Origin of the sequence: Enterobacter sp. N18-03635, assembly GCF_004006055.1 — a bacterium.
Classification (GTDB): domain Bacteria; phylum Pseudomonadota; class Gammaproteobacteria; order Enterobacterales; family Enterobacteriaceae; genus Enterobacter; species Enterobacter vonholyi.
The window spans coordinates 4,292,420-4,407,762 of the sequence record NZ_CP034769.1; the positions used below are offsets into that span (position 1 = coordinate 4,292,420).

Here is a 115,343-nt window from a genome sequence, read left to right on the forward strand (position 1 = left end):
TCGTTGCGGTTAATAGCCGAGCGGAAATTATTCTCGTCCCAGGTCACCCCCATGCGCGTGAGCGTTTCGCGCGAGGAAGGCGTCTCACGCATTTCCTGCGGTGGAGCCGCTTCAGCCGCGCTGACGGCCGCTGGCTGCGGCTTGCTGCTGGTCACCAGCCAGAAGCCCCCTGCCACAATGGCAATCACCATAACGCCAACCGCCCCCCATAGCGCACCGGAAATGAGCTGCTCGCGTTGTTCGGGGGTGCGCGGCGCGCGCTGGGTCGGCTTTTCAATGGTGTCACGGACTTCAAACAGATCCCCACCGGTAACCCGATCCATTTTCTGCGCCTTTTCCCAGAAGGTATGCAATTCACTGGCATCTACCGCCATGAATCCTGCCGGATTAACGCGCGTTCTCCCCTCTTCAAACGCGCGTTGAACGGGCCGCGCGATCTGCGCGTAGTAGTTGTCCAGCAGCTGAATTTGCGCCGAGCTTAACGTCTTCTGAACGGTGATGCTGTTGCGGATTTGCCGAATGTCGTCGAGAAAGGTTTGCAGCGTTTTGCGTGGTTCAACCAGCAGCGTCAGCATGGACGGGTCGCTGAAAAGCGAAGCGTAATAGCGGCTGAATTCTTTTTTATCCACCAGCATCTGCGCCAGCTCGCTGAACATCATGCCGCTCAGGACATCGTTGATCTCGCCAAGCTTCAGCCAGCGCCGTACGCGGTCAGCGTTAAACAGGGTCTTAAGATGGTTGTTCAGCTTTACCTGATCGGGCCAGGCCTGCTGGATAAGCCCTTTAAGCATCAGCTCAATTGCGCGTACCTGCTTGTGCGCCTGCTGCTGCTGGAGTTCGCTGCCCGGTGCCAGCTCCGTGCTGTAGGTCAACAGCGGCTGCTGAAGACGAAGATGTTCCAGCGCGGTCACAAACCGCATCGCCGCAATAAGCTGGTTTTCACTCACATCCTGTCCGCTTTCATACTGCGGTACGCGCTGCTGCAGCAGGCGCAGCTGGAGCGTAAATTCCGACATCTCGGCATCATTCAGGTTGAGTTTTTTCGCAACGGCTCCCCAGCCGCCCAAAGCTAATCGCGCGCTGTCGAGTTGTTCCAGAAACCAGCGTGGATCTTTGCCCTCAGAAGCATGTACATTCAGAAGGAGTAAAATTTCCACCGACGCATGGCGAATGACCGCCAGACAGTGTTCAAACTGTTCGCGAATATGGTGTGATGTGCTGAGAGTCATTGTTTTCCTTAAGCGACAACGAAGACATCAGGAATGGGCGCGAGACGCCCTTTATTCTTTTTATTTATACGCGGTTAACCATACCTGACTTTCTGTTGAAATAAAGTGACAACCCTAAAATCATTTAAAAAGTGTCAGGAGAATCTGAATGCCCGTTTTAATTACCCCTCGCCTGAACTGCTCACCTTTGCAGGAAGAAGACTGGCCCTTTTTTCTGGCGTTACAGCAGCACCCGGACGTTATGCGCTTTGTGGCGGAATACCGCCCCGTCGCGGCGATACGAGAGGCGTTTGATTCGCGCCTGACGCCATGGGCTCCGGGCAGCGCGCACTGGCTTTGTCTCGTCGTACGTGACACCGCCTCTCAGGCCCCGCTGGGCGTTACCGGGTATATTCATCGGGAGGAGGACTGCGCCGAAGTGGGCTTCCTTTTCGCCCCCGAGGCGCAGGGGAAAGGTTACGGCTTTGAATCCCTGAAAGCGCTTTGCGATTACGCTTTTCTTCAGGGCGGTATACGGCGACTCACCGCCACCGTAACAGCGGGAAACGCTGCTTCAAGACGCCTGCTGGAAAAAGCCCGCTTTCGCCTGGAAGGTGAATTACGTGAGAGCTATTATCTTGCGGGTCGCTGGCAAAATGACTGGCTATTTGGTTTATTACAGCAGGAATACCTGAATAATAATTCCTGACCAACAGCAATTTAGCCGATATTTCCGGACGTCGTTTCCTCTTCAGGGTCGCTATTAAGAGGAAACGAATATCAAACGTCATGCGCTGAAAATATTTTCTGCGGCCATTGCGTTAATAAAAAACATCAGGGTCTTTCTCTGGAGAAATATCGTGATGAAAATGGGTTATCGTCTATGGCTGCCTGCGTTCTTTATCGCTGTCAGTGTACAGACACATCCATATTAAGGGTTCCTTAAGAGGTTCCTTCCCCTTAAGTCCGGGCATCACAGGAACATACCGCCTGACACTTCAATACGTTGCGCATTCATCCAGCCCAGCTTATCGCTGAGCAGTGCCGCAATGGCACCACCGATATCGTCCGGTAGACCCACCCGTCCCAGCGCCGTCTGCGAGGCCAGCAACTGATTCAGCTCCGCGTTGTCGCGCACGCGTCCGCCGCCAAAGTCTGTTTCTATCGCGCCAGGCGCAATTATATTGACGGAAATGCCGCGCGCGCCCAGCTCTTTCGCCTGATAGCGCGTCAGCACTTCCATCGCCCCCTTCATGGCCGCGTAGGTCCCTGAGCCCGGCTGGGTAAAACGGGCCAGCCCGCTGGAGACGTTGAGGATACGTCCCCCGTCGTTAAGCAGCGGCAGCAGGCGCTGGGTCAGGAAGAAAGGCCCTTTGAAATGAATGTTCAACGCTTCATCAAACTGGGCTTCCGTCGTGTCGGCATAGGGTGCATATAAACCCGTCCCGGCATTGTTCAATAAATAGTCAAATGTTTCGCGCTGCCAGACGGTCCTAAGGGTTTCCTGAAGCTGTCGGGCAAAATGTTCAAATCCCGCGATATCCCCGACGTTGAGCTGTAATGCCGCTGCGTTGACGCCTTTTTGCTGAATTTCATGCACAACATCCAGCGCTTCCTGCTGGCTACGGTTGTATGTCAGGACAATTCCCGTGCCGTCTGCCGCCAGCTTTAACGCAGCGTTTTTGCCCAGACCACGGCTACCACCCGTCACTAATGCGATATGTTCACTCATCATAAACCTCGTTTTGGCTGTTAAGGAGATTGAGAAAGAGCTTATTAGGTGATAGAAAATCAATAAAGATGTGTTAAAACGCTTCACTGTTTCACCAGAAACAACAATGAGCTTCCTCTATGGATAAAATTCACGCAATGCAGTTGTTCGTCCGCGTCGCGGAACTGGAGAGTTTTTCCCGCGCGGCCGAAACATTAACCCTGCCGAAAGGCAGCGTCTCACGGCAGATTCAGGCCCTGGAAAACCGGCTTGGCACTCAGCTATTACACCGCACCACGCGCCGCGTCAGCCTGACGCAGGACGGCATGGTCTATTACGAGCGGGCAAAAGATCTGCTGGCAAACCTTGATGAACTCGACGGTATGTTTAAGCACGATCCCTCCAGCATCAGCGGCCGGCTCCGCGTGGATATGCCCGTCGGCGTTGCTCGAAATTTGGTCATCCCCAAACTGCCTGCTTTTCTGCAGCACTATCCTGGCATTGAACTGGAGCTCAGCAGCAGCGATCGTCTGGTGGATGTGATCCGCGAAGGGTTTGATTGCGTGGTACGCGTCGGCACGCTGAAGGATTCAGGGCTGATTGCCCGTCCACTGGGCAAGCTGTCGGTGATTAACTGCGCCAGCCCGGACTATCTGGCGCGTTTTGGCTACCCGGAAACCCTGGACGATTTAGGCTCGCACGCCGTTATTCACTACACCGCTACGCTGGGAACACGCCCACAGGGCTTTGAGTTTTATAACGGCAGTGCAACGCAGTGGATAAAAACGGGCGGGGTCTTGACCGTCAACAGCACGGAAACATACCAGGCTGCCTGTCTCGCCGGACTGGGCATTATTCAGGTGCCGCGGGTTGGGATGCGCGATTTACTGCGCGCGAAGAAGCTGATTGAGATCCTCCCGCAATACCGGGCCGAACCGATGCCTGTTTCCCTGATTTATCCCCACCGGCGCAACCTCTCCCGCCGGGTCCATCTGTTCATGGAGTGGCTAACCGAACTCACAAAAGCTTACGTGGACTAGTCGCAAGCTATAATTCAATAACGTCCAGCCAAACGAAAAGGAAAAGACGCGTGACGCCGGAAAACAACCCGCAACGACCCACCCAACATTTAGAGTATGAGCCCGTCAAAAAGATGGAAACCGGGCCCGAAGAGGCCAAAACGCCAGGTACCGCCAGCAAAGCGCTGGGAACCGTAACCGGCATCGCCGCGAGAATTCAGCAGTTTCCCATGATTGCGCACCTGATACGCGCGACCGAACGCTTTAATGACCGCATGGGAAACCAGTTTGGTGCCGCCATCACCTATTTTTCCTTCCTGTCTATGATACCGATCCTGATGGTGTCGTTCGCGGCAGCCGGTTTTGTCCTCGCGTCGCACCCGACGCTGCTGCAGGATATCTTCAATAAGATCCTGAATAACGTCAGTGACCCGACCCTTGCCAGCACGCTCAAAAGCACCATCAATACCGCCGTTCAGCAGCGTACTACCGTCGGCATCGTCGGTTTGCTAATTGCCCTTTACTCCGGCGTTAACTGGATGGGCAACCTGCGCGAGGCCATTCGCGCCCAGTCGCGCGACGTCTGGGAGCGTAAGCCGCAGGACCAGGAGAAAATCTGGGTCAAGTATCTCCGCGACTTTGTTTCGCTGATTGGCCTGCTGGTCGCGCTCATCGTGACGCTTTCCATTACCTCCGTGGCGGGCTCGGCGCAGCAGATGATCATCTCCGCGCTCTATCTGGATTACATCGAATGGCTGAAGCCCGCCTGGCGCGGCATTGGGCTGGCTATTTCCATCTTCGCCAACTACCTGCTGTTCTTCTGGATCTTCTGGCGCTTGCCCCGGCATCGGCCGCGCAAGAAGGCGCTGCTCCGCGGCACATTGATTGCGGCGATCGGCTTTGAGGTGATCAAAATCGTGATGACTTACACCCTGCCGTCACTGGTTAAATCCCCTTCCGGCGCGGCGTTTGGCTCGGTGCTGGGACTGATGGCCTTCTTCTACTTCTTCGCCCGCCTGACACTGTTCTGCGCGGCATGGATTGCCACCGCCGAGTACAAAGGCGACACGCGAATGCCCGGCAAAACGCACCGCTAGCCCCGCCATCGGGCTGAAATTTCAGCCCGATTCATCATTTCAGCATATAAATCCAGCCCGTAACTTTTATTTAACCGGAAACCAGTTTAATTGACTGATATTTAAAATCTGTGAAGCATTTCATAGACGTGTTTTGGCTGGTCTGAAAATTATCCGCTTTTTGCTGTTTTTATCACCGGGTCGCGGCTTTGTTACAGATTGAAATGTCGCTTTTGCTGTGCGTAATATGGCCTTTCGTTCGACAAAAATAAGAAAATATTATGCAAGCAACCGCCACCACACTCGACTCAGAAACGGAAAACGTTCCGGTAAATTCGCGCAATAAAGTTGTTGTCGCATCGCTGATTGGCACCGCCATTGAGTTCTTCGACTTCTATATTTATGCCACCGCCGCGGTCATCGTATTCCCGCACATTTTCTTCCCGCAGGGCGATCCGACGGCGGCCACGCTGCAGTCTCTGGCGACCTTTGCGATTGCGTTTGTTGCGCGTCCAATTGGCTCCGCGCTGTTTGGACACTTTGGCGATCGCATTGGCCGCAAAGTCACGCTGGTGGCCTCGCTGCTGACGATGGGGATCTCCACCGTAGCCATCGGCCTGCTGCCGACCTACGAAACCATTGGTATTCTGGCGCCGGTCCTGCTGGCGCTGGCGCGTTTTGGTCAAGGTCTGGGGCTGGGTGGTGAATGGGGCGGCGCGGCGCTGCTGGCCACCGAGAACGCCCCGGCGCGCAAGCGCGCGCTGTACGGTTCATTCCCACAGCTTGGCGCTCCGATTGGCTTCTTCTTTGCCAACGGGACGTTCCTGCTGCTCTCCTGGCTGCTGACGGATGAACAGTTCATGAGTTGGGGCTGGCGTATTCCGTTTATCTTCTCAGCCGTGCTGGTGCTGATTGGCCTGTATGTGCGTGTTTCTCTGCATGAGACCCCTGTTTTTGCGAAAGTGGCCGCGGCGAACAAGCAGGTGAAAGTGCCGCTGGGTACGCTTCTGACCAAACACGTTCGCGTGACCGTGCTGGGCACGTTTATCATGCTCGCCACCTATACGCTGTTCTACATCATGACCGTCTATTCCATGACGTTCAGTACCGCCGCTGCGCCGGTTGGGCTGGGGCTGCCGCGTAACGAAGTGCTGTGGATGCTGATGATGGCGGTGATCGGCTTTGGCGTGATGGTTCCGATTGCCGGCCTGCTGGCGGATAAATTCGGTCGTCGTGCAAGCATGATTACCATCACCACGCTGATCGTTTTGTTTGCCCTGTTCGTCTTCCCGCCGCTGCTGGGTTCAGGTAGCCCGGCGCTGGTGATGGCCTATCTGCTGATTGGCCTGAGCCTGATGGGGCTGACCTTCGGCCCGATGGGCGCGCTGCTGCCCGAGCTGTTCCCGACTGAAGTACGTTATACCGGCGCGTCGTTCTCCTATAACGTCTCGTCTATTCTGGGTGCGTCCGTTGCGCCATATATCGCCACCTGGCTGCAGGCAAACTATGGTCTGTTCTATGTGGGCGTCTATCTTGCGGCCATGGCGGCGCTGACGCTGATTGCGCTGCTGCTGACGCACGAGACGAAGCACCAGGCTCTGTAATTCACTGCGGCCTGATGCCCTCACCCCGGCCCTCTCCCACAGGGAGAGGGAGAAAGGGAGCTATTTCTTCATCTGCGACAAAATGGTCCGGCACTGATTCGCCTCGCCCTCTGACGGCGAAATCAGTGCCAGCAGCGCTGCGGCTGGGGTAACCAGCGTCGCAAGGGCCGCAGCCACCGCGCCGCGCGCAATCAGCGGCCCTGGCTTCACGCCCGCCTGCGGATTTTTGAAGGTCCCGCGCACGTACAGCGGCGAGCGCAGCGTGATAATACGGATCCCCTTACTCTCCGGGTCAATCGTCAGATCAAGCTGCTCCGAAGCCATGCTGGCGGTACCGGTCACGTTAATCACCGCGTTTTCCGTGTCGAAGGCAAAAATCTGCGGGCGCGCCACGCCGTTCACCAGATCCAGATTGGCCGCCGCGCAGTTCACCCGCACCTCGTCATCGCCGAAGATTTGCCCGACGACGTAGTTACCGACGTTCAGCCCCAGGATCTCCATCAGGTTTCGGCTCACCAGCCCGTCGTTCATCAGCAGCTTCAGGTTTCCGTTGCCGCTGCCCAACAGCGCCGCCACCGAGTTCCCCACGCCGCGAATGTCGGCATCACCGTTCATTTCACCGAGGGTTTTCTGCATCAGCTCTACGTTCGGCATCAGCTCTTTCAGCTTCAATCGACGCGCCTGGATCTCCGCCCGTCCCTGCATCGGCTTCTTATCGCCTTCCAGGTGAATGTTCGAGGAAATCGTCCCACCCGCCATGCCGAACTTCAGTGGCTGAAGGCGCAGGTCGGCGTTTTTGAGGAGGATATGGGTCGAAAGATTGCTGATCGGCAGCGTACTGCCATGTTCAATTTTCCCGCCTTTGAAACGTACATCCGCATCCATTACGTTCCATTTGTCGGTTTCGAAACGATCGTAAGGCAATACTTTACCCGCAGGCTGAACGTCCTTTTTGACCTCTTTGGACTTTGTGCCTTTGCCCGAATCCACGCCAATCAACGGACCAAGATCGGCCAGACGCAGCTGACGGGATTCAACATCCCCTTCCAGTTTCGGGCGCGGTTTTCCGGTGGTGTAGGTCAGCGTGCCGTGGATGTCGCTGTCGCCAATGCGGCCATTAAAATCCCGGTAGTCAAAAACGGACGATTTTTCGGTATCGATTTTGGCGACCAGATGCCCGTCCGTTTCGAATGGCGGGGTATCCGGCAGCAGTACGCCGGTCAGTTCATACAGCTCGCCCAGCGAATCACCGGCAAATTTAAGCTGAAGGTCAACGCCGCCCATGTTCATCGGGTCGTTAACCGTTCCCACGAACGCCACGCGGGTGTTACCGGAACGGAAGTCCGCCTGCACCGGGAACGGCGTGCCTTCGCTCCGGAGCGCCAGCATGCCGCCTATTTTCCCTTTACCGCTAAGCGGCTGGTCGTTGTAGCGTCCTTTTGCCGTCAGGCCGAAGACATAGTCACCTACGCTTGCCGCGTCGCCTTTTGCTTTCGTGCCCGTGACCTCGCTAAACGGCAGCGGTTTGCCCAACGGATCGACCAGGATCTCCATATCCGCCTTGCTGACCTTATCGTCGATGGCGATCCGTCCGCGATCGAAAAGAATATTGTCGAGACGGAATGACCAGGAAGAAGGCTGGGCATTCGGATCCTTGTCGCCATCGCTGGCAAGGTTAAACGTCCAGTTGTTGGTTTTTTCTGAGAGTCGGATCAGACGCGCATCAGGCTGCTGAAGTTTGATCCACGGCAGATAAACGGTTTTGGTCAGAAGCGCTAACGGCGCTAGCGTGGCCTCCACGCGCGGCAGGTGGACCATGGTGACGTCCGGGATGTCCGGCGGGTTGCCGAGAATGATGTCGTCGGCATGGACGTGTGGCCAGGGGATCCAGCTTCGCCAGCCTGACTCCTCTTTCTGACGCTCCCATACCACACCTAAATCACCGCGTATGGCGAAGGGGCGGTTCAGTTCGGTTGAGACTTTCTGGTTGATGGTCGGCTTGAGACGGTTCCAGTCAAACGTCGCAATAATGATGGCGACGACCACGATCAACAACAAGAAAATCCCTGCTGTCCAGGAGATTACCCTGGTTGTTCTTGTCATTTTTATCCCCTTTCCTGATGACCTGTCCTGTAAAACTATAGTCCAGACAAAGGGAAGCGGGCTTATCAGAGGGTCGTTATAACGCTATCGAGGCGATCCATGGGTACCGGTCGGGAGAGGAAATAGCCTTGCGCCGCCGCGGCAGGCGAGCTTTGCACATCACGCCACTCTTCCAGCGTTTCCACACCTTCAACAATCACACCCTGGCAATAGCGGTTCATCAGCTGTAATAACAGCGTAAACAGATTCCGACCTTCCGGGGTCTGACGCAGCATAATGAACAGATCGCGGGCCACTTTAATGTAGTCGTAGCGCACCTCACTCAGGGCGGAGAAATTCGCCATGCCGGTGCCAAAGTCATCCAGCCACAGCGGGCCGTATTCGCATATCGAAGCAAACGAGGAATCCTGCGGCAGACGGACATGCTCCACCAGCTCAAAGCGCATCCACGGCAGGGTGGCGATCAGCTCCTGCAATTTTGCGTTCTGCCGCAGCGCCAGCAGGGTTGGGCCGTCGACGTTCACCGAGGCGAGGATATCGTGCTGTTCGAAAAAGGACTGCTTCGTCGCCAGCATGCGAAGCTGTTCTTCCAGCACATCCAGACGCTGGCGAACGGCAACTTCGGCAAAATAGCGATCCGGCGCGATGCGCTGAGTGGGGTTTGAGGGGTGCGTAACGACGGTCAAAATTTCAATTGCCATCAGTCGACCATCTGTTCGGTAGATCGGCTGATAGGTGTATGCACGCTCACATTGCAGCCAGTAGCGATGCTCCTGCAAGTTCTCAATACTTGCCTCAGGCGTAGTGCTCAGCCGCTGGATAACCTGCTCTGACTTCATTTCAGATGTCCTGTTGTTGGGATAGCCTTTCTGGACTCGTCACAGGATTATCGGCGCGACAATTGAGAACTTTATGTTCAATTCACCGGGAAAATGAAATTAAGATGACAGAAATGCGCGGGAACACGCGCTGGCTCAAATAAAATAATGGAACGTTGTTTTAATATAGTTGACCAGTTAATTCACTCAGCGCACACTGCTGATAATTCTTCTGTTCAGGTTCACGACTATGTCTAAAAAAATTGCCGTGATTGGCGAATGCATGATTGAACTGTCACAAAAAGGCGCTGAAGTCAGCCGCGGATTTGGTGGCGATACGTTAAACACGTCCGTTTATATTGCCCGCCAGGTCGCGCCTGAGGCGCTCACCGTGAATTACGTTACCGCCCTGGGAACGGACAGCTTCAGCCAGCAGATGCTGGAGGCGTGGCAGAGTGAACATGTTGAAACGTCGCTGATTCAGCGTATGGAAAACCGCCTCCCGGGACTTTATTACATCGAGACCGACAGCACCGGCGAACGCACGTTTTATTACTGGCGTAACGAAGCCGCGGCCAAATTCTGGCTGGAGAGCGACGCGGCTGCGGCCATCTGCGAAGAGCTGGCGACCTTTGACTATCTCTATCTGAGCGGGATTAGCCTTGCGATTTTAAGCCCCACCAGCCGTGAAAAGCTGCTGTCGCTGCTGCGCGAATGCCGTGCAAACGGCGGCAAGGTTATTTTCGATAACAACTACCGCCCGCGCCTGTGGGGCAGCCGCGAAGAGACGCAGCAGGTCTATCAACAGATGCTGCAGTGCACCGACATCGCCTTCCTCACGCTCGACGATGAAGACGCCCTGTGGGGTGAAAAGCCGGTTGAGGACGTAATTGCACGTACGCACGCAGCAGGCGTGAGCGAAGTGGTGATTAAGCGCGGCGCGGAGTCGTGCCTGGTCGCGATTGCGGGTGAAGCGGTGGTTGAGGTCCCTGCGGTGAAGCTGGCCAAAGAGAAAGTGATTGATACCACCGCGGCGGGTGATTCATTCAGCGCGGGCTATCTGGCGGTACGTCTGACGGGTGGAACGCCGGAAGCGGCGGCACAGCGTGGGCACCTGACGGCCAGCACGGTGATTCAGTATCGCGGGGCGATTATTCCGCGCGAGGCGATGCCAGTTTAAGTAAGGTGCGGGCTGATGCCCTCACCCTAACCCTCTCCCACAGGGAGAGGGAATGTTTAAGCATTACTGCCCCTGCGGAATATCTGTCGCGTCCGGATGTAAATCATCCGCCGTGGCGGCCTGCGCTGGCTGCGGCGCGGTGGCCATAATGGAATCCCATGTCGTCTGAAGTTCCTTCATGTCATATTCCGGCTCGCCCTTCGGCTGCAGGAGGATCAGCGCCATCTCCTGTGACAGCTGCTGACGGAGGTCCTGATTGAGCATCTCGACGGTCAGACCGTTCAGGAAGTCCTGACGCAGCTTCTGGTACTGTTCCGGCGCAATGTCCACCACCTGATTCTGCAGGGAGCGAATACGCTGGCTGATCAGAATGTCGGTATCGGCACGAGCGTAGGTCGCAAACAGCTTCTGCAGCTCGAGTTTTTTCTGAGCCACGAGAGCATTGAATTCCTCTTCGGAAAGCCCCTCTTTACGCACTTTTGCCAGCTCTTTCGCGACCACGCCCAGATTGGCATTCAGCTTATCGCCCGGCGATTCAACGTTAATGGCACACTGCGCGCGCTGGAACAGCACGCGGCAGTCAAAGCCAAGACCAATATTCTTGACGTTGTTCTTGCTCAGCGTCTGCTGAACGTGCCAGAACAGCGCCTCACGCGCCAGATCGGCACGCCAGTAGCGCAGCATTGCCGCGGACTCACGGATAGGCTGCCAGGCGTTATCCCACATGACGGAGAGGCGATCCTGACGCACGGCGTCCGTCATAATGCTGACAGGCTCTGCACGCAGCGGAGAGAGCGTCGGGACAGGGGCTGGCGTTTCACGCTTACCTTTCAAATCACCAAACGCTTTGTTGATCTGCTCCACCACCGCGCGGCTGTCCACGTTACCTACCACGATCAGCGTCATGGCGTCCGGGGTGTACCACTTCTGGTAGAACGATTTTACCTGTTCGGCATCGACCGGCTGTTTCAGCGGTTCGGCCGGGTCATGTCCCAGTAACGTTGAGCCCTTCAGGCGGTAGCGCCACCAGCCCTCTTTGGTATCTCCGGGCCAGGTCGCCACCATGTCACTGTTGCTCAACGCATAGTTAACGGTGTCCGGCGTAATCGCCAGATTGCCAGAGGCATCGGAGAGATACGTAAGCGCTTCTTTAAGCAGGTCGTTACGGTTATTAGGCAGGCTCAGGTTAAACATGGTGTAGTCATACGAGACAACAGCCGGAGGAAGCGGGCGCTTCGGATCGATGGCCTGCTGCCAAAGTGAGCGCACCTGAACCGCTTGCAGGCTGCCGCTCTGCGTGAGCGCCAGCCGGGGAATAAAATGGCTAAAACCGGTTTGCTGGGTGCTTTCCGTGAGGGAACCGGTATTAATGGACAGACGGATTTCTATACGGTCACTGGGACGTTGCGGAGTGGCTAACACCTGCCACTGAAAACCGTTCGCTAATGTCCCTTGTTGCCAGGCCGGGTCTGGCTGGAGCGCATCTGCCTGCACATAACTGGCTGCTGCCATCATCAGCAAACCGCCGGTTAAGAGTCGAATTTTTGTGCCCTGCATGTGAACCCCTGATCAACATTCCTGGTTAAAAAAGAGTGCCTCGCGACGCGCTTCACTCTTAAAGATGACGATGAAAACACGTCGATTAGACCGCGCGTTCGGCAAAACGTCACGGTCCGAAGTGAAATATACCCAAAAAAATCTTGTCGAATTATGACAGGTACGAACAGTTATTATGCGCAGGAGCCCGCATCCCGACAAGGGAATACGGGCATTTGTGACAAGATTAAGAGGTTAAGCCAGGATTTTTGCTGTCAGTTGAACGATTATTCAGAGTATCGTCGAGCTTTTTGTGATCCAGCTCTTTCACCCATTTCGCCACCACCACCGTTGCCACGCCGTTACCCACCAGGTTGGTTAACGCACGAGCTTCTGACATGAAGCGGTCGATACCCAGAATCAACGCCAGACCCGCCACCGGCAGGTGACCTACAGCGGAAATGGTGGCAGCCAGCACGATAAAGCCGCTGCCCGTCACGCCTGCCGCGCCTTTAGAGGAGAGCAGGAGAACCACCAGCAGGGTAATCTGATGGAAAATATCCATATGGCTGTTGGTCGCCTGAGCGATAAACACGGCCGCCATCGTCAGGTATATCGAGGTGCCGTCCAGGTTGAAGGAGTAGCCCGTCGGGATCACCAGCCCGACCACCGATTTACGGCACCCCAGCTTTTCCATCTTGTCGAGCATACGCGGCAGCGCCGATTCTGAAGAGGAGGTCCCCAGAACAATCAGCAGCTCTTCACGGATGTAACGAATAAATTTGAAGATGTTGAAACCCGTCGCGCGGGCGATGGAGCCGAGCACCACGACTACGAAAAGGATACAGGTTATATAGAAGCAGATAATCAGCTGACCCAGCTGCACCAGCGTACCGACGCCATACTTACCGATGGTGAAGGCCATCGCACCAAAAGCACCGATCGGCGCCAGGCGCATGATCATATTGATGATCCCGAAGATCACCTGCGAGAAGCTTTCGATTACGTTAAAGATAAGCTGGCCTTTGCTGCCCAGACGGTGCAGGGCAAAGCCAAACATCACGGCGAACAGCAGCACCTGGAGGATGTTTCCGCTGGCGAACGCGCCAATGACGCTGCCCGGTATCACGTCCAGCAGGAAGGCTACCACGCCCTGATCCTTCGCCTGCTCGGCATATACCGCGACCGCTTTGGCATCAAGCGTTGACGGGTCTACGTTCATCCCCGCGCCTGGCTGCACCACGTTGACGATGATCAGACCGATAATCAGCGCAAGTGTACTGACCACTTCAAAATAGAGAAGCGCCACTGCACCGGTACGACCAACCGCCTTCATGCTTTCCATGCCAGCGATGCCCGTTACTACGGTACAGAAGATCACCGGAGCGATGACCATTTTGATGAGCTTAACGAACGCGTCGCCAAGCGGTTTCATTTGCGCGCCCAGCTCAGGGTAATAGTGACCCAGCAGAATACCGATGGCGATGGCTGTCAGGACTTGGAAATAAAGACTTTTGAAGAGTGAGGTTTTCATAAGGTGTCCTTGGGAAGAAAAACCACAGGTTTTGTAAGGTTATGGTTAACCTGCGGCTTTAAAATAACACCCACATAACAGGACAGAAATAAACTCAGTTCAAATTTGAAACACAAATGTTAAGAACTTTGAGCTGGCTCGCACAAGCCAGCAACAAAATTACACTTTTGCGTTATTGTCAGCACCAGAAAGGTATCGTTCTTCAAAGATATCCGAAGGGACTGCGGGGGCAAAAAGGAAGCCTTGCCCGCTCTCCACGCCCGCCTCTGCAAGCCAGGCGCGTTGCGCTTCGGTTTCAATCCCCTCGGCAATAAGATGCAGGTTGAGGCTACGCGCCATCTGGATAATCGCCTGCACCATGCTGCTGTCGCCCGGCAGAACGTCGACAAACGCTTTGTCAATTTTGAGCACATCTACCGGAAGGGTTTTCATGTGCTGAAGCTGACGCAGCCCGGCGTATCCCATGCCAAAATCGTCCAGGGCAATGCGAATACCGGCATTACGCAGCGGTTTGAGAATCGCGACCGCCTGATTAGGATCGTCGATGCGTCGGCTCTCCGTCACTTCCAGAGTTAACGTATCAGGCTTGATTCGGTAACGATGGATCAGCTCCAGCATCTCTGAAACCATGGTCGGGTGCATAAGCTGCATGGCAGACAAATTGACCGACAGCGGCAGCGTCACGCCGCGCTCTTGCCAGGCGGCCAGCTGACGGCAGGACTCTTCCAGCACCCAGTAGCCGACGGTAACCATCAGGCCGCAGGACTCAATGCGCTCAATCAGCCCTTCCGGCAGTTCCCATGAACCATCCGGCTGCTGCACGCGCAGCAGTGCCTCGGCGCTTTTCACTTCTCCCGTCAGCAAATTCATCTGCGGCTGTAGCCAGAGGGCAAACTGCCGGTTATCCAGCGCGGTCAGGATGTCGCTCTCTTCCGTCAGGCGCTGCTGCGCCTTTTCCATCTGCTCCGGTTCAAAGAACTGGATCTGATTTTTCCCTTTGCGCCGGGCGGTAAACGCCGCCGAGAACGCGCGACGATAAAGCTGCTCCGCCGTTAAATCACCATAGTACATGGCGATACCGATACTGGCGCTCGGACGAAGCTGGATACCCTGAATGGGCAACCGCTCATTAATGACAGTGAGTACTTGCTGACCTAAGGTGATCGCATGCCACGGTTCTTTTACACCGTTGGCAATCACCACCAGATCGTAACCGCTGACCTGTGTCAGCACCATGCGCGGGGCAAGGACAGATTTGATCTTTTCCACCAGGGTGAGCAGCAGCATTTCGCGCTGGCTCTCCTGAAGCACGCCAGCCGTGTCCTGCAAGGTTTCACAGGCGATAACCATCAGCGCCGTAGTTTGCTGACGGGCAACGGTCTGCTCCAGCATCGCCATCAGGAAGGCTTTATTGGGGAGCTCCGATACCGGAAAACGGGTGGCGCTGCTGTTTAATTCATCCTGCTGACGCTGGATGCGCTGCTGATTGAGGTTGTAGCTGCGCACCAGCATACCTATCTCATCGTCATGATGCAGACGCGGCAGCTCAAGCTGATGTCCCATCTGATCCTGCGGCGCAAGCGTATTCAGCTCACGGGCGATACGGCGCAGCGGATGAACAATCAGCCGGTTAATGCACCAGGTGAGCGCCACGCTGAGAATAAGCGTCATAAGTAAGCAAGTGGTCACTAACGTAACCACCCAGCTCATGACGAATTTATACATGCGGTAGGAGTCCGCCTGCAAAACCAGGTAGGCCAGCGGCTGCGGATTCGCAGGGCGTTCAAGCGAATAAACGGGAAGCGAAATTTGCACCGGCAGTTCAAACAGGCGCATCACCATCATCGGGACGGGACGCTCCGGGATAAAGCTCATCCGCAGCGCCTGAAACTGGTTGGGCAAGACGACATCGGCGCGGCTAACGACGCCGGCAGGCTGAATACGTTTTAAAATGGTTTCCGCTTCGGGAATATCCCCTTTCAGGATAGAGGCAGAAAGCGGGCCACGCACCGAGCGGGCGATACTTTCTAACTGCGAAGCCGTGTTATAGCGATTCTGCTGTACGGAATGAAACAGCAAAATTACGCAGAAGAGCAGGACAAACAGCATGGTGACGGCAGAGACCATCGCCATCTGTTTGATTGTTAAGGAACGGCTGACACGCAAAATGACTCTCCACAAAACTCGAAGCGCAGGGCGCGCCAGGGTGTAAACCCGGCGCGCCTGAGTATACCCGATTGCCGCGCTATTAAGAGAGACTTACAAATGGATTAAGGAAAATCCGATTACCAGTCCGCGTAAGGGATGAGCGGCTGCGGCGGTAAGTCCATATCGCCCTGCCAGCCTGCGGCAGAGTAGCGCACATAGATCAGCGCATGGCTTGGGGTATAGTCTTTCGCCTCCTGAATATCCACGCCCATGCCTACAAACCAGTTGGACGTTACGCGGCGCTCGATAATGGCCCGCGCGGTATAACCCGTTCCTGATGAACTGCTGCCGGTTTCCATTGCGCCCCGGTCGGTATAGCGGTCTGGCTCATCGGTCGGGATCAGATTCTGGATCGGGTAGCGCAGTTCATCTTTGGTTTTCGAGTGAGACCAGGAGACCGAGCCACCCAGCTCCCAGGACCAGTTCTCCGTGCGTTTACGCCAGGTCACCGGCAGTGCGAAGGAGACGTACTCCTGCGGACTGTAGTAACCGCCCTGACCCAGGGTATACCCGCTCAGGTCTTTGTCGTAGTGCCAGAGCATATTGGAGACGCCGACCGTCAGGCGCTCATTGTTTTTATTAATGAGCTTGTAGTAGTAACCCGTCATCCAGCGGACGCGCCAGTTATCCTCAACATTTTTACCCGTCAGCGTTTCCGCATTCAGGCTCGACCAGATGCCGTTCGCTTCACCTTTGTCATAGCTCATGCTTACGCCGCCACCGGTGGCACGTACGCCGCCCCAGGTGGTACCGGTGTTGGTATCTTTTTGCCCGGCGAACGCCAGCAGAGAGCTGGAGATTGGGCGGCGGTGGGCGTTAACGGTATAGCCGATGGGGCCCAGATCGCTGCTGTAGCTGATGCCGCCCACCACGTCGACAACGTCAAAGCCCATCGGCGTGGTGCCAATATCCATCGCCCAGGTTTTATTCTGCCAGCCGACGGCAACGCTTGCGCCATTGTCGGACTGATGGGTATTGCCGCTACACGGCGTTTCGTAGCAGGTCCCCCATTTAGGATCGTAGGTCCCGTTATTGTTATCAAATGAACCAGCGTCCATGTTGACCAGATCGCTTCTGAAGAACATGCGCCCGTCAGAGAGCGGGGCATCCACCTGCAGCATGGTGGTATGCGCTTTCAGGTCGGAATAGCCGCCCGTGCCGCTGGAGCCCCAGTAGTCGTGCTGCAGCGTGACGTTAACATCCTGCTGACGGTACAAGTCACCGGCATCACTGCGCACGCCGCGTTTCAGCCAGTCGTCTTTTTCATCGTTACGCGTCAGACGAGTGAAACTGTCGTTATCCACCGGTCGCGTCGTGGTGATGCCAGACGACACCATCGCGTCTTCGTAGGTTTCCAGTGCCTGCTGAGGCTGCCCGTTCTGCGCCTGGAAACGCGCGGCATCACGCAGCACCAGCGCGTTTTCCATGGAGCCGGGCTGCGATTTAGCCTGCGGAATAATTTTATTGAAGGTCTGTTCTGCGGCGGCGGAATCGCCCAGACCCGCCTGCGCCATCGCGATGCGGCGCTGCGTATTGAGCGACAGCGGCTGACCGTTTTGCGCGGCGGGCAGCTTCGCCAGCTCCGAGCGCGCGGCATCTTTGTTACCCTGAGCGCTATAAATCTCGGTCAGGCCGAGGATGGCGTCTTCGTTCTGCGGTTCACGCTGCAGAACGGCGTTGTACGTCGTTTTTGCCGAGTCCAGATCGCCACGCTGCTGCGCCCAGTCCGCCAGCGTCAGGTCGATGCGGGTGGAGGTTGGCTGCTGGCGCAAAAGGTTTTCAGCCTCCTGCTCTTTGCCGCTGTCGCGCAGACGGTTGGCGGTTTCCAGCACCTGGTTACTTTGCAGACGGTCAGCAAGCTCCTGAATATTGCCGTTCCACTGGCTTCGCGGCAGCGTATCCAGATGCGCCAGCGCGGCGCGGTCCTGATCGTTTCTGGAAAGATAGAGCCCGTTAGCATAAACCTGATCCGGGTCGGACGGTTTCTGGCTGGCAAGCTGACGCATAAGGGTATCCGCCTGGCTTCGCTGACCCGCGCTGTAGAGATCGCGCGAGAGACGATAGGTTATCCACACATCGCCGGGAGAGAGCGCCAGACGACGACGCTGAATCTCTGCCGCCTGAGCGTATTTCCCCTGATTTTCAAGCTGCTCGGCCTGGGCGGAGAGCTGTTCGTTGGTCAGGCTACGTTCAATATCATCTATGCTTCTGCGCTGGCTGGCGGAGAGAGACTGGATAAACTGCGAGGCCTTCTCCGGGGACTGCGCACGGTAAATATTGGCCAGACCGCGGACCGCATTGCTGTTGCCGCTGTCCATTCGCAGCGCCTGACGGTAATAACGCTCCGCCGCGTCGTTATCTTTACGCGCCGCGGCGGCGTCGCCCAGCCCCAGCACGGCATAGCTGTCGGTATTGTCGATACTGCGTGCCTGCTGATAGTAACGCTCCGCCTGCGCCGGGTTATTCGCCTTCAGCGCCGCATCGCCCTGCTGGATCAGCAGCCAGTAGCGGTTAACCTTCAGCAAACTGTCCCATTTACCCCGGTTATCGCTCTGGGGATCGAGGGCAATTGCCTTTTCAAACTGTGCCACCGCGCGGGCGCGGTCGCCTTTCTGGGAATAAGCCTGTCCCAGGGCACCCACCGCTTCACTGTCGGCATGGTTGGCGCTGACGGCTTTTTGCAGCTCCGCCACCGCCTTACTGCCCTGCCCGGCATCCACCGCCGCCAGCCCTTCCGCTTTCGCGCGGAATGCAGGGTCAGCGAGCTGTTTTTGCTGAGCTTCAAGCTGGGCACGCGCCGCCGCGACGCTATCACCGTCGCTGAATACGCTCAGGTATTTTTGCAGCGCGCTAACGCTCGCGCTGCTGGCAGGCTGGTCTTTGATTTGGTCATACCACATATCAGACGCCTGGCTGCGCCCGTTGGTGGATTTGGCCATCTCCTGCAATAGCGCAAAGCCTTCGTCACGGCGTCCGCTCTGGAACAGAAGCTGGGACAGCGTCGCCTGCAGCTGTGTATTTCCGGGGCTGCTGCTGTTTATTTTCTTGAGCTGGTTAATGGCTGCATTCCGGCGAGCAGGATCTTTCGCCACCACGTTCCAGTATTCCGTCGCCACGTCGCCGCCCGGTGGGTTGCCGTCAAACAGCTTGTCATAGGCTGCAATCGCCTCCTGCGTGTGTCCCGTGGTGGCGAGCAATCGCGCCTGCTGGAGCTGCTGGCGGCCATCAGGAGTGGAAAGCAGCATCGTATTGCGTGATGACTGGTACGCGCTCGAGCCCGGCGCGATCCCTTTCAGACGGTCCAGCTCTTTTTGCGCGCCGGCGTTATCGCCCTGGCGCAGCAGGTAGCGAAAGCGTGCGGCAATGACGTCAGGGTTGTTCGGGTCAATCAGCTCCAGACGATAAAGCGACTGACGAACCAAATCCTCACGCTGTGTCGATTCGCCCAGCCGAACCTGTTCCAGCAGCTGTTTCTGCTGCGGAGAGTTGGCGGCCTCAGCCATCGGCATCAGTGCCAGGCCAAGCGATAAAGTGAGTAGATTTACTGTGAACTTGCGCATTCCTGGCCCCAATCCGGTATTAATTCACCTTTTGCGGTGAAGCGAAAACGATGCTGATCCCATCCTTGCCCAAAGAGAGTCAGCACGTAGCTGTAATAGGCATTATTATCGGGAAAATGGTCTGCAACGCGCTGGCGCTGAACCGCCTGGGCATCACGTTGTTGTAAAAACGGCAGCATGGCGGCAGAGAACCCGACCGGACCATTCCCGGTGCGTTTACCCGTCGCCACATCCACTTTCTCCGGCGGCACACCCCGTTTCATTGTCTTGGCCGCCATCGGCTGGAAGCGCGTCAGCAGCCGGGCTTTCTGAGGATCTTTATCACTCATCATTCCCACCCAGAGATAAACGCGGATGGCGTCGTAGCCGCCCACCAGCGATTTATCCTGCTGCAACCGCCAGCCTTTGTTTTTCTGATACTGTACCCAGTCCGGCGAAAAACCTTTCGGCGCACTCTCCAGCAGCAGGCGCTGATTGGTTTCACGAAGCGTGGTCCACGGGGTACCAAAACGCGTGAAATAACTCGCTAGCTGCGGAGGAAGATAGCTGGGATTAAAGCGCCATACGTTCACATCGGCAAAGCCGACTTTACCGGGAAGCAGCATTGCGCCGAGCCCCGGGACTTTCACCACTTCCTCGCTGACAATGCGTTTCAGCAGCGCTTTACCCGTGCGGGTATAATCCGGATGTTTCCACAGTCGACCCGCTTCAAGCAGTGACCAGGCGATCCAGACATCGGCGTCAGAGGCGGAGTTGGTATCAATCACCGCCCACGTCTCTTTATCTTTCTGACCCCATAGCCAGGCAGGCAGATGGTCGTTGAGATCGCCGCTGGCAAGATTATCGCGCGTCCACGTCAGCAGCTGGTCAAAAGATTTGCGATCGTTCGCCGCCAGGGCAAAGAACAGGGCGTAGCTTTGCCCTTCCGAGGTCGTAATTTTGCGCGTGTCGCTGGGATCAACGACACGCCCGCCCTCGCTGATGTAGTCCTTTTTAAACTGCTCCCAGGCAGGCCAGGTACAGGCGGCGCGAAGAGGTAGCGCCGCCAGCATCACCGCTGCTAATACACACCAGCGAAAGGCTTTCATCACATCTTACTCATCCGGGTTCAGACGACGACGGCTGATGATTCGCAGCAGACGCCACAGCACCCATGCCAGCAAGACCACGCTAACCGCAGCCAGGATGGCGAGCAGAACCGGATGGTTAGCCAGCGCATACCACAGGCGTTCAAACCACGGCAGATGGCCTACGTAGTACACATCGCCCACGCGCAGGCTATTGACGCCGGACTCACGGATCACCGACACGGAACCAAACATCGCGGCACGTTTACCGCTGTCGTTCATGGCCGTATTGAGCAGTTCATACCCGCGCGGGCTGTCCGCGAGGAGAGCCACCACGCTACGCTGTTCGTTGTAAGGTGACTGGAAACCCACCACGGCGGCCATTGCCCCCTGAGACGTTACCGTCGTCTGCGCGCTGGCCTGACGATCGTTCACATCCGGCATAATGCTCGGGAACTCGGTCTGGCGCAGCGGCGTGTTAACCCAGGACTGAGCCGCTTTCACCAGCAGATCGATACGTTTGTCATCCTTCAGCTTGTCCGGAATGGTACCGATCACCATGATGTCAGCGTCTTTGTTCTGAATCTGGCTGCCATCGTCCGTCAACGTAACGTTAATCGCCGGTAATCCCGTCTGTCCTCCAACGGTCGCCATGGTATCCAGCAGGGTCGTTACCTGCCCTTCAGTTGGCGCTTTTGGCATTACTACGATGGACTCAGAAAGATCGGCCATGCGGCTGAACGGGAAGCCCGCGTTAGCAAAGGCGCGCAGATCCGGCATCGCCAGGAAGTGATAGTACTTCGAGAAGTCGATGGTCGACTCATCGCCAATCACAACGTGGTTCTGTACGGGCTGGAAGGTGATGCAGTTTTCCGCAGAACCGCCAGGCATTGGGTTCATGTACTGGAAGTCAAAGCGCAGCTGGTTTATCGCGCCAAGCTTCAGTGCCGGAATAGAGACATCCGTTTTGCCATCCAGAAGACCCTGCAGCACCGGCAGGCGAAGCATCAGGCGGTTAGTATCCTGCGTGCTTTGCAGGCTGAAGGATTGCAGGAACTGGTTGTTCAGGCTGATATCCATGCGCGAGCTGTCTTTGGTCGCTGGCGCGGTATAGCGGTAGTTCAGATTGATATCAATGCCGTTGGTACGCAGCAGGTACAGATCCGGCGGCAGATTCAGCGACAGGCTAATCGGCGCTGGCTCAAGCCCCGTCGCCTGCAGCTGTTCTTCATAGGTTTTCAGCTCACCGAATGTCACCGCACGGTCGGTACGCACCCAGTTTGGCGCATCATAAGGTTTACGCGCCAGCAGCGGTTTGACCTCATCCACCACCACGCTGTTGCCGCGGAAAAGGACGTTACCCTGAGCAATGGCTTTTGCTGCCTGCACCAGGTCTTTATCATCACGACCAAAGACCACCAGCAGCTTCACGTACGGGTTTTCCGGGTGGCTTATCATCTCAACGGTCGGCGCTTTGACGTCCGGACGATCGCGCAGGAAGGCCGGGCGTTTCGCGTTGGTCGCAAACACAATGGCATTTCTGTCCGGCAGTTTGTCATACATCGCCGGGAAGCTCTGTCCACGCCAGCCCGCGCGTGAACCAAACCAGGACGCCACAATGGTGGCCGCCAGCTGTTCGGTCACGTCCGGGGACGAGGCAAACACCATCGGCAGCGTGAGCGGACGGTTATCACGCGGATCAAAGAACGGAACCGGGAATGCGGAGAGATCGTTTTTCAGCGCCAGTGACTGGTAGGTCATCTGCAGCGAGGAGTTACGTCCGACGTCCATCCACAGCGTGTTGCTGGCCGGGTTTTCGCAGACATCGCGGTAGTGACCGACAAACTCCAGGCGAATACGGTTAAAATCGGTGATGAACAGCGGGTTGATCGGCACCTGAGCCTGAGTTTTCTTGCCCAGCTGCTCTTTCGTGACCGGCAGTACGTCCATCAGCTCGTCATTCAGGTAGACCTTCAGCTGAGACTGCGTCGGCAGCAGAGACGGCGACGGGGTGTATTCAAGGTTCAGCACCGCATTAGAGACGACCTCATCGCTGCGCATGCCAAACTCAATGCCGCCGTTAGGGTTGATGCCGCGCAGCACCATGCTGCCCGGAGGCGGCGCAATTTGCGCGAAGGTCAGCTTCACGTCGCGCGACGGCGCATTGTCCGCAACGACGGGCGCATTCGCCCCCCGGACGCCCGGCATCACCTGCCCGATGACCTGGCCGTCTGCCGGCAATGTGTTCCCCTCCGTCGGCTGGTTCGGCGTGATATTTTCTGTTTGGCCAGGTGCCGCGGTGACAACCGGATCGGTTGCTTGCGCGACGACAGGTACCGTTGGCGCAGGCGTTGCCGCTGCGTTACCCGGGGCTGCGTTAGCCATTGTTGCGGGGATCGCATTCATCCCCATTGCCACTGCACATAACCAGGAAAGTTTTGTTTTCATCGCGTTATCATCATTGTTGAGCCATAACCGGGTCCGCCTGCTTCGCCTCATCCCGCTCAGGACGACGAGGAATGAACGACACGACCCAGGAAACCAGCGAAGTAAGTGACCGGAAAATTAATTTCACCGACGACGGGGCAAATTCTGCAAGGTGACGATAGCCACGGAACCCCAGCTTCAGAATATCCAGCAGGCTTTCCAGAGGTTTATCTTCCGGGAAGCTGTCCTGCCAGAGAGCCCACGTATCCGCGCGGGCAAACGTACACTGCACAAAATCGATATGTTGCTTTTTGGTCAACGGCATCAGCTGCAGACCGACTTCATTGCCCGCCACGCGAACAACCTGCGTCGGGAAGACATACTCCTGCTGACCGCGCTTAAGCAGCAGGTTAACTTTTTGCCCTTCCAGCACCTTCGCCTGGCCGTTGATTTTGATCCCCAGACCGCCGTCAGAGAAGTCATGCACGGTACAGGAGAAGAGGTGGCCATCTTCACGGGCAATCGCCGCAGGCATGCAGATTTCAACACGATGCGCACGACGAACCTGTTTGCTTTCCACCGACACCGCCACCGCGCCGCCGAGGATAATCAGGTTGTAGAAGACCCATGCCATACTGACGAAGACGGTCAGGATTTCGTTTTCCGGGCCGTAGAAGTAACGCCAGATACCCGCAATGACGCCCACGATATTCAGCAGCACCAGGAAGATATACGGCCGGGAGATCACCCAGTCGACGTACTCCTCCTCCACCAGCCCGCCCTTCGCGGTGACGTTGAATTTACCTTTGTGCGGATTAATCAGCGCCACCATCGTCGGCGGCGCGATGTACCAGGCCAGCACCGTTTCGTAGATTTCACTCCAGAAGGAGTGGCGGTATTTACCCTGTATCTTCGAGTTCGTCAGGCTCGCGTGGATCATGTGCGGCAGAACAAACAGCGCAATCATCAGCGCGGGAGCGTAGATGATATAAGCGTGAAGAAGCAGGAACGCCAGCGGCGCGGTCAGGAAGATTAGCCGCGGAATGCCGGACAAGAAGTGGAACATGGCGTTGACGTAGCAGAGACGCTGCGCCAGCTTGAGTCCTTTACCGATCAGGGGGTTATCGAGACGGAAAATCTGCACCATCCCGCGCGCCCAGCGAATACGCTGGCCAATGTGCGCCGACAGTGACTCCGTTGCCAGACCAGCTGCCTGAGGAATACGCATATAGGCAGAGGTATAGCCACGACGGTGCAGGCGCAGAGAGGTGTGCGCATCTTCAGTTACCGTTTCGACGGCGATACCGCCAATTTCATCCAGCGGTTTACGGCGGATAACCGCACAGGAGCCGCAGAAGAAGGTGGCATCCCACATGTCGTTCCCGTCCTGCACCAGGCCATAGAACAGCGTACCTTCGTTCGGGGTCTTACGGAAGCGGCCAAGGTTACGTTCAAACGGGTCCGGCGAGAAGAAGTGGTGCGGCGTCTGCATCATCGCCAGCTCTTTCTCCTTCAGGAACCAGCCCATGGTCATCTGCAGGAAAGAGCGCGTCGGCACGTGGTCACAGTCAAAGATCGAGACAAACTCCCCGGTGGCATACTTCAACGCGTTGTTGATGTTACCCGCCTTAGCGTGTTCGTGAGTCGGACGGGCGATGTATTCGACGCCGACCTCCTCCGCGAACTGGCGGAACGCCGGGCGGTTGCCGTCATCCAGGATCCAGACCTTGAGCTTGTCTTTCGGCCAGTCGATACCCAGCGCAGCATAAATCGTGTTCTTCACCACGCTCAGGTCTTCGTTGTAGGTCGGCACGAAGAGATCGACGGTTGGCCACTGGGTCGTGTCCTTTGGCAGCGGAACCGGCTGGCGGTTGAGCGGCCAAATCACCTGGAAATAGCCCAGCACCAGCACGATCCAGGCGTAGGTTTCTGCAAACAGCAGCACCAGACCGCATACCAGGCTGACCGGGTCGTCCCAGTTCAGGGTTGAGGTATAACGCCACCAGATGTAGCGACAGGAGACGGTCAGCGACAATACGATCAGCATCAGCGCCGAGAAGCGACCCGGAATACGGCGGACCAGCAGCGCCACGCCCCACAGCAGGATCAGGAAGGTGAACTGCGCCAGAGGGTTGAAAGGTTGCGTAATACAGACCAGCGCCAGAATGAGCGAGAACACGACGATCACGCCGAGGATAAAACGCCGCAGGCCCGGATGGAGATGTCCGAGCTCTTTATGGTTATCCAGATGGCTGGTCTTATCGCTTACGCTGTTGGGCAATCTGTCCAGCCACTGGTGGTAGCGCTCACGTAACTGCTGCACGCGGGAGAAGCTGCGCCAGTGCGGCGTTATTTTCTCTGAGCGGGATGATGTGACCACCAGCCAGATAGCCTGAATGAGATAACGCGCCGGATCCAAAGGACGCGGTCGGTTGGGATTAATGTGCGGATATAGCTCACTGTGGCGGGCGCGTATGCGCTGCCAGCGCGGGTGTTCGAGTGGAATAAACATCCAGGCCAGAATCATCCAGAAACAGCCGAGCGCGGCGCTAAATGCCGACGCACCGTGACGGCGAAAATGCCGGTAATGTTCACTCAAACGCGAACTGACCGGCGGGATGAGTAACCAGCTGGCGAGACGACTCATACATCACTCCCTGCATGCTCCGCCCGGTTGGCGAAGTTCAGCAGACACCAGTTAGCCAGCGTCAGAATCTCTTCTGCCGCCAGTGAATCGCTGCGGTATTCGCCGAGCGGTTGCTTAGACGCAAGACATTCCGCCATTCCCTCATCACGATGAATGACAATAGGAAGCAAACGGCGCTGGCTTTGCAGCCACACCTGATAGAGATCGTCCTGGATCTGGCTGCCAATACGCAAATCGTTAATCAGAATATGAGCGTTCTGAGGTAGCCCCTGCTGGTGCAGGCGGATATGGCAGTTCGCATCAACGTTAACGATCGAGAGGATATGATCGCACTGGGCGATAAGCTGTCTGGTCAGCGTACCGGCGCCGTGGGGCAGATCCAGCAGGATCCATTTGTAGTGCCCCTTTTCTTTCAGGGTCTGCAGCGCCAGCGTGAACTGCGAAAACAGGCGCTGATACGCGGCTTCATTTTCGCGTTCCGTGGTGGTCAGTTGACCAAACGGCAGCAGATCGAGCTGGGAGGTATAGCGCATCCCCGCATCCTGCCAGTCTTTATCATCAAGCAGCGCGCGGGCCCAGCCCTCTTCACGAGTAAAGTCAACGTTAAACGACATACGCAACAAATTATCGGCGCAGGCGTCAATAACCAGCACCGATTCACCTAAAAGCTGTAATGACCACGCCAGCGCCGCGGTAACTGATGTGGTACCCACACCGCCACGGACACCCTGTAATCCGAGTATGGCCATCAATGGCTCCCTTATTGTTGATGGGCGAATTCAGCTAATAACGGCCAGCGTTTAATAGCCGCGGCCAACTGTTCCCGCTGGGAAATATCGGTGTAATCTATTTCAGGTAAAGAAAAGGCCTGCGTCAGCGCCAGAAAATCGTTTTGGAATGTGTAACCCAGAGTCGAGTCGACTGGGGTTCCGGGTTCGTTATTATCCATTCTTTTTCCATCCCTTTAAGGAAAATCGCACGCTAAAGAAGTTGCGGGGCTTCCTGCCCTGACAAATTTCATTTACATGCTAAATCTGATGTTCTTTAATTTCAATGTTAGGTTTATTTCTACGCTTTCGCTAGTAAACTGAGATACAGATAAATTAGACGAAAAGAGGGACACCGTGGACTCCATATTTTCTATTGGCATCCAGTCATTATGGGACGAATTGAGCCACATGCCAGTCGGAGGAGTCTGGTGGATTAATACGGACCGAAATGAAGATGCTATCAGCCTGGTTAACCAGACAATTGCTGCCCAGGATAAGGATTCCCGCGTGGCCGTCATTAGCATGGGCGAAGACCCGAAGAAAATTATCACGCTGGAAAACAATCGCGGGCCTCAGACGGTGCGATTATTTTCCATGACATCGGAAGCCGATAGTCTATACTTTTTGTCCCGCGACGTTCAGTGCTCTATTGATCCGGATCACCATTTGGTGATTCTTAAATGTGCAAATAACGTCCTGCAAAATATCCCTGCTGAAAAACTGTTGCCGTGGCTTGAAAAAATCAATAAATGGGCAAAATTTCAAAATTGCACGCTATTGATAGTCAATCCTGGCAGTAATAATGACAAGCTGTTCTCACTTTTAATGGGCGAATATCGCTCCCTGTTCGGTCTGGCAAGCGTTCGCGATCAGGTGGGTAGCTATCTCTACGATATTGCATTCTGGTGTAATGAAAAGGGCGTGAGTGCCAGGCAACAACTTACCCTGAAACATATTGAGGGCGAGTGGCACCTTGCACAGCAGGAAGAAACCGTGGTCCAACCGCGCAGTGATGAAAAACGCATTCTGAGCCATATCGCGGTTTTAGAGGGGGCACCCGCCCTGTCGGAAAACTGGACACTTTTTGAGTCTAACGAAGCCCTTTTCCATGAAGCCCGCACAACCCAGGCGGCGACCCTTATTTTCTCGCTGATGCAGAATAACCAGATTGAGACGCTGGCACGGCAAATCCACACCCTACGCCGCCAGCGCGGAAGCGCGTTAAAAATCATCGTGCGCGAAAACAATACCAGCCTGCGCGCCACCGATGAGCGCCTGCTTCTGGGCTGCGGCGCCAATATGGTTATCCCATGGAATGCGCCGCTGTCACGCTGCCTGACGCTTATCGAAAGCGTTCAGGGCCAGCAGTTTAGCCGCCATGTACCGGAAGATATTTCCACGCTGCTCTCCATGACGCAGCCGATGAAGCTGCGTGGGTACCAAAAATGGGATACCTTCTGCGACGCCGTCGGCAACATGATGAACAACACTCTTCTTCCTGCTGACGGAAAAGGCGTCATGGTTGCCCTGCGTCCTGTACCGGGTATTCGCGTTGAACAGGCTCTCACCTTATGTCGTCCGAACCGTACAGGGGACATCATGACCATTGGCGACAATCGCCTGGTGCTATTTTTGTCCTTTTGCCGGGTTAACGATCTCGATACGGCGCTTAACCATATCTTCCCCCTGCCTACCGGGGATATTTTCTCGAACCGTATGATTTGGTTCGAAGATAATACGATTAGCGCGGAGCTGGTGCAGATGCGTGCGCTCCAGCCCGAACAATGGGCTAAACCGCTCGCTATCACGAGCGATGCGAAACCGATCCTGAATGCCAGACATGATGGACACGTCTGGCGTCGGGTTCCGGAACCCCTTCGCTTATTAACAGACAACGCGGAGAACGCATCATCATGAATATCAGCGATATTATTCAACTGGTTATATTCTGTGCGCTGATCTTTTTCCCGCTTGGCTACTATGCGCGCCATTCCATACGCCGTATCCGTGATACGGCCAGAGTGCTGTTTATAAAACCTCGCTATGTAAAACCAGCCGGAACACTGACACGGGCATCACACGTCAAGGCAGACCGAAAACATGACTAATTCTACCTATACCGCTTCGTCACCCTCGCCGCTCTGGCAATACTGGCGCGGCCTTTCCGGCTGGAACTTCTACTTTCTGGTGAAGTTTGGCCTGCTGTGGGCAGGCTATCTGAATTTCCATCCCCTCCTCAACCTGGTGTTTATGGCCTTCCTGCTGATGCCGCTGCCGAATATCAGGCTGCATCGATTACGTCACTGGGTCGCCATTCCTGTCGGCTTTGCGCTGTTCTGGCATGATACCTGGCTACCGGGGCCGGATAGCATTATGAGCCAGGGTTCGCAGGTGGCGGGCTTTAGCGCCAGCTATATCCTCGATCTGACCGAGCGCTTTATTAACTGGCAGATGATTGGCGCGGTATTTGTGCTGCTGGTTGCCTGGCTGTTCCTGTCACAGTGGATCCGCGTCACGGTGTTTGTCGTCGCGATTATGATCTGGCTTAACGTGCTGACGCTGGCTGGGCCAAACTTTTCTCTGTGGCCTGCCGGTCAACCAACCACCACGGTGACTACCACTGGGGGAAGCGCAGCGGCAACCGTCACAACGGCAGGCGATACGCCTGTCGTGGGCGATATCCCAACCCAGACCGCACCGCCGACTTCTACCAACCTGAACGCCTGGCTCTCCAGTTTCTATACCGCGGAAGATAAGCGACAGACTAAATTCCCGGATGCGCTTCCGGCGGATGCTCAGCCGTTTGAACTGCTGGTGATAAACATCTGCTCTCTCTCCTGGGCCGACGTGGACGCCGCCGGTTTGATGTCTCATCCGCTGTGGTCACACTTCGATATTCAGTTTAAAGATTTCAACTCTGCCACCTCGTACAGCGGCCCGGCAGCAATCCGCCTGCTGCGTGCTAGCTGCGGTCAGACATCTCATAAAAACCTGTATCAACCCGCCGGCAACCAGTGTTATCTGTTCGATAATCTCGCAAAACTGGGCTTTACGCAGCATCTGATGCTGGGGCATAACGGCCAGTTCGGTAACTTCCTGAAAGAAGTACGCGAACAGGGTGGCATGCAGGCACCGCTGATGGATCAAACCGGTCTTCCAGTCTCTCTTCTGGGCTTCGACGGCTCGCCCGTCTATGACGATACCGCCGTCCTGCAGCGCTGGCTGCAGACCGTCGAAAAAGACAGTAATCCACGCAGCGCGACGTTCTTTAACACCCTGCCGCTCCACGACGGTAACCATTTCCCGGGCGTGAGCAAAACGGCTGATTATAAAGTGCGTGCGCAGAAGTTCTTTGACGAGCTGGATGCGTTCTTCACGGAACTGGAAAAGTCAGGCCGTAAAGTGATGGTGGTAGTGGTACCTGAGCACGGCGGCGCGCTGAAAGGCGACAGAATGCAGGTTTCAGGTCTGCGTGATATCCCAAGCCCGTCGATTACCAACGTGCCTGCTGGCATTAAATTCTTTGGTATGAAAGCACCCCATCAGGGCGCACCGATTGAAATCACCCAGCCGTCCAGCTATCTGGCGATTTCAGAACTGGTTGCCCGTGCCGTTGACGGGAAGCTGTTTGTGGAAGATAGCGTGAACTGGGATCAGCTCACCAGCAACCTGCCGCAAACGGCAGAAGTCTCTGAGAACGCCAACGCGGTCGTCATTCAGTATCAGAACAAACCGTACGTTCGCCTGAACGGCGGAGATTGGGTACCGTATCCGCAGTAACTGATCTACGCCTCACCCTCTCCCCGTTGGGGAGAGGGGATAGTCAGTGCGTTATTATTGCGCTGAAATCCACACCAGCATTTTCAGACTTGCCGAATAATAGTCGTCTTTAGCGGTGATTTCGGGTTCACCGGAAGACTGTCCCATCGTTAAATCGCGTACAGCCAACAGGCCGCCTTCCATCATATAGGGCGCATATTCGTTGGTCGTGACGTTAACCCAGGCGGGCGTTTGTTCCCGGGGGAACTGACCGAACCAGGCCTTCCACGACGTCAGCAGCGGGCTTTGCTTATCAGACCAGGCGACATACAGCGGAACACGAATCGCGTCATAGCTCATTCGCGGTGGCCAGCCTTTAGCAGGGGTCAGCTTGCCACCTGATGCCAGTGAAACCCAGTCAGTGGGCAGATTCGCTTTACCCGAGCCCATTTTCCCCAGCAGGCGTTTACCATCCTTAATCAAATCACGCCAGACCGGCAAATGACTGCGTCCGGCGAAGGCCTGCCAGGCCGGAAACACAAAATAGGAAGGATTAAGGACCACTTCCCCGTCAAGCTTAAATCCCTGGACGCCGGGGAGCATCACGCGGTAACCCGCATAGCGGATCACGCTATGGGCAACCAGCGCTTTTGTAATGGCATCCGATGCGGCGCTGTAGCGTTTGTCATGCCAGCGGGCGTCGGCTTTAAGCAGCGCCCAGGCAATCAGAACGTCACCATCGGCGGCGTTGTTTTTGTCCGCGACCGGGTTGGACTCTGCGGGGTTATACCGCCAGTAAAAGAGACCATTCTCTTTGTTCTTCAGCTGGCTGTCCGTCCATTGCCAGAGCTTATCGAACGTGGCTTTATCGTCGTTGGCGACTGCCATCAGCATGGCAAAGCCCTGACCTTCCGTATGCGACACCCCACCATTACCGGTATCGACAATGCGGCCTTCCGGTTTGAAAAAGCGGGCCTTGTAACTCTCCCAGGCCTGATCCGCCAGAGAGAGAGGCGAGAACAGCACACTCATCATGACGGCCAGCGTCGCGCAGACGGGTTTTCGCATAATTAACTCGATCCGGTTATTCGGCACTTCGCAGGGAAATCTCACCGCCCACCCAGGGTTTAATCGCGCCATCCTGTTCCAGGAGCAGCGCGCCCTGTGCGTCAATACCGCGGGAAGTTCCGTAGATCTCTTTATCACCAATCAGCAATTTCACCGGGCGGTTGATGAAGTTATCCAACTTTTCCCAACGAGACAGGAACGGTGCCAGCCCTTCCTGCTCAAAAAGCGTGAGTGAGCTACGCAACTCTTTAATCATACGCACGGCAAGGGTATTACGATCGATGACAATCCCCGCCTCCTGGAGGTTAGTCCAGGCCTGATTCACCACATCACTTTGTACATTGCGCATCACCATATTGAGGCCTGCGCCAATGACGATTTGCGCCGCGTCGCCCGTTTTCCCCGTCAGTTCGACCAGAATGCCGGCAAGTTTACGATCGTTGAGGTACAGGTCATTAGGCCATTTAACACGTACTTTATCCGCACCCAGATCGTGCAGCACTTCCGCCATGACGATGCCGATAACCAGACTCAAGCCAATGGCAGCGGCCGGGCCCTGATCGAGTCGCCAGTACATGGACAGATAGAGGTTGGCACCAAAGGGGGAAAACCACTTGCGACCGCGACGACCGCGACCGGCCTGTTGGTATTCAGCAACGCAGGCATCTCCGGATTTCAGCTCAGGCAGCCGATCCAGAAGATACTGGTTCGTCGAGTCAATCACCGGCAGCACAGCAACATTGCCGTGTCCAATCTGGCTGCGGATCGCTTCTTCATTCAGCAATTGAATCGGCTCCGGCAGGCTGTAACCTTTTCCGGGAACCGTGAACACATCAACACCCCAGTCGCGAAGCGTCTGGATATGTTTATTGATAGCAGCACGGCTCATGCCAAGCTGTTCACCCAGCTGCTCGCCAGAATGAAACTCACCGTCAGCAAGGATGCTAATCAGGGTTAAGGGGATAGTATTGTCCTTCACGCGATAGTCTCCACGGCATTGACTTCACCTGTGCGGCCAATGAAGCGAACTTCTGGCTCCAGCCAGACGTTGAATTTTTCGCCCACACGCTGACGAACATAATGAGCCAGCTGTACAACATCATCGCTGGTCGCATCGCGTTGGTTAATCAGCACCAGAGCCTGATGTTGGTGAACGGCGGCACCGCCTACTGAAGTACCTTTTAGCTGGCATTGATCGATAAGCCACCCCGCGGCCAGCTTCACGCTGCCATCCGCCTGAGGGTAATGTGGCGCAGTTGGCCATCCTTCAAGAAGAATTTTTGCATTTTCGCTGCTGATAACCGGGTTTTTGAAGAAACTGCCAGCGTTTCCGTTAACTTTAGGATCGGGAAGCTTGGTCATCCGCATATGGCAAACTGAGTCAAAAACGTCGCATGCGGTAACGGTAGCCGGATCGAGACGCGTTAAATCTCCGTAGGTCAATACGGGCTGCCAGTTCTTCGACAGACGCAGCCCCACGGCGACAATCACGTAGCGATCCTGATATTCATGTTTGAAGATACTGTCACGATAGCCAAATCGGCACTGTTCTGCCGTTAAACGCTTAGCCGTTCCGGTCGCCAGTTCGATGCAGTCGACATATTCACAGACATGTTTCAGTTCGATGCCGTAGGCGCCGATGTTTTGAATAGGTGACGATCCGGCGCAGCCTGGAATAAGCGCAAGGTTTTCCAGGCCCGGCATCCCTTTTTCGAGGGTAAATTGCACCAGCTGATGCCAGTTTTCTCCGGCCCCCACGTGCAGGTGCCAGCTATCGGCACTCTCTGCAACATCAATTCCCATGATGCGGTTAACGATCACCGTTCCCGCAAAATCGTCGAGAAACAGGACATTACTTCCTTCGCCCAGAATCAGTACGGGTTCGTTATTTTCTGTTGCGCTTTGCCATGCATCCAGCAGCTGATGTGCGGTATCGGCACGTACAATTTGATTAGCATTGCGTTGAATGCCAAAGGTATTCCAGGGCTTAAGGGAGTGGTTCATAGACGCTATCCTGATGCAAAAACGCAGGTAGTTTACCGTATAAGCAGGGCGTTGGGGGATTAGTTTGTGCAGCGCATAAACGCAAAAAGGCCATCCTTTCGGATGGCCTCTTCACTTGTTTGATGCCTGGCAGTTCCCTACTCTCACATGGGGAGACCCCACACTACCATCGGCGCTACGGCGTTTCACTTCTGAGTTCGGCATGGGGTCAGGTGGGACCACCGCGCTAAAGCCGCCAGGCAAATTCTGTTAAATCTGTATCAGGCTGAAATTGATTGTTCTGTCTCTTCGCCAAAACACCTTCGGCGTTGTAAGGTTAAGCCTCACGGTTCATTAGTATCGGTTAGCTCAACGCATCGCTGCGCTTACACACCCGACCTATCAACGTCATAGTCTTTAACGTTCCTTCAGGAGACTTAAAGTCTCAGGGAGAACTCATCTCGGGGCAAGTTTCGTGCTTAGATGCTTTCAGCACTTATCTTTTCCGCATTTAGCTACCGGGCAGTGCCATTGGCATGACAACCCGAACACCAGTGATGCGTCCACTCCGGTCCTCTCGTACTAGGAGCAGCCCCCCTCAATTCTCCAGCGCCCACGGCAGATAGGGACCGAACTGTCTCACGACGTTCTAAACCCAGCTCGCGTACCACTTTAAATGGCGAACAGCCATACCCTTGGGACCTACTTCAGCCCCAGGATGTGATGAGCCGACATCGAGGTGCCAAACACCGCCGTCGATATGAACTCTTGGGCGGTATCAGCCTGTTATCCCCGGAGTACCTTTTATCCGTTGAGCGATGGCCCTTCCATTCAGAACCACCGGATCACTATGACCTGCTTTCGCACCTGCTCGAGCCGTCACTCTCGCAGTCAAGCTAGCTTATGCCATTGCACTAACCTCCTGATGTCCGACCAGGATTAGCTAACCTTCGTGCTCCTCCGTTACTCTTTGGGAGGAGACCGCCCCAGTCAAACTACCCACCAGACACTGTCCGCAACCCGGATCACGGGTCTACGTTAGAACACCAGCCATTAAAGGGTGGTATTTCAAGGACGGCTCCACGCAGACTGGCGTCCACGCTTCAAAGCCTCCCACCTATCCTACACATCAAGGACCAGTGTTCAGTGTCAAGCTATAGTAAAGGTTCACGGGGTCTTTCCGTCTTGCCGCGGGTACACTGCATCTTCACAGCGAGTTCAATTTCACTGAGTCTCGGGTGGAGACAGCCTGGCCATCATTACGCCATTCGTGCAGGTCGGAACTTACCCGACAAGGAATTTCGCTACCTTAGGACCGTTATAGTTACGGCCGCCGTTTACCGGGGCTTCGATCAAGAGCTTCGCGTTACCGCTAACCCCATCAATTAACCTTCCGGCACCGGGCAGGCGTCACACCGTATACGTCCACTTTCGTGTTTGCACAGTGCTGTGTTTTTAATAAACAGTTGCAGCCAGCTGGTATCTTCGACTGATTTCAGCTCCACCCGCAGGGGCTTCACCTACATATCAGCGTGCCTTCTCCCGAAGTTACGGCACCATTTTGCCTAGTTCCTTCACCCGAGTTCTCTCAAGCGCCTTGGTATTCTCTACCTGACCACCTGTGTCGGTTTGGGGTACGATTTGATGTTACCTGATGCTTAGAGGCTTTTCCTGGAAGCAGGGCATTTGTTACTTCAGCACCGTAGTGCCTCGTCATCACACCTCAGCGTTAAAAAACGACCGGATTTACCTGGTCGTTCCGCCTACATGCTTAAACCGGGACAACCGTCGCCCGGCTAACATAGCCTTCTCCGTCCCCCCTTCGCAGTAACACCAAGTACAGGAATATTAACCTGTTTCCCATCGACTACGCCTTTCGGCCTCGCCTTAGGGGTCGACTCACCCTGCCCCGATTAACGTTGGACAGGAACCCTTGGTCTTCCGGCGAGCGGGCTTTTCACCCGCTTTATCGTTACTTATGTCAGCATTCGCACTTCTGATACCTCCAGCATGCCTCACAGCACACCTTCAACGGCTTACAGAACGCTCCCCTACCCAACAACGCATAAGCGTCGCTGCCGCAGCTTCGGTGCATGGTTTAGCCCCGTTACATCTTCCGCGCAGGCCGACTCGACCAGTGAGCTATTACGCTTTCTTTAAATGATGGCTGCTTCTAAGCCAACATCCTGGCTGTCTGTGCCTTCCCACATCGTTTCCCACTTAACCATGACTTTGGGACCTTAGCTGGCGGTCTGGGTTGTTTCCCTCTTCACGACGGACGTTAGCACCCGCCGTGTGTCTCCCGTGATAACATTCTTCGGTATTCGTAGTTTGCATCGGGTTGGTAAGCCGGGATGGCCCCCTAGCCGAAACAGTGCTCTACCCCCGAAGATGAGTTCACGAGGCGCTACCTAAATAGCTTTCGGGGAGAACCAGCTATCTCCCGGTTTGATTGGCCTTTCACCCCCAGCCACAAGTCATCCGCTAATTTTTCAACATTAGTCGGTTCGGTCCTCCAGTTAGTGTTACCCAACCTTCAACCTGCCCATGGCTAGATCACCGGGTTTCGGGTCTATACCCTGCAACTTAACGCCCAGTTAAGACTCGGTTTCCCTTCGGCTCCCCTATACGGTTAACCTTGCTACAGAATATAAGTCGCTGACCCATTATACAAAAGGTACGCAGTCACACCACGAAGGTGCTCCCACTGCTTGTACGTACACGGTTTCAGGTTCTTTTTCACTCCCCTCGCCGGGGTTCTTTTCGCCTTTCCCTCACGGTACTGGTTCACTATCGGTCAGTCAGGAGTATTTAGCCTTGGAGGATGGTCCCCCCATATTCAGACAGGATACCACGTGTCCCGCCCTACTCTTCGAGTTCACAGCCTGTGTGCTTTCGTGTACGGGACTGTCACCCTGTACCGTGCGACTTTCCAGACGCTTCCACTAACACACAAGCTGATTCAGACTCTGGGCTGCTCCCCGTTCGCTCGCCGCTACTGGGGGAATCTCGGTTGATTTCTTTTCCTCGGGGTACTTAGATGTTTCAGTTCCCCCGGTTCGCCTCGTTAACCTATGTATTCAGTTAACGATAGTGTGACGAATCACACTGGGTTTCCCCATTCGGACATCGCCGGGTCAAAGGTTCATATCACCTCGCCGGCGCTTTTCGCAGATTAGCACGTCCTTCATCGCCTCTGACTGCCAGGGCATCCACCGTGTACGCTTAGTCGCTTAACCTCACAACCCGAAGATGTTTCACTTCTGATTGCGAAAATTTGAGAGACTCGAACACACCATTAAGATGTGTCGTTTCAATTTTCAGCTTGATCCAGATTTTTAAAGAGCAAATATCTCAAACGTGACTCGCAAGTCAGTTTTGAGATATGACGGCAGGTGACTTTCACTCACGAACCAGCAAGTGGCGTCCCCTAGGGGATTCGAACCCCTGTTACCGCCGTGAAAGGGCGGTGTCCTGGGCCTCTAGACGAAGGGGACGTGTAGTCTCAATCGCAAGACGCCTTGCTATTTACTTTTCATCAGACAATCTGTGTGAGCACTACAAAGGCAGGTTCTTTAAGGTAAGGAGGTGATCCAACCGCAGGTTCCCCTACGGTTACCTTGTTACGACTTCACCCCAGTCATGAATCACAAAGTGGTAAGCGCCCTCCCGAAGGTTAAGCTACCTACTTCTTTTGCAACCCACTCCCATGGTGTGACGGGCGGTGTGTACAAGGCCCGGGAACGTATTCACCGTAGCATTCTGATCTACGATTACTAGCGATTCCGACTTCATGGAGTCGAGTTGCAGACTCCAATCCGGACTACGACGCACTTTATGAGGTCCGCTTGCTCTCGCGAGGTCGCTTCTCTTTGTATGCGCCATTGTAGCACGTGTGTAGCCCTACTCGTAAGGGCCATGATGACTTGACGTCATCCCCACCTTCCTCCAGTTTATCACTGGCAGTCTCCTTTGAGTTCCCGGCCTAACCGCTGGCAACAAAGGATAAGGGTTGCGCTCGTTGCGGGACTTAACCCAACATTTCACAACACGAGCTGACGACAGCCATGCAGCACCTGTCTCAGAGTTCCCGAAGGCACCAAAGCATCTCTGCTAAGTTCTCTGGATGTCAAGAGTAGGTAAGGTTCTTCGCGTTGCATCGAATTAAACCACATGCTCCACCGCTTGTGCGGGCCCCCGTCAATTCATTTGAGTTTTAACCTTGCGGCCGTACTCCCCAGGCGGTCGACTTAACGCGTTAGCTCCGGAAGCCACGCCTCAAGGGCACAACCTCCAAGTCGACATCGTTTACGGCGTGGACTACCAGGGTATCTAATCCTGTTTGCTCCCCACGCTTTCGCACCTGAGCGTCAGTCTTTGTCCAGGGGGCCGCCTTCGCCACCGGTATTCCTCCAGATCTCTACGCATTTCACCGCTACACCTGGAATTCTACCCCCCTCTACAAGACTCTAGCCTGCCAGTTTCGAATGCAGTTCCCAGGTTGAGCCCGGGGATTTCACATCCGACTTGACAGACCGCCTGCGTGCGCTTTACGCCCAGTAATTCCGATTAACGCTTGCACCCTCCGTATTACCGCGGCTGCTGGCACGGAGTTAGCCGGTGCTTCTTCTGCGGGTAACGTCAATCGACAAGGTTATTAACCTTATCGCCTTCCTCCCCGCTGAAAGTACTTTACAACCCGAAGGCCTTCTTCATACACGCGGCATGGCTGCATCAGGCTTGCGCCCATTGTGCAATATTCCCCACTGCTGCCTCCCGTAGGAGTCTGGACCGTGTCTCAGTTCCAGTGTGGCTGGTCATCCTCTCAGACCAGCTAGGGATCGTCGCCTAGGTGAGCCGTTACCCCACCTACTAGCTAATCCCATCTGGGCACATCTGATGGCAAGAGGCCCGAAGGTCCCCCTCTTTGGTCTTGCGACGTTATGCGGTATTAGCTACCGTTTCCAGTAGTTATCCCCCTCCATCAGGCAGTTTCCCAGACATTACTCACCCGTCCGCCGCTCGCCGGCAAAGTAGCAAGCTACTTTCCGCTGCCGCTCGACTTGCATGTGTTAGGCCTGCCGCCAGCGTTCAATCTGAGCCATGATCAAACTCTTCAATTTAAGTTTGATGCTCGTGAATTAAACTTCGTAATGAATTACGTATGTTCACTCAGAGACTTGGTATTCATTTTTCGTCTTGCGACGTTAAGAATCCATGTCACTTTGAGTGCCCACACAGATTGTCTGATAAATTGTTAAAGAGCAGTGCCGCTTCGCTTTTCACAGCGGCGCGGGGTGTGCATATTACGCTTTCCCGCTTCAGAGTCAAGCGTTTATTTACGCTATTCTCTGCTGACCCGGCGGCGTGTGTGCCGTTGTTCCGTGTCAGTGGAGGCGCATTATAGGGAGTTATTCCGACGTGACAAGCACAAAATACAAAAAACTTATCGTTCGCTCATTTTTCAAGCTTAACGCTTATTTAAGTCGCGAATCGCCCGTTAAATGTGCGATTTCCCGGGCAAAACTAGCCACCTGCGACCAGTCGGTATAAACCACTTCTTTACGCGTATCGGTTTCACCTCCGGTCATCTTCATAATAAGACGGATCATAAAGCGGTCATACCAACGATAACGAGGGTAGCGCAGCGCGCCGGCAAAGACAGCGCAAAGGTCTGGCTGCCACGGCGAGCTGAGTAAAAACTTGCGCGTGTAGCTGTTAGTCTGCGGCGTACGCTTCTCTGCTTTACGTGCGACCAGATTTACCGAGTAAAACGCTCCGGGCAATTTATTGAGCACCGCGGTGTGCTTTTTCACAAAGCGATCCAGCGCCGGATGGAAATGCCCGTAACGAATTGACGCGCCAATTACCACGCGATCGTAATCCTGCCAGGCTATCTGATCCGCACGGTTCAGGTTTACCACATCCGAATATATCCCCAGTTCTTTGAGTTCAGATGCCAGATACGCGGCAATCTCACGCGTTTGCCCGTCTCGCGTAGAGAAAAGAATGAGTGTTTTCATCAACGGCTCCTTACTCGCGCCAGAATGTAGGGGTGAAGAGCACCAGCAGCGTAAAGACCTCAAGGCGACCAAACAGCATATTGGCGATGAGGATCCATTTCGCGACGGGGTTCATACTCGCAAAGTTATCCGCCACAACCCCCAGGCCAGGCCCGAGGTTATTCAATGTTGCCACCACGGACGCAAAGGCGGAGAAATCATCCACACCCGTCGCGATAATCGCCAGCATACTGACGATAAAGACCAGCGCATACGCCGAGAAGAATCCCCACACCGCTTCGAGGATACGTTCCGGCAGCGCGCGGTTCCCCAGCTTAATGCTGTAGACCGCGTTCGGGTGGACCAGGCGCTTCAGCTCACGGTTGCCCTGCTTAAACAGCAGCAGAATACGAATTACCTTCAGGCCACCGCCCGTGGACCCCGCACAACCCCCAATAAATGCAGAGCATAAAAGCAGCACCGGCAGGAACAGCGGCCAGCGCGCGATGCTGTCGGTGGTAAACCCGGCGGTCGTCGCCATCGATACCACCTGGAAGAACGCCTGATTAAGCGTGGTCAGCGCGGAGTTGTAGACATCATGGAACCACAGCACCAGGGTACAGATGATCACCAGCGTAAGCTGGACGCCAATGAACATGCGGAACTCAGGATCGCGCCAGTACACCTTCAGGCTGCGTCCGCTCAGTAAAGAGAAGTGCAGGCCGTAGTTACAGCCAGAGATCAGCAGGAAAATGGCAATGATAGTGTTAATCGTTGGGCTGTCGAAGTAGCCCACGCTGGCATCGTGGGTAGAGAACCCGCCAATGGCAATCGTCGCGAAACTGTGTCCGATGGCGTCGAAAGCAGGCATCCCGGCAAACCATAGCGCCAGCGCACAGGCTACCGTCAGCAAGACATAAATCAGCCACAGGGTTTTCGCCGTCTCGGCAATACGCGGGCGCATCTTGTTATCTTTCAGCGGCCCGGGCATTTCGGCGCGATAGAGCTGCATGCCACCAACGCCCAGAATAGGGAGAATAGCCACCGCCAGGACGATGATCCCCATACCGCCGAACCACTGCAGCATCTGGCGATAAAAGAGAATGGCGTGGGGTAGTGAATCCAGCCCGACCAGCGTCGTCGCCCCAGTGGTTGTTAAACCCGAGAACGATTCAAAAAAGGCATCCGTGATGCTCAGATTAGGCTGTTCAGAGAAGATAAAGGGCAGCGAACCGACGCTCCCCAGCACCGTCCAGAACAGGACCACAATCAAAAATCCTTCGCGAGATTTCAGTTCACCTTTCTGACGACGGTTTGGCCACCACAGCAGCGAGCCAATCGCCAGCGCGACAAAGAAGGTCTGGGTGAATGCCCGCCCCGCACCGTCCCGGTAGATAAGCGCCACCAGTCCTGGGAGAATCATCGTCCCGGAAAAGAGTATGACCAGCAGTCCAACGATTCGGGTTATGGCACGAAAATGCATCTCTGCCGCTTCCTTTGGTATTCAAAAAAGTGAGGTGGGGATTATTCTTCAATCGGCAGCAATTGCAACGAACCACGACTAAAATCAGCCAGTTTTGCTGAAAAAGCAGCCAGTTCCGCCTGAGGAAGCGCCACGCGTAATTGCACCATTGCCTGATATTCGCTGTGTGCGATGACACCATTAAACTGCCGCAGCAGCGCTTCAATACCCGATAGCTGGGCGTAATCGCATAATAAAGTATATTCGGTAAGCGGCGTTTTGCGGGTAGTGACCAGCATATTAAGCGCCTGCTGCACGCCCCCGCCATAGGCTTTTACCAGCCCACCGGTGCCTAACAAAATGCCGCCGTAGTAGCGCACCACCACGGCGGTTATTTCGCCCACGCCGCTGCCCATCAGCTGCGAAAGCATAGGCTTACCGGCCGTGCCCGCCGGTTCACCGTCGTCGGAAAACCCCAGCTGTTGTGAATCGTCCGGCGGCCCTGCTACCCACGCCACGCAGTGGTGGCGGGCGTCAGGATGCTCAGCCCGAACGGACTCGACAAACGCCTTTGCCGCCTCTACGCCGTCGGTATGCGCCAGCAGCGTAATAAAGCGGCTTTTCTTGATTTCCTCAACAAAGGTGACCGGTTCAGCCGGTATCAGCCAGCTTTCCATCAGGCCAGCTTCAGGTCTCGCGTCATGTTCTCGATACCGTTTTCATGAACCACAACGTTATCTTCGATGCGAATACCGCCAAACGGCTTCAGCGCGTCAATTTTTTCCCAGTTGAAGTGCTTGCTGAACTGGCCTTCACGCCACGGCGCCAGCAGGGATTCAATAAAGTAGATCCCCGGCTCAATCGTCAGCACCATACGCGGCTCCAGAATACGGGTGCAGCGCAGGTAAGGATATTTAGACGGTGCCGCCAGGTGCGTGCCGGTATCATCCTGCATAAAGCCCGCAACGTCGTGAACCTGCAGGCCCAGCGGGTGGCCGATACCGTGCGGCATGAATGGCCCGGTCAGATCGTTCTCGAGCATCGCCTCTTCGCTCATGTCTTTCACAATCTGGTGCTTACGCAGCAGTTTAGCAATGCGCTGATGGAACTGAATGTGGTAATCCACATAGCTGGTTCCCGCCTTCATGGTGCCAATAAGCGCCAGCTGTTCATCGTTCACGTCTTTAATAAGCTGCGCGAAATCGGTATCCGCATTCGCCGCCCAGGTACGGGTCAGATCGGCCGCGTAGCCGTTATATTCTGCCCCTGCGTCCAGCAGGAAGCTGCGCATTTCCGACGGAACATGATGATCCAGTTTGGTGTAGTGGAGTACAGACGCGTGCTCATTCAGCGCGACGATGTTGCTGTACGGCACGTCGGTATCACGGTGGCCTGTCGCGGTCAGATAAGCCTGATTGATGTCGAACTCGCTCATGCCGGACTGGAAGGCTTCATGCGCCGCACGGTGTCCATTTACCGCCGTTTTTTGCGCTTCACGCATGCAGTAAAGTTCGTAGTCGGTTTTATACGCGCGGTAATAGTGGAGGTAATCCAGCACCCCTTTCGGGTTGAGTTTGTCTGCCGCAATATCCAGGCCCAATGCACGCTCCGGAACAGGGCCAATATAAGCGATGTTGCCACGCGCGGCAGGCAGCTGGCTGCCAATGCCGTCCGCTTTTGGCAGCGCAATCACCTCAATTTCTTCCGTCCAGAAAGAGGTCGGCAGCGGCTCAACGTTGTGCCAGTAATCAACCGGCAGGTAGAACCACAGTTTCGGCTTGTTCACACCATCTACCAGCAGCCAGCAGTTGGGAACCTGCGTCACCGGCACCCAGGCCTTAAACTGTGGGTTCACCTTAAACGGATAAGCGTGGTCATCCAGAAAGGTATTCATTAGCTCGCCGGAGTGGATCAGCAGCGCATCCAGCTTAAAACGGGCCAGTACATCGCGGGTACGTTCCTGTAGGGTAACGATATGATTTTTATAAAGCGAAGCCAGTGAGTCCATCATTATTCCTTTCGTTTTTTGACCTCAAGTCATCGCATCTTAGCACACCTCACTCCGGCTGCGTGATTTCCACCGACCGTGATCAATGCAGCATTTTCTTAATGAGTAATTTGCATTTTATTAACATAAATCCCACACTCCGATTCATCTGGTATGACCAGATACAATTGCTGGATTCAGGAGACTGACATGCTCTACAAAGGCGACACCCTGTACCTCAACTGGCTGGAAGATGGCATTGCCGAACTGGTGTTCGATGCCCCCGGCTCAGTGAACAAGCTTGATACCGCGACGGTGGCCAGTCTTGGCCAGGCGCTGGATGTTCTTGAAAAACAACCTGAATTAAAAGGGCTGCTGCTGCGTTCGAACAAAGCGGCCTTTATCGTCGGTGCCGATATCACCGAGTTCCTTTCGCTGTTCCTGGTTCCGGAAGAACAGCTGAGCCAGTGGCTGCACTTTGCCAACAGCGTCTTTAATCGTCTGGAAGATCTGCCTGTCCCGACCATTTCCGCCGTTAACGGTTATGCGCTGGGCGGTGGCTGCGAATGCGTGCTGGCGACCGACTACCGCCTGGCGACGCCGGACCTGCGCATCGGCCTGCCGGAAACCAAGCTGGGCATCATGCCGGGCTTTGGCGGCTCCGTGCGTATGCCGCGCATGCTGGGTGCCGACAGCGCCCTGGAGATCATTGCCGCAGGTAAAGATGTCGGCGCCGAACAGGCGCAGAAAATTGGCCTGGTCGACGGCGTTGTAAAACCTGAGAAGCTGGTTGAAGGCGCACTCGCCATTCTGCGTCAGGCAATCAACGGCGATCTCGACTGGAGAGCCAAACGTCAGCCGAAGCTGGAACCGTTAAAACTCAGCAAGATTGAAGCCACCATGAGCTTCACTATCGCCAAAGGCATGGTGATGCAGACGGCGGGTAAACACTACCCGGCGCCGATCACGGCGGTGAAAACCATTGAAGCTGCTGCCCGCCTTGGTCGCGATGAAGCGCTGAAGCTCGAAAATCAGAGCTTTGTCCCGCTGGCGCACACCAATGAAGCTCGCGCGCTGGTCGGTATCTTCCTCAACGATCAGTTCGTAAAAGGGAAAGCCAAACAGCTGACTAAAAACGTTGAGACGCCAAAACATGCGGCAGTACTTGGCGCAGGCATTATGGGTGGCGGCATCGCTTACCAGTCCGCCTGGAAAGGCGTGCCGGTGGTGATGAAAGACATCAGCGAGAAATCCCTGACGCTGGGCATGACCGAAGCGGCCAAGCTGCTGAATAAACAGCTGGAACGCGGAAAAATTGACGGGCTGAAGCTCGCAGGCGTGATCTCCACCATCCAGCCCGTGCTGGAATACAGCGGTTTTGATCGTGTCGACGTGGTTGTCGAAGCCGTCGTCGAGAACCCGAAGGTCAAAAAAGCGGTGCTGGCGGAAACGGAAGATAAGGTTCGCCCGGATACCGTGCTGGCCTCTAACACCTCCACCATTCCAATCAGCGAACTGGCGAGCGTGCTGAAGCGTCCGGAAAACTTCTGCGGTATGCACTTCTTCAACCCGGTACATCGTATGCCGCTGGTCGAAGTGATCCGCGGGGAAAAAACCTCTGACGACACCATCGCCAAAGTAGTGGCGTGGGCCAGCAAGATGGGCAAAACCCCGATCGTTGTTAACGACTGCCCGGGCTTCTTCGTCAACCGCGTGCTGTTCCCTTACTTCGCCGGATTCAGCCAGCTGCTGCGCGACGGCGCGGACTTCCGCAAAATCGACAAAGTGATGGAAAAGCAGTTCGGCTGGCCGATGGGCCCGGCGTATCTGCTGGACGTTGTAGGCATTGATACCGCCCACCACGCCCAGGCGGTGATGGCGGCAGGCTTCCCGCAGCGCATGCAGAAAGACTATCGCGACGCCATTGACGCGCTGTTCGACGCTAACCGCTTCGGCCAGAAAAACGGTCTGGGCTTCTGGCGCTATAAAGAAGACAGCAAAGGCAAACCGAAGAAAGAAGAAGATGCCGCGGTGGATAGCCTGCTGGCCGATGTCAGTCAGCCGAAACGCGACTTCACCGACGATGAGATCATCGCCCGCATGATGATCCCGATGATCAACGAAGTGGTGCGCTGCCTCGAAGAAGGCATCATCGCCAGCCCGGCAGAAGCCGACATGGCGCTGGTTTACGGCCTGGGCTTCCCTCCGTTCCACGGCGGCGCGTTCCGCTGGCTGGACACGCTCGGCAGCGCTCGCTATCTCGATATGGCTCAGCAGTATCAGCACCTCGGCCCGCTTTATGAGGTGCCGGAAGGGCTGCGTAACAAAGCGCGCCATAACGAACCCTACTATCCTGCAGTTGAGCCAGCCCGTCCGGTTGGCGAGCTGAAAACGGCTTAAGGAGTCACAATGGAAAAGGTTGTCATTGTTGATGCGATTCGCACCCCGATGGGCCGTTCAAAAGGCGGCGCGTTCCGTAACGTGCGTGCGGAAGACCTCTCCGCGCACCTGATGCGTAGCCTGCTGGCGCGTAACCCGGCGCTGGATCCGGCTGCGCTGGACGATATCTACTGGGGCTGCGTGCAGCAGACCCTGGAGCAGGGCTTCAACATCGCCCGCAACGCGTCGCTGCTGGCGGAGATCCCGCATTCGGTTCCGGCCGTCACCGTCAACCGCCTGTGCGGTTCATCAATGCAGGCGCTGCACGACGCGGCACGCATGATCATGACCGGTGATGCGCAGGCCTGCCTGGTGGGCGGCGTCGAGCACATGGGGCACGTGCCGATGAGCCACGGGGTCGATTTCCACCCGGGGATGAGCCGCAACGTGGCGAAAGCCGCGGGGATGATGGGTCTCACCGCCGAGATGCTCTCCCGCCTGCACGGCATCAGCCGCGAAATGCAGGATGCCTTTGCCGCGCGCTCTCACGCTCGCGCCTGGGCCGCCACGCAGTCCGGCGCCTTTAAGAATGAGATCATCCCGACCGGCGGCCACGATGCAGACGGCGTTCTGAAGCAGTTCAGCTACGACGAAGTCATCCGCCCGGAAACCACCGTCGAAGCGCTTTCCACGCTGCGTCCGGCGTTTGACCCGGTCACCGGTACGGTCACAGCAGGGACCTCGTCGGCGCTGTCAGACGGTGCCGCCGCGATGCTGGTGATGAGCGAAAGCCGCGCCCGCGAGCTGGGTTTAACGCCTCGCGCTCGGGTACGCTCGATGGCGGTCGTGGGCTGCGATCCTTCAATCATGGGTTACGGCCCGGTTCCGGCTTCAAAGCTGGCGCTGAAAAAAGCGGGCTTAACCGCCAGCGACATCGATCTCTTTGAGATGAACGAAGCGTTTGCCGCGCAGATCCTGCCGTGCATTAAGGATCTGGGGCTGATGGAGCAGATCGACGAGAAGATTAACCTCAACGGCGGCGCGATCGCCCTCGGTCACCCGCTGGGCTGCTCCGGGGCGCGTATCAGCACGACGCTGATCAACCTGATGGAACGCAAAGATGCCCAGTTTGGTCTGGCAACGATGTGTATTGGGCTGGGTCAGGGTATCGCGACGGTGTTTGAGAGAGTGTGATAAAAAACCGGGTCGCAAATGCGACCCGGCAGAAGTTTAGTTGCCGTTCTTCCCGCCTGTCAGGGGCGGGCTTTTTACTTAAATGAAGGCAAACGCATCGCCAAACAGGCGGTCTTCACGCGCGTCACGTTCGTTACAGAACAGGTCACGGGCAATTTTCGCCATCTCAAAACGGCCAGCGATATAGATATCGTGTCCTGCCAGCGTGCCGTGATCCTGCAGCACCGCCGTCAGCACCGTCCCGCTACGCCCGCGCCAGCCCTCTTCCGGCTGCTCAACCACCGGCTCAATGCGCAGGTTAGGATGGGTGACGCTCAGCGCTTCCAGTTCAGACAGGTCATACAGGTGTTTCTCTTCACGGCCACCCCAGTAAATGGTGATGTCACGGTCCGGGTTACGCGCCAGGGCGGTTAACAGAATGGATCGCACGTAGGAGAAGCCTGTACCACCGGCAATCAGGATCAGCGGACGGTCTTCGTCATCGCGCAGCCACGCATCGCCGTGCGGAATATCCACCACGATTTCACGTTCCTTCAGGATCCGATCCATCACCGCCATTGCATACAGGTTAAGCTCTGACGCACCAATATGAAGCTCAATAAATTCCTGCTCCGCTGGCGTGGAGGCCATGGAGAAAGGACGCTTATCACGCTCATCCATCACAACCATCAGGTACTGACCCGCGCGGAAAGAGAATGGCGCTTCTGGCACTAAACGGACGCGATATACGGTGTCGGTGATGGCATCTACCGAGGTCACTTTACAGCTTAAGGTTGTCATTCGCTCTCTCTGTCGGGAAGTCTATAGGGCTTAACGGTCAGCTCAGGGTTTACCGTTATTCATTATGGCCAGCTCGTCCCAGATCGCGTCAATGCGCGCGGTCACAGCAGGATCTTTTTTGATCGGGCGACCCCATTCACGGTCGGTTTCGCCAGGCCATTTATTTGTGGCATCCAGTCCCATCTTTGAGCCAAGACCGGAAACCGGCGAGGCAAAATCCAGATAATCAATCGGCGTGTTTTCGACTAACACGGTATCGCGCGCCGGGTCCATTCGCGTGGTAATGGCCCAGATCACGTCATTCCAGTCGCGGGCGTTAACGTCATCATCGCAGACAATAACAAATTTGGTATACATAAACTGGCGCAAGAAAGACCACACACCCATCATCACGCGTTTCGCGTGACCAGGATACTGCTTCTTCATCGTGACCACCGCCATGCGATACGAGCATCCTTCAGGCGGCAGATAAAAATCAACAATTTCCGGGAACTGCTTTTGCAGAATCGGCACAAACACTTCGTTCAGCGCCACGCCCAGTACCGCGGGTTCATCCGGTGGACGCCCGGTATACGTGGAGTGATAAATCGCATCTTCACGCTGCGTAATGTGCGTTACGGTGAACACCGGGAAGTTATCCACTTCGTTGTAATAGCCGGTGTGGTCGCCGTAAGGGCCTTCTGGTGCCATGTCACCCGGTTCAATGTAACCTTCCAGCACAATTTCTGCACTGGCCGGGACTTCGAGATCGTTAGAGATACACTTCACAACTTCCGTTTTCGTCCCGCGCAGCAGGCCTGCAAAGGCATATTCCGAGAGCGTATCCGGTACGGGTGTGACGGCCCCCAGAATGGTGGCCGGATCGGCGCCCAGGGCGACAGATACCGGGAAACGTTCACCCGGGTGTGCAGCACACCACTCCTGAAAATCCAGCGCGCCGCCGCGATGCGACAGCCAGCGCATGATGAGCTTATTCTTGCCAATCAACTGCTGGCGGTAAATACCAAGATTCTGGCGTTCTTTGTGCGGGCCGCGCGTGACGGTCAGTCCCCAGGTGATCAGCGGCGCAGCATCTTCCGGCCAGCACTGCATGATAGGGATTTTAGTCAAATCAACCGCATCGCCTTCCAGCACCTTCTGCTGGCACGGCGCGCCGCGCAGGCGTTTGGTGGGCATGTTCAGCACCTGCTTAAACTGCGGCAGTTTGTCGAACAGATCGCGGAAGCCTTTCGGCGGCTCCGGCTCTTTCAGGAAGGCCAGCAGCTTACCGACTTCACGCAGCGCCGTGACGTCTTCCTGCCCCATCCCCAGTGCGACGCGACGCGGTGTACCAAACAGGTTGCACAGCACCGGCATTGAGTAACCTTTTGGATTTTCAAACAGTAATGCGGGGCCACCGGCACGCAGGGTGCGGTCAGCAATTTCTGTCATCTCCAGATAAGGATCAACAGGAAGTGTAATACGCTTGAGTTCACCCTGCTTTTCCAGCAGCGTCAGGAAGTCGCGGAGATCGTGGTATTTCATGCAGTTAATCATGGCCTCTCTGTAAGCGCTTCATTATACGGCGTAAGCCTGCTTGATGCTGTAATTTTGTTAAATAAGCGTGAACTTATGCGTTCTGTTCCATTTTCCCCCATTATAATCAACTTAGCGATCCCGCCAGGGTTTTGATATGCTTGCGCCCCGAACTAAGGGAAAGAGTGATTATGCAGGCCTGGTATTTACTGTATTGCAAACGCGGGCAACTTCAGCGCGCGCAGGAACATCTTGAACGTCAGTCTGTAAATTGCCTGACGCCCGTGATCACGCTTGAAAAAATGCAGCGCGGGAAGCGCACAACCGTCAGCGAGCCGTTGTTCCCGAACTACCTCTTCGTGGAATTCGACCCGGAAGTCATCCACACCACCACCATCAGCGCAACGCGCGGCGTCAGCCACTTCGTTCGTTTTGGTGCCCACCCGGCAACAGTTCCGTCGACGGTTATTCATCAGCTGTCGATATATCAACAGCCCGAAGGTCTCACCGACCCGGAAACACCCTATACGGGCGATAGCGTCGTGATTACCGAAGGGGCTTTCGAAGGCCTGCAGGCGATTTTTGCCGAGCCGGACGGGGAAGCGCGCTCTATGCTGTTGCTTAATCTGCTGAACAAGCAGGTGCTGCAGAGCGTTAAAAACACCGACTTCCGTAAACTTTAAACATTTATCCCGAACAGCTTACGCACGTTGTCATCCGTCTGTGCCGAAAGCCAGTGCGGATCGTCTCCGCGCCGCTTCGCGACGCTCTCAATAATGTGCCCCAGATAAGCGGGCTCATTTCGTCGCGATGCCGGTTTGGGTTTCATATCGCGCGGCAGCAGATAAGGTGCGTCCGTTTCAAGGAGCAACCGGTCAGCCGGGATCGCTGGCAACAGCTCCCGAAGCTCAAGCCCGCGGCGCTCATCGCAAACCCAGCCGGTAATCCCCAGATAAAGCCCACGCTCCAGGCATTCCAGCGCCTCCTGCCGTGAGCCGGTGAAGCAGTGCAGCACCGCGCCGGGCAGTTTCTCGAGCCACGGATCAAGCAGAGTCAGAAAACGCTCATGCGCGTCGCGGCAGTGCATAAATACGGGCATTTCAAGCTCTGCTGCTAGCGCAAGCTGGGCAGTGAATGCCTTTTCCTGCTCTTCAGGCGTGGAAAAGTTACGGTTGAAATCGAGGCCGCACTCGCCAATCGCCACCACTTCTGGTGTCTTTGCCAGCCTGCGTAGGGTGTCGCCACTTTCCGCGGTCCACTGGCTGCTGTCGTGAGGATGCACGCCAGCAGTAGACCAACAGCGATCGTAGCGTTGCGCCAGCTGCTGGGCCTGCTCGCTCTCATGCAGGTTGGTGCCCGTCAGCAGCAGCCCTTTCACCCCGGCGGCAAACGCACGCGCAACCACCTCATCACGATCTTTCGCAAACTGCGAGCTGGTCAGGTTGAGTCCGATATCAAACATGCAAATCCCCATATAACAACCGCCCTCACGGGCGGCTGGTTTTACTCTTCAGTGGTCTTGTCGGACGTATCGTCTTCGTCATCCGCTCGACGTCCTTTACCCACGTAGAAACGCGAGAAGAAAACGCCGACCTCAAACAGACAGTACATCGGTATGGCCAGCAGCGTCTGCGAGAACACATCCGGCGGCGTTAGCAGCATGCCGACCACGAAGGCGCCCACCAGAATATACGGACGCTTCTTACGCAGGTCATCCGGAGTCGTAACCCCTACCCAGCAAAGCAGTACAATGGCCACCGGCACTTCGAATGCCACGCCAAACGCCATAAAAAGCGCCATCACAAAGCTGAGGTAGCTGGCAATATCCGTCGACACCTGGACCCCTTCCGGCGCGGTATGCGTCAGGAAGCCGAAGGCCAGCGGGAAGACAACGAAATAGGCAAACGCCATGCCGATATAGAACAGCAGCGAGCTGGACACCAGCAGCGGGATAACCAGCTTGCGTTCGTGTTTATACAGCGCGGGCGCCACAAACGCCCATACCTGGTAAAGAATGACGGGCGCAGAGGCTATCAACGACACCCAGAAGGTCAGCTTGATGGGGGTAAAGAACGGAGAAGCCACATCCGTCGCAATCATCGTTGCGCCCAGCGGCATCTGCTTAATTAATGGTGCAGAGACAACCTGGTAGATATCGTTGGCGAAATAAACCAGGCATAGAAAAATAACGAAAACTGCAATAATGCAGTTTAACAGGCGCTTACGCAGCTCTATGAGGTGCGTAATCAGCGGTTGAGTATCATCTACTGCCATGTTTACGCTTTATCACTCGACGAGGGGGATGATTCGGAAACGGACGCAGCGGGCTTTACTTCCGCCGTTTTAGTTACCGGTTCTTCCGGCTGCGCCTGTTTTTTCACTTCGGTTTCCTGCGGCGTCTGTTCTGGCGCAGCAGCCTGATGTTCAGCGCTGGCAGGCGTTACGCCCTCGCGCTGCTCCTCGCTGCCCTTCACCACCGGGTTATGGATGGTGTTCGCTTCATCGCTCGCTTTTTCAGGATCGTTAATGCTGTAGGAGCGCTTCATGGATTCCGCCGCTTCACGCAGTTCATCCATTGAGGCTTTCAGTTCCGGCGTCAGATTATCCATGCTCGCCTTCTCGACCTTTTTGAGGCTTTCCTGAAATTCCTGCAGCTTAAGCTCCTGCGCCAGCTCATTCTGAACGGTCGATGCCAGCGATCTCAGCGCACGCACCCAGCCCGCAACGGTTTTCACCGCCACCGGCAGACGCTGCGGCCCCAGCACGATCAGGCCAATCACAAAGACCAGCAGCAGCTCACCAAAACCAATGTCAAACACGACTTATACCTGCTCTTTATCGTGGCGTTTGGCGTCTTCCTTTTTGGCTTCTTCTTGCTTGTCGGAGATGGATTTAGCAGTAAAGTCAGCGTCCTGGCTGGTTTTATCCTGCTTGCTCTCATCATCGCTCATCGCTTTCTTAAAGCCTTTGATAGACGCGCCCAGATCGGAACCAATAGAACCGAGCTTTTTGGTGCCAAACAGCAGCACGACGATGACGGCAATGATCAACAATTGCCAGATACTGATACCACCCATACATGTTCCTCAGGGATAGATGATTAATGAGTCAGGTCGCATTATACGTATGCGACCCATCGATGGCGACGCAAACTCAGCGCGTTTTTCGCCATCCGGCAAGCCAGACTACCACCCCGCCAGCCATCAGCCAGGCTGGCATCATCTGCCAGTCCGGACGGTTGATCAGCAGCAGCGTACCGCTCAACAGCAGCGTTGCGCCAATCCCAAAGAGATAGCGGGACTGTCCCTGGCGAACACGGCTGGACTGAAGCTCGCGGGCGATTTTATCCATGCTGTGCTGAAGGTTCTTGCTCTGACGCAAACTGTCATAAACCAGTTCGGGAATTTCAGGCATTTTTTCTATCCAGAACGGGCCCTTCTCTTTCAGCGAGCGCACCAGCGCCGGAATGCCAACCTGATCCTTAATCCAGGATTCAAGGAAAGGTTTCGCAGTCTTCCACAAGTCTAACTGAGGATAGAGCTGTCGGCCTACACCCTCAACGTAAAGTAATGTTTTCTGAAGTAAAACTAGCTGTGGCTGAACTTCCATATTAAACCGGCGAGCCGTGTTGAACAGGTTCAACAGTACGTGCCCAAAGGAGATTTCCGCCAGCGGTTTTTCAAAAATCGGTTCACAAACGGTCCGGATCGCAAACTCGAACTCTTCGACGTTAGTGTCCGGCGGAACCCAGCCGGAATCGACGTGCAGCTCGGCCACCTTACGGTAGTCGCGGTTGAAGAACGCGATGAAGTTCTCAGCCAGATACCGTTTATCTTCTTTGTTCAGCGACCCCACAATCCCGCAGTCGATACCGATATATTTCGGGTCCTCAGGGTGTTCGTAGCTCACAAAGATATTGCCCGGATGCATGTCCGCATGGAAAAAGCTGTCGCGGAATACCTGGGTAAAGAAGACCTGTACGCCACGTTCGGCCAGGAGCTTCATGTTTGTTCCCTGCTTCTCCAGGGCTACGACATCCGAAACCGGAATACCGTAGATACGCTCCATCACCATCATGTTCTGGCTGCAGTAGTCAGAATAGACTTCAGGTACATAGAGCATCGGGCTGTTTTCAAAGTTGCGGCGCAGCTGAATAGCGTTTGCCGATTCGCGCAGCAGGTTAAGCTCATCAATCAGCGTTTTTTCATATTCCCGCACCACTTCCAGTGGACGAAGGCGGCGCCCGTCCGGCAGCAAGCGTGGCACCCAGCGCGCCAGACGATAAATCAGCTTCATGTCCGCTTTGATGACTGGCAGGATGTCCGGACGAATAACTTTGATAACGACTTCTTTGCCGTTTTCTTTCAAACGCGCGGTGTGCACCTGCGCGATAGAGGCCGACGCCAGCGGCTGAATATCGAAATCGTCAAACCAGGTCTCAATGGGAATGTTGCCCATCGCCTCTTCAATTTGCTTTTTCGCGCGCGCACCGTCAAAGGGTGCGACGCGGTCCTGAAGCATTGCGAGTTCATCGGCAATGAGAGGCGGGAAGAGATCGCGGCGGGTCGAGAGCATCTGCCCGAATTTAATCCATACCGGACCGAGTTCCTGCAGCGCCAGGCGCAGACGCTCACCCAGCGGTTGACCTTTGTGGCGATTAGGCATCCAGAACAGCATTCGCCGCCATATGCGAAGCGGCAGCGTGATGCGCATTTTGGGAATAAGCTCGTCGAGCCCGTAGCTCAAAAAGGTGCGAATAATAAAATAGAGGCGCCGAATTTCACCAGGCGTCATTTGCCCTCCAGTTTTTCCAGCCGTTTGGTAAACGCATCAACCGCGCGTTCAACAGCAGCGGTTTCTTCCGCAAACCATGCAACTTCCAGTGGCCCGGGCGCCATTCGCCACTCCTCAGTCATCACTTCCGCCACATAGCGTTGTTGGCGCTGGAGGCTTTTACGCGCAAAGGAGGCGCCACCATGAAGGACTTTCCCGATGCCTTCGGCAGCAATGTCGCCGATAAAAGGCGCGAGCAGCTCTGCCGGATCGAACTCCGCCAGATCGGTGAGAGCAACGAAGTTCTGCACGACCTGAATGTCGCCTTCCACCTCCAGCTCACCGCTGCGGATAAGCGCCGTTAATTGCTGGCGATCGCGCAGTTTTGGCAGCACGCTCATGTGCGTGATGACCGAGCAGTCAGCTTCACCTTCCCACGCCCCCAGAACGTCAAGCTGGCGTTCGCTGAATACCAGCACAAGCGGCGTCGAGAACTCTTTTAAAACAATACGTAATATCTTCCCGTTTAGCCGCTGACGCGCTGCTTTCAGCGCCGGAGCACGATAGAGAAAGGCATTCAGTACGTTTTCGATACCTGCGGTGACTAAGGGCTTAAAGGGCACGGGACACCTCCACTCAGAACTTGTAACCGCGATGCAGCGCGACGACACCCGCCGTCAGGTTGAAATATTCAACGTTCTCAAATTCTGCATCCTGCATCATGGCTTTTAATGTGTCCTGATCCGGGTGCATACGGATAGATTCTGCCAGATAGCGGTAGCTTTCAGCGTCGTTAGCCACCAGCTCACCGATGCGCGGCAGCACGTGGAAGGAATAGGCGTCGTAGGCTTTGCTCAGCGGCTCAATAATCGGTTTGGAGAATTCAAGCACCAGCAGGCGTCCACCCGGCTTCAGCACGCGGTACATGGAGCGCAGCGCTTTTTCTTTATCGGTCACGTTACGCAGACCGAAGGAAATAGTGATGCAGTCAAAGGTATTGTCCGGGAACGGCAGCGCTTCGGCGTTTGCCTGCACATATTCCACATTCCCCACCACGCCGATGTTACGCAGCTTTTCGCGTCCCATTTTCAGCATGGAGTCATTAATATCGGCGAGAACAACGCGACCGGTTTCACCCACCAGACGAGAGAATTTCGCGGTTAAATCGCCCGTACCGCCAGCTAAATCCAGCACCGTTTGTCCGCGACGCACGCCGCTACAGTCAATGGTGAAGCGCTTCCACAAGCGATGAATGCCGAACGACATCAGGTCATTCATCACATCGTACTTCGCCGCCACGGAATGAAATACGTGGGCCACCATGTCAGCTTTCTGCGCTTTGGCGACAGTCTGAAAGCCAAAGTGCGTTGTGTCTTGTGAATCGTCAGCCATCTTAGAGCCTGCTTATCAGTAAAATGTTCGTGAAGTGTATCAGATTGGGCGCGTTTGCCCTACGTTTCAACCACCGCGAAAAAAACGCGCTGGAATCTCGTCTGGTGATGAATCCGCCGCTAACGTGTTGTCTTCACTGTTTGTTTTTTGTTCGCTCGCCCCTTCTCGCAGGCGAAACTCGTCGTCCTGGGCGGTGGCCTGCTCGACCAATTCCGGATTAATCTCGCGTTTAACTTCTACCCCCAGGCTGCGGAATGATTCAGCCTGCGCCAGCAGATTGCCACGTCCGGAGGCGAGTTTTTTCATCGCCTGGCGATAGTTATCCTGCGCACGATCCAGGCTTTGCCCGACTGAAGACATGTCGTCCACAAAGAGGCGCATTTTGTCGTACAGCTTGCTGGCACGATCGGCAATCTGCTGCGCGTTGCGACTCTGGTGCTCATAGCGCCACAGGTTCGCAATGGTGCGTAACGCCACCAGCAGCGTGGTGGGGCTGACCAACATAATATTATTTTTGAGCGCTTCGGTTATAAGCTCAGGCTGCCTGTCGAGTGCCAGCAGAAACGCGGGCTCTACCGGAATAAACATCAGTACATAGTCCAGCGAGCGCAGACCCGGCAGCTGCTGGTAGTCTTTTCTGCCGAGCAGGCGAATATGATTACGTACGGAGGCAATGTGCTCCTGCAGAGCTGACTCGCGCGTGTAGTCATCGTCCGCATTAAAGTAACGTTCATACGCTACCAGCGTCATCTTGGCGTCAATCACCACATCTTTGCCCTGCGGCAGCCGCACGATCACATCCGGCTGCATTCGTGAGCGGGCGTCGTTTTCGATACTCACCTGCGTTTCGTATTCATATCCTTCCCGCAGACCAGAAGCTTCCAGTACGCGGGTCAGCACCACCTCACCCCAGTTGCCCTGGGTTTTGTTGTCCCCTTTGAGCGCTCGGGTGAGGTTAACCGCTTCCTGCGCCATCTGTGCATTTAGCTGCTGAAGATTGCGAATCTCATGAGCCAGGGTGTGCCGCTCACGGGCTTCCTGACCAAAACTGTCCTGCACCTGACGACGAAAACCGTCCAGCTGCTCGCGCAGCGGCGTCAGCAGGCTGTTCAGGCTCTGGCGGTTTTGTTCGTCAACGCGGCGGTTGCTGTGCTCAAAAATGCGGTTCGCGAGGTTCTCAAACTGTTCGCTGAGACGCTGCTCGCTGTTGATCATCTGGCGGATTTTGTCTTCCGCATGCAGTTGGGTGGATTCAAGGCGGGTGGTCACTTCGCGGAGATCGGCCTCCAGTGACGTGTTGATATCACGCAGGTTGCGCAGCTCGTTGTTGAGCAACTCACACTCATCGCGCCAGTGTTCGCTCAGCGCAAGCTGCTGTTTTATAGCGCTTAAATCTGCGACCATCTCTTCTCGCTCAGCCAACTGGTCGGCCTTCTGCTGCGCATGCTGGTAGCTGGAAATCAGCCAGCCAATCCCTAAGCTCACCAACGCAATCACCGCGTAAATCAGGATTGAGATATCCACAATGCCCCCTGCATCAACGTATTACCCGCACAAAATAGAATTGTGCTGTATAAACGTCCAGTTTGAAAGGGTTTTCCTGCGAGGCGCTACGCAAAAAATAAAGGCCGAACGTGTCGGCCTTTGATTTAAGAAGAGAGGACTAGATCAGGCGACGCGCTGCTTCCACCACGATTTTCACTGCATGACTTTCGGTCTGCTTCATGGTTTCGGCGTTCGGGATCTCCTGCTGGGTACGGTTGACGATAACGCCCGCCACCATACCGGCACGCAGACCCTGGCTTGCGCACATGGTCAGCAGCGTTGCGGATTCCATTTCGTAGTTCATCACACCCATGGACTGCCACTCTTCCATTGAGCCTTTGAAACGGCTAACCACGCGGCCTGAGAAGGTATCGTAACGCTCCTGGCCCGGGTAGAAGGTGTCAGAAGAGGCGGTTACGCCCACGTGAGTGGTTGCGCCTACGGATTTCGCAGCTTCAACCAGCGCGGTGGTACATTCGAAATCAGCCACTGCCGGGAATTCCATTGGTGCAAAATGCAGGCTTGCGCCGTCCAGACGGACGGACGCGGTCGTGACCAGAACGTCGCCGACGTTGATATGCGGCTGAATAGCGCCGGTCGTACCGATACGCAGGAAAGTGCGGATGCCCAGCTGCGCCAGCTCTTCAACAGCAATAGACGTAGACGGACCACCGATACCGGTAGAGCACACGATCACCGCTTTGCCATCCAGCTCTGCGCGCCAGGTGGTGAACTCACGATGGGCAGCCAGCTTGACCGGCTTATCCATCAGCGCGGCGATCTTTTCCACACGCTCCGGATCGCCAGGGACGATGGCGAGCGTAGCCCCTTGTAAATCGTTTTTAGTGAGGCCGAGATGAAAAACATCAGACTTAGACATAGGTGACTCCTCTGTGGGTCGGTTAGTCAGAAGAAGTAAAACGGTACTTTACAGAAGCAGTAAGCATATTTTCGTGACGAACCTCACCATGAATAAAAATGGTTACATTGAATTTCCATAAAAAAGTGATTTACATCACATTAACAAGTTATATCGCCAGGTGCTGCACAAAAGATAGACCGTTTAAGGCACTGTGAGTTGTTAACCTGGTGTCTATATTTACCTTTGCGCTAACTCATTGGTACGGAGAATGCCATGACTGAAAAAACCGGTTTTGCACCTGCTGCGGCCCCACATGCTTCAACCATCGTGTCGACTCCAGAAGCGGCAATTACCGCGGGCGAGACCTCTATTCCCTCGCAGGGGGAGAATATGCCTGCTTATCACGCCCGACCAAAATCGGCAGAGGGTCCGCTACCCATCGTGATTGTGATTCAGGAGATATTTGGTGTTCACGAACACATTCGCGACCTCTGCCGCCGGCTGGCGCTGGAAGGGTATCTGGCCGTTGCGCCAGAGCTCTACTTCCGTCAGGGCGATCCGAACGACTACAGTGATATTCCAACATTGCTCAGCAACCTGGTCAGCAAAGTCCCGGACGCGCAGGTGCTGGCCGATCTCGATCATGTCGCCAGCTGGGCGGCGCGCAACGGCGGCGATCCGCATCGTCTGCTGGTCACCGGTTTCTGCTGGGGCGGTCGCATTAGCTGGCTGTATGCCGCGCATAACCCGCAGCTCAAAGCTGCTGTCGCCTGGTACGGCAAACTGGTGGGCGAAAAAACGCTGAATTCGCCTAAACATCCCGTCGATATCGCCACCGAGTTAAATGCCCCCGTGTTAGGGCTTTATGGCGGTCAGGATACCGGTATTTCGCTGGATTCGGTAGAAACCATGCGCCATGCGCTGCGTGCGGCCAATGCGAAGGCGGAGATTGTGGTGTACCCGGATGCCGGGCATGCGTTTAACGCCGATTATCGTCCGAGCTATCACGCGGAATCAGCAAAAGATGGCTGGCAGAGAATGCTGGCGTGGTTTAGCCAGTACGGTGGTAAGAAAGCGAAATAACAAAAACGCCCGGTGGCGGCTACGCCTTACCGGGCCATCCAATACCCCTACGCCTGACGCAAATTCTGCGCTGCCTTCACCATGTTCGCCAGCGCTGCGCGGGTTTCAGGCCAGCCGCGGGTTTTCAGTCCGCAGTCCGGGTTTACCCAAAGACGCTCTGCCGGAATACGCTGGGCCGCTTTTTTCAGCAGGGCTTCAATCCACTCCACGCTCGGCACGTTCGGGGAGTGGATGTCGTACACGCCCGGCCCGATTTCGTTCGGGTAGTCGAATTCTTCAAACGACTCCAGCAGCTCCATATCTGAACGCGAGGTCTCAATAGTGATCACGTCGGCGTCCAGCGCGGCAATTGAATCCATGATGTCGTTAAATTCGCAATAACACATGTGGGTGTGGATCTGAGTGTCGTCCTTCGCCACCGCGGCGTTGATGCGGAACGCCTCCACGCCCCACTGCAGGTAGGCGTCCCAGTCGCTACGACGCAGCGGCAGACCTTCGCGCAGGGCCGGTTCGTCAATCTGAATAATGCCAATGCCTGCGGCTTCCAGATCCGCCACCTCATCACGCAGCGCCAGGGCGATCTGTTTGGCGATGGTTTCACGGGTCACGTCTTCACGCGGGAAGGACCAGCAAAGAATGGTCACAGGACCGGTGAGCATGCCTTTCACCGGCTTGTCGGTCAGGGACTGGGCGTACTTCGCCCACTCAACCGTGATCGCTTCCGGACGGCTGACGTCACCGATGACCACCGGCGGCTTCACGCATCGGGAGCCATAGCTCTGCACCCAGCCGTTCTGGGTAAAGACGAAGCCGTCCAGGTGCTCGCCAAAGTATTCCACCATGTCGTTACGCTCTGCTTCACCGTGCACCAGCACGTCCAGCCCAAGGCGTTCCTGCTCGATAATCGCCTGCTTGATGTGTTCCGCGATCCCGGTGCGGTAGTGATTCGCATCCAGATTGCCCTTTTTAAAGTCCAGACGCAGGCCGCGGATCTCGGTGGTCTGCGGGAAGGAACCAATCGTCGTGGTCGGCCACGCAGGCAGATTGAAGCGGGCGCGCTGGGCTTCGACGCGCACCTCATACGGGCTCTGGCGCTGGCTGTCCTGGGCGGTGATGGCCGCCAGACGTTTTTCCACCGCCGGGTTATGCACGCGCGCGGAGTGGCGGCGCGCCCGGATCGGGGCGCTCCATTCGGTAATTGCCGCCGTGTCGCCGCTGTTCAGCGCGTCGCGCAGCAGGGCCAGCTCTTCACATTTTTGCAGCGCGAAGGCAAACCAGCTCTTTACTTCAGGGTCGAGACGGGTTTCCACGCTCAGGTCGATCGGGCTGTGCAGCAGCGAGCAGGACGAGGCCACCCACAGCTCACGTTTACCGACGATGTCTTTGATTTGTGCGTATTTCTCGGTCAGATCGGCGCGCCAGACGTTACGGCCATTCACCAGACCGGCGGAGAGCAGCCAGTCTGCGGGCAGGCGCTTGTGCAGCTCCGTCACATCATCTTTACCGTGTACAAGGTCTACGTGCAGGCCCTGCACCGGCAGCGCGGTAATCGTGTTCAGGTTCGGCGTCACGCCTTCGAAATAGGTTGTCAGTAGCAGCTTCACCTCCCCGGTGAGCGCATCATACGCCGGTTTGAAGGCATCGAGCCATTCCTGAGGCAACTCGAGCACCAGCGCCGGTTCGTCGATTTGCACCCACTGAATGCCGCGTTTGCCCAGCTCAATCAGCACCTGTTTGTAGACCGGCAGAATGTCCTTCAGCAGGCTCAGACGATCGAACTGCTCGCCTTTGACTTTCCCCAGCCACAGATAGGTCACTGGCCCCAGCAGCACGGGTTTAACCTGGTGGCCCAGCGCCAGCGCTTCGTCCACTTCATCCAGAAGCTGCGTCCAGGTCAGTTTAAACTGCTGACCTTTTACGAACTCCGGCACCATATAGTGATAGTTAGTGTTAAACCACTTGGTCATTTCCGCCGCTGCCGCTGGCTCACCCGTTGGCGCACGGCCACGGCCGATGCGGAACAGGGTATCGATATCTACCGATCCATCTTTGTTCTGATGACGAGCCGGCACGTTGCCAAGCAGCAGGCTGGTCGTCAGAACATGGTCGTACCAGGCGAAATCGCCCACCGGCAGCAGGTCAATGCCCGCCTGCTTCTGCTGATCCCAGTGGCGGGCGCGCAGCTCGCGTCCCACCGCCAGCAGCTCTTCACGCGTGGCGTTACCCGCCCAGTAGCTTTCTTGCGCTTTTTTCAGCTCGCGACGCAGGCCAACGCGAGGGAAACCGAGAGTGTGATTGCGGATTGTCATGGTGTACCCCTTGTGAAATTCGTTATTTAGACGTCCAGATGTTTACACTTCTATAATTGGCAGGTACTGTATATTCCTCAAGCGCAAAATGTTCATGGCGAAGTGAAGGACTTTCATGATCGAGATTAAACACCTGAAAACGCTACAAGCGTTGCGAAACTGCGGTTCGCTCGCGGCTGCTGCGGCCACGCTGCACCAGACACAGTCCGCCCTTTCTCACCAGTTCAGCGATCTGGAACAACGCCTCGGCTTCCGTCTTTTTGTGCGTAAAAGCCAGCCGCTACGCTTTACGCCGCAGGGTGAAATTCTCCTTCAGCTGGCGAATCAGGTTCTGCCACAGATCGCGAGCGCGCTGCAGGCGTGTAACGAACCGCAGCAGACCAAACTGCGTATCGCTATTGAGTGCCACAGCTGTATTCAGTGGCTGACCCCCGCGCTTGAGAACTTCCGCCAGAAGTGGCCGCAGGTGGAGATGGACTTTAAATCCGGCGTGACGTTCGACCCGCAGCCATCGCTGCAGCAGGGCGAGCTGGATCTGGTCATGACCTCTGACATTCTGCCGCGCAGCGGCCTGCACTATTCGCCGATGTTTGATTATGAGGTGCGCCTGGTGCTGGCGCCGGACCACCCGCTGGCGGCCAAAACGCGCATCACGCCGGAAGACCTGGCGACGGAAACGCTGCTGATTTACCCGGTTCAGCGCAGTCGTCTGGATATCTGGCGTCACTTCCTGCAGCCCGCGGGCATTAGCCCGCAGCTGAAAAGCGTGGATAACACCCTGCTGCTGATTCAGATGGTGGCGGCCAGCATGGGTATCGCGGCGCTGCCGCACTGGGTGGTGGAGAGTTTTGAACGCCAGGGCCTGGTGGTGACCAAAACCCTGGGAGAAGGACTGTGGAGCCGGCTGTACGCTGCCGTGCGCGATGGGGAGCAGCGTCAGCCGATTACGGAGGCGTTTATTCGCTCAGCGCGGAACCACGCGTGCGACCATCTTCCGTTTGTGCGGAGCGCGGAGCGACCCAGCGTCGATGGACCCACAGCGAAGCCAGGATCACCGCTCCCCCAATAAGGAAGCTTGGCCAGTGCGGCTGTTGCTGCCAGATGGCAAGGTTGACCAGCAGCCCTGCCGGGACATGCACGTTGTTCATAATCCCCAGCGTACCGGCGTCGACCTGCGTCGCGCCGTAGTTCCACATGAAGTACCCCAACCCGGAAGCCACGACGCCCAGCCAGACCAGAACACCCCACTGTACGATGGTGGTAGGCAACTTTTGCGGGTTACCGAGCATAAACCACGCCGCTACCGCGACAATCGCGGCGCCCATATAAAACCATGCGAACGCGTTATGCTGCGGCATCGGACGGGTTTCCATCAGGCGTTTGTAGCCCACCATGCCGATAGCGAAACTGATGTTGGCGAGCTGGACGAACATCAGCCCGGTCCAGAAGTGATCGCTTACTTTGTCGTAGCGAATAATCGCCGCGCCAATCACCGCCAGCGCCGCGCTCAGCAGGTATCCCCAGCGCAGACGGCGTTTACTCAGCAGATCGTAAATCAGCGTGATGTAGAGCGGCGTCAGCACGGTAAAGAGCAGGAATTCCGAGACGGACAGATAGACGTAAGCCCGGAAGCTGAACAAATACATGATGCCGAGCTGCATCGCCCCCACCAGCATATACAGCACAATCGTTTTCAGCGACTGTCCGCGCGTGCGCAGAAACGGCAGGAACACCAGCGCCGCCAGCCCCACGCGCATGAGCACCGAGAAGTAGCTGTCGACCGAACCGGCAAGGTATTCGCCAATCAGGCTAAAGGAGAAGGCCCACAGGATAGTGGTGATAATGAGTAGCGCCACAATGCTTGTCTCTCAGAAAGAAGGAGAGGCATTGTAGCGAACTCTTTAGTTGACAACTGAGCAATAAACAACCGAATGAAGATTATTCAAGGAACAGCTTGCGCAGATACTTCGGTACCGCGTTGTCAGCGTTAGAACCAATCACTTCCAGCTCAGGATGGAGATCCTTCAGACGCTGGTGCGCGTTCTGCATGATGCAGCCCTTGCCCGCCATCGAAAGCATCTCGGCGTCGTTCATGCCGTCACCGAAGGCGATACAGTCTTTCAGCCCGAAGCCCAGACGTTTCGCAACCGCTTCCAGCGCGTGACCTTTGGAGACGCCACCCGCCATCACTTCCAGACAGGTCAGGGTTGAGAAGCTCACGTTGACGCGATCGCCCCAGCGGGCGTTGATCGCCTGTTCCAGCGGGAGCAGCTCTTCGTGGCTATCACAGGTGAAGAACACCTTGCTGATCCCTTCCGGCTCCAGCAGGCCCGGTTCGTAAAGGGAGTAGTTGAATACCGCTTCCTTGAAGAAACGCATTTCATCCGGGCGGTGGCGGTTCATAAACCAGTCGTCGTCGCGGTAAACGTTAGTGACGATAGCCGGGTTGTTATGCACCACGCCAAACAGATCGGCGGCAATATCGCGATCCAGGTTGTGGGTAAAGATCAGGTTGCCGTCGGTATCATGCACGCGCGCACCGTTGGAGGTGATCATGTACGATTTGATCTCGAGATTATCGCGGATCTGCCCCACGTCGACGTGGTGGCGGCCGGTGGCGAACACAAAGTTCACACCACGGGCAGTCAGGAGTTTTAAGGTCTCTTTCGCGTAAGGCGACAGGGTGTGGTCGGGGGAAAGCAGCGTGCCATCTAAATCAGATGCAACAACCTGGTACATAGGGATTTCAACCTCTGGTGGAAAACAAAAATCAATTATGCCTGTTGAAAAATTCAACAATGGCGTTGAGCGCGACTGAGCGCATAGCGTCCTTTTCAAAAAGGATCTCATGGAACGCGCCGTTAATGACCAGCGGTTTACCCCCTTCACAAGGGTGACCGGCAGCAGCGCGCAGTTCACAATAGCGGTCATGCATGCGGTTATCCACCACACGCTCTTCTTCCGCCTGAATCAGAAGCGTCGGCGTATCATCATCGCCTACGCCCGCCAGCACCTGCTCACCGGCCATAATACCCTCCCGCACCCAGTGCCAGGTCGGGCCGCCGACGCGTAAGCGTGGTTCATCGGCATAAAAGCGCAGGTTGCGGCGATAACGCTGCCGACTGTGGGTTAAGACGTTGATAGCGAACGGCAGCGCGCGCCAGCGTCCTGTACCTATGGCGTAACCTTCACGAATGCGCTGATGGCCCTCAGCCCAGTCAAGAAGATGGCGCACCATCCAGTCAGGAAAACGGATAACGATACCGTACATCGGCGCGGTCAGCGCAATGGCATCGCACTGGTGTTCATAACGCTGCAAAAACAGCGTCGATATCGCGCCCCCCATGGAGTGCGCAAGGATGTATCGCTTACGCCAGGGACCGGGCTGAACGTCCTGCTGCCAGAACGCGGCAAAATCGTCGACGTAATCGCTGAAGCGATCGACGTGCCCACGGTGCGTGTCCGGAAGCATACGTCCGGACAGCCCCTGCCCACGATGGTCGATAATCAGGACATCGAACCCCATATGGACCAGGTCGTAGGCCAGCTCAGCGTATTTAACGTAGCTTTCAATACGCCCAGGGCAGACCACAATCACCCGGTCATTTTTTTCATTTCGGAAACGAACGAAACGCACCGGGATGCCCCCGACGCCCGTAAACTCATCTTCCTCACGCTGCCGCCAGAAATCGGTCAGCGGCCCCATAGAGAAAGCAGCAAAAGCGTTTTCTCGTGTTTCCCAGTCCTTTTTCTGCTGAAACATTGGGTTTCCACTCACGTAATCCAGGGAATATCGTTTTTTTCGTCACCGGTCACAAAATGACTCAATAATAGCGTATTGTGGCATAAAAATAGACGGTTCGGGAGTTTCAAATGACCTTCGAGTGGTGGTTCGCCTACCTGCTGACATCCATTATCCTCAGCCTTTCTCCGGGTTCGGGTGCTATTAACACCATGACTACCTCCATCAACCACGGTTACCGCGGTGCGGTGGCGTCGATTGCCGGTTTGCAGGCCGGGCTGGGCATTCATATTGTGCTGGTTGGGATTGGTCTGGGGACACTTTTCTCCCGCTCGGTGCTGGCGTTTGAAGTGCTGAAATGGGCCGGGGCAGCTTATCTGATATGGCTCGGCATCCAGCAGTGGCGCGCGGCAGGTTCCATCAACCTGAATACTCTCGCGCAGACGCAAAACCGCGGCCATCTGTTTAAGCGGGCGGTGTTCGTCAACCTGACCAACCCGAAGAGCATCGTTTTCCTCGCCGCGCTGTTCCCGCAGTTTATCGTTCCGCATCAGCCGCAGGTGATGCAATACGTGGTGCTGGGCGCGACCACCATTATCGTCGATATCATCGTGATGATTGGTTACGCGACGCTGGCGCAGCGAATTGCGGCGTGGATTAAAGGGCCTAAGCAAATGAAGGCCCTGAATAAAGTCTTTGGCTCGCTGTTTATGCTGGTTGGCGCGCTGCTTGCGTCAGCGCGTCATGCTTAGCGAGAAATGATGAGATGAATGCCGAAGCCGGCGAACAGTGCGCCGGCGCAGCCGTCAATCCACTTCGCGATACGCTGGTAGCCGCGGCGCATCGCCGGTAAGGCGAACAGGCTGGCCACGATAGTAAACCAGGCAAAGGTTTCAACGACGATCAGCAGGAAGATGCCCCAGCGTGCGCCCGCACCGACGCTATCGCCGACAAACAGCGAGAACACCGAGCCGAAATAGATAATCGCTTTTGGGTTCGCCAGATTAGTCAGCAACCCTTTTACAAAGCTGCGACCGCCCGTTGCCAGCTCCACCTTTGGCTCTTCCGGTTTTTTCTCTTCTTTCTTCAGCGCCCCGCGCAGCATCTGGTAGCCCATCCAGCACAGGTACAGCCCGCCGCCGACCATAATGATGTTATGCAGCCAGGCCATCTTCGCCAGGATCAGGTTCAGACCGAGCAGCGCAACGGCCGCCCAGACCATAACGCCCATGGTGATACCGAGCACGCCCATCATCGCCTCTTTTCGGGAGCGGCTGACGGCCGTTTGTGACACGAAGAAAAAGTCCGGGCCGGGGCTCATCAGCGCAACGATGTGCACTAATGCCACGGTGAGAAATAGCATTAACATAATTAGCTCGCGGGGAAATAATTTAGTGAGTCATCATCCTGGCACTTTTTCGCCCGGCTGACTACTCTTCATCGTCGCCGTCGGCGTGAGAGCGAATGAGCGCCATAAACTCTTTACCGAAGCGCTCCAGCTTGCGCGTCCCCACGCCGTTGACGCTGAGCATCTCGCTGGCGCTAAGCGGCATCTGCTCGGCCATCTCAATCAGCGTCGCGTCGTTGAACACCACGTAAGGCGGGATGTTTTCTTCGTCGGCGATGGCCTTACGCAGCTTGCGCAGTTTGGCGAACAGCTTGCGGTCGTAGTTGCCGCCGTAGGATTTCTGCATCACGCGCGGCTTCAGGGCGATGACGCGCGGCACGGCGAGCTTGAGCTCAACGTCACCGCGGAGGACCGGGCGCGCCGCCTCGGTCAGCTGCAGGGCGGAGTGCTGGGCAATGTTCTGCGTGGCGAAGCCGAGGTGTATCAGCTGGCGAATAATACTCACCCAGTGCTCGTGGCTCTGCTCCTTGCCAATACCGTAGACCGGCAGCTTATCGTGGCCCATATCGCGGATACGCTGGTTATTGGCACCGCGCAGCACCTCCACCACGTAGCCCATCCCGAAGCGCTGGTTCACGCGGTAAATGGTCGAGAGCGCCTTACGCGCGTCCATCAGGCCATCGTACTGTTTCGGCGGATCCAGGCAGATATCGCAGTTGCCGCACGGCTCCTGTCGCCCTTCACCAAAGTAGTTGAGCAGAACCAGACGACGGCAGGTTTGCGCTTCGGCAAACGCGCCCATCGCGTTGAGCTTGTGGCGCTCGATATCCTGCAGCTGTCCCTGCGGCTTCTCTTCCAGACAGCGGCGCAGCCACGCCATATCGGCCGGATCGTAAAACAGCATCGCTTCCGCAGGCAGGCCGTCGCGCCCGGCGCGGCCGGTTTCCTGATAGTAGGATTCGATATTGCGCGGAATGTCGAAATGCACCACGAAGCGCACGTTGGGCTTGTTGATCCCCATCCCAAACGCCACCGTCGCGACCACGATCTGCAGGTCATCGCGCTGGAATTTTTCCTGCACGTCGGCACGGATGTGGTTCTCTAATCCGGCGTGATAGGCGGCGGCGCTAAAGCCGCGGTTTTGCAGACGCGCGGCGGTGTCTTCCACCTTTGCACGGCTGTTGCAGTAGATGATGCCGGACTTGCCGCGCTGCTCCTGGACGTAGCGCAGGAGCTGATCCAGCGGCTTGAATTTTTCCATCAGCATGTAGCGGATGTTGGGGCGGTCGAAGCTGCTGACCTGGATATAGGGGTCGTTCAGCCCGAGCAGGCGAACGATATCCAGCCGCGTGGTGTCATCCGCCGTGGCGGTAAGCGCCATAAACGGCAGCTCGGGGAAGCGCTGACGCAGCTGGCCGAGGGCGGCGTATTCCGGGCGGAAATCGTGTCCCCACTGGGAGATACAGTGCGCTTCATCCACCGCCAGCAGGACCGGGTTCCAGTGCGCCAGGTGGTCAAGGAAGTTATCCAGCATCAGGCGTTCCGGCGCGATATACAGCAGGCGGATCTGCCCGGTGCGGCACCCGGCCATGACCTCTTGCTGCTGCTCCCGGGTTTGGGTCGAGTTGAGACAGGCCGCCGCCACTCCGTTGGCGAGTAGCTGGTCAACCTGGTCTTTCATTAGAGAAATGAGGGGGGATACCACGACCGTCAGGCCGTTAAGCACCAGCGCGGGCACCTGATAACAGAGGGACTTGCCGCCACCGGTAGGCATCACCACCAGGCAATCACGACCTTCCAGCACCGTTTCAATGATGGTTTCCTGGCCAGGGCGGAACTGCTGGTAGCCAAAGGTTTCATGCAAAACCTGTTTAGCCAGCGACTCCTGATTCAATACTTCCGCCTGCGCCACGTTAACCCCATATGCCTGAAATGAAACAGGCGCTATTTTCAGCGCCTGAGAGAGAAACTTCAACGTTTAACGCAAAAACATTCGAACAGTCTAGAGAATATCGTTCAGCATCACGCCCACGCCGACGCGGGTCTGGTTGAAGTTGTAATCGATAAGCGACTCGCCGTAACCGCTGTAGACTTGCGTATAAAGGCGGACATGCTTGCTTACCGGATAGCTTAAGCCCACTTCCGCGCCGCCGTAGCCGGTGTTCCAGTTGTACTGACCTTTCGCACTCAGCACGGCATCACCTAACTGGTAGCCGACTTTAAGCTGGTAGTAGCCCATATATTTGGTGATGTCCGGGTTGTCATCAGTGCTGCCGACCACATACCACGGCTTCACTTCCACCATCCAGTTACCGTTCTGCGCCATCAGGCGCGTATAGGCACGGTTCCAGCTACGGGATGTCGGATCGGAACGTCCGTTAGAATCATGGTTAAAGCCCACTTCCACATCGCGTAACGTCCAGCCCGCAAACTCATAATCCGTTGCAAAGCCGAGGAACAGCTGGGGCTCATAGTTGGTTTCGCGGAACGGCGAGGATTCCCCGCTGTTAGAGAGCTGCCACCAGGACTTCTGCGTATAGGAGGCACCAAACACCGAGTTCGGTCCCAGAATGCCGCGCCAGAACGGGAAAGCGAGGCTGAGCTGGAACTTCACCTCATCTTTACGCGCATTATCAGACCAGTTATAGGAGCTTATCGCCTCTTTGTTGAGATCGCTGGTCTGGGTGTAAATCACGTAGTTGGTGTCATACGGATAGAGCGTGAACGGATTGTCATGCTCCTGAAGAAGGTTCGCGATAATGCTACCGTGAACGGCAGGCTTATCATGCACCTCTTTGATTGTCGCTTCCTGCGCAAAGGCTGTGAGGGGCAGCGAAATCGCCGCCAGTAACCAGGCCAGATACGTCCGCATCGGTGGTGTTCTCCTGCAAAAGAGTAAAATTAGCTAAATAGTTATGTGGCGGACATTCTACAGACTTATGCGACAACTGCTGCATCCTCGTTTCTGAAAGTGGAATTCCTTGTTGCTGAGGCATAAAATCAACATTTCGTTAACAATAAGGATGTGATGCCTCATGTCAGCCATGCTTACAGCCGAAGAAGTGTTAAAACTCGTGGGCGAGATTTTTGTTTACCATATGCCGTTTAACCGCGCGCTGGGACTGGAGCTGGAGCGTTACGAGAAAGACTTTGCCCAGCTGAGCTTCAACAACCAGCCGATGATGGTAGGGAACTGGGCGCAAAGTATTTTGCACGGCGGCGTGATTGCCTCCGCGCTTGACGTGGCGGCAGGTCTGGTCTGCGTGGGCAGTACGCTGACCCGCCATGACACCATCAACGAAGACGAACTCCGCCAGCGTCTGGCGCGCATGGGCACCATCGATCTGCGCGTCGACTATCTTCGGCCGGGACGTGGAAATCGCTTCACCTGCACGAGCAGCCTGCTGCGCGCGGGGAATAAAGTCGCCGTGGCGCGCGTTGAATTACACAACGAAGAACAGGTGTATATCGCCAGCGCAACCGCCACTTATATGGTGGGTTGAGGCGGCAAAATCGGGTAAAATTAATTCACTTTTTTGTAACGGATTTTCCCGATGGATGCTAAACAGACGCGGCAGGGCGTTTTACTCGCCCTTGCCGCTTATTTTATTTGGGGTATCGCCCCGGCGTATTTCAAGCTTATCGCCTACGTTCCGGCCGATGAGATCCTGACTCACCGCGTCATCTGGTCGTTCTTCTTTATGATTGCGCTGATGAGCCTCAGCCGTCAGTGGTCGGGCGTCAAAACGCTGCTGCAAACCCCGAAGAAGATCTTCCTGCTGGCACTTTCTGCCGTGCTGATTGGCGGCAACTGGTTGCTGTTTATCTGGGCGGTGAATAACCATCACATGCTCGAAGCGAGCCTGGGGTACTTCATTAACCCGCTGGTGAATATCGTGCTGGGGATGATTTTCCTCGGTGAGCGCTTCCGCCGGATGCAGTGGGTGGCGGTGATTCTGGCCTTCTGCGGCGTACTGGTGCAGCTCTGGACCTTCGGCTCGCTGCCGATTATTGCCCTCGGCCTGGCGTTCAGCTTTGCGTTCTACGGCCTGGTGCGTAAGAAGATTGCGGTAGAAGCGCAGACGGGGATGCTGTTTGAAACCTTGTGGCTGCTGCCCGTGGCGGCGATTTATCTTTTCGGCATCGCCGACAGCCCAACCAGCCACATGGGCAGCAACCCGTGGTCGCTAAACCTGATGCTGATGGCGGCGGGCGTGGTGACCACTATTCCACTGCTGTGCTTCACCGGTGCGGCGACGCGCCTGCGTCTCTCCACGCTGGGTTTCTTCCAGTACATTGGCCCGACGCTAATGTTCCTGCTGGCGGTGGTGTTTTACGGCGAGGTGCCGGGGGCGGATAAGATGGTGACGTTCGCCTTTATCTGGGTGGCGCTGGCGATTTTCGTCGCCGATGCGATTTATACCCAGCGCAGGGGGCGCAAAGGGCTGTGAAGTTGCCCTAACTCTAACCCTCTCCCACAGGGAGAGGGAATTCGATCGTAGGACGGGTAAGCGCAGCGCCACCCGCCAGATTTTTACAGCCAGTTCCGGCGCTTAAAGTACAGATACGGCGCCAGCCCCGCGAGGATCATAAAGATAATCGCCCCCGGGTAACCAAAGCTCCACTTCAGCTCCGGCATAAACTCGAAGTTCATCCCATAGCTGGATGCCACCAGCGTTGGCGGCAGGAACACTACGGACACCACCGAGAAGATCTTGATGATGCGGTTCTGCTCGATGTTGATAAAGCCCATCGCCGCCTGCATCAGGAAGTTGACCTTCTGGAACAGGGATTCGTTGTGCGGCAGCAGGGATTCGATATCGCGCAGGATCTCACGCGCCTGCTCCAGCTGACCGCCCGGCAGACGCGCCTTGCGCACCAGGAAGTTCAGCGCGCGCTGGGTATCCATCAGACACAAACGCACCTTCCAGCCGATATCTTCCAGCTCAGCCAGCGTGGAGAGTGCCTCGTCGTACTCATCGCCCTGATGGCCTTCCATGATCACGCGGCTCAGCTTTTCCAGATCGCTGTAGATGTTTTCAATTTCGTCCGCCAGCTGTTCAATTTTGGTCTCGAACAGATCGAGCAGCAGCTCGTAGGCGTTACCATCCACCATTGCCTGGCTGCGGGCGCGCATGCGGTAGAGACGGAATGCCGGCAGCTCGCGCTCGCGCAGCGTAAACAGGCGGCCATCGCGAATGGTAAACGCCACGGTGGAGTTACCCGCGTGGTCTTCCGCATCTTCAAAGAAGAAGAAGGAGTGAATATGCAGACCGTCTTCGTCTTCAAAAAAACGCGCGGATGCTTCGATGTCTTCCAGTTCCGGGCGGGTTGCCAGGCTTTGCCCCAGCTCAGATTGTACGCGAAGGCGCTCATCGTCGTCCGGCTCGACCAGATCCACCCATACGGCATCAATGAGGGGCTGTGACTCTTCGGCTTCAAGCCGAGTCAGTCGGTTATTTTCGAGTTGAAATGCGCTCAACATGACCGGGACTCCCAATGCAAAAAATATCGGACAGTTCGGTGGGCACACAGAAACAAATTGGGTTTCAGACCATTAAACAGCCTGACTCAGCGCGACGGGAATAATGCAGTCGCTGACAACCACTAAGGCCATCAGCAAGAGGAGATAGCCTTAGGAGTTGTTCCTGGATGACAGGGAATTGAGCCAGTATCTACTGGGTGTGTCCAAGGCGAATGTCCTCTTAGCGTAATCGTGCGCGCATGTTACGCCAGCTATAACTGTGGCGTCAACACGCAACGAAACGCTGAAGGGCATTAATTGACCTTCAACGTATAAGGCTAGCAGATTATTACAAAATAATGATATTTTTCTGAATGTTAGACTGTTTCCAGCTTCGCGTAGGCCGCCACCAGCCATTTGATCCCCTGCCCCTGGAACGCCACCTGCAGGCGGCTGTGCTCGCCGCTGCCTTCCAGATTCACAATGGTGCCTTCGCCAAACTTCGAATGGCGCACGCGCTGGCCCAGCTTGTAGCCAGTGTCGGTTTCCGCAATCGGCGATCCCATGCGCTGATGGCTGACAGGACGACTGATGCTTGCCCGCAGACGCACCTCCTCCACGCACTCTTCCGGCAGTTCACCGATAAAACGCGACGGACGGTGATAGACCTCTTTACCGTACAGACGGCGGGTTTCCGCATAGGTCAGCGTCAGCTTCTGCATCGCGCGCGTCACGCCCACGTAGGCCAGACGGCGTTCCTCTTCCAGACGGCCGCCTTCATCCAGCGACATCTGGCTCGGGAACATCCCCTCTTCCATCCCGACGATGAACACCTGCGGGAACTCCAGTCCTTTGGCGGAGTGCAGGGTCATGAGCTGAACCGCATCCTGCCAGGTATCGGCCTGCCCTTCCCCCGCTTCCAGAGCGGCGTGGGAGAGGAACGCCTGCAGCGGCATCAGATCTTCGTCTTCTTCGTTGTAGCTGAACTGGCGAGTTGCCGTGACCAGTTCCTCTAAGTTCTCAATACGGGTCTGGCCCTTCTCGCCTTTTTCCTGCTCGTACATGGTGCGCAGGCCGGAATCTTTAATCACCCGGTCGGTCTGCACGTGCAGCGGCATGTCGGCCGTTTCCTGCGCGAGGGCGTCAATCAGCTCAAGGAAGCGCTGCAATGCGCTGGCGGCACGTCCGGCAAGCGCTTTTTCCTGCAGCAGCTCGCGGCACGCCTGCCACAGCGTCAGCTGGCGGTCGCGCGAGGCCTGACGCACCACGTCCAGCGTACGGTCGCCAATCCCACGGGTGGGCGTGTTGACCACGCGTTCAAACGCCGCGTCGTCGTTACGGTTGGCAATCAGACGCAGATACGACAGCGCATCTTTGATTTCCTGACGTTCGAAGAAGCGCATACCGCCATAAATGCGGTACGGCATGCTCACCTGCAGCAGCGCCTCTTCCAGCACGCGCGACTGGGCGTTGCTGCGATAGAGAATGGCGCACTGCTCCAGCGCGCCGCCGTTGTCCTGCCAGGTTTTAATGCGGTTCACCACGAAGCGCGCTTCGTCGAGCTCGTTGAAGGCGCAGTAAATCGAAATCGGTTCGCCGTCGACGCCGTCGGTCCACAGCTTTTTACCCAGACGCCCGTTGTTGTTCTCAATCAGGGCGTTGGCCGCGCTCAGGATGTTGCTGGTTGAGCGGTAGTTCTGCTCCAGACGGATGGTTTCCGCGCCGGGGAAATCGTTGAGGAAGCGCTGGATGTTCTCCACCTGCGCCCCGCGCCAGCCGTAGATCGACTGGTCGTCATCGCCCACGATCATCACCTTGCCGGTATCGCCGGCCAGCAGGCGGATCCACGCGTACTGGATGTTGTTGGTATCCTGGAATTCGTCCACCAGGATATTGGTGAAGCGTTCACGGTAGTGCTGCAGGATGTGCGGTTTGTTCAGCCACAGCTCGTGGGCGCGCAGCAGCAGCTCGGCAAAATCCACCAGACCGGCGCGATCGCACGCTTCCTGATAGGCCTTGTAGACGTTCTGCCAGGTCTGCTCGACCGGGTTGCCGAAGCTCTGAATGTGGTGCGGGCGCAGCCCCTCGTCTTTCTGGCCGTTGATGTACCACATCGCCTGACGCGGCGGCCACTGCTTCTCGTCGAGGTTCATCGCCTTGATCAGGCGTTTCAGCAGACGGAGCTGGTCTTCGCTGTCGAGGATCTGGAAATCCTGCGGCAGGTTGGCGTCCATGTGGTGTGCGCGCAGCAGGCGGTGCGCCAGGCCGTGGAAGGTGCCGACCCACATGCCGCCCTGGCTGGTGCCCATCAGTTGGGCGATGCGGTGGCGCATCTCCGCCGCCGCCTTGTTGGTGAACGTGACCGCCATGATGGAGTACGGCGAGCAGTTTTCCACGCTCTGCAGCCAGGCGATACGGTGAACCAGCACGCGCGTCTTACCACTGCCCGCTCCAGCCAGCACCAGCAGGTTGGTGCGCGAGGCGGCAACCGCGTCACGCTGTTTGTCATTAAGGCTGTCGAGCAGGTAAGAAACGTCCATTGGCACCGTCACGTCATGTCGGGCAGGCGAATAGCATTCGCCAAAACCCTGTTAATTTATACAGAACAATTGATGATTATATCAGCGTCGTGAGGGATGCCAACCGTGAAATTTCCACGTGCGGCAGAAGACGGCTATCGGAGGCGATCATCAGGTCAGCATTTTCCGGCTTAATCCAGCAGGCCTGCATCCCGCAGCGGATGGCGCCGGCCACGTCTGTGGTCAGGTCATCCCCCACGTGCAGGATCTCACCCAGCGGCAGGTTAAGCTTATCTGCCGCCAGATGGTACATGTCACTGAACGGCTTCGCGCGCCCGTGAGGACCCGCACGCAGCACGAATTCGAAGTAATCACTCAGGCCAAAAAGCTCCGGCTGGGCATTGCCGTTGGTGATGGCCACCAGCGGCCACTTTTCGGCAAGCTTCGCCAGCGTGTCGTGGGTTTCCTGCGGCACGTCGATACGGCTGCGCCATTTAGCAAAGTTTTCCATGGCCGCTTCCGCCCCAATGGCGGCATCCTGCGTGCTCAGACCCACGTTGAGCATCGCCTGCTCAACCGCGCGACGACGCCATTCGGTCACATCGTGGTAAATGTCCGGCTCGGTCTCCCGCAGGGACTGACGCAGCTTCTGGAAGTCCTTGTTCTGTATCGCCTTCAGCGCGGGATGGTAGTTCTGCACAAACGCCAGGGACTCCTGCTCGGTGCGCAGGATCACCTCGCGGTTGTCATAAAGAGTGTCATCAAGGTCAAACGTCAGGGCTGAGATCTGACCGAGTGGGCGGTAAAAACGCATTATTTCCCCCGTTTGGCGCGTGGATGCGCCGCGTCATACACCGAGGCAAGGTGCTGGAAGTCTAAGTGGGTATAGATTTGAGTGGTCGACAGATTTGCGTGGCCAAGCAGTTCCTGCACGCCGCGCAGATCGCCGCTCGACTCAAGCATGTGTGTCGCAAAGGAGTGGCGCAGCTTGTGCGGGTGAACGTGGCTGTTCAGCCCCTGCTTAATGCCCCACTCCGCAAAGCGCTTCTGCACGTTACGCGCCGAGATCCGCTTGCCGAGTTTTGACAGGAACAGCGCATCTTCGTCGGTGCCAAACAGCCCGCGCAGATCAAGCCAGTGCTCAATCCAGGAGACCGCATTGCGGCCAATCGGCAGGCGGCGCTCTTTGCTGCCCTTACCCATTACCCACACTTCGCCCGATTCCAGATCGAGATGTTTGAGGTCGAGGTTAACGAGCTCAGACAGACGTAACCCGGCACCGTACATCACCTCCAGCATCGCGCGGTCGCGCACGGCCAGCGGATCGTTAAGGTCGATATCCAGCAGGCGGTTTACGTCGTCAACGTCAATATTTTTAGGCAGATGGCGCGGCGCCTTCGGCGTGGCTATCCCCTTTGCCGGGTTGGCTTTTAAGCCCCCCTGGCTGACCAGCCAGTCGAAGAAGCTGCGCAGCGCTGAGAGCCTGAGCGCCAGGCTCGCCGGGCTGAGATTTTGTTTACGGCTACGCACGACAAACCCGCGTACCGTCGCAGCGTCACATTGTTGCCAGCTTTTCAGGCCGATTTCGTCGGCGATCTGCATGATGGCATCAAGCTGACGCTGATAGTTAAGCAGCGTAATGGGGCTAAGCTGACGTTCCACGCCGAGATAGCGCAGAAAGCGCGAGACGTCAGTGGCGAGCAGTCCGTCCGTCATACGCGCTCAATCCAGCGCTCCAGCAGCTCAGGCAGCATCAGGGCGATCTCCTGCAGCAGGTGCGTGGCTTGCCCCTGCTCGTAGTGATGCGCGTCGCGGCTGGTAAATAATATGACGCCCAGATCGCCATCGCGCCCCATCAGCGACATCGCCACCGAGCCAATCGCTTTGGCTTCCGGTAATACCACCAGCAGCTCAGGCCCGTTAAGCGGCCCCAGATAGTGGTGATCATGGCCCAGACGCTGAATGCGCAGCGGTTCAAATGCCTGACGGCTGAGTGCCAGATGGGTAAATCCCGACGGCGCGCCGATGCGCCAGCGGTCAGGGAAAAGACGAATCGTTGCGCCCGCCAGCCCCAGCTCGCGCGCCCAGCGGTGGAAACGGCTGAGGAACTCGTCGAGGCTGTGCGCCGACGCCAGACGCGCCTGCAGATGCAGCAGTCGATAGAACAGGCTTTCGTTGGTGCTGGCCTGCTCCATCAGCAGCGTCATGTTCTCTTCAAGCTGGCTGATGTAGTTGCGCGAGCGCGCCATGTGCCATTCGACCAGCGACACGGTTCCGCGAACCGGATGCGGCACGCGCATCTCTTCGACGACGCGTGCATTGCGAATAAAAAACTCAGGATTGCGCAGCAGATAATCAACAACAGCCCTGTCGTCCAGTTCCGTCACTGTTTCCTGCAGTTCTTCCCCTGGTTGTTTCATAGATGGATAAACCCGTCATAGACATGTGCCGCCGGGCCAGTCATATACAGTGGATGACCCGGTCCTTTCCAGGCGATATCAAGCCGACCGCCCGGTAATTCCACGCGAACCTCTTCAGCCAGTAACCCCTGGGAGATGCCCACGGCCACCGCAGCACAGGCACCGCTTCCGCAGGCCTGAGTCTCACCCGCGCCGCGCTCGTAAACCCGCAGGCGAATGTGCTCGCGCTTCACGACCTGCATAAAGCCGATGTTCGCGCGCTCCGGGAAACGTTCGTGGCTTTCCAGTACCGGGCCGAGCGTTTCGACCGCGGCAGTTTCCACATCATCAACCTGAATCACGCAGTGTGGGTTACCCATTGAGACGACGCCGCACAATACTGTCTGCTCGGCCGCACGCATAATATAGGTCTTTTCCGCTTTGTTTGCGCGAAACGGCACGACGGAGGGCTCGAAGTTAGGCTCGCCCATGTTCACGCGCACCAGCTCATCATCGGTGACGCTGAGCACCATGCGACCATTGGCCGTGCTGACGCGAATATCACGCTTGTTGGTCAGCCCTTTCAGGCGGACAAAGCGGGCGAAACAGCGCGCGCCGTTGCCGCACTGGTTAACTTCGCTGCCGTCCGCGTTAAAAATACGGTAGTGGAAATCAAGATCGGGATCGTACGGTGGCTCGACCACCAGCAGCTGATCGAACCCCACGCCCAGATGCCGATCCGCCAGGCGACGGATCAGTTCAGGCGAGAAAAACACATTCTGCGTTACCGCGTCGACGACCATAAAATCGTTGCCAAGGCCATGCATTTTAGAGAACTGCATCATTTGCTCCATTGCGCGGGTACAGAACGTTGTCGTCAGAGATTAACCTGAGTCGGGCCACCGTTGTCGCCACGGTCGTTAGTATTTGGCGTGGTAGACTCAATGCCGCTGTTAACCGGTTTCGTCGGCGGCGGCGCGGTTTTATCCGCAGGCGGAAAGTACAGTGGTCCCTTCAGTCCGCAGCCAGTCAGGCTAAACAGCGTGATGAGAACGGCAAGCGTTCGGAAAGCGTTTTTCATTATAAAGTTGCCCGTAAGTTCAAATCTGTTTCTATCATCGCAGGAGAAGACACAAAAGCAAGAGTTTGCCGCTTTCCTGCAACGGGAATTATTTAGGGTTATACTGCCGGCATCACGAAAAACAGGAACAAAACCATGAACGACAGTGAATTCCATCGCCTTGCCGACAACCTGTGGATGACCATCGAAGAGCGTCTTGACGACTGGGACGGTGACAGCGATATCGATTGTGAAATCAACGGCGGCATTCTGACCCTGAGCTTCGAAAATGGCAGCAAAATTATTATTAACCGCCAGGAGCCGCTTCACCAGGTGTGGCTGGCCGCTAAACAGGGCGGCTATCATTTCGATCTGAAAGACGGGGAATGGGTTTGCGACCGTAGCGGCGTACCGTTCTGGGATCTGCTGGAGCAGGCGGCGACCGCGCAGGCGGGTGAGAACGTGAGTTTCAGGTAGTTTTCTTGCCCGGTGGCGGCTGCGCCTTACCGGGCCTACAACGGCTAGAACCGTAGGCCGGGTAAACGTAAGCGCCACCCGGCGAAAAGGCTCAGGAGAAATACTGCTGCAACAGCGGGGCGGTGTCCTGATTGGCAGGCGCGGCAGGCGTGACGGATTGGGTGCGGAACGGAATCACCTGCGTACGGCCGTCGACGTTCACAATCTGGTAGAACTGCGGCAGGTTAAAGTTGATAAAGCTTGAGCCGTAGGTAAAGCGGTCATGCGAAGAGGAGTAGAAGCGGCTGACGTCGCGCACCAGCTCCTCTTTACTGCCTTCACAATGGTGATACACCTCGGCGCGGTTAGTCTCATCCAGAATGTAAATGTTGAATCCGGCATCGTCGCCCGACTCTTCAAAGAAGAACTGAATAATCCCTTCACTGGCGAATCCGTCCACCACCTGCGGGAGCTTAACGTGGTTGGTTTCCACCTGCACCGACAGGCCATGCAGCTTGTTGTGTGAAATCGCGCCGTAAAACTCGATGGCGTTTTCCAGCTTCTGTACCGACACGTTCAGGCGCTCGAAGAACAGTCCCCAGGTCTGACCGGAGACGCGCAGCGCTTTAAAGCGGCCTGTTTCCTGACGGGTACTGGAGAGACGCAGTTCGATACACTCAGAAACCAGCTGCTGCACGCGGGTGCGAATTAAACCGCGCAGGTGCTGGCTGTAGCAGAACACTTCCACGCTGTCCGGCGGCGCGGCATCCTGGTGCATCTTGCCAAGAATGGTTTTCAGCGCTTCGATCATTGCCTGCTCGCCGTTGAAGTGCAGGGTACGCACTTCGTTCCACGAGTTGCGGTACAACAGATCGACACTGCCTACCAGGCAGTTTTGCTGCTCGCCAAAGCTAAAGACGTCCAGCTTGCGGAAGTCAAAGTGAACCACCTGATTGCGGAAGGCCGCCGTCGGGTCGTATTCCAGGTTGACGATAATCGCCAGATGGCGAATCTCACACGGGCTGTAGAGCGCTTTCGGCGTAGGGGCAGGCAGACGCAGCGGGAAGTGGTGCGATACATCCGTGACCATCTCCTGCAGCTTAGCAAGATCAACCACCTCGTTGCCTTTGATAAACAGGCGCGTGCGCGAGGTCAGCAGACCGTTAAACCAGGCCCAGGCCACCAGCTTGTTCAGGTAGCGGTTATACTCCAGCGGCTGATGGCTGATAATTGAATCCATGCTTGGCGCACGGTTGTAAAGATACCACCCGGTGCGGTTTGCACGGCCCGGCGGCACAAAGATAAAGGTCAGATTCGGTTCAGACAGGTCTGGCGAAATCTGCGGGTTAACCAGGGTAACTTTACCCGGCAGCGCTTCAAACGCGGCGTAAAGCTTACGGGTCAATACCCCGATGTCCTGCGGGCTGGCAGAAACGCTGAGGTTGTTACGGCGCGCAAAGCGGATCAGGTTGCGGTAGCTTTGCATCATCGCATCAAGCAGTTCGTTGTGCGCTTCACGCACCTGATCGATTTTCCAGTTGGCCCGGTTATCGAGCATGGACAGACGCGCTTCGTCCCATCCCCACTCTTTCACTAACTGACTGACCACTTCACGACGCCAGCCCACGCAGGCGCGTTCGCGGCTCAATTTCTCACAGACTTTGAGATAGAAACATCGACGCACCAGGTCAAGACGCGTGGTGTCATCGATGGCTTTCAGGTACTCGGTTACGCGCTCCAGCATCATGCAGTAGGCGTCCAGCCCGAAGGAGACGATTTCCCCGTCGTGCAGACGCTGCTTGATATCTTTCGCCAGCAGGCGCGGCGTAGGGTATTCCCAGGAATAGGCTTCCAGCAGCAGCGTTTTCAGCACCGCTTTATACGGTGAGTCGATACTCTTATAGAGCTGCCAGAGGCTTGCGCCAAAATACTCTTCTGCTGACAGAGAGCTGAGGCCGCCGAGATCCAGCCATTCGTTTGGCGTCAGTACGCCCTGCGCGTAAAGCGACATGACGTAGTCATCGTAATGCTCTTCTTCTTCGCACGGGACCATATTCCACAGAATACGCTTCCCGGCCAGACGCACAGCAGTACGGTAGAATTCATCCAGCAATAAGATGTGCTGAGTCGAGCCGCAGTCCTCACCACCCAGACTGCCGCTTTCGTTATGGCGGAAACGGTTTTCATCAATCAGGAAGAAGCTCACTTCCACGCCGAGCGAGGCCGCCCAGCTCTCCAGCAGGCTGCATTTACGCTGCAGTAGCTGACGCTCGTCGTTATCGAGCCAGGACTGATGACAGACCCAGATGTCCAGGTCCGAAGAACAGCTTTGCCCTACCGATGAGGTGCTCCCCATTGAGTAAACGCCGGTAATAGGCAGTTCACCTTTTGGAGATTCCTGTGGCGGCATGCCGCGGTAAAGTTCCAGCTCGTTCAGATAATGCTGTTGGGTTTCATCAGGCGTGAAAAGGCAAATGCCCTGGGGAACGTTACCGTCAAGGTAGCCAGGCATCAGCGGATGGTGATAGTGCAATAATGTCGGCAGCAGACTGTATACCTGCTGGAAAGCAGGGCCCATGGCAGCAAGCGCGCGATCCACACGCAGTTGATTTATGGCATCCAGTCTCTGTTTCAGAGTCTCAATATAGAGGTACAAGACGTATCGCCTGATGTTTCCGGGTGTCGCAAGCTATTCAAAACACGAGTAACAGCGGACCCGCAGTATTTCAAAAAGATAACCGTTACCCTTTTTCGCCCTTATCATTTTTGGTGGTACCGACGAAAAAATGGTCTAAAACGTGATCAATTTAACACCTTGCCGGTTGACCGTAAAGAAAGATGCGCTACATACAAGTGTAGCACCGTTCTGTACGTGTAAATTCCTGAATACGGCTATGGCTGACGAATACGCCGCCTTGTCCCTCTCACGCTCATCAACCGTAAAACTGCCATCCCAGAGTCAACAATGTTAGGATGGTTAGCGATTGATAATGACGGTAACAAGCATGTTAGACAATGTTTTGAGAATTGCCACACGCCAAAGCCCTCTCGCGCTCTGGCAGGCACATTATGTGAAGCAGCGCCTGGAAGCCTGCCACAGTGGATTGCGCGTCGAGCTGGTGCCGATGGTCACACGCGGTGACGTGATCCTCGATACGCCTCTGGCGAAAGTGGGCGGCAAAGGCCTGTTTGTCAAAGAACTGGAACTGGCATTGCTTGAGAACCGCGCCGATATCGCCGTACATTCGATGAAAGACGTGCCCGTCGAGTTCCCGGAAGGGCTGGGGCTGGTGACCATCTGCGAGCGCGAAGATCCGCGCGATGCGTTTGTCTCCAACCACTACGACTCGCTCGACGCGCTGCCGGAGGGTAGCGTGGTTGGCACGTCCAGTTTACGCCGTCAGTGTCAGCTGGCGGAGCGTCGTCCTGACCTGATCATCCGCTCACTGCGCGGTAACGTCGGCACGCGTCTGGGCAAGCTGGATAACGGCGATTACGATGCCATTATCCTCGCCGTTGCCGGTCTGAAGCGTCTGGGGCTGGAGTCGCGCATTCGCGTGGCGTTGCCGCCAGAGCTGTCGCTGCCGGCCGTGGGCCAGGGTGCAGTCGGCATCGAGTGCCGCCTGAACGATGCGCGTACCCGCGAACTGCTCGCACCGCTGAACCATGACGAGACCGCTACCCGCGTAAAAGCGGAGCGGGCGATGAATACCCGCCTCGAAGGCGGGTGCCAGGTTCCAATTGGCAGCTATGCTGAATTGACGAATGGCGAACTGTGGCTGCGCGCGCTGGTGGGCGCCCCGGACGGTTCGCAGATGGTACGCGGCGAACGTCGCGGCAAGGCGCAAGATGCCGAGCAGCTTGGCGTGTCGCTGGCGGAAGAGCTACTGGATAACGGCGCACGCGAGATTCTGGCTGACGTTTACAACGGAGAACCCCCTGCATGAGTATTCTCGTCACCCGCCCTTCTCCCGCAGGAGAGCAGTTAGTGAGCCGTCTGCGCGCACTGGGGCAGGTGGCCTGGAGTTTTCCTCTCATTGAATTCTCCCCCGGTCGGGAGCTCTCTGCGCTCGCCGACCAGATGAATACCCTTCAGGACGGCGACCTGCTGTTTGCGCTGTCGCAACATGCGGTGGAATTTGCCCATGCGCAGCTGCAACAGCAGAGTTTGGCCTGGCCAGTTGCCCCCCGCTATTTCGCGATTGGCCGAACAACCGCACTGGCGCTGCATACAGTAAGCGGCGCGGACGTTCGTTACCCGTTAGATCGGGAAATCAGTGAAGTCTTGCTACAATTACCTGAATTACAAACTATTGCCGGAAAGCGTGCGCTCATTTTGCGCGGCAACGGTGGCCGCGAGCTGCTGGGTGAAACGCTGCGTGAACGTGGTGCCGACGTAACGTTCGTTGAGTGCTATCAGCGCTGTGCAAAACACTACGATGGCGCGGAAGAGGCGATGCGCTGGCACGCGCGCGGCATTAATACGCTGGTGGTCACCAGCGGTGAAATGTTACAACAGCTTTGGTCGCTGATACCGCTTTGGTATCGCGAAAACTGGTTACTCCGCTGTCGGCTTCTGGTCGTCAGTGAGCGTCTGGCGAACCAGGCCCGGGAACTGGGCTGGCAGGATATTCGGATCGCTGATAACGCCGACAACGATGCGCTGCTGCGCGCATTACAATAACTCTCAAATGGGAAGCCATAATGACGGAACACGACAAATCCTCCGCCGTGGTTGAAGAGACCAGGGAGACTGTGGAGACGACGCCACAGCCAGAGACGACTGAGAAAACCGCTGAGAAGAAAAACAGCAGCAACAAAACGAGCCTCGCGCTGAGCGCGATCGCCATCGCCATTGCGCTGGCAGCGGGGGTTGGCCTGTACGGGCTGGTGAAACAACAGAGCGCTAACCAGACGTCCACCAGCGATGCGCTGGTGAATCAGCTCACTGCCCTGCAAAAAGAGCAGGAGACGCAGAAAACCGAGCTGGAAGCCGTGATTAAGCAGCAGGCCGCCGCGCTTGCCGAAGCGAACGGTAAACAGGAAGAGCTGACTAAACAGCTGGGTGAAGTCCAGCAGAAAGTCGCCACGATTTCCGGCACCGATGCCAAAACCTGGCTGCTCTCGCAGGCCGACTTCCTGGTGAAGCTCGCCGGACGTAAGCTCTGGAGCGATCAGGACGTCACCACCGCTGCCGCGCTGCTTAAAAGCGCCGATGCAAGCCTGGCCGACATGAACGATCCCAGCCTTATCACCGCTCGTCGCGCGATTACCGAAGACATCGCCAGCCTCTCCGCCGTCTCACAGGTGGATTACGACGGCATTATCCTCAAGGTGAACCAGCTTTCGAATCAGATTGATAACCTGCAGCTGGCGGATAATAACGACGACGACTCCCCGATGGATTCCGACGGTACCGAGCTTTCCAGCTCCCTGAGCGAATGGCGCATAAACCTGCAAAAAAGCTGGCAGAACTTTATGGACAGCTTTATCACGATCCGCCGTCGCGACGAAACTGCCGTACCGCTGCTCGCGCCTAACCAGGACATCTATCTGCGCGAGAACATTCGTTCCCGCCTGCTGGTAGCGGCCCAGGCCGTGCCGCGTCATCAGGAAGAGACCTATAAACAGGCGCTTGATAACGTCTCAACGTGGGTACGCGCCTACTACAACACCGATGATGCGACGACCACCGCCTTCCTCGAAGACATTGATAAGTTAAGCCAGCAGAACATCACCATGAACGTGCCGGAAAAGCTGGCCAGCCAGCCGATTCTGGAGAAACTGATGCAGACGCGCGTACGCAATCTTCTGGCGCAGCCGGGCGTACCTGCAGAGCAGACGAGCGGAGCGGCACCTGCTCCGGCTGCTGCGCCTGAAAGCGCACCGCAAGGAGAGTAATGATGCTAAAAGTTCTCTTACTCTTCATCCTGCTGATCGCCGGGATCGTCCTCGGGCCTATGCTTGCGGGTCATCAGGGTTACGTCCTGATCCAGACCGATAACTACAACATTGAAACCAGCGTAACGGGTCTGACGATCATTCTGATCCTCGGCGTGGTGGTGCTGTTTGCGATCGAGTGGATCCTGCGCCGTATTTTTCGTACCGGTGCCCATACCCGAGGCTGGTTCGTTGGCCGTAAGCGCCGCCGCGCCCGTAAACAGACCGAGCAGGCGCTGCTTAAGCTCGCCGAGGGTGACTATCAGCAGGTTGAAAAGCTGATGTCGAAAAACGCCGACCACGCCGAACAGCCGGTAGTGAACTATCTGCTGGCGGCCGAAGCGGCGCAGCAGCGCGGTGATGAAGCCCGCGCTAATCAGCACCTGGAGCGGGCGGCTGAGCTGGCTCACGGCGACCCGATTCCGGTAGAAATTACGCGCGTTCGTCTGCAGCTGGCACGTAATGAGAATCACGCGGCTCGCCACGGTATCGACCGTCTGCTGGAAGTCGCGCCACGTCATCCGGAAGTGCTGCGTCTTGCCGAGCAGGCCTATATTCGTACCGGCGCCTGGGGTTCACTGCTGGACATCATTCCTTCAATGGCGAAGGCCGAGGTAGGCGACGATGAACATCGTGACGAGCTTCAGCGTCTGGCGTGGATTGGCCTGATGGATCAGGCGCGCGCTGACCTGGGCAGCGACGGTCTGAAAACGTGGTGGAAGAATCAGAGCCGTAAAACGCGCCAGCAGGTTCCTCTGCAGGTGGCGATGGCGGAACACCTCATTGAGTGTGACGATCACGACACGGCTCAGGAGATCCTCCTCGACGGTCTGAAGCGCCAGTACGACGATCGCCTGGTGATGGTGATCCCGCGCCTGAAAACCAACAATCCTGAGCAAATCGAAAAAGTGCTGCGCCAGCAGATTAAAACCGTTGGTGACCGCCCGCTGCTGTGGAGCACGCTTGGCCAGTCGTTGATGAAGCACGGCGAATGGCAGGAGGCAAGCCTCGCCTTCCGCGCCGCGCTGAAGCAGCGTCCGGATGCCTTCGACTACGCGTGGCTTGCCGATACGCTGGACAAGCAGCATAAGCCGGAAGAAGCGGCCGCCATGCGCCGTGATGGGCTGTTGCTGACGCTGCAAAATAACGGTACGCAGCAGTAATTCATCAGGAGGCCAGATGGCCTCCTTTTTTTATCGCATTTCTCTTGCTACATTCTTTACACCCGCATCAGCAAACGAACCCGCCAATGTAACGATGTCTTTTCATTAACTTTTTTTCACACACGCGCACTTTCTGCAGCGTGGACTAAATCGTTTTTGAAAGGAAATCGTCATGAACTCGCTTTTATATGCGCTTATTGAAGCGCTGCGCTGCCACCGCTGGCTGCGCCTGCTTGCCTGTGCTTTTATCTTTTCTTCGCTGGGGAATGGCTTAACCCAGGTCGTGGTCTTCGGCTTGCTGTTAGCGTGGTCAGCTCCGCCCGGTCTGCTCACACTCGCTTTTCTTTTCGCTACGATACCGGGATTTATCGGCAGTACGATCGGCGAAAAGCTGTGCTCACGCTGTTCTCCGATATCCCTGCTGATACTGACCGAAGGGCTGGGTCTGCTCGCCCTGCTCTTTCCCCTGCTTGGCGTGGGTTACCACAGCGTTGCCGCATTGCTCGCTGTGCAATCCACCGAGGCGATGCTCAGCGGGATGAGCTGGCCCGCGCTGACGTTGCTCTTTAAGCGCGGTCTCAGCGAAGCAGAGCTGCCTGCTGCAACCTGTCTGGAAAATGTGATTTTTGCTTCGCAGGTATTATTAGGGACAGGCCTGGGCGTGGTGCTGTTCCAGAAGACGTCCGTGTTTACCCTGCTGGCCATTGATGCCGCCAGCTTTCTCGGATCACTGCTCATGCTATGGCTGGCTGGACGCCGGTTTTCTGCGCCTTCACTCCAGCCCCTCGAGGAAGAGGAAGCCCCTGCGGCATTATGCTGGAGGACGTTGACCGTTCGGCAGAAACGCAGTCTGCTCATCCTGCCGTCGCTGGCGGCCGTTGGCTCACCGGCCATGGCGCTGCTTCCGGCCCTGGCACAGCAAATCCATCCTCAGGATGCGGCGGGTCTTGCCCTGCCTCTGCTTTTTGCAAGGAGCATGGGACAGCTTTGCGGCCCCATGCTGCTAAAAAAAGAGAGTCTGACGCGCTTTGCCGCTCGCACACCGCGAATCATCGTTTGTCTGGGCATCTTTCTGGCCGCTTATGGAACGCTACCGTTGTTGTCCGGGTGGATGGCATGTGCGCTGGGGATGATCTTTATCGCGCATCTGGCCTCGAATACTCTGTTCGCGGCCGGGACGTTTGGCGTTCTCAGTAGTTTTCATCTCACGCAAACCGCTTCGGCCAGCGGGAAAGCCTGGCGCTGGCAAACGCTTAGCGCCTCTCTTTTCACCGGTATCGCAGCGGCAGTGGCTGCCGGGTTTGGCTCAGTAGCGGCACTCTATTCTGTCTCCGCAACGGCTCTGGTAATGGTTGCCCTGATCGTGCGCCGATATCGGGAATAAGGCATAAAAAAACGCCTGCTATAAAAGCAGGCGTTAAAACAGGTCTGTAAGACAACATATTTGGTGCTTCACTCAACGTTGTGTCCATGGTGTCTGATGAGGCCGAAGCGACATCTGTCAGTGGACGATAAGCACCGTAAATGGCTCTGCGTCATTCCTGAGTTTATGAGGCACTAAGGCGAACATAAGAGATGGAATGAGCATCTACACGCATATTATTGCACGTAACGTGCCAACATGACAGCCAGAACTTTTACATAACGCAACATTTTAAGATAAAAGGAAATTATGCTGCTAAGCGCCGTTTTAAGCTCTACAACGTATCGGGAAAAGGCGGGCATATGTCGCCAGGAGGAGACAGCAAAACCCATAAATGGTTTTTTATCTAACTTTCAATGAGTTGCATGTCGCTGGATTGCGACAACGAAAAGGACATTGTTGGGGTATGACTACAGGGATGAAGAATCGCAGAAAACAAAAAACCCCGCCGAAGCGGGGTTCAAAATTGGTCGGCGAGAGAGGATTCGAACCTCCGACCCACTGGTCCCAAACCAGTTGCGCTACCAAGCTGCGCTACTCGCCGATGTACTGCTTTTTGAATTTTTAGTTCAATTCATTTAAAAAGTCGTGGTGCGAGGGGGGGGACTCGAACCCCCACATCCAAAGGACACTAACACCTGAAGCTAGCGCGTCTACCAATTCCGCCACCTTCGCAATTCACAACTCTTTCAAATAATGGGGTGGCTAATGGGATTCGAACCCACGACAACTGGAATCACAATCCAGGGCTCTACCAACTGAGCTATAGCCACCACTGTATTCTTTCACGCGGTACTGACTACTTCTCAGACCACCGCAGCTCTAGCGCCGGGACTAAAATGGCGCGCCCGACAGGATTCGAACCTGAGACCTCTGCCTCCGGAGGGCAGCGCTCTATCCAGCTGAGCTACGGGCGCTTAGCGCCGTTGCGGGGCTGGATATTACGTACCTCCGTCCCCGCTGTCTAGTGCTTTTTTGAAAAAAATGCGCGTTTGGTTATGGTTTGCACATTTTGCCGATTATTCCTCCACTTTCTGCGTGGTGGCACGGCGACCCAGGCCAAAAAGCTTATATGCGGCCGTCACAGCCGCCAGGAAGATCACCCCGACAAACAGCGACATGCGGGTATCTTCATTAAAGTACATCCCGATTAATACGCAAATCAGGAACGCCATCGTCAAATAGTTCGCATACGGGAACAGAATTGAGCGGAACGGATGGCTTTCAATCGCTTTTTTATGCGCGTGACGGAAACGCAGCTGGCTGATGAGGATAACAAACCACGGCACCATGCCCGGCAGCACGCTGGCGCTGTAGACGTAAACGAACACGCGCTGCGGGTTAGGAATAATGTAATTCAGGCAAGAGCCAATCAGCAGTATTGCAATGGAAACCGCCACACCCGCCACCGGCACGCCGGCACGTGAAACCTTACTCATCACCGCAGGCAGCTGATTATTCTTCGAAAGCGCATAGAGCATACGCCCACAGCTGTACATCCCACTGTTACAGCCTGACAACGCTGCCGTCAGGACCACAAAGTTGATGATACCCGCCGCTGCCGTGATGCCAATTTTGGCAAAGGTTAAAACAAACGGGCTACCCGTCGTGCCAATTTCGTTCCACGGGAAGATGGTCACGATAACGAAGATCGCGCCCACATAGAAAATCAGGATACGCCACAGCACTTTGCCCACCGCGCTACGCAGCGTGACCTGCGGGTTTTTCGCTTCACCGGCGGTAATACCGATCAGCTCCACGCCCTGATACGAGGCCACAACGATACACAGCGCCGTCAGGAAGCCCTTCCAGCCGCCGGCAAAGAAGCCGCCGTTTTCGGTCAGATTGCCAAAGCCGATAGCGTGTCCACCGTTGCCAAAGCCGAAGAAAATCACGCCCAGGCCGACGACAATCATTACGATAATCGTGGTGACTTTAATCATTGCGAACCAGAACTCAATCTCACCGTAAAGGCGCACGGCAGCCAGGTTTGCCAGCGCCACCAGCCCCACGGCAATGAGCGCGGGTATCCACTGAGCCATATCCGGGAACCAGAACTGGACGTAGACCCCTATCGCGGTGATCTCTGAGATGCCCACCGCCATCCACATAAACCAGTATGACCAGGCCGTCAGGTAGCCGAAGAACGGGCTCATATAACGATGCGCGTAAACGGCGAAGGAGCCGGTTACCGGCTCCAGGAAAAGCATTTCGCCCATGGAACGCATGATGAAGAAAACAAACAGCCCGGCAATGATGTACGCCAGTAATACGGAAGGGCCTGCCCATTTGAGCGTGCTTGCGGAACCCATAAACAGGCCCACGCCGATAGTGCCGCCCAGCGCTATCAGTTCAATATGACGAGCTTCCAGCCCACGCTGTAGCTCCGGTTTTTTCTCTGCCATAGATCCTCGATTGTGTTTGCTGTTTCCCGGCTTAATACCGGGTATTGTTTTTTAGGGGTACTAAAATACGGAGCGAATGGTTTCTTAAAATCTGCCAAATGGCAAACGATGCATTAAAAAAATGAATGCATTGCACAGATTATCAGCAGTTTTGCAGGCGAGTTGCAGCGCGAATAGCATATCGCGCTACATTTTGATTACATTTTCCCGGTGTAATGCCAGGCGAGGTAGCGAAGCAGACGGATCTGTCGTTTAATGCGCGTCGGTTGCGATAGCAGACGGTACAGCCACTCCAGCCCCAGATTTTGCCAGACCTTGGGCGCACGCTTAACGTGGCCGGTAAAGACATCGTACGTACCGCCGACGCCCATGTAGAGGGCATCCGGACAGACCAGACGGCAGTCGCGCATCAGGATCTCCTGGCGCGGGGAGCCCATCGCCACGGTGACAATCTTCGCCCCGCTGTCACGAACGCGCTCAAACAGAGCCTGCCGATCTTCCGGTTTGAAGTAACCATCCTGACTGCCGACAATATTAACATTCCATTGACGACGCAGTTTCTCCTCCGTCTGGGCCAGTATCTCCGGCTTCCCGCCAATCAGGAACACGGGCGTGCCCTGTTCACCTGCGCGGGCCATAAGCTGCTCCCAGAGATCGGCCCCCGCCACGCGGGAAACATTAGCGTCAGGATACTTTTTACGGATAGAGCGGACCACGCTTATCCCGTCCGCATATTTAAATTCCGCCGCTTCAATCAGGCTTTTGACTTCCGCGTTATCCTCAACCGCCAGCATTTTTTCCGCGTTGATCGCCACCAGCGTACCGGATTTCATCTGGCCGTCGGCGAAAAGAAAGTCCAGCGCGTGCTGCATGTCGCGCCAGCCAATAAGCTGCAGGCCACGTAGCGCATAGCGCGGTGCAGAAATTTTATCAGTCATTACTATCCTTACTCAGACTTGCGACAGCGTTGTGCTGCCCTGCCGCTCGCGCCTGTGCACAAGCCCTGCGCTGTCAAACAGCCAGTACAGCAGTTTGGCCAGTAACAGGCAGAGGCCGAAAACAACCATGAAGAACACCACGCGCGAAACGAACGAGTCCAGCCCTTCGCGCGCCAGAACGATCATATTGAAAATGGCACCAAAGCAGAAACTGTGCAAAATGGCGGCCTTATAGCGGTTGGTCTCTTCGTTTCCACGCACGTAAAGCCAGTCGAACCACTTGATAATCAGCCCCACGGCAACCGCCCCGGGGAGAATGAACCACGCTCCTCCCATCACCACCAGGGAACCAATCAGCGTTGGCGAGATTGCCAGACCAGAATGGTTGTTCAGCACTTCCCAGGTAAAGTAATTTGCCGTGTTAAGCACCACGCCAGGCCGGTCCGGCCATAGCCAGGAAGGGATAAAGACGTAGAAGTCGCGAACAATCGGCGCCAGCCCCTGGAAATCAATCTTGTCATAGTTTTGCAGCAGCAACGCCAGGTTTTCCCACGGCGAGAAGGTATCGCGCGTCAGGTAAAGGAACGTGTAAAACGCCTCATCTCCCGCCACGTTCATTCCATAGCGCTTTAGCGCCAGCCAGAACATACCCACAATGCCAAACGCGCCTGCCGCAACCAGCATCCACAATGAGATCCAGCCGCGGATGATGCCGATAAACAGGAAGATCGCGAAGGCGATGATGATGTTCGCGCGCGTGCCGCCCACGATCATGTAGGTCAGGATGCCAAACGCGACGGTGCTAACCAGGAAGAACAGCCACGCTTTGCTGTCCTGGCGCAGGAAGAAGACCACCAGCATCGCCGGGATGAAGAAGTAGAAGAAACGCTTAAGCGCCACGCCCGAAACCTCGGCCGAAAAAATCTGGCTGTAGGAGTGGAGCTTAAACAGCAGGAAGCCGTTATGCATGAAGAAGATGCCGACGCTGACCAGGGCGATGGTCATCAGCATCACCCACGTCAGGTGGGTCTCCACCCTATTCATGGTAAAGAGCGCCCGACGCGGGGCAACTGTCTGCGCTGAACGCAGACGCGTTTTATAGGTGACGTAGTAGACGGCATAGAAGCAGGTTGCCGCCAGAAGCGCCTGGAGCAGGATTTCCGGCGGTGCGACGCTCACGTCAAAACGGAATACCAGAATGCTGGTTAGCGGGAAGCCGAAAAAGAAGGTCAGCAGAAACAGTAACGAGAAGAACACGTTAAAGTTGAAGCGCACCCGGCGGAATTCAAACCAGGTAAGCGTGGCGATAAACAGGGTGCTCAGAAGCCAGACAATCAGTAAGCCGCTGAATTGCAACTGACTCATACTTTGTCTCCTGAAGCGATACGCAGCGCGCGGTGCCACGGTGTGAGATAATTCGGGCTGAAAAAATCAATGCTATTTTTATCCACCAGCGTGAGCTGGCGTTGGGCTTCCCGTACCACCTCGACGTTCAGCGTGTCTGAGGTAAACAGCACGGGAATATGCTGCTCGGCCATGTCCTGCCAGAACGGGTTCTCGCGGTTTAGCACGCACGGTACCCCCGCCTGAATCAGCAGACATAGCGTGCCAATCCCCTGCTGTCGGGCAAAGATGAAATAGCCGAGATCGCATTTTCTCAGCAGCGCGAGATATTCCTCAAATTCCAGCTTATCGCTGAGAATGTGCAGATTTTCTGCGCTAAACAGCGCAAGCCCCTGTCGGCGAACCTCATCTATGTAAGCGTCGTTATTGGCAGGATAGCCCATCGGCACCACCACGTTCACCGTGTCGCCGAACTGCTGATGCACCGCCCTGAGCGCCGCGACGTGTTCGTTACTACGATCGCCGGAATTCCCCACCAGGATCGTTAGTTTGCCTTCACGCACCGTGTCATTCGCCATGGCGTTAAGCGCCGGATCCATGCGGGTGGGGAAATAAAGCAACTCGCCGCGCACGTTGGAGTGCTGTTTAGCAAAATAGTTGAGATCGCCGCGGGTAGCAAAAACGCAGCCCACGCGCCCCTGCGCCATGCGGCGCAACGGATAGAAAAGACGGAATTTCCAGCCTCGGGAGACTTCGTAGAGATCGGCTCCCCAGATATGCCAGCTGCACTGGGAGGGTTTAACCCCCCCGCTGAGAAGCGCCAGCCATAGCCCGGTATTAAACTGTCCGTGGAAGAAGAATCGTTGCTCGCGGTCGGCTTTCGCTTTGGCAACAACCGCCTTCGCCAGCGTGGCCTTGTCCGGCCAGAAGCGAATCGTCAGCGCCGGAAACGCCTCGCTCAGGCCCTTATCCTGACCTGCAACCATAAACTCACGCGCATCTGGATTACCCGATGCCAGCTCGTCGTTGAAGAACCGCAAAACGGTCTGGTTATGGTGTGGGATGTCCGATCCCAGGATGTGAATCAGTGCAGTCATGCGCGTTTACGCCACAATAAAAATACGCCGCAACAGGCAGCGAAATAAACGATATAGGTTGCCATGTAAGCCTGAGCCGCCCCCAGCGCGCCGTGCATGGGTATCAGCCAGTGCGAAAATGCTGTCAGTAACGCAAACTGGCTAATTTCCGCCAGGATATACAGCCGCAGGGACGCTTTTGCAATCACCAGGTAGCCGAAAACGTATGCACCCACTTTCAGCACATCCCCCACCAGCTGCCAGGCAAAGAGATCGCGCATGGCGATGAATTTCGCCGAGAACAGCAGCCAGATGGCGACATCGCGCAGTAGCCAGACGGTAAAGCTGGCAGCCGCGACGGCCGGTAACACAAAACGCAGCGATCGGAAAATCTCGCGCGTTATTTCCTGTCTGGACGTCAGTCGCGATAAGGTTGGCAGCAGGTAAACGCTAAAGGAAGCCGTAATAAACTGGAGATAGGCGTCGGAAATACTGCTTACGCCCTGCCAGATCCCGACCTCATCCCAGCTATAATGCGCTGCCAGCAGGTTTCGCATCATCACGTAGGCCACCGGCAGCGTGACGGAGGTAATGAGCGCCATCAGGGTAAATTTACCCAGCTGGCTGGCAAGGACCTTGTCCCATTGCGGTTTCAGGTAGCTAAGAGGGATGACGCCCCGGCGCATCAGCATAAATGCCGCAGGCACAACCACCAGCGCCGGGACCAGCGCAAGCCCCAGCAGTGCGCCTTCATAGCCGCCCAGGCGATAGCAAAAGTAATAGGCAATCACGCCGATGACGCTGCCCAGGATTAACGCAAGCGCGTTTCCGGCAGCATCACGAAACCCTTTCATCAGCGCCAGCAGCAGGTTAGCCCAGGCAATCCCCATCTGAACCAATGCGACCAGACGCACCAGCCCCTGGTAATGGGTGTGCCCGAACAATCCCTGGCTGATGGGTGCCGCCGCCAGCAGAAAGACAATCGCCATCAGGGTTGAAAAACCCGTGACCATAGCCGAAGAGGTGCCCACCACTCTGCGCAGCTGAGCCGCATCATCGTGATACTGCGCAACGTATTTGGTCACGCCGTTGAAGATACCGGCACCGGCCAGCACACCAAGGACGGTGATAAGCTGACGGAAATTACCCGCCAGCCCCACACCAGAGGGGCCAAATGAAACGGCCAGCAGCTTGACGACCAACAGCCCGGCGCCAATTTTTACAAGCGTGGACGCGGCGGTCCACACCGATGCTTTTGCCAGAGACATATCAGCCGAAATAACTCAGAAGGGTATTAATCACCGTACGCTGGTTAACGGGCGCGAGGTTGTAGAACAGTGGCAGGCGAAGCAAACGCTCACTTTCTTTAGTGGTGTAGCGGTCTTCACCCGCAAACGTGCCAAACGCTTCGCCGGCCGGACTGGAGTGCAGCGGGATATAGTGGAACACCGCCATAATTTCGGCCTCTTTCAGCCAGGCGATGAGCTCGCTGCGGTCGTCGTTATCGCGCAGCTTGATGTAGAACATATGCGCGTTGTGGACGCAATCTGCCGGGATGGTTGGCAGTTCAATACGCCCGGCTTTTGCCAGAGGCTCAAGCGCATCGTAATAGGTTTGCCACAGGGAAAGACGCTGAAGGTTGATACGCTCCGCCGCTTCCAGCTGCGCCCACAGGTACGCAGCCTGCAGATCCGCCATCAAATAGCTGGAGCCGATATCGCGCCAGGTGTATTTGTCTACCTGCCCCCGGAAGAACTGGCTGCGGTTAGTGCCTTTTTCGCGGATCACTTCTGCACGCTCCACGAGAGCCCGGTCGTTAATCAGCGTCGCACCACCTTCTCCACCCGCCGTGTAGTTTTTGGTTTCGTGGAAGCTAAAGCAGCCGATGTGGCCAATCGTGCCCAGCGCGCGTCCCTTATAGGTGGACATCACGCCCTGCGCGGCATCTTCCACCACAAACAGGTTATGTTTTTTGGCGATCGCCATGATGGTGTCCATTTCACAGGCCACGCCCGCGTAGTGAACCGGCACGATCGCGCGCGTTTTGTCAGTGATCGCCGCTTCAATCAGCGTCTCATCAATGTTCATGGTATCCGGGCGGATATCCACAAAAACAATTTTCGCCCCGCGCAGGACAAAAGCATTCGCCGTGGAAACGAAGGTATAGCTCGGCATAATCACTTCATCACCGGGCTGGATATCCAGCAGCAGTGCCGCCATTTCCAGCGATGCCGTACAGGACGGGGTCAGCAGCACTTTGGCGCTGCGAAAACGCTGTTCCATCCACTGCTGACAGCGCCGGGTGAAACCGCCGTCACCACAGAGTTTGCCGCTGCCCATAGCAGACTGCATATAGTCGAGTTCAGTTCCGACAACGGGTGGTGCGTTAAATGGAATCATCTTGTCACCTGTATAACCAGTAGGCGGTGGCGTCGATGTTGGCACCACTCGCAATATAACGTTTAAGCGCCGCGGTGTTGCCCACCTGGGTCGCCACCCGCAGCGTCACAAGCTGTTGCTGTTGCGCCCAGTGCAGCGCCGCCTGCATGAGTTTTTCACCCATGCCGCGCCCGGCTAATAAGCCAATACGCGCCTCGCGCTCGTTGAGCTTACGCAGTGAGACGAACCCCTGGATTTGACCGTCTCCTGCACGGAAAACCAGGCAGACGTGGTCAAAGGCGCCTTTAACCGCATTCTCTACCCACTGGGCATAGAAACGCCCGCTATCGTCAGGTGCATACCAGGGCGCACGAAAGCGGCTCTGCGCAAACGCCTGGGCCGCCATCTGACGCAGGACGGGGATGTCCTTTTCCGTTGCCATTTCCGCACCGGGCACATCATGCCGGGTAAGGGTAATGGAAAAGTCTACCTCACCTTCAACCAGCTGAAAGCCGTGTTGCTGGAGCGCGTCAAGCAGATCGGTACGCTCTGCCGGGATCTTAGCCTGCACCCGTTGCCAGGCGGTAAAATCCGGTTCAGTCAGTACCGGCGCGTCATTGCTCAGACGCACGATGGCCGACGGCAGACTGAAAAAGGTACTCTCCCACTGCAGGGGCTCGAGTACCCCGTTCAGGCTGTTCAACGCCAGACACCTTTGGTATCAACTACATACTGCTGACGCACCGCATTAGCGGATGTCGCTTTAAACTCTTTGTGATCCACCAGCAGCACCAGCACGTCCGCCGTCGCGAGCGCTTCATCCAGCGCCGTCAGCGTGCAGTGCCCCGCCAGTTTTGTCGGCAATTCATGGATATTCGGCTCAACCACCTGCGTTTCACCCTTGTGCCATCCGGCAATCATCTCAGCAATTTCCATCGCCGGGCTTTCACGCAGATCGTCAATGTTGGGTTTGAATGCCAGACCGAAACAGGCAATTTTCAGCTCGCTGGCGCGCTTGCCGCTCTCTGCCAGACAATCCGCTACCGTGGTTTTGACCTGATTGAGCACCCAGTGAGGTTTGCTGTCGTTCACTTCACGCGCGGTGCGAATCAGGCGCGCCTGCGCTGGATTCTGCGCCACGATAAACCACGGGTCGACGGCAATACAGTGTCCGCCCACCCCCGGGCCTGGCTGGAGAATATTCACACGCGGATGGCGATTCGCCAGGCTAATCAGCTCCCAGACGTTAATTCCCTGATCGGCGCAGATGAGTGAAAGTTCGTTCGCAAAGGCGATATTCACGTCACGGAAGCTGTTTTCCGTCAGCTTGCACATCTCGGCGGTGCGGGAGTTTGTCACCACGCACTCACCTTCCAGGAAAATCTTATACAGCGCGCTGGCACGTTCGGAACAGACTGGCGTCATACCGCCAATGACGCGGTCGTTTTTAATCAGTTCGACCATGACCTGGCCCGGGAGTACGCGCTCCGGGCAGTAGGCGATGTTGATATCCGCCTGCTCGCCAACCTGCTGCGGGAAGCTCAGGTCTGGACGGGCCTCTGCCAGCCACTGCGACATCTGTTCAGTCGCCCCCACCGGAGACGTGGACTCGAGGATCACCAACGCCCCTTTTTTCAACACAGGCGCGATTGATTTTGCCGCCGCCTCGACGAACGCCATGTCGGGCTCGTGGTCGCCTTTAAAGGGGGTTGGGACTGCAATTAGATAGGCATCCGCTTCAACGGGCGTCGTGCTGGCATGCAGGAAGCCTCCTTCCACCGCCTCTTTCACCACACGATCCAGATCGGGTTCCACAATATGAATTTCGCCACGGTTAATGGTTTCTACCGCGCGGGCGTTAATATCCACACCGACAACCTGTTTTTGACGAGAGGCAAACGCGGCCGCAGTAGGCAAGCCAATGTAGCCAAGACCAATGACAGAGATGGTAGTAAAACTCATAGCGATACCCGATTGTGTTTAAGTGCATGCAAAATACGGCCACAAGCCTGCCCGTCTCCATACGGATTATGGGCCCGGCTCATCGCCTGATACGCTTCATCGTCATGCAGCAGGCGCGTGACCTCTTCGACGATGAGCTGCGCGTTGGTGCCGACCAGACGCACCGTACCGGCTTTGACGGCTTCCGGACGTTCGGTCGTTTCACGCATCACCAGTACCGGCTTGCCGAGAGAGGGCGCTTCTTCCTGAATGCCGCCGGAATCGGTGAGGATCAGCCAGGCGTGATTCATTAGCCAGACAAACGGCATGTAGTCCTGCGGTTCAATCAGTAGAACATTGTCGACATGGCCCAGAATGCGATTAACCGGCTCGCTGACGTTAGGATTGAGATGGACCGGATAGACAATTTGCACATCGTCATTTTCCGCAGCGATTTCAGCCAGCGCGTGACAGATTTGCTCAAAACCCCGGCCAAAGCTTTCGCGACGGTGGCCGGTGACCAGGATGGTTTTTTTGCCGTTGTGCAGGAATGGATAGCGGGCAGCGAGGTCTTTCTGAAGATCGCTATTTGCCAGAACGCGGTCACGCACCCAAATTAACGCATCAATGACCGTATTGCCTGTCACAAAGATTTTGTTATCGGCGATATTTTCACGCAGCAGGTTCTGACGAGAATTTTCCGTTGGCGCAAAGTGGTACATCGCCAGATGGCCCGTTAACGTGCGGTTGGCCTCCTCCGGCCACGGCGAATAAAGATTGCCGGTACGCAAACCCGCCTCAACATGCCCCACAGGAATTCGCTGGTAAAACGCGGCCAGGCTTGTCGCCACGGTAGTGGTGGTGTCACCGTGTACCAGCACCACGTCAGGCTTGAATGACTCCAGGATCGGCTTAAGCTCTTGCAGAATGCGACAGGTTATCTCCGTTAAACCTTGCCCCGGTTTCATAATATTGAGGTCGTAATCCGGGACGATGGAAAAGAGCGTTAAGACCTGGTCGAGCATCTCACGGTGCTGGGCCGTGACGCAGACTTTTGCTTCAATATCCGGATCGCTGGCCAGCGCATGAACCAGAGGTGCCATCTTAATGGCCTCCGGCCTGGTGCCAAATACGGTTAGTACTTTCACATCGATTCTCTTCGATTAGGCGATGAAGGCCGCAGCCTTCATCGTAGACGGCGTTCTTAGTTTTTGCGACGACGCGTTAACGCCACGCCAGCGCCCGTCAGTGCGCCTACAATCCCCCACATAATCATCAGGAATGCACGACGCGGACTATCGCGTTTTACAGGTTCTTCAGGCGTTCGCAAATAACGATAGGTCTGAAAACGCGGGTCCAGAGAAGGACCTACATTAAGCGTGTTGAGCATCGCGCGATTTTGATCGTAATCGAGGTCAAAATCAGGACCGACGGCCTGGAGGTTTTCCAGGCGCGCCTGCAGCATGGGGCGGCCAAGGAGGAACATCTCTGAATCAGGCAGCTCATCAGCCGGCACGTCCGTCTCAGTGCGGGAAATATTGTGCTGTTCCGCAATTTTCAGCGCCTGCTCAATATTATGAACACGACGAGCGAAAATGGCTTTAGCCACCTCTTCCTGACGTTTCACCTGTGCTTTCATCTGGATTGTACGAGCCGCCCAGGCGCCTTTAAGCTCTTCGTTAAGATGGCTTGCGGCACGCTGGCTGGCAAACGCGACATACTGACGCAACAGGTTGTTAGCATCCGGCGCGGTTTCTGCAATCAGTTTGACGCTGTCGTTCACGTTACGCAGCGCGTCGCCCGGCATAAACTGAATATTGTTAATCAGATCGTCCAGCAGAGCGGCATCGGCTTTAGTGTTATCAACCCGACGCTGCTTGTAATAATCCGTCTGAGACCAGAAGTCGCGGCGCGTATCCCACGAAGCCAGTTGCATCACAAACTCTTTATAAGCCTCATCCATAACGGAGACCTGATCTGGCGTGGCGAGGTTGGCTTTGATATCCAGGTTTCGCAGGAATTGCTGCTGGGAATAGTATCCCCCAAGCATGTTAACCGTTGGTTTGTCCGTGATTGCCGTGGAGCTCCATTCTTGTTTTGCAAAGAACGTATAGGCCAGCGCTAACAGTGCAAAACCCAGCGCGATCCCCGCAATCCAAAGTTTGCCTGCCCATAACACGCGAAACAAACCCCGAATATCCAGTTCATTCTCAGTTACCACTGATTTCGCTCCCGCCAACGGTTGAGTCATCATAGTCCCGGTTTTACTTAGTTAATGTTGTGTTTTTGCCACTGTTACGACGCATCCGGCGTTTAATACGTTTTATGAACCGCGCTACTTTCCATGCGCGCTTGATGCAGTAGCCGTACAGGAAAAATGCTAGCAAGAATAATGCCAACATAACCCACTCAGGAATGATATGAGAATATTCTGCAGCTACGCCAATTGCGGCCAAAAGAGCAGCGGCCAGAGTAATCAGCACAAACGCCTGACGAGAAGTAAAACCCGCACGCATGATGAGATGATGAATGTGTTGGCGGTCTGGAGAGAAAGGACTCATCCCTTTGCGCAGGCGGCGATACATAATCGCCACCATATCCATCAATGGAATGGCAATAATCCAAAGCGCGGTTACCGGACTTATCGGGTGGGTTTGACCCTGCGTGGTTTCAAGCAGGATCCAGATAACCGTAAAACCAATCAGCGTACTGCCCGCGTCCCCCATAAAGACTTTATAGCGACGGCCCAGCACGCCGAGGTTTAAGAGGATATAAGGCAGAATGGCGGCAATCATGGCAAAACACCACATTGCCAGGCTGTACTGGCCATCAAACCATAAGATAATGCCAATAGCGGCGAAAGAAACGGATGACAGTCCACCGAGCAGGCCGTCAATGCCGTCCACCATGTTGAAAGCATTGATTGCCGCCCAGACGGCAAAGAGCGTCAGGAAGAAGCCAAATGGACCCAGAACTAACTCCCACGGGCCAAACACATAGCCGAGGCTACGCAGATACAGTCCGCCGACAACCATCATCACCACGCCAATGGCCGCCTGAACGGTGGCGCGTATTTTCACCGCGATATCGAAGCGGTCATCAAGAGCCCCGACTAACACCAGGACACCGGCGCAGGCAATATAGAGGGCGGCATGCGGGATATAATAGTCAGCAATACCAAACGTGAAGCAAATCCCTGCGTAAACAGAAATCCCGCCGACTAAAGGAATAAGTCCCTGATGGCGTTTACGAAAATTAGGCTTATCCACCAACCCTATTCGTTTTGCCACCTTGCGCGCAATGAACAAAAAACAGGTTGTGAATAAAAAAATACTGATCAGTTCAGTAACGGCGGTGAATAGATTCACAATGGATTGCTCTCAACAAATGTTAGTCCCGGAAGTATAACCATGAAGCCACAGCCTCAGAAGTAATAAAGATGGCTTCTTACAACTCCCTTTGTATATTTTTCAATCAATTATTTCTTTGGCTGCAGAAACGGCCCTATTGTCGCACCGACCGGTCAAAATTGGGAGTAGATGGTACTAGCGTATAGTCCATAAAAGAAAAACGCCACGTAAAAACGTGGCGTTTGCTGGCTTTATTTGCGTTACGAGCGTTTCATCATGTCAAAGAAATCGTCGTTGGTTTTGGTCATCGCCAGTTTGTTAATGAGGAACTCCATTGCGTCGATTTCACCCATTGGATGGATGATTTTACGCAGGATCCACATTTTCTGCAGCTCTTCCTGGGTGGTGAGCAGCTCTTCTTTACGAGTACCGGAACGGTTGTAGTCGATAGCCGGGAAGACGCGTTTTTCAGCGATTTTACGAGAAAGATGCAGTTCCATGTTGCCTGTACCTTTAAATTCTTCGTAAATCACTTCGTCCATTTTAGAACCGGTATCGATCAGCGCCGTCGCAATGATGGTCAGGCTGCCGCCCTCTTCCACGTTACGTGCTGCACCGAAGAAGCGTTTTGGGCGATGCAGGGCGTTAGCATCCACACCACCGGTCAGGACTTTACCGGACGCCGGCACCACGGTGTTGTAGGCACGCGCCAGACGAGTGATGGAGTCGAGCAGGATGATCACGTCTTTCTTGTGCTCAACCAGGCGTTTCGCCTTCTCGATAACCATTTCGGCTACCTGAACATGGCGAGATGCCGGTTCGTCGAAGGTAGAAGCAACCACTTCACCTTTAACCAGACGCTGCATCTCGGTCACTTCTTCCGGACGTTCGTCAATCAGCAGCACCATCAGCACGCAGTCTGGGTGGTTATAGGCGATGCTCTGAGCGATGTTCTGCAGCAGCATGGTTTTACCCGCTTTTGGCGGCGCCACAATCAGACCACGCTGGCCACGACCAATTGGTGATGCCAGATCCAGTACACGCGCGGTTAAGTCTTCAGTAGAACCGTTACCACGCTCCATGCGCAGGCGAGAGTTCGCGTGCAGCGGCGTTAAGTTCTCAAAGAGGATCTTATTACGCGAGTTTTCCGGTTTGTCGAAGTTAACTTCATTGACTTTCAACAGCGCAAAGTAGCGTTCACCCTCTTTAGGAGGACGAATCTTACCTGAAATGGTGTCACCAGTGCGGAGGTTGAAACGGCGGATTTGGCTGGGGGATACGTAGATGTCGTCAGGGCCGGCGAGGTAGGAGCTGTCTGCAGAGCGGAGGAAACCAAATCCGTCTTGCAATATCTCCAGCACACCGTCGCCAAAGATATCTTCGCCACTCTTAGCGTGCTGCTTCAGGATGGCGAAAATGATGTCCTGCTTGCGCATACGAGCCTGGTTTTCCAGCCCCATATTTTCGCCGAGAGTGATCAGCTCAGAAACCGGCGTATTCTTTAATTCGGTAAGATTCATAATGGTGTGGGTTCTTAAACTCGGGGTGATTCTCGAACTTAATGTTGTGAATGGTATGGCAGGGTCATCCATGCCTGTTTAGCGGCCATCAACTCATGTCTGTTCGCTGTCTGGTCACAGGGAAAGAACGCAGAACTGAAACGACAAGACGGATTGAGCGACAAGCCCGGAATTTAGCCACTTCACGCACTGTTCATGTCAACAACGGGAAGTATCGGGTAAAACAAGATTCAAACAACAAGATATGTTTAAAACGAAGTCATAGCTAACTTAGCACGACTTCAGCCGGGCGTCCAGAGTTCCACATCATTTAGCCGGGAGCTCTGAACGCACAGCGGAGAAACCTTACGCCAGGTTAGCGTCCAGGAACTCTTTCAGTTGACCTTTGGACAGCGCACCCACTTTGGTCGCTGCCACTTCGCCGTTTTTGAACAGCAGAAGGGTTGGGATGCCACGGATACCGTATTTTGGTGCGGTGCCCGGGTTCTGGTCGATGTTCAGCTTGGCAACGGTCAGTTTGCCCTGATATTCGTCGGCGATCTCATCCAGAATCGGGGCGATCATTTTGCAAGGACCACACCATTCAGCCCAGAAATCGACGAGGATCAGCCCGTCAGCCTTAAGTACGTCCGTGTCAAAACTGTCGTCAGTCAGGTGAATAATTTTATCGCTCATATATAACTCCACAGGAATAAGCCTGGTACGTTGGTTTTGTCTCCACCAACGACGTGTTGATGTCGCATTAACCAACTAAAGGTTGACTTTATTTCACCGGATACGCTTTCGTAAAGCAATAGTAAGCTGATATTCTACCACACTATGAGCAAAACACATTTAACAGAACAGAAGTTTTCCGACTTCGCGCTGCACCCGAAGGTGATTGAAGCCCTTGAAAATAAAGGGTTTCATAACTGCACGCCCATTCAGGCCCTCGCGCTGCCGCTGACGCTGGCCGGTCGCGATGTTGCCGGGCAGGCGCAAACCGGTACCGGCAAAACGATGGCGTTTTTAACGTCAACGTTTCATTATTTACTTTCTCACCCAGCGATTGCAGACCGCAAAGTTAACCAGCCGCGCGCGCTAATTATGGCCCCGACGCGAGAACTGGCGGTACAGATCCACGCAGACGCTGAACCCCTGGCGCAGGCTACGGGCCTGAAGATTGGCCTGGCCTACGGCGGCGACGGCTACGATAAACAGCTGAAAGTGCTCGAAAGCGGTGTGGATATCCTGATCGGTACCACCGGCCGTCTTATCGATTACGCCAAACAGAACCACATTAACCTCGGTGCCATCCAGGTTGTGGTGCTCGATGAAGCTGACCGCATGTACGATCTCGGCTTCATTAAAGACATTCGCTGGCTGTTCCGCCGTATGCCTCCGGCCAATCAGCGTCTGAATATGCTGTTCTCTGCAACCCTCTCATACCGCGTACGCGAACTGGCATTCGAACAGATGAACAACGCCGAATATGTAGAAGTGGAACCTGAGCAGAAAACGGGTCACCGCATTAAAGAAGAGCTCTTCTATCCTTCCAATGAAGAGAAAATGCGTCTGCTGCAAACGCTGATTGAAGAAGAGTGGCCAGATCGCGCCATCATCTTTGCGAACACCAAACATCGTTGTGAAGACATCTGGGGCCATCTGGCTGCAGACGGTCACCGTGTTGGCCTGTTGACCGGCGACGTCGCACAGAAAAAACGCCTGCGTATTTTGGAAGAGTTCACCCGTGGCGATCTCGATATTCTGGTCGCAACCGACGTGGCGGCACGTGGTTTACACATTCCAGCCGTGACGCATGTCTTTAACTACGATCTGCCAGACGACTGCGAAGACTACGTACACCGTATCGGTCGTACCGGTCGCGCGGGCGCAAGCGGACACTCTATTAGCCTTGCATGTGAAGAGTATGCGCTGAATCTCCCAGCCATTGAGACTTATATCGGTCACTCTATCCCGCAGAGCAAATACAATCCGGAAGCGCTGTTAAGCGAACTGCCGCCGCCTAAGCGTCTAACCCGCCCACGCTCCGGCAATGGTCCGCGTCGTTCAGGCGGCGCACCGCGTAATCGTCGTCGTTCAGGTTAAGAAAATATGCTCAGCTCCACCTCGCTTTATGCGGCAATTGATCTCGGTTCGAATAGTTTTCATATGCTGGTTGTGCGCGAGGTGGCGGGAAGCATACAAACGCTGACGCGCATCAAGCGCAAGGTCCGCCTCGCGGCGGGCCTGAGCAGCGATAACCACCTCTCACCTGAAGCCATGGAACGTGGCTGGCAGTGTCTGCGACTCTTTGCCGAGCGTCTGCAGGATATCCCGCATGCCCAAATCACCGTCGTCGCCACTGCGACACTTCGCCTGGCGGTTAACGCCGTGGATTTTATTGCCAGAGCGCAGGAAATTCTCGGTTGCCCGGTTCAGGTTATCAGCGGTGAAGAAGAAGCTCGTCTGATTTATCAGGGAGTTGCACACACCACGGGGGGTGACGATCGCCGCCTGGTGGTGGATATCGGCGGTGCCAGTACCGAGCTTGTGACCGGCACCGGCGCGCAGGCAACGTCGCTGTTCAGCCTCTCGATGGGCTGCGTGACCTGGCTTGAGCGCTACTTTACCGATCGTAATCTGGGTAAAGAGAACTTCGACGAGGCGGAAAACGCCGCGCGCGAGGTATTACGCCCGGTCATGGATGAACTGCGCTATCACGGCTGGAAAGTCTGCGTGGGTGCGTCCGGGACCGTGCAGGCCCTGCAGGAAATCATGATGGCGCAGGGAATGGACGAGCGGATTACGCTTGCTAAGCTTCAGCAGTTGAAACAGCGCGCCATTCAGTGCGGACGCCTGGAAGAGCTGGAAATTGAAGGCCTGACGCTCGAACGCGCGCTGGTCTTCCCGAGCGGGCTGGCCATTCTTATCGCTATTTTCACCGAGCTGAACATCCAGTGTATGACCCTGGCCGGCGGTGCGCTGCGTGAAGGCCTGGTCTACGGGATGCTGCATCTGTCGGTCGATCAGGATATCCGTAGCCGTACCCTGCGCAACGTGCAGCGTCGTTTTCTGGTTGATATCGATCAGGCAGGACGCGTATCGCAGCTGGCGTCACGCTTCGCCGATCAGGTCGCTAACGTCTGGGATCTTGATCACCTGAGCCGGGATTTACTCCTGAGCGCGTGCGCGCTACATGAAGTAGGGCTGAGCATTGATTTTAAGCAGGCACCGGCTCACGCAGCGTATCTGGTCCGCAACCTTGATTTACCGGGCTACACGCCCGCGCAGAAAAAATTGCTGGCAACGCTGCTGCTGAACCAAACCAATGCAGTCGATCTCTCCTCTCTGCATCAGCAAAACGCCGTACCGCCGCGCGTGGCCGAGCATCTCTGCCGCCTGCTGCGTCTGGCGATCCTGTTTGCCAGCCGCCGCCGCGATGATTTGCTGCCAGCCATTAATCTTGTGGCCGATGACGAGAAGCTTTCGCTGACGCTGCCGGAAAACTGGATTGAACGTCACCCGTTAGGGGCCGAGATGATCGAGCAGGAGTGCCAGTGGCAGAGCTATGTGCACTGGGTGCTGGAAGTAAAGTAATACGCTGAACATTGCCGGGTGGCGGCTTCGCCTTGCCCGGCTACTCATCATTATCCTTTCTCTTTGGCTTTAGCCAGCATGGCGCGAATGTTCGCCACGTTAGCCTGCCCCTTGTGCATCCGCTCTTCCGCGGTAATCACTTTGCGCTCCTGCTCCCAGATCAGGTCATCCTGCGGCAGTTCCAGCAGGAAACGACTCGGCTCCGGGCGGACGAGTTCGCCATACTGGCGGCGCTCTTTACACAGCGTGAACGTCAGCTCTTTCTGCGCGCGGGTGATCCCCACGTAGGCCAGGCGGCGCTCCTCATCGACGTTATCTTCATCAATGCTGCTCTGGTGCGGCAACAATCCCTCTTCCATACCAACCAGATAGACATACGGAAACTCCAGCCCTTTTGACGCATGCAGCGTCATGAGCTGAACCTGATCGGCCTCTTCTTCGCTCTCGCCGCGCTCCATCATGTCGCGCAGGGTAAAGCGGGTGACGACCTGCGTCAGGGTCATAGGCTCGTCGATTTCAGAGCCCTCCAGCATTTCGGTCATCCAGCTGAAAAGCTGGTTAACGTTCTTCATGCGCATCTCAGCCGCCTTCGGGCTGGCTGAGGTTTCATACAGCCAGGACTCATAGTCGATGCCGTGAATGAGATCGCGCACTGCAGCCACCGGCTCGCGCTCCGCGAGACGCTGTACTTCGCCGAGCCAGTGGGTGAAGCGGGTTAACGAGTCATAGCCACGCCCGGTTAACGTCTGGCTCAGCCCCATGTCAAAGCTGGCAGTAAACATACTTTTGTTGCGGGTCATCGCCCACTCGCCGAGCTTTTGCAGCGTCGCCGGGCCTATCTCGCGTTTTGGCGTATTCACAATACGCAGAAACGCGCTGTCGTCATCCGGGTTAGTGAGCACACGCAGATATGCCAGCAGGTCTTTGATCTCTGGCCGTGAGAAGAACGACGTGCCGCCCGAGATTTTGTACGGAATGCGGTTCTGCATCAGCATCTTTTCAAAGACGCGCGACTGGTGATTACCGCGATAGAGGATCGCGTAATCCTTATATTCTGTTTTGTTGACGAAGTGGTGAGCGATGAGCTCGCCCGTGACGCGCTCCGCTTCATGCTCCTCATTGTTGGCGCTGAGCACTTTCAGCTCCGTTCCATAGCCCAGTTCAGAGAAGAGACGCTTCTCAAATACGTGCGGGTTATTGGCAATCAGGATGTTTGCTGCCTTCAGGATACGCCCGGAGGAGCGGTAGTTCTGCTCGAGCTTAATCACCTGCAGCGCCGGGAAATCTTTGCTCAGCAGCACCAGGTTTTGTGGGCGCGCGCCGCGCCAGGAGTAAATTGACTGATCGTCGTCGCCTACCACGGTGAAACGCGCCCGATTCCCCACCAGCAGCTTCACCAGCTCGTACTGACTGGTGTTGGTGTCCTGATATTCATCCACCAGCAGGTAGCGGATTTTATTCTGCCAGCGCTCGCGCACCTCTTCATTGCGCTGCAGCAGCAGCGTGGGCAGCAGGATCAGGTCGTCAAAGTCCAGCACGTTGCACGCTTTCATATGCGCATCGTACAGACCGTAGCAGTGGGCGAAGATCCGATCCCGTTCGCCTTTGGCGATCGCCGCGGCCTGAGCCGGGGTCATCAGATCGTTTTTCCAGTTCGAGATCGTCGAGATCAGCTGCTGCAACAGCACTTTGTCATCTTCGATCAGCCCCTCGGTGAGCTCTTTGAGCAACGCCACCTGGTCGGTGTCATCGAAGAGGGAGAAGTTGGACTTCATTCCCAGCGCCGCATACTCGCGTTTGATGATATCCAGCCCCAGCGTGTGGAAGGTGGAGATCATCAGGCCACGCGCTTCTTTACGGCCAAGCGTCTGACCGACGCGCTCTTTCATCTCACGCGCCGCTTTATTGGTAAAGGTGACCGCCGCAATGTGTCGCGCCTGATACCCGCAGTTGCGGATCAGATGGGCGATCTTGTTGGTGATCACACGGGTTTTACCCGAACCGGCCCCTGCCAGCACCAGGCATGGTCCAGTAACGAATTCGACCGCTTGTTGTTGTCCAGGGTTTAAACGCATGGGAGTGTTGCTCAATCTTCGAACGGGGTGTGGATTGTAGCAGAAAGCCGGGCGCAGATTTACCGGCTAATGATAAAGTGGAGAAATCGCGTTTAACCCGTAGAGCAGAACCATGAAAAAGACCGCAGCAGCCCTGCATATTCTGGTAAAAGAAGAGAAACTGGCCCAGGAGATCCTGGCCAAGCTGGAGCGCGGCATCAGCTTTGATCATCTGGCGAAGCGCTACTCTAAATGCCCTTCCGGGCGCAATGGTGGGGATCTCGGCGAGTTTCAACAAGGTGCGATGGTCGGCCCGTTCGATCAGGCGGTCTTTAGCTGCCCGCTTCTGAAGCCCTACGGCCCGGTAAAAACTAAATTTGGCTACCATATCATTAAGGTGCTTTATCGCCGCTGACGCGTGGTATATTGCGCCCCGATTTATTTCAACCTATTCAAGGCACGATCATGGCAAAAACAGCAGCAGCAGTGCACATCCTCGTTAAAGAAGAGAAACTGGCTTTGGATCTTCTGGAGCAGATTAAAAACGGTGCCGACTTCGGGAAGCTGGCGAAGAAGCACTCCATCTGCCCGTCAGGCAAACGCGGCGGCGATCTGGGTGAGTTCCGCCAGGGTCAGATGGTTCCGGCGTTCGATAAAGTGGTCTTCTCCTGCCCGGTGCTGGAGCCAACCGGCCCGCTGCATACCCAGTTTGGTTATCACATCATTAAAGTGCTGTATCGCAAATAAAAAAGCCGGGTGGCGGCTGCGCCTTACCCGGCCTACATCTTACGGTTTTGTAGGTCGGGTAAGCGAAGCGCCACCCGACAAGATTGTTAACCCGCTACCGCGATACGCTTCATATCGGTCATGTAGCCACGCAGTTTGTGACCCACTTTCTCGATCTGGTGGCTGCGAATGGCTTCGTTCACATCGCGCAGCTGCGCGTTGTCCACGGCACCTTCTGCAATCGCTTTACCCAGATCGCCAGTCTGCAGAGTAGTCATAAACTCTTTCAGCAGCGGTACGCAGGCGTAAGAGAACAGGTAGTTACCATATTCCGCGGTATCAGAGATAACCACGTTCATTTCGTACAGACGCTTACGGGCGATGGTGTTCGCAATCAGCGGCAGCTCGTGCAGTGATTCGTAGTACGCAGACTCTTCGATGATGCCGGAATCCACCATGGTTTCGAACGCCAGCTCAACGCCTGCTTTCACCATCGCGATCATCAGCACGCCTTTATCGAAGTACTCCTGCTCGCCGATTTTACCTTCGTACTGTGGCGCGGTTTCGAACGCGGTTTTACCGGTCTCTTCACGCCAGGTAAGCAGTTTCTTATCGTCGTTCGCCCAGTCCGCCATCATGCCGGAAGAGAATTCGCCGGAGATAATGTCGTCCATGTGTTTCTGGAACAGCGGTGCCATGATGGTTTTCAGCTGTTCAGACAGCGCGTAAGCACGCAGTTTTGCCGGGTTGGACAGACGGTCCATCATCAGCGTAATACCGCCCTGCTTCAGCGCTTCGGTGATGGTTTCCCAGCCGAACTGAATCAGTTTTTCCGCATATGCCGGGTCGGTACCCTCTTCCACCAGCTTATCGAAGCACAGCAGAGAACCGGCCTGCAGCATGCCGCACAGAATGGTCTGCTCGCCCATCAGGTCAGATTTCACTTCGGCAACGAAGGACGATTCCAGCACGCCCGCACGGTGACCGCCGGTCGCCGCTGCCCATGCTTTGGCAATCGCCATGCCTTCGCCTTTCGGATCGTTTTCCGGGTGAACCGCGATCAGGGTCGGCACGCCGAAGCCACGCTTGTACTCTTCACGAACTTCGGTACCCGGGCACTTAGGTGCAACCATCACCACGGTGATGTCTTTACGGATCTGCTCGCCCACTTCAACGATGTTGAAGCCGTGGGAGTAACCCAGCGCCGCGCCGTCTTTCATCAGCGGCTGTACGGAACGCACAACGTCTGAGTGCTGCTTGTCCGGGGTCAGGTTAACTACCAGATCCGCCTGCGGGATCAGCTCTTCGTAGGTACCCACTTTGAAGCCGTTTTCGGTCGCTTTGCGCCAGGAAGCACGCTTCTCGGCAATCGCTTCTTTGCGCAGGGCGTAGGAGATATCCAGACCGGAGTCACGCATATTCAGGCCCTGGTTCAGACCCTGTGCGCCACAGCCGACGATGACCACTTTTTTACCCTGAAGGTAGCTCGCGCCATCGGCAAATTCGTCGCGCGCCATGAAGCGGCATTTGCCCAGCTGCGCCAGCTGCTGGCGCAAGTTCAGTGTATTAAAGTAGTTAGCCATGGGTGATACCTCGTGATGTTGTGTGTCTTATTGTTCGGTTCGCGTTTCAGCGAGAATGTACCCACATTACAACAGGAAATTTATTGCGGAAATTGATATATTCACAACGTCATGTTGCAATTTTTGCAATGTAAAAAGAGGGAGTGGAATCGGTGGATTTACGCGATCTGAAAATGTTCCTGCACCTGACGGAAAGCCGTCATTTTGGCCGCAGCGCCCGGGCGATGCACGTTAGCCCCTCCACGCTTTCACGCCAGATCCAGCGCCTTGAGGAAGACCTCGGCCAGCCCCTGTTCGTGCGCGACAACCGCACCGTCACCCTCACGGAAGCGGGCGAAGAGCTACGCATTTTTGCCCAGCAGACGCTGCTGCAGTACCAGCAGCTGCGGCACTCGATTGACCAGCAGGGGCCGTCACTTTCCGGCGAGCTGCATATTTTTTGCTCCGTGACCGCCGCCTACAGCCATCTGCCACCCATCCTTGACCGCTTCCGCGCGGCGCATCCGTCGGTTGAAATTAAGCTCACCACCGGCGATGCCTCCGACGCAATGGAAAAAGTGGTGACGGGCGAAGCGGATCTCGCCATTGCCGGGAAACCTGAAACCCTGCCGGGCGCGGTGGCATTCTCCATGCTGGAGAATCTGGCGGTGGTACTCATTGCCCCGGCCCTGCCCTGCCCGGTGCGTAACCAGGTGTCGGTGGAAAAACCGGACTGGTCCACGGTACCGTTTATCATGGCCGATCAGGGGCCGGTGCGCCGTCGTATTGAGCTGTGGTTCCGCCGCCAGAAAATCAGCAATCCGTCGATTTACGCCACGGTCAGCGGCCATGAGGCGATGGTGTCGATGGTGGCGCTCGGCTGCGGCGTGGCGCTGCTGCCGGAGGTGGTGCTGGAAAATAGCCCGGAACCGGTGCGCAATCGCGTGATGATTCTGGAGCGCAGCGATGAGAAAACGCCGTTTGAGCTTGGCGTGTGCGCACAAAAAAAGCGGCTGCATGAGCCGCTTATTGATGCGTTCTGGACGATATTGCCAAACCACTAACCTGCCAGGAAGAACCTGAACGCCGGGTTATGGGTTTCATCGTGACACTCATAGCCCAGCTCGTTCAGCCGCGTTTCGAAATCCGGCTCGTGCTCGCCCAGTTCAAACGCCGCCAGCACGCGGCCGTAGTCGGTACCGTGGCTGCGGTAGTGGAAAAGGGAGATGTTCCAGTGCGTGCCCAGCGTGTGCAGGAACTTGAGCAGCGCGCCCGGCGATTCCGGGAACTCAAAGCTGAACAGGCGTTCCCTGAGCGGCTTCGATGGACGCCCGCCGACCATGTAGCGCACGTGCAGCTTCGCCATCTCATCGTCGGAGAGATCGACTACGCTATAGCCGCCTTCATGCAGCAGGTTAAGGATCTCTTTACGCTCCTCCACGCCACGGCTCAGACGCACGCCGACAAAAATGCAGGCGTCTTTGGCATCGGCAAAACGGTAGTTAAACTCCGTCACCGAACGGCCGCCCAGCAGCTGACAAAATTTCAGGAAGCTGCCCTTCTCTTCCGGAATGGTCACCGCCAGCAGCGCTTCACGCTGTTCCCCCAGCTCGCAGCGCTCGGACACGTAGCGCAGACCGTGGAAGTTCACGTTGGCACCAGAAAGCACGTGCGCCAGACGCTCGCCGCGAATGTTGTGCTGCGCGATGTATTTTTTCATGCCCGCCAGCGCCAGAGCGCCGGACGGTTCCGCCACCGCACGAACGTCTTCGAAGAGATCCTTCATCGCCGCGCAGATCGCATCGCTATCCACCGTGACGATATCGTCGAGATATTCCCGGCACAGGCGGAAGGTTTCGTCGCCAATACGCTTCACCGCCACGCCCTCGGCAAACAGCCCGACGCGCGGCAGGTCTACCGGATGCCCGGCATCCAGCGCCGCTTTCAGGCAGGCAGAATCTTCCGCTTCCACGGCAATGACTTTGATCTGCGGCATCAGCTGTTTGATCAGCACCGCCACGCCTGCGGCTAAGCCACCGCCGCCCACCGGAACAAAGACGCGGTCGAGATGGGCATCCTGCTGCAGCAGCTCCAGCGCCAGCGTGCCCTGCCCGGCAATCACCATCGGGTGGTCGAACGGCGGCACCCAGGTGAAACCCTGCTGCTGCGCCAGCTCAATCGCTTTGGCTTTTGCTTCGTCAAAGTTAGCCCCGTGGAGTAATACTTCACCGCCGAAACCGCGCACCGCGTCGACCTTGATGTCTGCGGTAGCAACCGGCATCACGATCAGCGCTTTCAGCCCCAGACGAGCAGACGAGAACGCCACGCCCTGCGCGTGGTTGCCCGCCGACGCGGTAATCACGCCGCGCGCTTTTTGCTCATCGGTCAGTCCGGCCATCATCGCGTAGGCACCGCGCAGCTTGAAGCTGTGCACCGGCTGGCGGTCTTCGCGCTTCACCAGAATGACGTTGTCGAGGCGCGAAGAGAGCTTTTCCATTTTCTGCAGGGGCGTGACCTGCACGGCTTCATAGACCGGTGCGCGCAGCACCGCCCTGAGATATTCCGCCCCCTCAGGGGCGGCGGATAAGGGTTGTGACTCGGCCATCGTTAGCCCCCGAGTTTCGATTTATCGCGCACCGCGCCTTTATCTGCACTGGTGGCAAGGCTCGCGTAGGCGCGCAGGGCAAAGGAGACTTCGCGCTGGCGATCTTTGGGCGTCCAGGCTTTGTCGCCGCGCGCTTCCTGCGCTTCACGACGGGCTGCGATCTCCTGGTCACTCAGCTTGAGCTGAATGCCGCGATTCGGAATGTCGATTTCGATCAGATCGCCGTCTTCGATGATGGCAATGTTGCCGCCGCTTGCCGCTTCCGGGGAAACGTGGCCGATAGAGAGGCCGGAAGTACCGCCGGAGAAACGCCCGTCGGTGATCAGCGCGCAGGCTTTACCGAGGCCCATCGATTTCAGGAAGGTGGTTGGGTAGAGCATCTCCTGCATGCCCGGACCGCCTTTCGGCCCTTCGTAGCGAATAACAACCACGTCGCCTTCAACCACTTTACCGCCAAGGATGGCGTCTACCGCTTCATCCTGGCTTTCGTACACCTTCGCCGGACCGGTGAATTTCAGGATGCTGTCGTCCACGCCTGCGGTTTTCACGATGCAGCCATTTTCCGCAAAGTTTCCGTACAGCACGGCCAGGCCGCCGTCTTTGCTGTAGGCGTGTTCCAGCGAGCGGATGCAGCCTTCGGCGCGGTCATCGTCCAGCGTGTCCCAGCGGCAATCCTGGGAGAAGGCCTGCGTGGTACGAATACCGGCAGGACCGGCGCGGAACATTTTTTTCACCGCGTCGTCTTTGGTCAGCATCACGTCGAACTGGTCCAGCGATTCCGGCAGCGTCACCCCGAGCACGTTTTTCACGTCACGGTTCAGCAGACCGGCGCGATCCAGCTCGCCCAAAATACCGATTACACCACCGGCACGGTGCACGTCTTCCATATGGTACTTCTGGGTACTCGGCGCGACCTTACACAGCTGCGGGACTTTGCGGGACAGCTTGTCGATGTCGCTCATGGTAAAGTCGATTTCGGCTTCCTGCGCGGCGGCCAGCAGGTGCAGCACGGTGTTGGTAGAGCCGCCCATGGCGATATCCAGCGTCATGGCGTTTTCGAACGCGGCTTTACTGGCAATGCTGCGCGGCAGAGCGCTGGCGTCGTCCTGCTCGTAGTAGCGTTTGGTCAGCTCAACGATGCGCTTACCGGCGTTGAGGAACAGCTGCTTACGGTCGGCGTGGGTCGCCAGCAGCGAGCCGTTGCCCGGCTGAGACAGGCCCAGCGCTTCGGTCAGGCAGTTCATGGAGTTCGCCGTGAACATACCGGAACAGGAGCCGCAGGTCGGACACGCGGAGCGTTCCACCTGATCGCTCTGCTCGTCAGAGACTTTCGGGTCCGCGCCCTGGATCATCGCATCGACCAGGTCGAGCTTGATGATTTTGTCGGAGAGCTTGGTTTTCCCCGCTTCCATTGGGCCACCGGAGACGAAGATCACCGGAATATTCAGACGCAGGGAAGCCATCAGCATCCCCGGGGTGATTTTGTCGCAGTTGGAGATACAGACCATGGCATCGGCGCAGTGGGCGTTAACCATGTACTCTACGGAGTCGGCGATCAGCTCGCGCGACGGCAGTGAATAGAGCATGCCCCCGTGACCCATCGCGATACCGTCATCGACCGCAATGGTGTTGAACTCTTTCGCCACGCCGCCGGAGGCTTCGATTTGCTCGGCTACCAGTTTACCCAGATCGCGCAGGTGCACGTGGCCCGGTACGAACTGGGTGAAGGAGTTCACCACGGCGATAATCGGCTTACCGAAATCGGCGTCGGTCATTCCAGTGGCGCGCCACAGCGCGCGGGCACCCGCCATGTTGCGGCCGTGGGTGGTGGTGGCTGAACGATACTTAGGCATGCTTTATTGACTCCCGTCTGACTATGTAATGGGACGGTGCGTGCCGTCCCAAATTTATGCTTAGTGATTAACCTGATCCAACCAGCCGTATTTATCTTCTGTTTCGCCGGTGAAGAGGCCAAAGAACGCTTTCTGAATGCGTTTGGTGACCGGGCCACAGCGGCCTTCGCCCACCTGAATACCGTCTACGCTGCGCACCGGGGTGATTTCAGCCGCGGTACCGGACATAAACACTTCATCGGCCAGGTACAGGGATTCGCGGGACAGCACCTGCTCGCGCACTTCGATACCCAGGTCTTTCGCCAGCTTGATGATGGCGTCACGGGTGATGCCCGGCAGCGCGGAGGAGGTGAATGGTGGCGTAAACAGAATGCCGTCTTTCACTTCAAACAGGTTTTCACCTGCGCCTTCGGAGATGTAGCCATTCACATCGAGCGCGATACCTTCCTGGTAACCGTGACGGCGCGCTTCGCTGCCGACCAGCAATGAAGAGAGGTAGTTACCGCCCGCTTTCGCGGCGGTCGGGATGGTGTTTGGCGCAACGCGGTTCCAGGAAGAGACCATTGCGTCGATCCCCTGCTCCAGGGCTTCAGCACCCAGGTAAGCACCCCACGGGAACGCGGCAATGATCACATCAGTGGTATAGCCGGCCGGCGGGTTCACGCCCATACCGACGTCACCCACGAAGACCAGCGGACGAATATAGGCGCTGGTGAGGTTGTTCTTACGGATCACGTCGCGGCAGGCTTCCATCAGCTCATCAACGCTCTGAGATACCGGGAAACGATAAATTTTGGCTGAGTCATGCAGACGCTGCATGTGTTCGCGATGGCGGAACACCACTGGCCCTTTGTGAGAATCGTAGCAGCGGATGCCTTCAAACACGGAGGTACCGTAGTGCAGCGCGTGGGACATCACGTGGACCTTCGCGTCCTCCCAGCGAACCATCTCACCGTTGAACCAAATGTAATCAGCTTTTTTTGTCGTCATTTTTTCGTCCTGTCACGCTTAAGCGCGGATTTGTTGTGATGTGGTTGTGCTCTGGCAGATGGCAACATGGGCAACGTCTACCAGCTTTGATAACTGACTAAACAGTAAGTCGACCGACCGCGGGCTGGCAACGGTTAATTCGATACTGATATTCCGGGCGTCAGTGGCTGTCTCCATATTCATAGAGCAAATCTGAAAACCACGATGACGCACCACACGCAAAACGCGTTCTAAAGTTTCCGGGTTGAAGCGAGCCTGTACGGCGACCTGATGCTGCATCATGATAATTTCTCCATCATTTGTGAGTTACTGGCACCAGGCGGTACCAGCGGCCAGACGTTCTCGAGTTCGTCGATTGAGACATGAAGCAGGTAAGGCCCATCGCTGTTCAGCATGGTGTCGAGCGCCGCTTCAACCTGATCTTTACGGGTGATGTGCTGGCCAGGGATGCCAAAGGCGCTGGCCAGGGTGAGGAAATCGGGGTTATCGGTGAGAGTCGTTTCGCTGTAGCGCTCCTGGAAGAACAGCTGTTGCCACTGGCGAACCATCCCTAAACGCTGGTTGTCGAGCAAGACGATTTTCAGCGGCAACTGCTTGCGTTTAACGGTGCCGAGCTCCTGGACGTTCATCATGAAGGAGCCGTCACCGGAGATACAGATAACGGTATCGTTCGGGCGGGCGACCTGCGCGCCAACGGCTGCTGGCAGACCGAAGCCCATCGTCCCTAACCCACTGGAGGTGATGAAATTTTCCGGGCTGGTGTAGGTCATATGCTGCGCGGACCACATCTGGTGCTGGCCGACGTCGGTGGTGACGACGCTATCAGCAGGTTTGCGATCCGACAACTGCTTCAACAGCAGCGGCGCGTAGATGGCCTCGCCGGGGTGATCGTAACGCCATGCGTGCTCGGCGCGCATATCGGCGGTGTGCTGACGCCATGCGTTGA

At 56.1% G+C, this 115,343-nt stretch carries 94 protein-coding genes, 5 tRNA genes and 3 rRNA genes (2 of these 102 running past the window's edge); 27 read left to right on the plus strand and 75 right to left on the minus strand.

Going from position 1 to position 115,343, the window contains the following annotated elements:
* Nucleotides 1-1,229: the 5' portion of an STY4199 family HEPN domain-containing protein gene (locus tag ELK40_RS21405; RefSeq protein ID WP_127732557.1), read on the minus strand. The gene continues 361 nt to the left of window position 1, outside the view; 1,229 of the gene's 1,590 nt are visible here — the first part of the coding sequence; its start codon is at nt 1,227-1,229; its stop codon lies beyond the left edge, outside the window.
* A 148-nt stretch (nt 1,230-1,377) separates the two neighbouring features.
* Here ELK40_RS21405 and ELK40_RS21410 point away from each other — a divergent pair, with 148 nt between their 5' ends.
* Nucleotides 1,378-1,917, plus strand: coding sequence for a GNAT family protein (locus tag ELK40_RS21410; RefSeq protein WP_127732558.1), 540 nt, complete (start codon nt 1,378-1,380; stop codon nt 1,915-1,917).
* A 264-nt stretch (nt 1,918-2,181) separates the two neighbouring features.
* Here the strand turns inward: ELK40_RS21410 and ELK40_RS21420 are convergent, their stop codons facing one another.
* Nucleotides 2,182-2,940 carry an SDR family oxidoreductase gene (locus ELK40_RS21420; RefSeq protein ID WP_127732852.1) on the minus strand — a complete coding sequence of 253 codons (759 nt, stop codon included), beginning with the start codon at nt 2,938-2,940 and terminating at the stop codon, nt 2,182-2,184.
* A 119-nt stretch (nt 2,941-3,059) separates the two neighbouring features.
* Here ELK40_RS21420 and ELK40_RS21425 point away from each other — a divergent pair, with 119 nt between their 5' ends.
* The 3 genes from ELK40_RS21425 (at nt 3,060) to ELK40_RS21435 (ending at nt 6,618) form a co-directional block, all read left to right on the plus strand.
* Nucleotides 3,060-3,959 (plus strand): LysR family transcriptional regulator, encoded by a 900-nt coding sequence (locus ELK40_RS21425; protein WP_127732560.1) that lies wholly within the window; start codon nt 3,060-3,062, stop codon nt 3,957-3,959.
* 50 nt (nt 3,960-4,009) lie between these two features.
* Nucleotides 4,010-5,035 (plus strand): inner membrane protein YhjD, encoded by a 1,026-nt coding sequence (yhjD, locus tag ELK40_RS21430; protein ID WP_115876806.1) that lies wholly within the window; start codon nt 4,010-4,012, stop codon nt 5,033-5,035.
* 260 nt (nt 5,036-5,295) lie between these two features.
* The gene (locus ELK40_RS21435) at nt 5,296-6,618 is read left to right on the plus strand and encodes an MFS transporter (protein WP_111963705.1); all 1,323 of its coding nucleotides are present in this window, start codon (nt 5,296-5,298) and stop codon (nt 6,616-6,618) included.
* 60 nt (nt 6,619-6,678) lie between these two features.
* Here ELK40_RS21435 and ELK40_RS21440 read toward each other — a convergent pair whose 3' ends face one another.
* Nucleotides 6,679-8,721: an AsmA family protein gene (locus ELK40_RS21440; RefSeq protein ID WP_127732562.1), complete on the minus strand. Its 2,043-nt coding sequence runs from the start codon at nt 8,719-8,721 to the stop codon at nt 6,679-6,681.
* A 65-nt stretch (nt 8,722-8,786) separates the two neighbouring features.
* Nucleotides 8,787-9,560, minus strand: coding sequence for a cyclic-guanylate-specific phosphodiesterase (pdeH, locus tag ELK40_RS21445; RefSeq protein ID WP_115876804.1), 774 nt, complete (start codon nt 9,558-9,560; stop codon nt 8,787-8,789).
* Between the two features lie 229 nt (nt 9,561-9,789).
* On the opposite strand from pdeH, the gene ELK40_RS21450 reads away from it, so the two are divergent.
* Nucleotides 9,790-10,719: a sugar kinase gene (locus ELK40_RS21450; RefSeq protein ID WP_127732564.1), complete on the plus strand. Its 930-nt coding sequence runs from the start codon at nt 9,790-9,792 to the stop codon at nt 10,717-10,719.
* 63 nt (nt 10,720-10,782) lie between these two features.
* On the opposite strand, the gene ELK40_RS21455 is transcribed toward ELK40_RS21450, so the two are convergent.
* The 9 genes from ELK40_RS21455 to bcsR all read right to left on the minus strand — a co-directional run bounded on the left by ELK40_RS21455 (nt 10,783) and on the right by bcsR (nt 26,647).
* On the minus strand, nt 10,783-12,276 hold the full coding sequence (locus ELK40_RS21455) for a pitrilysin family protein (protein WP_047646783.1): 1,494 nt from the start codon (nt 12,274-12,276) through the stop codon (nt 10,783-10,785).
* 226 nt (nt 12,277-12,502) lie between these two features.
* Nucleotides 12,503-13,789, minus strand: coding sequence for a dicarboxylate/amino acid:cation symporter (locus tag ELK40_RS21460; RefSeq protein WP_023309587.1), 1,287 nt, complete (start codon nt 13,787-13,789; stop codon nt 12,503-12,505).
* Between the two features lie 159 nt (nt 13,790-13,948).
* Nucleotides 13,949-15,955: a biofilm formation regulator HmsP gene (hmsP, locus tag ELK40_RS21465; protein ID WP_127732566.1), complete on the minus strand. Its 2,007-nt coding sequence runs from the start codon at nt 15,953-15,955 to the stop codon at nt 13,949-13,951.
* 119 nt (nt 15,956-16,074) lie between these two features.
* Nucleotides 16,075-19,557, minus strand: coding sequence for a cellulose synthase complex outer membrane protein BcsC (gene bcsC, locus ELK40_RS21470; protein WP_127732568.1), 3,483 nt, complete (start codon nt 19,555-19,557; stop codon nt 16,075-16,077).
* The gene (gene bcsZ / locus ELK40_RS21475; protein WP_127732854.1) at nt 19,539-20,645 is read right to left on the minus strand and encodes a cellulose synthase complex periplasmic endoglucanase BcsZ; all 1,107 of its coding nucleotides are present in this window, start codon (nt 20,643-20,645) and stop codon (nt 19,539-19,541) included. Before bcsZ ends, bcsC begins: the two co-directional genes overlap by 19 nt.
* 6 nt (nt 20,646-20,651) lie before the next feature.
* A complete protein-coding gene (gene bcsB / locus ELK40_RS21480; RefSeq protein WP_115876799.1) occupies nt 20,652-23,072 on the minus strand; it encodes a cellulose biosynthesis cyclic di-GMP-binding regulatory protein BcsB in 2,421 nt (806 codons plus the stop codon).
* A gap of 10 nt (nt 23,073-23,082) precedes the next feature.
* On the minus strand, nt 23,083-25,698 hold the full coding sequence (bcsA, locus tag ELK40_RS21485; protein WP_115876798.1) for a UDP-forming cellulose synthase catalytic subunit: 2,616 nt from the start codon (nt 25,696-25,698) through the stop codon (nt 23,083-23,085).
* Nucleotides 25,695-26,447, minus strand: coding sequence for a cellulose biosynthesis protein BcsQ (gene bcsQ / locus ELK40_RS21490; RefSeq protein ID WP_115876797.1), 753 nt, complete (start codon nt 26,445-26,447; stop codon nt 25,695-25,697). The genes bcsA and bcsQ overlap by 4 nt, the downstream gene beginning before the upstream one ends.
* Before the next feature lie 11 nt (nt 26,448-26,458).
* A complete protein-coding gene (gene bcsR / locus ELK40_RS21495) occupies nt 26,459-26,647 on the minus strand; it encodes a cellulose biosynthesis protein BcsR (RefSeq protein WP_008503237.1) in 189 nt (62 codons plus the stop codon).
* 175 nt (nt 26,648-26,822) lie between these two features.
* On the opposite strand from bcsR, the gene bcsE reads away from it, so the two are divergent.
* The 3 genes from bcsE to bcsG are packed head-to-tail and all read left to right on the plus strand — an operon-like array spanning nt 26,823 to nt 30,248.
* Entirely contained in the window at nt 26,823-28,385 is a 1,563-nt protein-coding gene (gene bcsE, locus ELK40_RS21500; protein ID WP_111963695.1) for a cellulose biosynthesis c-di-GMP-binding protein BcsE, read from the plus strand.
* Nucleotides 28,379-28,576 carry a cellulose biosynthesis protein BcsF gene (bcsF, locus tag ELK40_RS21505; protein ID WP_024908822.1) on the plus strand — a complete coding sequence of 66 codons (198 nt, stop codon included), beginning with the start codon at nt 28,379-28,381 and terminating at the stop codon, nt 28,574-28,576. The genes bcsE and bcsF overlap by 7 nt, the downstream gene beginning before the upstream one ends.
* Nucleotides 28,569-30,248, plus strand: coding sequence for a cellulose biosynthesis protein BcsG (gene bcsG, locus ELK40_RS21510; protein WP_111963694.1), 1,680 nt, complete (start codon nt 28,569-28,571; stop codon nt 30,246-30,248). Before bcsF ends, bcsG begins: the two co-directional genes overlap by 8 nt.
* A gap of 54 nt (nt 30,249-30,302) precedes the next feature.
* On the opposite strand, the gene ELK40_RS21515 is transcribed toward bcsG, so the two are convergent.
* From ELK40_RS21515 to pepQ, 11 genes are all read right to left on the minus strand, one after another.
* Nucleotides 30,303-31,295, minus strand: coding sequence for a glycosyl hydrolase family 8 (locus ELK40_RS21515; protein WP_127732570.1), 993 nt, complete (start codon nt 31,293-31,295; stop codon nt 30,303-30,305).
* A 16-nt stretch (nt 31,296-31,311) separates the two neighbouring features.
* Nucleotides 31,312-32,274 carry a bifunctional biotin--[acetyl-CoA-carboxylase] ligase/biotin operon repressor BirA gene (birA, locus tag ELK40_RS21520; protein WP_127732572.1) on the minus strand — a complete coding sequence of 321 codons (963 nt, stop codon included), beginning with the start codon at nt 32,272-32,274 and terminating at the stop codon, nt 31,312-31,314.
* Nucleotides 32,271-33,299: a UDP-N-acetylmuramate dehydrogenase gene (gene murB / locus ELK40_RS21525; RefSeq protein WP_115876793.1), complete on the minus strand. Its 1,029-nt coding sequence runs from the start codon at nt 33,297-33,299 to the stop codon at nt 32,271-32,273. The genes birA and murB overlap by 4 nt, the downstream gene beginning before the upstream one ends.
* A 124-nt stretch (nt 33,300-33,423) precedes the next feature.
* Nucleotides 33,424-33,539: ribosomal RNA gene (rrf, locus tag ELK40_RS21530) — 5S ribosomal RNA — on the minus strand.
* A gap of 72 nt (nt 33,540-33,611) precedes the next feature.
* A 23S ribosomal RNA gene (locus ELK40_RS21535) occupies nt 33,612-36,517 on the minus strand.
* Between the two features lie 182 nt (nt 36,518-36,699).
* Nucleotides 36,700-36,775: transfer RNA gene (locus tag ELK40_RS21540), tRNA-Glu, on the minus strand.
* 84 nt (nt 36,776-36,859) lie between these two features.
* A 16S ribosomal RNA gene (locus ELK40_RS21545) occupies nt 36,860-38,401 on the minus strand.
* The 16S, 23S and 5S rRNA genes sit together here with 1 tRNA gene alongside, the layout of an rRNA operon.
* A gap of 354 nt (nt 38,402-38,755) precedes the next feature.
* Nucleotides 38,756-39,301, minus strand: coding sequence for a menaquinone-dependent protoporphyrinogen IX dehydrogenase (gene hemG, locus ELK40_RS21550; protein WP_115877030.1), 546 nt, complete (start codon nt 39,299-39,301; stop codon nt 38,756-38,758).
* Between the two features lie 10 nt (nt 39,302-39,311).
* A complete protein-coding gene (trkH, locus tag ELK40_RS21555; protein ID WP_023309600.1) occupies nt 39,312-40,763 on the minus strand; it encodes a Trk system potassium transporter TrkH in 1,452 nt (483 codons plus the stop codon).
* Nucleotides 40,764-40,804: 41 nt separating this feature from the next.
* The gene (locus tag ELK40_RS21560; RefSeq protein ID WP_024908007.1) at nt 40,805-41,419 is read right to left on the minus strand and encodes an IMPACT family protein; all 615 of its coding nucleotides are present in this window, start codon (nt 41,417-41,419) and stop codon (nt 40,805-40,807) included.
* Nucleotides 41,419-42,750 carry a Xaa-Pro dipeptidase gene (pepQ, locus tag ELK40_RS21565; RefSeq protein ID WP_127732856.1) on the minus strand — a complete coding sequence of 444 codons (1,332 nt, stop codon included), beginning with the start codon at nt 42,748-42,750 and terminating at the stop codon, nt 41,419-41,421. Before pepQ ends, ELK40_RS21560 begins: the two co-directional genes overlap by 1 nt.
* A gap of 189 nt (nt 42,751-42,939) precedes the next feature.
* Between pepQ and fadB the strand changes: the two genes are divergently transcribed.
* Both fadB and fadA read left to right on the plus strand, forming a co-directional pair.
* The gene (gene fadB / locus ELK40_RS21575) at nt 42,940-45,129 is read left to right on the plus strand and encodes a fatty acid oxidation complex subunit alpha FadB (protein WP_127732574.1); all 2,190 of its coding nucleotides are present in this window, start codon (nt 42,940-42,942) and stop codon (nt 45,127-45,129) included.
* Nucleotides 45,130-45,138: 9 nt separating this feature from the next.
* Nucleotides 45,139-46,302, plus strand: a complete 1,164-nt coding sequence (fadA, locus tag ELK40_RS21580) for an acetyl-CoA C-acyltransferase FadA (protein ID WP_008501515.1) — start codon at nt 45,139-45,141, stop codon at nt 46,300-46,302.
* A 78-nt stretch (nt 46,303-46,380) separates the two neighbouring features.
* Here fadA and fre read toward each other — a convergent pair whose 3' ends face one another.
* Together fre and ubiD are read right to left on the minus strand one after the other, a co-directional pair.
* On the minus strand, nt 46,381-47,082 hold the full coding sequence (fre, locus tag ELK40_RS21585; RefSeq protein WP_008501516.1) for an NAD(P)H-flavin reductase: 702 nt from the start codon (nt 47,080-47,082) through the stop codon (nt 46,381-46,383).
* 42 nt (nt 47,083-47,124) lie between these two features.
* A complete protein-coding gene (gene ubiD / locus ELK40_RS21590) occupies nt 47,125-48,618 on the minus strand; it encodes a 4-hydroxy-3-polyprenylbenzoate decarboxylase (RefSeq protein ID WP_127732576.1) in 1,494 nt (497 codons plus the stop codon).
* Nucleotides 48,619-48,788: 170 nt separating this feature from the next.
* Between ubiD and rfaH the strand changes: the two genes are divergently transcribed.
* A complete protein-coding gene (gene rfaH / locus ELK40_RS21595; protein ID WP_111963548.1) occupies nt 48,789-49,280 on the plus strand; it encodes a transcription/translation regulatory transformer protein RfaH in 492 nt (163 codons plus the stop codon).
* On the opposite strand, the gene tatD is transcribed toward rfaH, so the two are convergent.
* The 9 genes from tatD to udp all read right to left on the minus strand — a co-directional run bounded on the left by tatD (nt 49,277) and on the right by udp (nt 57,187).
* Nucleotides 49,277-50,059, minus strand: coding sequence for a 3'-5' ssDNA/RNA exonuclease TatD (gene tatD / locus ELK40_RS21600; protein ID WP_127732578.1), 783 nt, complete (start codon nt 50,057-50,059; stop codon nt 49,277-49,279). The genes rfaH and tatD overlap by 4 nt on opposite strands.
* Before the next feature lie 41 nt (nt 50,060-50,100).
* Complete coding sequence (gene tatC, locus ELK40_RS21605; protein ID WP_115877026.1) at nt 50,101-50,871, minus strand: Sec-independent protein translocase subunit TatC; 771 nt, start codon at nt 50,869-50,871, stop codon at nt 50,101-50,103.
* Nucleotides 50,872-50,873: 2 nt separating this feature from the next.
* On the minus strand, nt 50,874-51,416 hold the full coding sequence (tatB, locus tag ELK40_RS21610) for a Sec-independent protein translocase protein TatB (RefSeq protein WP_115877025.1): 543 nt from the start codon (nt 51,414-51,416) through the stop codon (nt 50,874-50,876).
* 3 nt (nt 51,417-51,419) lie between these two features.
* On the minus strand, nt 51,420-51,674 hold the full coding sequence (gene tatA, locus ELK40_RS21615) for a Sec-independent protein translocase subunit TatA (protein ID WP_020882874.1): 255 nt from the start codon (nt 51,672-51,674) through the stop codon (nt 51,420-51,422).
* A 76-nt stretch (nt 51,675-51,750) separates the two neighbouring features.
* Entirely contained in the window at nt 51,751-53,391 is a 1,641-nt protein-coding gene (gene ubiB, locus ELK40_RS21620; RefSeq protein ID WP_115877024.1) for a ubiquinone biosynthesis regulatory protein kinase UbiB, read from the minus strand.
* Nucleotides 53,388-53,993: a ubiquinone biosynthesis protein UbiJ gene (gene ubiJ / locus ELK40_RS21625; protein ID WP_111963543.1), complete on the minus strand. Its 606-nt coding sequence runs from the start codon at nt 53,991-53,993 to the stop codon at nt 53,388-53,390. Before ubiJ ends, ubiB begins: the two co-directional genes overlap by 4 nt.
* Before the next feature lie 13 nt (nt 53,994-54,006).
* On the minus strand, nt 54,007-54,762 hold the full coding sequence (ubiE, locus tag ELK40_RS21630; RefSeq protein WP_023309612.1) for a bifunctional demethylmenaquinone methyltransferase/2-methoxy-6-polyprenyl-1,4-benzoquinol methylase UbiE: 756 nt from the start codon (nt 54,760-54,762) through the stop codon (nt 54,007-54,009).
* 66 nt (nt 54,763-54,828) lie between these two features.
* Entirely contained in the window at nt 54,829-56,286 is a 1,458-nt protein-coding gene (gene rmuC, locus ELK40_RS21635; protein WP_127732580.1) for a DNA recombination protein RmuC, read from the minus strand.
* Nucleotides 56,287-56,425: 139 nt separating this feature from the next.
* Nucleotides 56,426-57,187: a uridine phosphorylase gene (gene udp / locus ELK40_RS21640; protein ID WP_003860792.1), complete on the minus strand. Its 762-nt coding sequence runs from the start codon at nt 57,185-57,187 to the stop codon at nt 56,426-56,428.
* Nucleotides 57,188-57,442: 255 nt separating this feature from the next.
* Between udp and ELK40_RS21645 the strand changes: the two genes are divergently transcribed.
* Nucleotides 57,443-58,252, plus strand: a complete 810-nt coding sequence (locus tag ELK40_RS21645; RefSeq protein WP_127732582.1) for a dienelactone hydrolase family protein — start codon at nt 57,443-57,445, stop codon at nt 58,250-58,252.
* Between the two features lie 47 nt (nt 58,253-58,299).
* Here the strand turns inward: ELK40_RS21645 and metE are convergent, their stop codons facing one another.
* Nucleotides 58,300-60,561: a 5-methyltetrahydropteroyltriglutamate--homocysteine S-methyltransferase gene (gene metE / locus ELK40_RS21650; protein ID WP_127732584.1), complete on the minus strand. Its 2,262-nt coding sequence runs from the start codon at nt 60,559-60,561 to the stop codon at nt 58,300-58,302.
* A 115-nt stretch (nt 60,562-60,676) separates the two neighbouring features.
* Here metE and metR point away from each other — a divergent pair, with 115 nt between their 5' ends.
* A complete protein-coding gene (gene metR, locus ELK40_RS21655; RefSeq protein ID WP_127732586.1) occupies nt 60,677-61,630 on the plus strand; it encodes an HTH-type transcriptional regulator MetR in 954 nt (317 codons plus the stop codon).
* Here metR and ELK40_RS21660 read toward each other — a convergent pair.
* From ELK40_RS21660 to pldB, 3 genes are all read right to left on the minus strand, one after another.
* Nucleotides 61,518-62,417: a carboxylate/amino acid/amine transporter gene (locus ELK40_RS21660; RefSeq protein WP_115877019.1), complete on the minus strand. Its 900-nt coding sequence runs from the start codon at nt 62,415-62,417 to the stop codon at nt 61,518-61,520. The genes metR and ELK40_RS21660 overlap by 113 nt on opposite strands.
* A gap of 82 nt (nt 62,418-62,499) precedes the next feature.
* The gene (yigL, locus tag ELK40_RS21665) at nt 62,500-63,300 is read right to left on the minus strand and encodes a sugar/pyridoxal phosphate phosphatase YigL (protein WP_029741831.1); all 801 of its coding nucleotides are present in this window, start codon (nt 63,298-63,300) and stop codon (nt 62,500-62,502) included.
* A gap of 31 nt (nt 63,301-63,331) precedes the next feature.
* Nucleotides 63,332-64,324 (minus strand): lysophospholipase L2, encoded by a 993-nt coding sequence (pldB, locus tag ELK40_RS21670; protein WP_111963538.1) that lies wholly within the window; start codon nt 64,322-64,324, stop codon nt 63,332-63,334.
* Nucleotides 64,325-64,434: 110 nt separating this feature from the next.
* Between pldB and rhtB the strand changes: the two genes are divergently transcribed.
* Nucleotides 64,435-65,055, plus strand: coding sequence for a homoserine/homoserine lactone efflux protein (gene rhtB / locus ELK40_RS21675; RefSeq protein WP_111963537.1), 621 nt, complete (start codon nt 64,435-64,437; stop codon nt 65,053-65,055).
* Here the strand turns inward: rhtB and rhtC are convergent.
* The 3 genes from rhtC to pldA all read right to left on the minus strand — a co-directional run bounded on the left by rhtC (nt 65,052) and on the right by pldA (nt 68,523).
* Nucleotides 65,052-65,672 (minus strand): threonine export protein RhtC, encoded by a 621-nt coding sequence (gene rhtC / locus ELK40_RS21680; RefSeq protein WP_111963536.1) that lies wholly within the window; start codon nt 65,670-65,672, stop codon nt 65,052-65,054. The two genes, rhtB and rhtC, sit on opposite strands and share 4 nt — an antisense overlap.
* 61 nt (nt 65,673-65,733) lie before the next feature.
* A complete protein-coding gene (gene recQ, locus ELK40_RS21685) occupies nt 65,734-67,563 on the minus strand; it encodes an ATP-dependent DNA helicase RecQ (protein ID WP_029741834.1) in 1,830 nt (609 codons plus the stop codon).
* A gap of 90 nt (nt 67,564-67,653) precedes the next feature.
* Nucleotides 67,654-68,523 carry a phospholipase A gene (pldA, locus tag ELK40_RS21690; RefSeq protein WP_127732588.1) on the minus strand — a complete coding sequence of 290 codons (870 nt, stop codon included), beginning with the start codon at nt 68,521-68,523 and terminating at the stop codon, nt 67,654-67,656.
* A 163-nt stretch (nt 68,524-68,686) separates the two neighbouring features.
* Between pldA and yigI the strand changes: the two genes are divergently transcribed.
* Together yigI and rarD are read left to right on the plus strand one after the other, a co-directional pair.
* A complete protein-coding gene (yigI, locus tag ELK40_RS21695) occupies nt 68,687-69,154 on the plus strand; it encodes an acyl-CoA thioesterase YigI (RefSeq protein WP_008501538.1) in 468 nt (155 codons plus the stop codon).
* 51 nt (nt 69,155-69,205) lie between these two features.
* Entirely contained in the window at nt 69,206-70,102 is an 897-nt protein-coding gene (gene rarD / locus ELK40_RS21700; RefSeq protein ID WP_008501539.1) for an EamA family transporter RarD, read from the plus strand.
* 83 nt (nt 70,103-70,185) lie between these two features.
* On the opposite strand, the gene corA is transcribed toward rarD, so the two are convergent.
* From corA to ELK40_RS21740, 8 genes are all read right to left on the minus strand, one after another.
* Nucleotides 70,186-71,136 carry a magnesium/cobalt transporter CorA gene (gene corA / locus ELK40_RS21705; protein WP_008501540.1) on the minus strand — a complete coding sequence of 317 codons (951 nt, stop codon included), beginning with the start codon at nt 71,134-71,136 and terminating at the stop codon, nt 70,186-70,188.
* Between the two features lie 150 nt (nt 71,137-71,286).
* On the minus strand, nt 71,287-71,343 hold the full coding sequence (ysgD, locus tag ELK40_RS22955) for a YsgD/CorL family protein (protein ID WP_212743980.1): 57 nt from the start codon (nt 71,341-71,343) through the stop codon (nt 71,287-71,289).
* Nucleotides 71,344-71,492: 149 nt separating this feature from the next.
* Nucleotides 71,493-73,655, minus strand: a complete 2,163-nt coding sequence (gene uvrD, locus ELK40_RS21715) for a DNA helicase II (RefSeq protein WP_032646073.1) — start codon at nt 73,653-73,655, stop codon at nt 71,493-71,495.
* Between the two features lie 76 nt (nt 73,656-73,731).
* The gene (gene yigB / locus ELK40_RS21720; RefSeq protein WP_111963534.1) at nt 73,732-74,448 is read right to left on the minus strand and encodes a 5-amino-6-(5-phospho-D-ribitylamino)uracil phosphatase YigB; all 717 of its coding nucleotides are present in this window, start codon (nt 74,446-74,448) and stop codon (nt 73,732-73,734) included.
* Nucleotides 74,448-75,350, minus strand: coding sequence for a tyrosine recombinase XerC (gene xerC, locus ELK40_RS21725; protein ID WP_127732590.1), 903 nt, complete (start codon nt 75,348-75,350; stop codon nt 74,448-74,450). The genes yigB and xerC overlap by 1 nt, the downstream gene beginning before the upstream one ends.
* Nucleotides 75,347-76,054, minus strand: coding sequence for a DUF484 domain-containing protein (locus ELK40_RS21730; protein ID WP_127732592.1), 708 nt, complete (start codon nt 76,052-76,054; stop codon nt 75,347-75,349). Before ELK40_RS21730 ends, xerC begins: the two co-directional genes overlap by 4 nt.
* Nucleotides 76,051-76,875 (minus strand): diaminopimelate epimerase, encoded by an 825-nt coding sequence (gene dapF / locus ELK40_RS21735; protein WP_008501545.1) that lies wholly within the window; start codon nt 76,873-76,875, stop codon nt 76,051-76,053. Before dapF ends, ELK40_RS21730 begins: the two co-directional genes overlap by 4 nt.
* 35 nt (nt 76,876-76,910) lie before the next feature.
* Nucleotides 76,911-77,114, minus strand: a complete 204-nt coding sequence (locus ELK40_RS21740; protein ID WP_024907980.1) for a lipoprotein — start codon at nt 77,112-77,114, stop codon at nt 76,911-76,913.
* 135 nt (nt 77,115-77,249) lie between these two features.
* On the opposite strand from ELK40_RS21740, the gene cyaY reads away from it, so the two are divergent.
* On the plus strand, nt 77,250-77,570 hold the full coding sequence (cyaY, locus tag ELK40_RS21745) for an iron donor protein CyaY (RefSeq protein ID WP_111963531.1): 321 nt from the start codon (nt 77,250-77,252) through the stop codon (nt 77,568-77,570).
* A gap of 91 nt (nt 77,571-77,661) precedes the next feature.
* Here cyaY and cyaA read toward each other — a convergent pair whose 3' ends face one another.
* Entirely contained in the window at nt 77,662-80,205 is a 2,544-nt protein-coding gene (cyaA, locus tag ELK40_RS21750) for a class I adenylate cyclase (protein ID WP_115877016.1), read from the minus strand.
* A gap of 349 nt (nt 80,206-80,554) precedes the next feature.
* Here cyaA and hemC point away from each other — a divergent pair, with 349 nt between their 5' ends.
* The 5 genes from hemC to ELK40_RS21775 all read left to right on the plus strand — a co-directional run bounded on the left by hemC (nt 80,555) and on the right by ELK40_RS21775 (nt 86,036).
* On the plus strand, nt 80,555-81,496 hold the full coding sequence (gene hemC / locus ELK40_RS21755; RefSeq protein WP_143345649.1) for a hydroxymethylbilane synthase: 942 nt from the start codon (nt 80,555-80,557) through the stop codon (nt 81,494-81,496).
* Entirely contained in the window at nt 81,493-82,233 is a 741-nt protein-coding gene (gene hemD, locus ELK40_RS21760) for a uroporphyrinogen-III synthase (protein ID WP_115877015.1), read from the plus strand. Before hemC ends, hemD begins: the two co-directional genes overlap by 4 nt.
* 20 nt (nt 82,234-82,253) lie before the next feature.
* On the plus strand, nt 82,254-83,450 hold the full coding sequence (gene hemX / locus ELK40_RS21765) for a uroporphyrinogen-III C-methyltransferase (protein ID WP_115877014.1): 1,197 nt from the start codon (nt 82,254-82,256) through the stop codon (nt 83,448-83,450).
* Nucleotides 83,451-83,452: 2 nt separating this feature from the next.
* Entirely contained in the window at nt 83,453-84,652 is a 1,200-nt protein-coding gene (hemY, locus tag ELK40_RS21770; protein ID WP_008501551.1) for a protoheme IX biogenesis protein HemY, read from the plus strand.
* A 172-nt stretch (nt 84,653-84,824) separates the two neighbouring features.
* Nucleotides 84,825-86,036: an MFS transporter gene (locus ELK40_RS21775; protein ID WP_115877013.1), complete on the plus strand. Its 1,212-nt coding sequence runs from the start codon at nt 84,825-84,827 to the stop codon at nt 86,034-86,036.
* 506 nt (nt 86,037-86,542) lie between these two features.
* Here the strand turns inward: ELK40_RS21775 and ELK40_RS21785 are convergent.
* From ELK40_RS21785 to trxA, 17 genes are all read right to left on the minus strand, one after another.
* Nucleotides 86,543-86,619 (minus strand) — tRNA-Pro (locus ELK40_RS21785).
* Between the two features lie 45 nt (nt 86,620-86,664).
* Nucleotides 86,665-86,750 (minus strand) — tRNA-Leu (locus tag ELK40_RS21790).
* 22 nt (nt 86,751-86,772) lie between these two features.
* Nucleotides 86,773-86,848, minus strand: a tRNA-His gene (locus ELK40_RS21795).
* A 67-nt stretch (nt 86,849-86,915) separates the two neighbouring features.
* Nucleotides 86,916-86,992 (minus strand) — tRNA-Arg (locus ELK40_RS21800).
* 102 nt (nt 86,993-87,094) lie between these two features.
* Nucleotides 87,095-88,480 (minus strand): amino acid permease, encoded by a 1,386-nt coding sequence (locus ELK40_RS21805; protein ID WP_127732596.1) that lies wholly within the window; start codon nt 88,478-88,480, stop codon nt 87,095-87,097.
* Nucleotides 88,481-88,677: 197 nt separating this feature from the next.
* Complete coding sequence (gene wecG, locus ELK40_RS21810; protein ID WP_115877011.1) at nt 88,678-89,418, minus strand: lipopolysaccharide N-acetylmannosaminouronosyltransferase; 741 nt, start codon at nt 89,416-89,418, stop codon at nt 88,678-88,680.
* Between the two features lie 12 nt (nt 89,419-89,430).
* Nucleotides 89,431-90,783 (minus strand): ECA oligosaccharide polymerase, encoded by a 1,353-nt coding sequence (wzyE, locus tag ELK40_RS21815; RefSeq protein ID WP_127732598.1) that lies wholly within the window; start codon nt 90,781-90,783, stop codon nt 89,431-89,433.
* Nucleotides 90,780-91,859, minus strand: a complete 1,080-nt coding sequence (locus ELK40_RS21820; RefSeq protein ID WP_127732600.1) for a TDP-N-acetylfucosamine:lipid II N-acetylfucosaminyltransferase — start codon at nt 91,857-91,859, stop codon at nt 90,780-90,782. The genes wzyE and ELK40_RS21820 overlap by 4 nt, the downstream gene beginning before the upstream one ends.
* On the minus strand, nt 91,856-93,106 hold the full coding sequence (gene wzxE / locus ELK40_RS21825) for a lipid III flippase WzxE (protein ID WP_111963520.1): 1,251 nt from the start codon (nt 93,104-93,106) through the stop codon (nt 91,856-91,858). Before wzxE ends, ELK40_RS21820 begins: the two co-directional genes overlap by 4 nt.
* 1 nt (nt 93,107) lies before the next feature.
* Nucleotides 93,108-94,238: a dTDP-4-amino-4,6-dideoxygalactose transaminase gene (rffA, locus tag ELK40_RS21830; protein ID WP_023309640.1), complete on the minus strand. Its 1,131-nt coding sequence runs from the start codon at nt 94,236-94,238 to the stop codon at nt 93,108-93,110.
* 4 nt (nt 94,239-94,242) lie between these two features.
* On the minus strand, nt 94,243-94,920 hold the full coding sequence (gene rffC / locus ELK40_RS21835; RefSeq protein WP_127732602.1) for a dTDP-4-amino-4,6-dideoxy-D-galactose acyltransferase: 678 nt from the start codon (nt 94,918-94,920) through the stop codon (nt 94,243-94,245).
* Nucleotides 94,917-96,179: a UDP-N-acetyl-D-mannosamine dehydrogenase gene (gene wecC, locus ELK40_RS21840; protein ID WP_127732604.1), complete on the minus strand. Its 1,263-nt coding sequence runs from the start codon at nt 96,177-96,179 to the stop codon at nt 94,917-94,919. The genes rffC and wecC overlap by 4 nt, the downstream gene beginning before the upstream one ends.
* The gene (wecB, locus tag ELK40_RS21845; RefSeq protein WP_115877005.1) at nt 96,176-97,306 is read right to left on the minus strand and encodes a UDP-N-acetylglucosamine 2-epimerase (non-hydrolyzing); all 1,131 of its coding nucleotides are present in this window, start codon (nt 97,304-97,306) and stop codon (nt 96,176-96,178) included. Before wecB ends, wecC begins: the two co-directional genes overlap by 4 nt.
* Nucleotides 97,307-97,362: 56 nt before the next feature.
* Nucleotides 97,363-98,409: an ECA polysaccharide chain length modulation protein gene (gene wzzE, locus ELK40_RS21850; RefSeq protein ID WP_111963515.1), complete on the minus strand. Its 1,047-nt coding sequence runs from the start codon at nt 98,407-98,409 to the stop codon at nt 97,363-97,365.
* A gap of 13 nt (nt 98,410-98,422) precedes the next feature.
* Nucleotides 98,423-99,526, minus strand: a complete 1,104-nt coding sequence (wecA, locus tag ELK40_RS21855) for a UDP-N-acetylglucosamine--undecaprenyl-phosphate N-acetylglucosaminephosphotransferase (RefSeq protein WP_115877004.1) — start codon at nt 99,524-99,526, stop codon at nt 98,423-98,425.
* Nucleotides 99,527-99,768: 242 nt separating this feature from the next.
* A complete protein-coding gene (gene rho, locus ELK40_RS21860; RefSeq protein WP_008501566.1) occupies nt 99,769-101,028 on the minus strand; it encodes a transcription termination factor Rho in 1,260 nt (419 codons plus the stop codon).
* Nucleotides 101,029-101,373: 345 nt separating this feature from the next.
* The gene (gene trxA / locus ELK40_RS21865; RefSeq protein ID WP_006179218.1) at nt 101,374-101,703 is read right to left on the minus strand and encodes a thioredoxin TrxA; all 330 of its coding nucleotides are present in this window, start codon (nt 101,701-101,703) and stop codon (nt 101,374-101,376) included.
* 144 nt (nt 101,704-101,847) lie between these two features.
* Between trxA and rhlB the strand changes: the two genes are divergently transcribed.
* Complete coding sequence (rhlB, locus tag ELK40_RS21870; RefSeq protein ID WP_111963512.1) at nt 101,848-103,116, plus strand: ATP-dependent RNA helicase RhlB; 1,269 nt, start codon at nt 101,848-101,850, stop codon at nt 103,114-103,116.
* A gap of 6 nt (nt 103,117-103,122) precedes the next feature.
* Nucleotides 103,123-104,607, plus strand: a complete 1,485-nt coding sequence (gppA, locus tag ELK40_RS21875; RefSeq protein WP_021242833.1) for a guanosine-5'-triphosphate,3'-diphosphate diphosphatase — start codon at nt 103,123-103,125, stop codon at nt 104,605-104,607.
* A gap of 50 nt (nt 104,608-104,657) precedes the next feature.
* On the opposite strand, the gene rep is transcribed toward gppA, so the two are convergent.
* Nucleotides 104,658-106,682 (minus strand): DNA helicase Rep, encoded by a 2,025-nt coding sequence (gene rep, locus ELK40_RS21880; protein WP_127732606.1) that lies wholly within the window; start codon nt 106,680-106,682, stop codon nt 104,658-104,660.
* Between the two features lie 112 nt (nt 106,683-106,794).
* Between rep and ppiC (ELK40_RS21885) the strand changes: the two genes are divergently transcribed.
* Nucleotides 106,795-107,076: a peptidylprolyl isomerase PpiC gene (gene ppiC / locus ELK40_RS21885; protein ID WP_004886860.1), complete on the plus strand. Its 282-nt coding sequence runs from the start codon at nt 106,795-106,797 to the stop codon at nt 107,074-107,076.
* 50 nt (nt 107,077-107,126) lie between these two features.
* On the plus strand, nt 107,127-107,408 hold the full coding sequence (ppiC, locus tag ELK40_RS21890) for a peptidylprolyl isomerase PpiC (protein ID WP_023309650.1): 282 nt from the start codon (nt 107,127-107,129) through the stop codon (nt 107,406-107,408).
* 86 nt (nt 107,409-107,494) lie between these two features.
* Here ppiC (ELK40_RS21890) and ilvC read toward each other — a convergent pair whose 3' ends face one another.
* A complete protein-coding gene (gene ilvC / locus ELK40_RS21895; protein WP_021242831.1) occupies nt 107,495-108,970 on the minus strand; it encodes a ketol-acid reductoisomerase in 1,476 nt (491 codons plus the stop codon).
* A 152-nt stretch (nt 108,971-109,122) separates the two neighbouring features.
* Between ilvC and ilvY the strand changes: the two genes are divergently transcribed.
* Nucleotides 109,123-110,013, plus strand: a complete 891-nt coding sequence (gene ilvY, locus ELK40_RS21900) for an HTH-type transcriptional activator IlvY (RefSeq protein WP_111963506.1) — start codon at nt 109,123-109,125, stop codon at nt 110,011-110,013.
* On the opposite strand, the gene ilvA is transcribed toward ilvY, so the two are convergent.
* The 5 genes in view from ilvA to ilvG are tightly spaced (at most 60 nt apart) and all read right to left on the minus strand, a layout consistent with a single transcriptional unit that may run on beyond the window.
* Nucleotides 110,010-111,554, minus strand: coding sequence for a threonine ammonia-lyase, biosynthetic (gene ilvA, locus ELK40_RS21905; protein ID WP_039267211.1), 1,545 nt, complete (start codon nt 111,552-111,554; stop codon nt 110,010-110,012). The genes ilvY and ilvA overlap by 4 nt on opposite strands.
* Before the next feature lie 2 nt (nt 111,555-111,556).
* Entirely contained in the window at nt 111,557-113,407 is a 1,851-nt protein-coding gene (gene ilvD / locus ELK40_RS21910) for a dihydroxy-acid dehydratase (protein WP_127732608.1), read from the minus strand.
* 60 nt (nt 113,408-113,467) lie between these two features.
* Nucleotides 113,468-114,397, minus strand: a complete 930-nt coding sequence (ilvE, locus tag ELK40_RS21915; protein ID WP_127732610.1) for a branched-chain-amino-acid transaminase — start codon at nt 114,395-114,397, stop codon at nt 113,468-113,470.
* Nucleotides 114,398-114,415: 18 nt separating this feature from the next.
* Nucleotides 114,416-114,679, minus strand: coding sequence for an acetolactate synthase 2 small subunit (gene ilvM, locus ELK40_RS21920; protein WP_024907956.1), 264 nt, complete (start codon nt 114,677-114,679; stop codon nt 114,416-114,418).
* Nucleotides 114,676-115,343, minus strand: the final stretch of a protein-coding gene (gene ilvG, locus ELK40_RS21925; RefSeq protein ID WP_127732612.1) for an acetolactate synthase 2 catalytic subunit. 979 nt of this gene lie beyond the right edge of the window; 668 of the gene's 1,647 nt are visible here — the last part of the coding sequence; the start codon falls outside the window, past its right edge; it ends in the stop codon at nt 114,676-114,678. Before ilvG ends, ilvM begins: the two co-directional genes overlap by 4 nt.

Coding starts and splice junctions, on each gene's coding strand:
- ELK40_RS21410 (WP_127732558.1), top strand. CDS start 1,378: ATGCCCGTTTTAATTACCCCTCGCCTGAACTGCTCACCTTTGCAGGAA.
- ELK40_RS21420 (WP_127732852.1), bottom strand. CDS start 2,940: ATGAGTGAACATATCGCATTAGTGACGGGTGGTAGCCGTGGTCTGGGC.
- ELK40_RS21425 (WP_127732560.1), top strand. CDS start 3,060: ATGGATAAAATTCACGCAATGCAGTTGTTCGTCCGCGTCGCGGAACTG.
- ELK40_RS21435 (WP_111963705.1), top strand. CDS start 5,296: ATGCAAGCAACCGCCACCACACTCGACTCAGAAACGGAAAACGTTCCG.
- ELK40_RS21440 (WP_127732562.1), bottom strand. CDS start 8,721: ATGACAAGAACAACCAGGGTAATCTCCTGGACAGCAGGGATTTTCTTG.
- pdeH (WP_115876804.1), bottom strand. CDS start 9,560: ATGAAGTCAGAGCAGGTTATCCAGCGGCTGAGCACTACGCCTGAGGCA.
- ELK40_RS21450 (WP_127732564.1), top strand. CDS start 9,790: ATGTCTAAAAAAATTGCCGTGATTGGCGAATGCATGATTGAACTGTCA.
- ELK40_RS21455 (WP_047646783.1), bottom strand. CDS start 12,276: ATGCAGGGCACAAAAATTCGACTCTTAACCGGCGGTTTGCTGATGATG.
- ELK40_RS21460 (WP_023309587.1), bottom strand. CDS start 13,789: ATGAAAACCTCACTCTTCAAAAGTCTTTATTTCCAAGTCCTGACAGCC.
- bcsC (WP_127732568.1), bottom strand. CDS start 19,557: ATGCGCAAGTTCACAGTAAATCTACTCACTTTATCGCTTGGCCTGGCA.
- bcsZ (WP_127732854.1), bottom strand. CDS start 20,645: ATGAAAGCCTTTCGCTGGTGTGTATTAGCAGCGGTGATGCTGGCGGCG.
- bcsB (WP_115876799.1), bottom strand. CDS start 23,072: ATGAAAACAAAACTTTCCTGGTTATGTGCAGTGGCAATGGGGATGAAT.
- bcsA (WP_115876798.1), bottom strand. CDS start 25,698: ATGAGTCGTCTCGCCAGCTGGTTACTCATCCCGCCGGTCAGTTCGCGT.
- bcsQ (WP_115876797.1), bottom strand. CDS start 26,447: ATGGCCATACTCGGATTACAGGGTGTCCGTGGCGGTGTGGGTACCACA.
- bcsR (WP_008503237.1), bottom strand. CDS start 26,647: ATGGATAATAACGAACCCGGAACCCCAGTCGACTCGACTCTGGGTTAC.
- bcsG (WP_111963694.1), top strand. CDS start 28,569: ATGACTAATTCTACCTATACCGCTTCGTCACCCTCGCCGCTCTGGCAA.
- ELK40_RS21515 (WP_127732570.1), bottom strand. CDS start 31,295: ATGCGAAAACCCGTCTGCGCGACGCTGGCCGTCATGATGAGTGTGCTG.
- murB (WP_115876793.1), bottom strand. CDS start 33,299: ATGAACCACTCCCTTAAGCCCTGGAATACCTTTGGCATTCAACGCAAT.
- hemG (WP_115877030.1), bottom strand. CDS start 39,301: ATGAAAACACTCATTCTTTTCTCTACGCGAGACGGGCAAACGCGTGAG.
- trkH (WP_023309600.1), bottom strand. CDS start 40,763: ATGCATTTTCGTGCCATAACCCGAATCGTTGGACTGCTGGTCATACTC.
- ELK40_RS21560 (WP_024908007.1), bottom strand. CDS start 41,419: ATGGAAAGCTGGCTGATACCGGCTGAACCGGTCACCTTTGTTGAGGAA.
- pepQ (WP_127732856.1), bottom strand. CDS start 42,750: ATGGACTCACTGGCTTCGCTTTATAAAAATCATATCGTTACCCTACAG.
- fadB (WP_127732574.1), top strand. CDS start 42,940: ATGCTCTACAAAGGCGACACCCTGTACCTCAACTGGCTGGAAGATGGC.
- fadA (WP_008501515.1), top strand. CDS start 45,139: ATGGAAAAGGTTGTCATTGTTGATGCGATTCGCACCCCGATGGGCCGT.
- fre (WP_008501516.1), bottom strand. CDS start 47,082: ATGACAACCTTAAGCTGTAAAGTGACCTCGGTAGATGCCATCACCGAC.
- ubiD (WP_127732576.1), bottom strand. CDS start 48,618: ATGATTAACTGCATGAAATACCACGATCTCCGCGACTTCCTGACGCTG.
- rfaH (WP_111963548.1), top strand. CDS start 48,789: ATGCAGGCCTGGTATTTACTGTATTGCAAACGCGGGCAACTTCAGCGC.
- tatD (WP_127732578.1), bottom strand. CDS start 50,059: ATGTTTGATATCGGACTCAACCTGACCAGCTCGCAGTTTGCGAAAGAT.
- tatC (WP_115877026.1), bottom strand. CDS start 50,871: ATGGCAGTAGATGATACTCAACCGCTGATTACGCACCTCATAGAGCTG.
- tatA (WP_020882874.1), bottom strand. CDS start 51,674: ATGGGTGGTATCAGTATCTGGCAATTGTTGATCATTGCCGTCATCGTC.
- ubiB (WP_115877024.1), bottom strand. CDS start 53,391: ATGACGCCTGGTGAAATTCGGCGCCTCTATTTTATTATTCGCACCTTT.
- ubiE (WP_023309612.1), bottom strand. CDS start 54,762: ATGGCTGACGATTCACAAGACACAACGCACTTTGGCTTTCAGACTGTC.
- udp (WP_003860792.1), bottom strand. CDS start 57,187: ATGTCTAAGTCTGATGTTTTTCATCTCGGCCTCACTAAAAACGATTTA.
- ELK40_RS21645 (WP_127732582.1), top strand. CDS start 57,443: ATGACTGAAAAAACCGGTTTTGCACCTGCTGCGGCCCCACATGCTTCA.
- metE (WP_127732584.1), bottom strand. CDS start 60,561: ATGACAATCCGCAATCACACTCTCGGTTTCCCTCGCGTTGGCCTGCGT.
- metR (WP_127732586.1), top strand. CDS start 60,677: ATGATCGAGATTAAACACCTGAAAACGCTACAAGCGTTGCGAAACTGC.
- yigL (WP_029741831.1), bottom strand. CDS start 63,300: ATGTACCAGGTTGTTGCATCTGATTTAGATGGCACGCTGCTTTCCCCC.
- pldB (WP_111963538.1), bottom strand. CDS start 64,324: ATGTTTCAGCAGAAAAAGGACTGGGAAACACGAGAAAACGCTTTTGCT.
- rhtB (WP_111963537.1), top strand. CDS start 64,435: ATGACCTTCGAGTGGTGGTTCGCCTACCTGCTGACATCCATTATCCTC.
- rhtC (WP_111963536.1), bottom strand. CDS start 65,672: ATGTTAATGCTATTTCTCACCGTGGCATTAGTGCACATCGTTGCGCTG.
- pldA (WP_127732588.1), bottom strand. CDS start 68,523: ATGCGGACGTATCTGGCCTGGTTACTGGCGGCGATTTCGCTGCCCCTC.
- yigI (WP_008501538.1), top strand. CDS start 68,687: ATGTCAGCCATGCTTACAGCCGAAGAAGTGTTAAAACTCGTGGGCGAG.
- rarD (WP_008501539.1), top strand. CDS start 69,206: ATGGATGCTAAACAGACGCGGCAGGGCGTTTTACTCGCCCTTGCCGCT.
- corA (WP_008501540.1), bottom strand. CDS start 71,136: ATGTTGAGCGCATTTCAACTCGAAAATAACCGACTGACTCGGCTTGAA.
- uvrD (WP_032646073.1), bottom strand. CDS start 73,655: ATGGACGTTTCTTACCTGCTCGACAGCCTTAATGACAAACAGCGTGAC.
- yigB (WP_111963534.1), bottom strand. CDS start 74,448: ATGCGTTTTTACCGCCCACTCGGTCAGATCTCAGCCCTGACGTTTGAC.
- xerC (WP_127732590.1), bottom strand. CDS start 75,350: ATGACGGACGGACTGCTCGCCACTGACGTCTCGCGCTTTCTGCGCTAT.
- ELK40_RS21730 (WP_127732592.1), bottom strand. CDS start 76,054: ATGAAACAACCAGGGGAAGAACTGCAGGAAACAGTGACGGAACTGGAC.
- dapF (WP_008501545.1), bottom strand. CDS start 76,875: ATGCAGTTCTCTAAAATGCATGGCCTTGGCAACGATTTTATGGTCGTC.
- ELK40_RS21740 (WP_024907980.1), bottom strand. CDS start 77,114: ATGAAAAACGCTTTCCGAACGCTTGCCGTTCTCATCACGCTGTTTAGC.
- cyaY (WP_111963531.1), top strand. CDS start 77,250: ATGAACGACAGTGAATTCCATCGCCTTGCCGACAACCTGTGGATGACC.
- hemC (WP_143345649.1), top strand. CDS start 80,555: ATGTTAGACAATGTTTTGAGAATTGCCACACGCCAAAGCCCTCTCGCG.
- hemD (WP_115877015.1), top strand. CDS start 81,493: ATGAGTATTCTCGTCACCCGCCCTTCTCCCGCAGGAGAGCAGTTAGTG.
- hemX (WP_115877014.1), top strand. CDS start 82,254: ATGACGGAACACGACAAATCCTCCGCCGTGGTTGAAGAGACCAGGGAG.
- hemY (WP_008501551.1), top strand. CDS start 83,453: ATGCTAAAAGTTCTCTTACTCTTCATCCTGCTGATCGCCGGGATCGTC.
- ELK40_RS21775 (WP_115877013.1), top strand. CDS start 84,825: ATGAACTCGCTTTTATATGCGCTTATTGAAGCGCTGCGCTGCCACCGC.
- ELK40_RS21805 (WP_127732596.1), bottom strand. CDS start 88,480: ATGGCAGAGAAAAAACCGGAGCTACAGCGTGGGCTGGAAGCTCGTCAT.
- wecG (WP_115877011.1), bottom strand. CDS start 89,418: ATGACTGATAAAATTTCTGCACCGCGCTATGCGCTACGTGGCCTGCAG.
- wzyE (WP_127732598.1), bottom strand. CDS start 90,783: ATGAGTCAGTTGCAATTCAGCGGCTTACTGATTGTCTGGCTTCTGAGC.
- ELK40_RS21820 (WP_127732600.1), bottom strand. CDS start 91,859: ATGACTGCACTGATTCACATCCTGGGATCGGACATCCCACACCATAAC.
- wzxE (WP_111963520.1), bottom strand. CDS start 93,106: ATGTCTCTGGCAAAAGCATCGGTGTGGACCGCCGCGTCCACGCTTGTA.
- rffA (WP_023309640.1), bottom strand. CDS start 94,238: ATGATTCCATTTAACGCACCACCCGTTGTCGGAACTGAACTCGACTAT.
- wecC (WP_127732604.1), bottom strand. CDS start 96,179: ATGAGTTTTACTACCATCTCTGTCATTGGTCTTGGCTACATTGGCTTG.
- wzzE (WP_111963515.1), bottom strand. CDS start 98,409: ATGACTCAACCGTTGGCGGGAGCGAAATCAGTGGTAACTGAGAATGAA.
- rho (WP_008501566.1), bottom strand. CDS start 101,028: ATGAATCTTACCGAATTAAAGAATACGCCGGTTTCTGAGCTGATCACT.
- trxA (WP_006179218.1), bottom strand. CDS start 101,703: ATGAGCGATAAAATTATTCACCTGACTGACGACAGTTTTGACACGGAC.
- rhlB (WP_111963512.1), top strand. CDS start 101,848: ATGAGCAAAACACATTTAACAGAACAGAAGTTTTCCGACTTCGCGCTG.
- gppA (WP_021242833.1), top strand. CDS start 103,123: ATGCTCAGCTCCACCTCGCTTTATGCGGCAATTGATCTCGGTTCGAAT.
- rep (WP_127732606.1), bottom strand. CDS start 106,682: ATGCGTTTAAACCCTGGACAACAACAAGCGGTCGAATTCGTTACTGGA.
- ppiC (WP_004886860.1), top strand. CDS start 106,795: ATGAAAAAGACCGCAGCAGCCCTGCATATTCTGGTAAAAGAAGAGAAA.
- ppiC (WP_023309650.1), top strand. CDS start 107,127: ATGGCAAAAACAGCAGCAGCAGTGCACATCCTCGTTAAAGAAGAGAAA.
- ilvC (WP_021242831.1), bottom strand. CDS start 108,970: ATGGCTAACTACTTTAATACACTGAACTTGCGCCAGCAGCTGGCGCAG.
- ilvA (WP_039267211.1), bottom strand. CDS start 111,554: ATGGCCGAGTCACAACCCTTATCCGCCGCCCCTGAGGGGGCGGAATAT.
- ilvD (WP_127732608.1), bottom strand. CDS start 113,407: ATGCCTAAGTATCGTTCAGCCACCACCACCCACGGCCGCAACATGGCG.
- ilvE (WP_127732610.1), bottom strand. CDS start 114,397: ATGACGACAAAAAAAGCTGATTACATTTGGTTCAACGGTGAGATGGTT.
- ilvM (WP_024907956.1), bottom strand. CDS start 114,679: ATGATGCAGCATCAGGTCGCCGTACAGGCTCGCTTCAACCCGGAAACT.